General features: G+C 62.6%; 97 protein-coding genes and 1 tRNA gene. 57 read left to right on the forward strand and 41 right to left on the reverse strand.

Annotation, left to right across the window (positions count from 1 at the left end):
- Positions 1–92 precede the first annotated feature (92 nt).
- Positions 93–1,130 carry a type IV toxin-antitoxin system AbiEi family antitoxin domain-containing protein gene (locus RWT78_RS01575; RefSeq protein WP_024487818.1) on the forward strand — a complete coding sequence of 346 codons (1,038 nt, stop codon included), beginning with the start codon at positions 93–95 and terminating at the stop codon, positions 1,128–1,130.
- Positions 1,131–1,166: 36 nt separating this feature from the next.
- On the opposite strand, the gene RWT78_RS01580 is transcribed toward RWT78_RS01575, so the two are convergent.
- Together RWT78_RS01580 and RWT78_RS01585 are read right to left on the reverse strand one after the other, a co-directional pair.
- Positions 1,167–2,468: a class I SAM-dependent methyltransferase gene (locus RWT78_RS01580; RefSeq protein ID WP_314673455.1), complete on the reverse strand. Its 1,302-nt coding sequence runs from the start codon at positions 2,466–2,468 to the stop codon at positions 1,167–1,169.
- On the reverse strand, positions 2,465–3,868 hold the full coding sequence (locus RWT78_RS01585) for an FAD-binding oxidoreductase (RefSeq protein ID WP_007731548.1): 1,404 nt from the start codon (positions 3,866–3,868) through the stop codon (positions 2,465–2,467). Before RWT78_RS01585 ends, RWT78_RS01580 begins: the two co-directional genes overlap by 4 nt.
- 338 nt (positions 3,869–4,206) lie before the next feature.
- Here RWT78_RS01585 and RWT78_RS01590 point away from each other — a divergent pair, with 338 nt between their 5' ends.
- Positions 4,207–4,641: an SRPBCC family protein gene (locus RWT78_RS01590; protein ID WP_003943959.1), complete on the forward strand. Its 435-nt coding sequence runs from the start codon at positions 4,207–4,209 to the stop codon at positions 4,639–4,641.
- A 54-nt stretch (positions 4,642–4,695) separates the two neighbouring features.
- Here the strand turns inward: RWT78_RS01590 and RWT78_RS01595 are convergent, their stop codons facing one another.
- The 3 genes from RWT78_RS01595 to RWT78_RS01605 all read right to left on the reverse strand — a co-directional run bounded on the left by RWT78_RS01595 (position 4,696) and on the right by RWT78_RS01605 (position 7,388).
- The gene (locus tag RWT78_RS01595; protein ID WP_314673456.1) at positions 4,696–6,207 is read right to left on the reverse strand and encodes an alpha/beta hydrolase; all 1,512 of its coding nucleotides are present in this window, start codon (positions 6,205–6,207) and stop codon (positions 4,696–4,698) included.
- Positions 6,207–6,503 carry a hypothetical protein gene (locus RWT78_RS01600; RefSeq protein ID WP_314673457.1) on the reverse strand — a complete coding sequence of 99 codons (297 nt, stop codon included), beginning with the start codon at positions 6,501–6,503 and terminating at the stop codon, positions 6,207–6,209. Before RWT78_RS01600 ends, RWT78_RS01595 begins: the two co-directional genes overlap by 1 nt.
- An 84-nt stretch (positions 6,504–6,587) precedes the next feature.
- Positions 6,588–7,388 (reverse strand): Rv3717 family N-acetylmuramoyl-L-alanine amidase, encoded by an 801-nt coding sequence (locus RWT78_RS01605; protein ID WP_007731541.1) that lies wholly within the window; start codon positions 7,386–7,388, stop codon positions 6,588–6,590.
- Between the two features lie 109 nt (positions 7,389–7,497).
- On the opposite strand from RWT78_RS01605, the gene RWT78_RS01610 reads away from it, so the two are divergent.
- The 4 genes from RWT78_RS01610 to RWT78_RS01625 all read left to right on the forward strand — a co-directional run bounded on the left by RWT78_RS01610 (position 7,498) and on the right by RWT78_RS01625 (position 10,597).
- Entirely contained in the window at positions 7,498–7,836 is a 339-nt protein-coding gene (locus tag RWT78_RS01610) for a YbaB/EbfC family nucleoid-associated protein (RefSeq protein ID WP_003943929.1), read from the forward strand.
- A gap of 12 nt (positions 7,837–7,848) precedes the next feature.
- Entirely contained in the window at positions 7,849–8,469 is a 621-nt protein-coding gene (gene recR / locus RWT78_RS01615; protein WP_003943917.1) for a recombination mediator RecR, read from the forward strand.
- Positions 8,469–9,038 carry a TetR/AcrR family transcriptional regulator gene (locus tag RWT78_RS01620; RefSeq protein ID WP_007731538.1) on the forward strand — a complete coding sequence of 190 codons (570 nt, stop codon included), beginning with the start codon at positions 8,469–8,471 and terminating at the stop codon, positions 9,036–9,038. The genes recR and RWT78_RS01620 overlap by 1 nt, the downstream gene beginning before the upstream one ends.
- 113 nt (positions 9,039–9,151) lie before the next feature.
- Positions 9,152–10,597: an MFS transporter gene (locus RWT78_RS01625; RefSeq protein WP_314673480.1), complete on the forward strand. Its 1,446-nt coding sequence runs from the start codon at positions 9,152–9,154 to the stop codon at positions 10,595–10,597.
- Here the strand turns inward: RWT78_RS01625 and RWT78_RS01630 are convergent.
- Positions 10,584–11,297 (reverse strand): TetR/AcrR family transcriptional regulator, encoded by a 714-nt coding sequence (locus RWT78_RS01630; protein ID WP_172827063.1) that lies wholly within the window; start codon positions 11,295–11,297, stop codon positions 10,584–10,586. The genes RWT78_RS01625 and RWT78_RS01630 overlap by 14 nt on opposite strands.
- A 65-nt stretch (positions 11,298–11,362) precedes the next feature.
- Here RWT78_RS01630 and RWT78_RS01635 point away from each other — a divergent pair, with 65 nt between their 5' ends.
- The 11 genes from RWT78_RS01635 to RWT78_RS01685 all read left to right on the forward strand — a co-directional run bounded on the left by RWT78_RS01635 (position 11,363) and on the right by RWT78_RS01685 (position 22,998).
- Positions 11,363–11,941, forward strand: coding sequence for a MaoC family dehydratase N-terminal domain-containing protein (locus tag RWT78_RS01635; RefSeq protein ID WP_161121111.1), 579 nt, complete (start codon positions 11,363–11,365; stop codon positions 11,939–11,941).
- Positions 11,938–12,366, forward strand: coding sequence for a Zn-ribbon domain-containing OB-fold protein (locus RWT78_RS01640; RefSeq protein ID WP_058227088.1), 429 nt, complete (start codon positions 11,938–11,940; stop codon positions 12,364–12,366). The genes RWT78_RS01635 and RWT78_RS01640 overlap by 4 nt, the downstream gene beginning before the upstream one ends.
- The gene (locus RWT78_RS01645; protein ID WP_047271582.1) at positions 12,363–12,776 is read left to right on the forward strand and encodes an acyl dehydratase; all 414 of its coding nucleotides are present in this window, start codon (positions 12,363–12,365) and stop codon (positions 12,774–12,776) included. Before RWT78_RS01640 ends, RWT78_RS01645 begins: the two co-directional genes overlap by 4 nt.
- Complete coding sequence (locus RWT78_RS01650) at positions 12,773–13,954, forward strand: lipid-transfer protein (protein ID WP_030535711.1); 1,182 nt, start codon at positions 12,773–12,775, stop codon at positions 13,952–13,954. Before RWT78_RS01645 ends, RWT78_RS01650 begins: the two co-directional genes overlap by 4 nt.
- Positions 13,955–13,986: 32 nt before the next feature.
- Entirely contained in the window at positions 13,987–15,195 is a 1,209-nt protein-coding gene (locus tag RWT78_RS01655; RefSeq protein WP_058227090.1) for a DegT/DnrJ/EryC1/StrS aminotransferase family protein, read from the forward strand.
- 1 nt (position 15,196) lies between these two features.
- Positions 15,197–16,051 carry an SDR family NAD(P)-dependent oxidoreductase gene (locus RWT78_RS01660; RefSeq protein ID WP_065351817.1) on the forward strand — a complete coding sequence of 285 codons (855 nt, stop codon included), beginning with the start codon at positions 15,197–15,199 and terminating at the stop codon, positions 16,049–16,051.
- Positions 16,048–17,178, forward strand: a complete 1,131-nt coding sequence (locus RWT78_RS01665) for a steroid 3-ketoacyl-CoA thiolase (protein ID WP_058227092.1) — start codon at positions 16,048–16,050, stop codon at positions 17,176–17,178. The genes RWT78_RS01660 and RWT78_RS01665 overlap by 4 nt, the downstream gene beginning before the upstream one ends.
- A gap of 27 nt (positions 17,179–17,205) precedes the next feature.
- Positions 17,206–19,416, forward strand: coding sequence for an acyl-CoA dehydrogenase (locus RWT78_RS01670; RefSeq protein WP_047271590.1), 2,211 nt, complete (start codon positions 17,206–17,208; stop codon positions 19,414–19,416).
- A 17-nt stretch (positions 19,417–19,433) separates the two neighbouring features.
- Positions 19,434–20,639, forward strand: coding sequence for an acyl-CoA dehydrogenase family protein (locus RWT78_RS01675; RefSeq protein WP_047271591.1), 1,206 nt, complete (start codon positions 19,434–19,436; stop codon positions 20,637–20,639).
- A 1-nt stretch (position 20,640) separates the two neighbouring features.
- Complete coding sequence (locus tag RWT78_RS01680) at positions 20,641–21,768, forward strand: acyl-CoA dehydrogenase family protein (protein ID WP_054188602.1); 1,128 nt, start codon at positions 20,641–20,643, stop codon at positions 21,766–21,768.
- 66 nt (positions 21,769–21,834) lie between these two features.
- Positions 21,835–22,998 (forward strand): low temperature requirement protein A, encoded by a 1,164-nt coding sequence (locus tag RWT78_RS01685; RefSeq protein ID WP_047271595.1) that lies wholly within the window; start codon positions 21,835–21,837, stop codon positions 22,996–22,998.
- Between the two features lie 4 nt (positions 22,999–23,002).
- On the opposite strand, the gene RWT78_RS01690 is transcribed toward RWT78_RS01685, so the two are convergent.
- Genes RWT78_RS01690 through RWT78_RS01705 form a run of 4 tightly spaced genes read right to left on the reverse strand, consistent with a single transcriptional unit; the run spans position 23,003 to position 27,689 of the window.
- Positions 23,003–24,703, reverse strand: a complete 1,701-nt coding sequence (locus tag RWT78_RS01690) for a VWA domain-containing protein (RefSeq protein ID WP_051720816.1) — start codon at positions 24,701–24,703, stop codon at positions 23,003–23,005.
- A 59-nt stretch (positions 24,704–24,762) separates the two neighbouring features.
- Entirely contained in the window at positions 24,763–25,476 is a 714-nt protein-coding gene (locus tag RWT78_RS01695) for a glutamine amidotransferase (protein WP_314673458.1), read from the reverse strand.
- Positions 25,469–26,722, reverse strand: a complete 1,254-nt coding sequence (locus RWT78_RS01700; protein WP_003943457.1) for a MurT ligase domain-containing protein — start codon at positions 26,720–26,722, stop codon at positions 25,469–25,471. Before RWT78_RS01700 ends, RWT78_RS01695 begins: the two co-directional genes overlap by 8 nt.
- A 25-nt stretch (positions 26,723–26,747) precedes the next feature.
- The gene (locus RWT78_RS01705; protein WP_050656967.1) at positions 26,748–27,689 is read right to left on the reverse strand and encodes an EamA family transporter; all 942 of its coding nucleotides are present in this window, start codon (positions 27,687–27,689) and stop codon (positions 26,748–26,750) included.
- 90 nt (positions 27,690–27,779) lie between these two features.
- Here RWT78_RS01705 and RWT78_RS01710 point away from each other — a divergent pair, with 90 nt between their 5' ends.
- Entirely contained in the window at positions 27,780–28,673 is an 894-nt protein-coding gene (locus RWT78_RS01710; protein WP_314673481.1) for a LysR family transcriptional regulator, read from the forward strand.
- Positions 28,674–28,835: 162 nt separating this feature from the next.
- Here the strand turns inward: RWT78_RS01710 and RWT78_RS01715 are convergent, their stop codons facing one another.
- Positions 28,836–29,213, reverse strand: a complete 378-nt coding sequence (locus tag RWT78_RS01715) for an SHOCT domain-containing protein (protein WP_003943489.1) — start codon at positions 29,211–29,213, stop codon at positions 28,836–28,838.
- Between the two features lie 240 nt (positions 29,214–29,453).
- Complete coding sequence (gene leuA / locus RWT78_RS01720; protein ID WP_003943488.1) at positions 29,454–31,262, reverse strand: 2-isopropylmalate synthase; 1,809 nt, start codon at positions 31,260–31,262, stop codon at positions 29,454–29,456.
- A 270-nt stretch (positions 31,263–31,532) separates the two neighbouring features.
- Here leuA and RWT78_RS01725 point away from each other — a divergent pair, with 270 nt between their 5' ends.
- Genes RWT78_RS01725 through RWT78_RS01740 form a run of 4 tightly spaced genes read left to right on the forward strand, consistent with a single transcriptional unit; the run spans position 31,533 to position 35,207 of the window.
- Entirely contained in the window at positions 31,533–31,898 is a 366-nt protein-coding gene (locus RWT78_RS01725; protein ID WP_073512825.1) for a hypothetical protein, read from the forward strand.
- Positions 31,898–32,851 (forward strand): hypothetical protein, encoded by a 954-nt coding sequence (locus RWT78_RS01730; protein WP_314673459.1) that lies wholly within the window; start codon positions 31,898–31,900, stop codon positions 32,849–32,851. The genes RWT78_RS01725 and RWT78_RS01730 overlap by 1 nt, the downstream gene beginning before the upstream one ends.
- Before the next feature lie 49 nt (positions 32,852–32,900).
- The gene (locus RWT78_RS01735; RefSeq protein WP_003943494.1) at positions 32,901–34,166 is read left to right on the forward strand and encodes an aspartate kinase; all 1,266 of its coding nucleotides are present in this window, start codon (positions 32,901–32,903) and stop codon (positions 34,164–34,166) included.
- Between the two features lie 6 nt (positions 34,167–34,172).
- The gene (locus RWT78_RS01740; protein WP_256520281.1) at positions 34,173–35,207 is read left to right on the forward strand and encodes an aspartate-semialdehyde dehydrogenase; all 1,035 of its coding nucleotides are present in this window, start codon (positions 34,173–34,175) and stop codon (positions 35,205–35,207) included.
- 62 nt (positions 35,208–35,269) lie between these two features.
- Here the strand turns inward: RWT78_RS01740 and RWT78_RS01745 are convergent, their stop codons facing one another.
- Positions 35,270–35,611 carry an Imm51 family immunity protein gene (locus RWT78_RS01745; protein WP_256520282.1) on the reverse strand — a complete coding sequence of 114 codons (342 nt, stop codon included), beginning with the start codon at positions 35,609–35,611 and terminating at the stop codon, positions 35,270–35,272.
- A gap of 43 nt (positions 35,612–35,654) precedes the next feature.
- Positions 35,655–36,305, reverse strand: coding sequence for a TetR/AcrR family transcriptional regulator (locus tag RWT78_RS01750; RefSeq protein ID WP_314673482.1), 651 nt, complete (start codon positions 36,303–36,305; stop codon positions 35,655–35,657).
- Between the two features lie 149 nt (positions 36,306–36,454).
- Between RWT78_RS01750 and RWT78_RS01755 the strand changes: the two genes are divergently transcribed.
- Positions 36,455–38,236, forward strand: a complete 1,782-nt coding sequence (locus tag RWT78_RS01755; protein WP_314673460.1) for an acyl-CoA dehydrogenase — start codon at positions 36,455–36,457, stop codon at positions 38,234–38,236.
- 1 nt (position 38,237) lies between these two features.
- Positions 38,238–39,170, forward strand: a complete 933-nt coding sequence (locus RWT78_RS01760) for an oxygenase MpaB family protein (RefSeq protein ID WP_003943464.1) — start codon at positions 38,238–38,240, stop codon at positions 39,168–39,170.
- A gap of 87 nt (positions 39,171–39,257) precedes the next feature.
- Here the strand turns inward: RWT78_RS01760 and RWT78_RS01765 are convergent, their stop codons facing one another.
- A complete protein-coding gene (locus tag RWT78_RS01765) occupies positions 39,258–40,574 on the reverse strand; it encodes an HNH endonuclease signature motif containing protein (RefSeq protein ID WP_003943456.1) in 1,317 nt (438 codons plus the stop codon).
- A 272-nt stretch (positions 40,575–40,846) separates the two neighbouring features.
- Here RWT78_RS01765 and RWT78_RS01770 point away from each other — a divergent pair, with 272 nt between their 5' ends.
- From RWT78_RS01770 to RWT78_RS01780, 3 genes are read left to right on the forward strand one after another with little or no spacing between them, the layout of a single operon-like run.
- Positions 40,847–42,613: a multicopper oxidase domain-containing protein gene (locus tag RWT78_RS01770; protein ID WP_314673461.1), complete on the forward strand. Its 1,767-nt coding sequence runs from the start codon at positions 40,847–40,849 to the stop codon at positions 42,611–42,613.
- Positions 42,614–42,649: 36 nt separating this feature from the next.
- Positions 42,650–43,864: a CaiB/BaiF CoA-transferase family protein gene (locus RWT78_RS01775; protein WP_003943481.1), complete on the forward strand. Its 1,215-nt coding sequence runs from the start codon at positions 42,650–42,652 to the stop codon at positions 43,862–43,864.
- Positions 43,865–43,880: 16 nt separating this feature from the next.
- Entirely contained in the window at positions 43,881–44,777 is an 897-nt protein-coding gene (locus tag RWT78_RS01780; RefSeq protein WP_370852725.1) for a hydroxymethylglutaryl-CoA lyase, read from the forward strand.
- 6 nt (positions 44,778–44,783) lie between these two features.
- Here RWT78_RS01780 and RWT78_RS01785 read toward each other — a convergent pair whose 3' ends face one another.
- The 5 genes from RWT78_RS01785 to RWT78_RS01805 all read right to left on the reverse strand — a co-directional run bounded on the left by RWT78_RS01785 (position 44,784) and on the right by RWT78_RS01805 (position 48,550).
- Complete coding sequence (locus RWT78_RS01785) at positions 44,784–45,089, reverse strand: hypothetical protein (RefSeq protein ID WP_003943512.1); 306 nt, start codon at positions 45,087–45,089, stop codon at positions 44,784–44,786.
- 47 nt (positions 45,090–45,136) lie between these two features.
- Positions 45,137–46,234 (reverse strand): hypothetical protein, encoded by a 1,098-nt coding sequence (locus RWT78_RS01790; protein ID WP_314673462.1) that lies wholly within the window; start codon positions 46,232–46,234, stop codon positions 45,137–45,139.
- Entirely contained in the window at positions 46,231–47,298 is a 1,068-nt protein-coding gene (locus tag RWT78_RS01795; RefSeq protein ID WP_314673463.1) for an ATP-binding protein, read from the reverse strand. The genes RWT78_RS01790 and RWT78_RS01795 overlap by 4 nt, the downstream gene beginning before the upstream one ends.
- A 131-nt stretch (positions 47,299–47,429) precedes the next feature.
- On the reverse strand, positions 47,430–47,696 hold the full coding sequence (locus tag RWT78_RS01800) for a response regulator transcription factor (RefSeq protein WP_370333094.1): 267 nt from the start codon (positions 47,694–47,696) through the stop codon (positions 47,430–47,432).
- Between the two features lie 143 nt (positions 47,697–47,839).
- The gene (locus tag RWT78_RS01805) at positions 47,840–48,550 is read right to left on the reverse strand and encodes a LuxR C-terminal-related transcriptional regulator (RefSeq protein ID WP_007732315.1); all 711 of its coding nucleotides are present in this window, start codon (positions 48,548–48,550) and stop codon (positions 47,840–47,842) included.
- 183 nt (positions 48,551–48,733) lie between these two features.
- Between RWT78_RS01805 and RWT78_RS01810 the strand changes: the two genes are divergently transcribed.
- The 8 genes from RWT78_RS01810 to RWT78_RS01845 all read left to right on the forward strand — a co-directional run bounded on the left by RWT78_RS01810 (position 48,734) and on the right by RWT78_RS01845 (position 57,357).
- Entirely contained in the window at positions 48,734–49,258 is a 525-nt protein-coding gene (locus RWT78_RS01810; RefSeq protein WP_223304522.1) for a TetR/AcrR family transcriptional regulator, read from the forward strand.
- Positions 49,255–50,739: an NAD(P)/FAD-dependent oxidoreductase gene (locus RWT78_RS01815; RefSeq protein WP_276116993.1), complete on the forward strand. Its 1,485-nt coding sequence runs from the start codon at positions 49,255–49,257 to the stop codon at positions 50,737–50,739. Before RWT78_RS01810 ends, RWT78_RS01815 begins: the two co-directional genes overlap by 4 nt.
- Entirely contained in the window at positions 50,736–52,451 is a 1,716-nt protein-coding gene (locus RWT78_RS01820; protein ID WP_314673464.1) for a GMC family oxidoreductase, read from the forward strand. The genes RWT78_RS01815 and RWT78_RS01820 overlap by 4 nt, the downstream gene beginning before the upstream one ends.
- Positions 52,435–53,082, forward strand: a complete 648-nt coding sequence (locus RWT78_RS01825; protein WP_007732330.1) for a hypothetical protein — start codon at positions 52,435–52,437, stop codon at positions 53,080–53,082. The genes RWT78_RS01820 and RWT78_RS01825 overlap by 17 nt, the downstream gene beginning before the upstream one ends.
- A gap of 285 nt (positions 53,083–53,367) precedes the next feature.
- Entirely contained in the window at positions 53,368–53,922 is a 555-nt protein-coding gene (locus RWT78_RS01830; RefSeq protein WP_003943517.1) for a Fur family transcriptional regulator, read from the forward strand.
- A 31-nt stretch (positions 53,923–53,953) separates the two neighbouring features.
- The gene (locus tag RWT78_RS01835) at positions 53,954–55,405 is read left to right on the forward strand and encodes a catalase (RefSeq protein ID WP_003943483.1); all 1,452 of its coding nucleotides are present in this window, start codon (positions 53,954–53,956) and stop codon (positions 55,403–55,405) included.
- 269 nt (positions 55,406–55,674) lie between these two features.
- A complete protein-coding gene (locus RWT78_RS01840; protein ID WP_003943463.1) occupies positions 55,675–56,361 on the forward strand; it encodes an HAD family hydrolase in 687 nt (228 codons plus the stop codon).
- Between the two features lie 6 nt (positions 56,362–56,367).
- Positions 56,368–57,357 (forward strand): LLM class F420-dependent oxidoreductase, encoded by a 990-nt coding sequence (locus RWT78_RS01845; RefSeq protein WP_007732341.1) that lies wholly within the window; start codon positions 56,368–56,370, stop codon positions 57,355–57,357.
- On the opposite strand, the gene RWT78_RS01850 is transcribed toward RWT78_RS01845, so the two are convergent.
- Together RWT78_RS01850 and RWT78_RS01855 are read right to left on the reverse strand one after the other, a co-directional pair.
- Positions 57,254–58,633, reverse strand: coding sequence for a sensor histidine kinase KdpD (locus RWT78_RS01850; RefSeq protein ID WP_003943504.1), 1,380 nt, complete (start codon positions 58,631–58,633; stop codon positions 57,254–57,256). The genes RWT78_RS01845 and RWT78_RS01850 overlap by 104 nt on opposite strands.
- On the reverse strand, positions 58,630–59,334 hold the full coding sequence (locus RWT78_RS01855; protein WP_003943475.1) for a response regulator transcription factor: 705 nt from the start codon (positions 59,332–59,334) through the stop codon (positions 58,630–58,632). Before RWT78_RS01855 ends, RWT78_RS01850 begins: the two co-directional genes overlap by 4 nt.
- A 167-nt stretch (positions 59,335–59,501) precedes the next feature.
- On the opposite strand from RWT78_RS01855, the gene RWT78_RS01860 reads away from it, so the two are divergent.
- From RWT78_RS01860 to RWT78_RS01870, 3 genes are all read left to right on the forward strand, one after another.
- On the forward strand, positions 59,502–59,966 hold the full coding sequence (locus RWT78_RS01860) for a hypothetical protein (RefSeq protein ID WP_003943487.1): 465 nt from the start codon (positions 59,502–59,504) through the stop codon (positions 59,964–59,966).
- Positions 59,967–60,186: 220 nt separating this feature from the next.
- The gene (locus RWT78_RS01865; protein ID WP_314673465.1) at positions 60,187–60,990 is read left to right on the forward strand and encodes a metal-dependent hydrolase; all 804 of its coding nucleotides are present in this window, start codon (positions 60,187–60,189) and stop codon (positions 60,988–60,990) included.
- Between the two features lie 118 nt (positions 60,991–61,108).
- A complete protein-coding gene (locus RWT78_RS01870) occupies positions 61,109–62,854 on the forward strand; it encodes a cholesterol oxidase substrate-binding domain-containing protein (protein WP_314673466.1) in 1,746 nt (581 codons plus the stop codon).
- Between the two features lie 5 nt (positions 62,855–62,859).
- Here the strand turns inward: RWT78_RS01870 and RWT78_RS01875 are convergent, their stop codons facing one another.
- Positions 62,860–63,528, reverse strand: coding sequence for a DUF6891 domain-containing protein (locus RWT78_RS01875; protein ID WP_314673467.1), 669 nt, complete (start codon positions 63,526–63,528; stop codon positions 62,860–62,862).
- A gap of 11 nt (positions 63,529–63,539) precedes the next feature.
- On the opposite strand from RWT78_RS01875, the gene RWT78_RS01880 reads away from it, so the two are divergent.
- Positions 63,540–63,719, forward strand: coding sequence for a hypothetical protein (locus tag RWT78_RS01880; RefSeq protein ID WP_314673468.1), 180 nt, complete (start codon positions 63,540–63,542; stop codon positions 63,717–63,719).
- Here the strand turns inward: RWT78_RS01880 and RWT78_RS01885 are convergent.
- On the reverse strand, positions 63,678–65,294 hold the full coding sequence (locus RWT78_RS01885; protein WP_314673469.1) for a DHA2 family efflux MFS transporter permease subunit: 1,617 nt from the start codon (positions 65,292–65,294) through the stop codon (positions 63,678–63,680). The two genes, RWT78_RS01880 and RWT78_RS01885, sit on opposite strands and share 42 nt — an antisense overlap.
- Before the next feature lie 120 nt (positions 65,295–65,414).
- On the opposite strand from RWT78_RS01885, the gene RWT78_RS01890 reads away from it, so the two are divergent.
- Entirely contained in the window at positions 65,415–65,891 is a 477-nt protein-coding gene (locus RWT78_RS01890) for a MarR family winged helix-turn-helix transcriptional regulator (protein ID WP_003943458.1), read from the forward strand.
- A gap of 57 nt (positions 65,892–65,948) precedes the next feature.
- Here the strand turns inward: RWT78_RS01890 and RWT78_RS01895 are convergent, their stop codons facing one another.
- Positions 65,949–66,980: an ABC transporter substrate-binding protein gene (locus RWT78_RS01895; protein ID WP_003943522.1), complete on the reverse strand. Its 1,032-nt coding sequence runs from the start codon at positions 66,978–66,980 to the stop codon at positions 65,949–65,951.
- 189 nt (positions 66,981–67,169) lie between these two features.
- On the opposite strand from RWT78_RS01895, the gene RWT78_RS01900 reads away from it, so the two are divergent.
- On the forward strand, positions 67,170–68,726 hold the full coding sequence (locus RWT78_RS01900) for an acyl-CoA synthetase (protein WP_314673470.1): 1,557 nt from the start codon (positions 67,170–67,172) through the stop codon (positions 68,724–68,726).
- Here the strand turns inward: RWT78_RS01900 and RWT78_RS01905 are convergent.
- From RWT78_RS01905 to RWT78_RS01920, 4 genes are all read right to left on the reverse strand, one after another.
- On the reverse strand, positions 68,690–69,082 hold the full coding sequence (locus RWT78_RS01905; protein ID WP_063315193.1) for a VOC family protein: 393 nt from the start codon (positions 69,080–69,082) through the stop codon (positions 68,690–68,692). The two genes, RWT78_RS01900 and RWT78_RS01905, sit on opposite strands and share 37 nt — an antisense overlap.
- Before the next feature lie 100 nt (positions 69,083–69,182).
- Complete coding sequence (locus tag RWT78_RS01910; RefSeq protein WP_003943496.1) at positions 69,183–69,506, reverse strand: hypothetical protein; 324 nt, start codon at positions 69,504–69,506, stop codon at positions 69,183–69,185.
- A 74-nt stretch (positions 69,507–69,580) separates the two neighbouring features.
- Positions 69,581–69,654 (reverse strand) — tRNA-Pro (locus RWT78_RS01915).
- A 54-nt stretch (positions 69,655–69,708) separates the two neighbouring features.
- Positions 69,709–70,677 carry a metallophosphoesterase gene (locus RWT78_RS01920; protein ID WP_003943461.1) on the reverse strand — a complete coding sequence of 323 codons (969 nt, stop codon included), beginning with the start codon at positions 70,675–70,677 and terminating at the stop codon, positions 69,709–69,711.
- A 132-nt stretch (positions 70,678–70,809) separates the two neighbouring features.
- On the opposite strand from RWT78_RS01920, the gene RWT78_RS01925 reads away from it, so the two are divergent.
- Positions 70,810–71,286, forward strand: a complete 477-nt coding sequence (locus RWT78_RS01925) for a GatB/YqeY domain-containing protein (protein ID WP_003943491.1) — start codon at positions 70,810–70,812, stop codon at positions 71,284–71,286.
- Positions 71,287–71,381: 95 nt separating this feature from the next.
- On the opposite strand, the gene RWT78_RS01930 is transcribed toward RWT78_RS01925, so the two are convergent.
- Positions 71,382–73,751: a transglycosylase domain-containing protein gene (locus RWT78_RS01930; protein ID WP_003943525.1), complete on the reverse strand. Its 2,370-nt coding sequence runs from the start codon at positions 73,749–73,751 to the stop codon at positions 71,382–71,384.
- Positions 73,752–74,042: 291 nt separating this feature from the next.
- On the opposite strand from RWT78_RS01930, the gene RWT78_RS01935 reads away from it, so the two are divergent.
- Complete coding sequence (locus tag RWT78_RS01935) at positions 74,043–74,366, forward strand: WhiB family transcriptional regulator (RefSeq protein WP_007732375.1); 324 nt, start codon at positions 74,043–74,045, stop codon at positions 74,364–74,366.
- 18 nt (positions 74,367–74,384) lie between these two features.
- Here the strand turns inward: RWT78_RS01935 and RWT78_RS01940 are convergent, their stop codons facing one another.
- Positions 74,385–75,563 carry an ArsA family ATPase gene (locus tag RWT78_RS01940; protein ID WP_007732380.1) on the reverse strand — a complete coding sequence of 393 codons (1,179 nt, stop codon included), beginning with the start codon at positions 75,561–75,563 and terminating at the stop codon, positions 74,385–74,387.
- Positions 75,563–76,576 carry an ArsA-related P-loop ATPase gene (locus RWT78_RS01945; protein ID WP_037130910.1) on the reverse strand — a complete coding sequence of 338 codons (1,014 nt, stop codon included), beginning with the start codon at positions 76,574–76,576 and terminating at the stop codon, positions 75,563–75,565. The genes RWT78_RS01940 and RWT78_RS01945 overlap by 1 nt, the downstream gene beginning before the upstream one ends.
- A gap of 53 nt (positions 76,577–76,629) precedes the next feature.
- On the opposite strand from RWT78_RS01945, the gene RWT78_RS01950 reads away from it, so the two are divergent.
- The 9 genes from RWT78_RS01950 to RWT78_RS01990 all read left to right on the forward strand — a co-directional run bounded on the left by RWT78_RS01950 (position 76,630) and on the right by RWT78_RS01990 (position 83,982).
- Positions 76,630–76,794 carry a hypothetical protein gene (locus tag RWT78_RS01950; protein WP_314673471.1) on the forward strand — a complete coding sequence of 55 codons (165 nt, stop codon included), beginning with the start codon at positions 76,630–76,632 and terminating at the stop codon, positions 76,792–76,794.
- Between the two features lie 5 nt (positions 76,795–76,799).
- A complete protein-coding gene (locus RWT78_RS01955) occupies positions 76,800–77,270 on the forward strand; it encodes a RidA family protein (RefSeq protein WP_003943508.1) in 471 nt (156 codons plus the stop codon).
- Complete coding sequence (locus tag RWT78_RS01960; RefSeq protein WP_007732381.1) at positions 77,270–78,055, forward strand: MBL fold metallo-hydrolase; 786 nt, start codon at positions 77,270–77,272, stop codon at positions 78,053–78,055. The genes RWT78_RS01955 and RWT78_RS01960 overlap by 1 nt, the downstream gene beginning before the upstream one ends.
- Before the next feature lie 126 nt (positions 78,056–78,181).
- A complete protein-coding gene (locus tag RWT78_RS01965) occupies positions 78,182–79,657 on the forward strand; it encodes a 2-hydroxymuconic semialdehyde dehydrogenase (RefSeq protein ID WP_314673472.1) in 1,476 nt (491 codons plus the stop codon).
- 42 nt (positions 79,658–79,699) lie between these two features.
- Positions 79,700–80,473, forward strand: a complete 774-nt coding sequence (locus tag RWT78_RS01970; RefSeq protein WP_314673473.1) for a fumarylacetoacetate hydrolase family protein — start codon at positions 79,700–79,702, stop codon at positions 80,471–80,473.
- Entirely contained in the window at positions 80,470–80,922 is a 453-nt protein-coding gene (locus tag RWT78_RS01975) for a RidA family protein (protein WP_003943520.1), read from the forward strand. The genes RWT78_RS01970 and RWT78_RS01975 overlap by 4 nt, the downstream gene beginning before the upstream one ends.
- Positions 80,919–81,440, forward strand: a complete 522-nt coding sequence (locus tag RWT78_RS01980) for a 3-hydroxyanthranilate 3,4-dioxygenase (protein WP_003943511.1) — start codon at positions 80,919–80,921, stop codon at positions 81,438–81,440. Before RWT78_RS01975 ends, RWT78_RS01980 begins: the two co-directional genes overlap by 4 nt.
- Before the next feature lie 3 nt (positions 81,441–81,443).
- Entirely contained in the window at positions 81,444–82,439 is a 996-nt protein-coding gene (locus RWT78_RS01985) for an amidohydrolase family protein (protein WP_003943486.1), read from the forward strand.
- Positions 82,440–82,623: 184 nt separating this feature from the next.
- Positions 82,624–83,982, forward strand: a complete 1,359-nt coding sequence (locus RWT78_RS01990; RefSeq protein WP_314673474.1) for an MFS transporter — start codon at positions 82,624–82,626, stop codon at positions 83,980–83,982.
- 60 nt (positions 83,983–84,042) lie between these two features.
- On the opposite strand, the gene RWT78_RS01995 is transcribed toward RWT78_RS01990, so the two are convergent.
- The 6 genes from RWT78_RS01995 to RWT78_RS02020 form a co-directional block, all read right to left on the reverse strand.
- The gene (locus tag RWT78_RS01995) at positions 84,043–84,969 is read right to left on the reverse strand and encodes a LysR substrate-binding domain-containing protein (protein ID WP_003943516.1); all 927 of its coding nucleotides are present in this window, start codon (positions 84,967–84,969) and stop codon (positions 84,043–84,045) included.
- A gap of 50 nt (positions 84,970–85,019) precedes the next feature.
- Complete coding sequence (locus tag RWT78_RS02000) at positions 85,020–86,312, reverse strand: carboxylesterase family protein (protein ID WP_314673475.1); 1,293 nt, start codon at positions 86,310–86,312, stop codon at positions 85,020–85,022.
- A gap of 85 nt (positions 86,313–86,397) precedes the next feature.
- Positions 86,398–86,958 carry a TetR/AcrR family transcriptional regulator gene (locus tag RWT78_RS02005; RefSeq protein WP_314673476.1) on the reverse strand — a complete coding sequence of 187 codons (561 nt, stop codon included), beginning with the start codon at positions 86,956–86,958 and terminating at the stop codon, positions 86,398–86,400.
- A 15-nt stretch (positions 86,959–86,973) separates the two neighbouring features.
- Positions 86,974–87,444, reverse strand: coding sequence for a nuclear transport factor 2 family protein (locus RWT78_RS02010; protein ID WP_314673477.1), 471 nt, complete (start codon positions 87,442–87,444; stop codon positions 86,974–86,976).
- 129 nt (positions 87,445–87,573) lie between these two features.
- Positions 87,574–88,248, reverse strand: a complete 675-nt coding sequence (locus RWT78_RS02015; RefSeq protein ID WP_003943506.1) for a Crp/Fnr family transcriptional regulator — start codon at positions 88,246–88,248, stop codon at positions 87,574–87,576.
- A gap of 255 nt (positions 88,249–88,503) precedes the next feature.
- The gene (locus tag RWT78_RS02020) at positions 88,504–88,776 is read right to left on the reverse strand and encodes a hypothetical protein (protein ID WP_019746620.1); all 273 of its coding nucleotides are present in this window, start codon (positions 88,774–88,776) and stop codon (positions 88,504–88,506) included.
- A gap of 80 nt (positions 88,777–88,856) precedes the next feature.
- Between RWT78_RS02020 and nth the strand changes: the two genes are divergently transcribed.
- Genes nth through RWT78_RS02040 form a run of 4 tightly spaced genes read left to right on the forward strand, consistent with a single transcriptional unit; the run spans position 88,857 to position 92,205 of the window.
- Positions 88,857–89,642, forward strand: coding sequence for an endonuclease III (gene nth / locus RWT78_RS02025; RefSeq protein ID WP_003943471.1), 786 nt, complete (start codon positions 88,857–88,859; stop codon positions 89,640–89,642).
- Positions 89,643–89,648: 6 nt separating this feature from the next.
- Positions 89,649–90,302, forward strand: a complete 654-nt coding sequence (locus RWT78_RS02030; protein WP_003943500.1) for a TlpA disulfide reductase family protein — start codon at positions 89,649–89,651, stop codon at positions 90,300–90,302.
- A complete protein-coding gene (locus RWT78_RS02035) occupies positions 90,299–91,018 on the forward strand; it encodes a CoA pyrophosphatase (RefSeq protein WP_314673478.1) in 720 nt (239 codons plus the stop codon). Before RWT78_RS02030 ends, RWT78_RS02035 begins: the two co-directional genes overlap by 4 nt.
- The gene (locus RWT78_RS02040; protein ID WP_314673479.1) at positions 91,015–92,205 is read left to right on the forward strand and encodes a MarP family serine protease; all 1,191 of its coding nucleotides are present in this window, start codon (positions 91,015–91,017) and stop codon (positions 92,203–92,205) included. The genes RWT78_RS02035 and RWT78_RS02040 overlap by 4 nt, the downstream gene beginning before the upstream one ends.
- 3 nt (positions 92,206–92,208) lie before the next feature.
- Here RWT78_RS02040 and RWT78_RS02045 read toward each other — a convergent pair whose 3' ends face one another.
- Genes RWT78_RS02045 through nhaA form a run of 3 tightly spaced genes read right to left on the reverse strand, consistent with a single transcriptional unit; the run spans position 92,209 to position 95,000 of the window.
- Complete coding sequence (locus RWT78_RS02045; protein ID WP_007732412.1) at positions 92,209–93,144, reverse strand: alpha/beta fold hydrolase; 936 nt, start codon at positions 93,142–93,144, stop codon at positions 92,209–92,211.
- Positions 93,145–93,159: 15 nt separating this feature from the next.
- Entirely contained in the window at positions 93,160–93,669 is a 510-nt protein-coding gene (locus tag RWT78_RS02050; RefSeq protein WP_007732413.1) for a phage holin family protein, read from the reverse strand.
- The gene (gene nhaA, locus RWT78_RS02055; RefSeq protein ID WP_007732414.1) at positions 93,666–95,000 is read right to left on the reverse strand and encodes a Na+/H+ antiporter NhaA; all 1,335 of its coding nucleotides are present in this window, start codon (positions 94,998–95,000) and stop codon (positions 93,666–93,668) included. The genes RWT78_RS02050 and nhaA overlap by 4 nt, the downstream gene beginning before the upstream one ends.
- Before the next feature lie 173 nt (positions 95,001–95,173).
- On the opposite strand from nhaA, the gene RWT78_RS02060 reads away from it, so the two are divergent.
- Entirely contained in the window at positions 95,174–96,565 is a 1,392-nt protein-coding gene (locus tag RWT78_RS02060) for an MFS transporter (protein ID WP_020968263.1), read from the forward strand.
- Positions 96,566–96,673 lie beyond the last annotated feature (108 nt).

Genomic DNA, 96,673 nt, shown 5'->3' on the forward strand with positions numbered 1-96,673 from the left:
GGTTTATCCCCAGCCTGTGAGTTATCCACAGACGAACTCCGACAGCGAATTTCACGTCAGTCCTGTCGGAGTTCGGCCTGACGCTTGGTGCCATGACTACGTCTCATGGTGGAAGCGAGTTTCTCCGGATTCTCGATGCGCAATCCGGTCTGGTACGGCAACAGCAACTCTCGTCATTCGGATACAACCGAGGGATGCTGCGGAACTTTCTGGACCGCGGCGAATGGCAGCGCGTTCTACAAGGCGTGTATGCAGTGACCGCTGGCCCGCTCACCAGAGAAATGATCTTGAACGCCGCTTGGCTTTATGGTGGCCCGCAAGCGATTCTGAGCCACGACACTGCAGCTGAGGAATGGGGAATGCGTCGCATCGACGCAGACAAGCCAGTCCATGTCACCGTGCCCTACGGCAAGTCCGCTCGCTGTCAGTCCGCGACAATCCGCCGAGTTCCAGCGCGAACGTCGGGTGCACTTGTCAGAGTGGGTGGCGTGGTTCACCCCGGGGTAGTCGTCCACCGATCCCGAGCCCACCGATACATCGGCGTGCCGTCAGTCATACCTCGAACGTCGCGGGCGGATACCGCGATTGATCTTGCGACCGCCGAATCCACAGCGCGAAGCGCCTACGTTTCACTCATCACCACGGTGACAAATGCGCGAATTCCGTTGAACGATGTGCGTCGTCGGATTGACGAACGAACACCACATCGATTCAAGGGTGCGCTTTCCGATGCGGTACGACTCCTGGCAGACGGGGTGCAGTCAACGCTCGAATACCACTATGCGGTCGACGTGGAGCAGGCGCACGGGTTGCCGTCGGCCAGACGCCAGTCCCCGGTCCGCGTCGACGGCCGCACGCTGTACGAGGACTGCGATTACAGCGAAGTCGGTGTGCCGCTGATCGTGCGTCTCGACGGTCGGTGGGCGCATTCCATGGCAGAAGTGGCATTTCGTGATCGCCGCCGTGACAATGCGGCAGAGCTGGCAGGTCGTCCGCGGTTGGTCTACGGATTCGACGAGGTGATGAAGACCCCGTGCCAGGTTGCGCACGAGGTGGAGACGGTCTTGCGGCGCGGAGGCTGGGTGAGGACGCAGTCGGGTGCCTGCGGCACCTGTGCGCCTTTTTGGTAGTGCCCACTACCAAAAAGGCGCACGGGGGCTTTGCCCCTAGGCCTTCCACCACGGGCGAAGCGGCACATGCGCCTCACCCTTGGGACCGAGCTTCACGGCCAGAACCTGGTGCAGCTGAACGACATTGCGCTCGAACCCGAGTCGTGAGCCGGCCATGTACAGGCCCCAGACGCGGGCGGTTCCTTCGCCGACCTCGGCGACGCACGCGTCCCAGTTGTCGACGAGATTCTGGCACCATCCGGAGAGCGTCAGTGCGTAGTGCTCGCGAAGGTTCTCTTCGTGACGCACCTCGAGGCCGACGTTCTGGATCTCGGAGATGATGCGACCCGAACCGGTGAGCTCCCCGTCAGGGAAGACGTACCGGTCGATGAATCCGCCTGCTTTGGCGCTGCTTCGGTTGTCCGGACGGGTGATGCAGTGGTTGAGCAGACGCCCACCCTCACGCAGCTTGCCCTTGAGGAACTCGAAGTACGCCGGGTAGTTTCCGACGCCGATGTGCTCGGTCAGGCCGATGGAGGACACTGCGTCGAATCCGGTCTCGGCCACGTCGCGGTAGTCGGAGAAACGGACCTGGGCGAGATCGGCGAGGCCCTCGTCCTCGATGGCCTTCTGTGCCCAATCCGCTTGCTCGCGAGAGAGAGTCACGCCGATCACCTTGACGCCGCGCCTGGCCGCGTAGCGGACCATCGAGCCCCAGCCGCAGCCGATGTCGAGAAGTCGATCACCCTTCTGGAGTCCGAGCTTCTCGAACACCAGGCGGTACTTGTTCTCCTGGGCTTCTTCGAGCGTCTGTTCCGCATTGTCGTAAGCGGCACAGGTGTACGTCATGGACGGGCCGAGGACGTACTCGTAGAAGGTGTTGGAGACGTCGTAGTGGTGATGGATGACTTCGGCGTCACGAGTCTTGGAGTGACGCAGTCCTTCTGCGACGCGACGCCAGCGAGGGAGATGTTCCTGGGGCGGCGGGGCGATGGGCCGCAACAGATCCCAGCCCAGGGAGCGCGTGATGCTGGCGAGCGTCAGTGCGGACGGGCGCTTGAGGTGGAGTTCGTCACCCATGATGCGCAGGATCTCGTACGGATCACCGGGGTGGACACCCTCGGCTTCGAGATCGCCGGAGACGTACGCGCGGGCCATGCCGAGGTCACCGGGAGCTGTTGCGAGATAAGTGGTTCCGCGAGTCGACTTGAGGTGCAGTCCGTAGTCGGCATCTTCGGGGCCGGCGGTGCTGCCGTCGTACGCGGTGAATCGAAGCGGCAGCATGCCGTCGGAAAGCGTCTCGAGAATCTCGGCAATAGAGAGCTTGTCCTGGCTTTTGGAGTCTTTGAACGTGGTCATTTACGTTGCACCGCCTTAGAGAATAGATCCAATAAACGGGATTTCGGGTCGTAGCGTTCCTTGAGTCCGATGTACCGGTCGCCGCCGTAGTACAGCTCCTCGAAGTCTTCCTTCGAGTAGTAGGAGTCGGAGTAGAGCGATTTGTGTCCGTCGAAATCGCTGACCTTTTCTTCGATCAGTCGATTTGCTGCCCCCTCGCGCTCACCGGGAACGATCGGCACCGAAGACCAGAAGCCGATGTTGACGTAGGTGCGCTTGGGTTCGAGGGGGTAGAGGGGCCACGGCCGTGATGCAGAAGCGGCGGCCGGGCTTGGCTCACGAAGACGCAACGGGCACAACCACAGTGGTTCGATCGGGATTTCCTCGAGGAACCACGAGACGAAGTCCGCGGTTCGTTCGATGGGTACCTCGACGTCCTGGACGACGCGTTCGCGCGGGGGCTTGCCCTTGCGCTTTTCGAGGCGATCTCCGATGTCGTACTTGTGGTCGAGTGCGATCAGCTTCCAGTAGAAGCTGCTGCGCAGGTACTGCTTGGGCCAGAAGCGCCGGATCTTCGGGTTCTGTGCACCGAAAGCCCGTGAGCACCAGAACCAGTCGGTGTCCCAGCGCCACAGGTAGTCGCGAATGGTCAAGCGATCCGTCTTGGGCTGGGTGAGTGACGAATGCTGGATCGACCGGTAGAAGATGTCCTGGTCGGTGTAATCGCTGACTGGGCCTTCCTCGTCGGTTTGCACGCCGAGTGTGAGGTAGCTCTCGGAATCGGTGAAGACCACCCCGTCGAGATAGTCGACGGCGATCCCGTCGTACTCGCGCTCGGTGACGATGCGATCCATCGTTTCTTCGAGTTTCTTCAACGAATCGAAGCGCACGTGGCGCAAGGCGACGTACTTCTTGACGGGTTCGAGTGCGATCTTCAATCGCGTCGAATAGCCAAGGGTGCCGTAGGAATTGGGGAAACCGAAGAACAGTTCGGCGTGTTCGCCGTCCGGTGTTGCGGTGATGATCTCGCCGCTTCCGGTCAGCACGTCGATTTCGAGTACCGACTCGTGCGGCAGGCCGTTACGGAACGAGGTGGACTCGATGCCCAGGCCGGTCACCGCACCGCCCAGGGTGATGGTCTTGAGTTGAGGCACGACCAGGGGCGCCAGCCCGTAGGGCAGCGTCGCGTCGACGAGGTCCTCGTACGTGCACATGCCGGCGACGTCGGCTGTGCGCGCCTGCGCATCGACGGCGATGACACCTGCCAGACCGCTGACGTCGAGGCCGGGGGCCGACGTCTTGGCGCGAGCGCGGAACAGATTGGATGTCTTCTTTGCCAGGCGTACAGAAGCATCGGCGGGAATGGCGCGGTATGACGCGAGTAGGCGTTCGACGCCTTCTCTGTGCTGCTCGAACCCCATTTCACGCGCAGCATCGGAACCCGGGCCTTGCTTTGTCCGGATTCGATCTAACTTCTGAACTACCCCATTGAACGAGAGAGTCACACCCTGACGCTATCGGTAGTTGCGTGTGCAAGCTATCCGGAGGGGTATTAATGCCCGAATTTGATCGAGTTGTTGCAATCGAACTCGGTAAATGCTCCGAGTGGTGAACCAGCTCACACGGAATGGGTAGATGGTCGAGATACCCGGGCGCAGCAGGCAGTATGGAAAGGAATATCTGCGCAGTTCGAGGTGCGGATTCGGGTAGTCATTCGCGGTATCGAGCCGCGTTGGTCGAGCAAGGAGACGTAGGGCATATGGGTCAGGTCAATGCAATGAGTTCGACAGTCGTCACAGCAGCACCCGACAAGGTGCTCGCGGCGCTCTCGGACTACGAGACGGTTCGCCCGCGAATCCTGTCCGAGCAGTACCTCGACTACAAGGTCGTCGAAGGTGGCCAGGGTGACGGAACCGTCGCGCAGTGGACGCTCAAGGCGACGGAAAAGCGCTCGCGCAACGTCAAGGCGACAGTGACGGTCGACGGCAACGTCATCACCGAGAAGGACGCGAACTCCAGCCTCGTCACCACCTGGACCGTTGCCCCCAACGGCACGGGAACGACGGTGACGACGCTCACCCAGTGGCAGGGTGCCACCGGTATCGGCGGCTTCTTCGAGCGCACGTTCGCTCCGAAGGGTCTGCAGCGCATCCAGGCCCAGGTCCTGGACAACCTCAAGCGCGAACTCGTCTAACCGATCCTGCATCACCGAGATGGCGTCGTACCTTCACCGGTACGGCGCCTTCTTTCATGGGCCGGTAATGATCCGTCCGAATTCGGTGAGTGCGGGGTTTCCGCTTTCCCAGTAATCGCTGTGAACTCCGAACCCAGGCTCCCCGGGAGATCCGGTGAATACCTGCGCGCCGAATTCCGGATCCGACGGGTCGAACCCGTGGACTCCGAGGATCTTGGGGATCAATTGGACCGGATCCCAGAAGGCCGTCGTCGAATGAACATGGCGAGCCACCTCGTCCGAGTCGACGCCGTCCAGGCTCAGTTCGTTCACGCGCTCGGCATCGACGCCGGGGCTTGCGACAAAAACCAGTTCGTCGACGTCGAGAGAAGCGCCACGGGTAGTCGCGGCACCGACGACGGTGCTGCCGTAGGAATGACCGATCACCACGTTGTGCGAAGGCGGACCGTCATGCGAGGTTCGTAACCCGTCCTGGAAGCTGTCGAGCCTCGGCGCTGCGGAGGTGGCGTACCGATCCGATGCTGCGTCGGGAATGCCTGGGGGAGCGTCGTATCCGGACCACAGGATCACTGATGTGGCTTCCGTCGGTGCTGCCCTTACGGACGCGTCGTACATGGCCTTGGTTCGTTGCAGGTCTCCGCCGACGCCCGACAGCCCGGAGCCGGTTCCGGGAACCAGTGTTGCGACGTTGCCGGCGGCATCGGGATTACCGACTGCCACGACGGCGTGCCCATCCGTGACCGAGAGAAGGAACGTGTCCGGTCGAAGTTCGCCGCGCACGGTCGTGTATCCGGCAGCGACCGTTCGATCCGGCAACTGCTCGAGCGCAGAGAGGTACCGCCGGTTGTAGTAGTCCCGGTCGAGAGCGGGAAGGCCGTCCCGGCTACCGATGGACGGATCCCACCTCGCCAACGCGTCTTTCTCGTTGGGCGTGAGCGATTCCCAGAGTCGGTGTAGCTCCGTTGGTGTCCCGGGGAGTGTCGACCTCCCGTCGAGGATGTCGACGACAGTGCGGTCGAGGCGATCAGGCTGATTGCCAAGGAGTGATCCGATCTCTCGGAAGGCCTCACCCAGAGCAGCCGCGGCCCGGTTGTCTTCGTCGTCGAGTGCCGTCAATGCAGTGGAGATCTTCTGCTGAAAAACCTTTGCAGCCGTGGCGTTTTCGGAATCTTGCATGGCGTCGGCCAGATTCCACGGCTGCTTCGTCTCAGGTGCCGATACCGCTCCACTGTCTGACACCGTCAAGCCGTGTTCGAGAGTCGCCTCCTCGACCAGGTCCAGAACTGATTTTCGCGCCGCACCGATCGTATTGGACGCTCCGCCATACAGATCCGCAACTACGCGAACTGCAATCGACAGCCGGGACGAGGAAAGCGAGATGCCAGACCACTGCACTGCCGCCGCGCTCGACGCTTGTCCCTGCCAGAATTCGCGGACGGCGTCGATGCTGCGTCCGGCGTCATTGCCGAGAGCTTCGATCTGCCGGTCGATGTCGATCAGTTCCGAAGCGCTTGTGCGCAATTTCTCCGGTGACCACGTTCGAAGCTGAGAGACGGTGGGCGGCATCAGTAGGCTCCGCGCAGTTCGGACACCACTTCGCCCTCGGCAGCGTCGTACAGACGTGCTGCGGCAGCGGTTCCCGACGCCATGAGTCCCAATTGCGTAGCCAGGTGCCGGTACGCGTCGCCGATGACGCCGGCATTCCCAGTCGACACAGCCGCGACAGCGGACGAGTTCAGGGCCGCCGCGGCTTTGAAAATCGGGCCGGCGGAATCGATCCCCGAGATCTGATCCGCAATTCGAGACAGATCAGCTGAAAGTTGCTGCAGAGCAGCGAAATCTACCTGAAGTATCGGCCCCATGGCAGAACCGTATCCAGGTGAGCGGGCTAGCGGGGCGGTGCCGACTTTCCTGTGGACAAGTGGAATTTCTCCACAGAAGACAGGTCAGGGGGTTGTGAGGAAGGCGGTGACTCCGCTGGTGACGGCGGACGCATATTCCTGCTGACCGTCCGGGCTCGTCATGCGCGCTGCCTCGTCGGCATTTCGCATGTTGCCGAGTTCGACCAGAATCGACGGCCGCTGCGACAGATTGAGTCCCGTCAGATCGGCGCGTGGTGCCAGCCCGTCGTCACCGATGTAGGTCGACGGGGTGAGTCCGGCTGTGACGAGTGAGTCGCGCATGGTTTCGGCAAAGGTGACGGACGGGCCGGCCTGCACCGCGTTCAGCGGGGGCGCGGAGTAGCAGACGTGGAAGCCCTCGGCTCCGGCTGCTGCGCCGTCCGCGTGAATGCTCACCACTACGTCGGCGCCGGAGGAATTGGCAGCTTCGGCGCGTGCGTCGACGCAAGATCCGACGCTGATGTCGTCCGGTCGACTCAGGACCACTGTGGCGCCTTGGCCTTCGAGTTCGCTCTTGACCAGGCTCGCGACTTCCCAGTTGAAGGTGTGCTCGGGGAACCCGGCATCGGTGTTGGTGCCGGTGGTCTGGCAGTTCTTGGTGCCGCCGCGGCCCGTGGGGACCTGGGTGTTGATGCTGTCGTCGTTCGCCCCGCTGTGCCCGGGATCGAGGAAGACGACCTTGCCGGTGAGCGCAGCGGGGACGTCAGCGGCGACAGTGCTCAGCGGAGACACCTCGACCGAAGTCGTGGCCTCGGCAGTCTCGGTCGGAATCGTGCACGCAGCGCTCAGAAGCCCGGCCCCGACCATGGCGATCAGGGCAGTGGAGCGGAACACACGTGATGCCATGTTTGACCCTCTTGACGGTTTTACGGTGTCTGACTGGTTCCGGCGCACCCGCTCACGGTAGCGCGCACCGACTACGCTGGTGGGGATAACTCTGTAGAAAGGACCGCTCGTGCAACCAGGTGGAGCACCCGACATGTCTGCTCTGTTGGCTCAGGCTCAGCAGATGCAGCAGCAATTGATGGCGGCGCAGCAGGAAATGGCTCAGGCCGAAGTGACCGGTCAGGCCGGTGGCGGACTGGTTGTCGCCACGGTCAAGGGCACCGGCGAGGTCGTCGGTCTGCAGATCGATCCCAAGGTCGTCGACCCCGAAGATGTCGAGACGCTGCAGGATCTGGTGATCGGCGCGATCGAGGACGCTTCGCGTAAGGCACAGGAAGTCGCTGCTGAGAAGCTCGGCCCGTTGGCCGGCGGACTCGGCGGAGGCCTTCCCGGTCTCCCCGGCTTCTAGAAACGAGAACGCGTGTACGAAGGTCCGGTTCAGGATCTGATCGACGAACTCGGGAAGCTTCCCGGAGTCGGGCCGAAGAGCGCTCAACGCATCGCTTTTCACCTGCTCTCCGTGGAGCCTCCCGAGATCGACCGTTTGAAAAATGCATTGCAGCGCATCCGTGACGGCGTTCAGTTCTGCACGGTGTGCGGAACTGTCTCCGATCAGGAGAAGTGCCGCATCTGCGCCGACGCACGTCGCGATCGCACGGTGATCTGCGTCGTGGAGGAACCGAAGGACGTCCAGGCCGTCGAGCGCACCCGTGAGTTCAAGGGTCGTTATCACGTGCTCGGCGGTGCGCTCAATCCGCTCTCGGGGATCGGGCCGGACCAGTTGCGTATCCGGGAGTTGTTGGCTCGCATCGCAAATCAGGAGGACGGCGTCGACGTGTCCGAGGTCATCATCGCCACCGACCCCAACACGGAGGGTGAGGCGACAGCTACCTATCTCGTTCGCATGATGCGAGACATTCCGGGGCTGACGGTGTCTCGGTTGGCTTCGGGTCTTCCGATGGGTGGCGATCTCGAATTCGCAGACGAGTTGACGCTGGGTCGCGCATTGTCCGGTCGTCGCGAATTGTCGCGGAACGCTTGATGAGCGGCACGGAGCAAGGTCAGCAGGTGCGTCGTACGTCCGAGCAGACGCGTGCGCAGATCATCGCGTCGGCCGGGAAAGCATTCGCGACTCGGCCGTACCGCGAAATCACGCTCAAGGACATCGCCGAAGACGCAGGCGTCAGCGCACCGCTGATCATCAAGTACTTCGGTTCCAAAGAGCAGTTGTACGACGAGTTGGTCGACTTCCGGGCAGCGGCGGTCACGGTCTTCGACGCCCCGAACGACTCGCTCGGCGAGCGCATGGTCTCGCTGTTCACCAAGCCGTTGGAGTCGTACAAGCCGCTGTCCATGAGCTTGTTGTTCATGAGCGGCGTCAGTGAAGAGAGCAACCGCAAGCTGCGCGAGAACTATTCGACGCAGATGATCGACACCCTCGCCGCTCGCCTGTCCGGCCCCGACGCGAGATTGCGCGCGGAACTGGCGATGTCGATGGTGGTCGGAGTGGCGATCATGCGCCGACGGATGATGGCCGGCCATGCCACCGGCACCCAGGACGAGGTGGTTGCGCTGTACGCACCGCTGGTGCAAAAGCTGCTCGACGGGTGAGCGGCGTCACAATTCTTGCTAGGTAAATATCCGTTCACCTAATGTAGGTGAACGGATATTTACCTAGTGAGAACAGGCGGTGTGGGGTGACGACGCTCGACCGTCCGCCGGGCATGCCTGCAGTCACCACCTCCGACGCGGGACTCGCGCAGCCGCGCTCACGCTTCCTGTTCCCCATCGTTGTCGCCGCCGCAGTGTTCCAGGCTGTTCTGCAGACGGTCATCGTTCCACTGCTGCCGGAGTTGCCGCACTTCACCGGCGCTGGACGCACGGCCGTGTCCTGGCTGGTGACCGTCACGCTGCTGGTCGGCGCTGTCGTCACTCCCATCTTCGGTCGACTCGCCGACATGTTCGGCAAGAAGAAGATGCTTCTGGTTGCTTTCACGATGATGACTCTCGGCTCGATGTTGTGTGCGCTGTCGTCGGACATCGCTGTCCTCATCTTCGCGAGAGCGTTGCAGGGAGCCGGGTCGGCAGTCATCCCCATCGGAATCTCCATGCTCCGTGACGAATTGCCACGCAACAAGGTCAACGGCGCAGTGGCCATGATGAGTTCGACGCTCGGCGTCGGAACCGCTTTGGGCATACCGTTTTCTGCGATGATCGCGCAGTACTCGAATTGGCACGTCCTGTTCTGGGTAACCACCGCCATCGGGCTGTCCGTGACTCTTGCTGCGGTGCTGTTCATTCGAGAGTCCGAGCCGAATCCGTCGGGAAGATTCGACGGCGTCGGGGCGGTTGGTCTGAGCGCCGCGATGATCGCTCTGCTCGTGCCGATCACTCAGGGGTCGAGTTGGGGATGGACCAGCGGAGCGGTGATCTCCATGCTGGCCGCGTCGGCGGTGCTGTTCACGCTCTGGGTAATTCAACAGCGGCGCAACGTCAATCCGCTGGTCGACGTCCGCGCTCTCGTGAAACGTGCGGTGTTGATCCCGCATCTGGCGGCTCTGCTGGTCGGGTTCGCGTTTTTCGGGAACACGCTGATCACGACACAACTCCTCCAGGGGATGAAGGGGCCGGGCGCCGGGTACGGCCTGTCGATCATCGCAGCAGCGCTCTGCCAGATTCCGGCGAGTATCGCGATGGTGCTGTTCTCACCGGTTGCGGTGCGGATCACCGACCGCTTCGGTTCACGGACCGCGATGTTGACCGGTGCCGTGTTCCTCGCCGGCGGGTACGGGATTCACGCCGTTGCCGGTAAGCCGCTGTGGGGAGTGGTTGCAGCACTGGGCATCACAGCAGTCGGGACCGCCATCGTCTACAGCACGCTCTCGCTGCTGATTCTGGTTGCCGTGCCTCGTCAGCGACTGGCGGCAGCCAACGGGGTGAACTCACTTCTGCGGACGTCCGGAAGCACGATCTGCAGCGCGACGGTGGCAACGATCCTCGCCGCGTTCGTGATCGGCGGTTCGGAACATTCCACGTCGTGGACCGGATTCTCCGTCGCCTACCTGGTGTGCGCGGGCTGCGCGGTGGTCGTATTCGCGGTGTCGATCCTGTTGCCGCAGGGGCGAACCCCGAAACACGTCGATCTGCCGGATCTCGTCAGGCGACCCTGAATCCCGAGAGGAAGAGTGTGATCATCAGATCCGCGAACTCGTCGGTGGTGTACTTCTGGCGATCCGGCCAATGCGTTGTCGACCACAAGGTGTCTCGTACCGATCGATAGAAAATTTCCGGTGCCACGTCTTTGCGGAAGATTCCCTGATCGACGCCTTCGGCAATCGCTTTCATCCAATGCTCGCGGACTTGGCGGGAAGGCCCGTCGACGGATTGCAGGAGATCGTTGTCGCGAAGATAAGCCCGATCGTTCTGGTAGATCGCCGTCGGGTGCGGGTGTAGTTCGATGACGACCAGCGTCTCGCGGATCAGGCCGCGCAGGACTTCCTCGGGGTCGTTTGCCGTCTTCTCCACCTGATCGAAGCGGAGCTGAATGTCGGTGATGAAGCCGCGCATGAGCTCGGCAACTATCGCATTCTTCGACTTGAAGTAGTGGTAGAGGCTGCCCGAGAACACACCGGCGGCGTCGCCGATCTCGCGAACGGTCGTGGTGGCGACACCCTTTCTGGCAAACAGCTCGGCTGAGCTCTCCAGGATCTTCTCCCGACGATCTGGTGATGCCACTGAAATCTCCACTGGTTGTCGGTCCTGCTCAGGGCAGGGTTTCGGGGGTGCCGGGCTGCCGGCGTCGAACGTAGCGCAATCCTGCCTGATGGCTCCGGCTCGAACCAATTCGTCGGTGAGATCGCGTGTTTCCACTTCCGGATTCCTATGCTAGCTTCAAAATCAAGCGCTTGCTCAACTTTCGTTCACGGAGGATTTCAGTGCAGAGCCTGCAGACGCAGTTTCCGAATTTCATCGGCGCAGAGGCCGAACCACCCCGCGTCGCCCGCTACGCCGTCAACGAGGCGATGATCCGCAACTGGGTCGAGGCGCACGACGACCGCAACCCGATCTACGTCGACGCCGAGGCCGCTCGCAGTACCGGTCGTCGAGACGTCGTCTGTCCGCCCGCCATGATCTCGACCTGGGTGATGGCGGGTTACCGACGTTATAGGCAGGTCCAGCAACTTCGTGCCGACGGAGTCTCCGAGGACTTCGCCTATTCACGACTGCTGGCGCTGTTGGACGAGGCCGGATACACCTCCGTTGTCGCGACCAACGTCGAGCAGGAGTATTGCGCGGAGCTGAGCCCCGGTGACCACGTCACCGCGCATTTCACCATCGAAGCGATCTCGCCGTTCAAACAGACGGCTCTCGGTCACGGGTGCTTCATCACTCTGTTCAAGAAGTACGTGGACCAGGACGGAAAGACGCTGGTCGAAGAGCGCTTTCGACTGCTCAGGTTCAAACCAGATGCCCAGACAGATACTCAACTCGAAGTCCAGGAGGTAATCGCATGAGCGAGACTGGCTCCCGCAACACCGCTGTTCCGAGACTGACCGTCACCGACGACAACGATTTCTTCTTCTCTGCGGCCAAAGAGGGTCGCCTCGAGATCCAACGGTGTGCGGATTGCAAGACTCTGCGCCACCCACCCGCACCCGCGTGCCCGGAATGCCGCTCGTTCAGTTGGGACACAGTCGAATCCACGCGGCGATGCACGTTGCACAGCTTCACGGTCATCCATCACCCGAAGGATCCTGCTTTCGAGTACCCACTCGCCGTCGGACTCGTCGATCTCGAAGAAGGCACGCGTCTGGTTGCCGACATCGCGGGGATCGATCACGAGGAACTCGACTTCGGCTTGGAACTCGAAGTGACCTTCTCCGAGCACGCTCACGGCGAGATGCTGCCGCAACTGAGGCGACGGGGTTCGGTGCAATGACGAAACTGATTGACTGCGAAGTGGGTTCGGTCCTCCCCAGCCTCGAATTGCCGTTGGATCGAACGCTGATCGTCGCCACTGCGATCTCTTCTCAGGATTTCGAGGACGTGCATCACGATCCGGGCAAGGCCCAGGATCGCGGAACTCCCGACATCTTCATGAGCATCAACACCACCAACGGGCTCATCGACCGCTATATCACCGACTGGTCCGGCCCGGCATCACGGATCGTCAAAACATCACTACGGCTTGGTGTTCCGAACTTTCCCGGAGACACCATGACATTCACCGGCGAGGTCACCGCCACAGACGGCCGGGCGCTCACCGTGACGGTTCTCGGGAAAAACGCCCGTGGAACACACGTGACGGCCGACGTGACTCTCGAACCGGTGGAAAGGGTAATCGCATGACACGAGGATTTTCGAGGCAAGCAGCCATCGCCGGAATCGGCGCAACCGAGTTCTCCAAGAACTCCGGCCGTAGCGAATGGCAGTTGGCGTGCGAATCCGTGATCGCCGCACTCGACGACGCTCACATCGAGGCAGAAGAGGTGAACGGATTTGCGCTGTTCACCATGGAGAACAATCCCGAGATTGCGGTCGCACGCGCCCTCGGGATCCCGGAATTGACGTTCTTCAGTCGAATTCCACACGGCGGCGGCGGTGCCTGCGCACCGGTTCAACAAGCAGCGCTTGCCGTCTCCAGCGGAGTTGCCGACGTTGTGGTCGTCTACCGTGCCTTCAACGAAAGATCAGGTCACCGATTCGGCGCCGGCCCGCCACCTTTTGCGTACAACGCGTCGACGGACCAGGAGTATCGGAACTGGATCAACCCGTACGGGCTTCTGACCCCGGCGCAGCAGGAAGCCTTCCTCGCCAAGCTGTACATGCACAAGTACGGGGCAACAAGCGCCGACTTCGGCCAGATCTCGGTCCTCTCACGCAAGCATGCGGCGAACAACCCCAAGGCCTGGTTCTACGAACGCCCGATCACTATCGAGGACCATCAGAACTCACGCATGATCGCCGATCCCATCCGCCTGCTCGACTGCTGCCAGGAAAGTGACGGCGGACAGGCGCTGGTCATCGTCAGTGCGGAGCGCGCCCGCGACCTGCCGCACAAACCTGCGGTCATCAGTGGCGCTGCGCAAGGTGTAGGTCCGCAACAGATTTCGATGAGCAGCTACTACCGCGACGACATCGACAGCATGCCGGAAGTCGAACTCGTGGCGCGCCAACTGTGGGACCAGGCCGGTATCGGGCCGGACGACATCGATGCCGCAATTCTCTACGACGCTTTCACCCCGATGGTTCTGCTTCAACTCGAGGAGTACGGATTCTGCGGTCGGGGCGAGGCAAAAGACTTCATCGCCGACGGCAATCTCGAGCTGGACGGTCGCCTGCCGATCAACACCCACGGCGGTCAACTCGGTGAGGGATACATCCACGGCGTCAACGGTATTGCCGAAGGTGTTCGCCTGATCCGCGGCACCTCCACCAATCAACCGACCAAAACTCTGGACAACGTGCTCGTGACCGGCGGCTCTCCCGTCCCGCACAGTGCGCTCGTCCTCTCGGCAGATCGCTGAATCTGCCGCCTATTCGAGAAAGCAGGAACAAGATGAGCGAGCGGATCACCTACGCCAGGGCCACCCACGGCGAGGAAGAAATACAGGCTGTTGTCGACGTCTTGCGCAGCGGGCATCAAGGATTGCGCATCGGCAAGAACGTCTTCGAGATGGAAGAACGTATCGCGGCCTTGGCCGGCAAGAAGTTCGGCGTCATGTGCAACTCGGGATCCTCGGGTTTGTACTTGGCAGTCGAGCTGCTCGGACTGCCTGCCGGCAGTGAGATCATCACGTCGCCGTTGACGTTCTCCACCGACATCGCACCGATCGTGCGTGCCGGTCTGGTGCCGGTGTTCGTGGACGTGGAACCCAACACGTTCAACGTCGACGTCACCAAGATCGAAGCCATGGTCACCGCGAAGACCGGTGCCATCCTGATGCCGAACCTGGCCGGCAACTGCCCAGACTGGGACGTCATCCGTGATATCGCTGATCGCCATGGACTCAAGGTGATCGAGGATTCGTGTGACGCGATCGGCGCCACGCTCCGCGGTACTCCCACCGGGTCTCGGGCGGACATCGTCGTCACCAGTTTCTCGATGGCACACATCATCACGTGCGCGGGAACCGGTGGAATGGTGTGCGTCGACGACGAAGCCAGCCGTGACAAGGCTTTGCTGCTTCGCCGCTGGGGCCGTCGTAGCGAGCCGAACCTGTTCGGCAGTACCAAGTCCGGCCGAGTCTTCCGTGAAGAACTCGACGGCGTCGACTACGACAACGACTTCATCTTCGAGCTCATGTCGTGGAACTTCGAGCCCTCCGAACTCGGCGCAGCTTACGGCGTCGTGCAGCTCGACAAGCTGGAACAGAACTACAAGACGCGTAAGGCAACATTTGCGGCCTTCTCGGCGGCATACGGCGCCCATCCTGAATTCTTCACGACGCCGGTAGAACTCGACGGTCTCGACACGGCGTGGCTGTGTTACCCGGTGATGATCAACGAGAACGCCCCCTTCACGCGCAGCGACCTGCAGGAAGCCATCGAGGCCGACGGCATCGACACCCGAACCGTGTGGAGCGGCAACGTCACTCGTCACCCCATGATGAACAACATCGAATTTCGCCAGCCGGCCGAAGGTTTGCCGGAAGCGGACGCAGTTTTTGCCCGCGGCATGACACTCGGCATGAGCCACGGTTTGCGTGACGACGAAGTTGCTCGGATTGCGGAGAGCATCAATCGCTTCGCCGCGAAGTGGAAGTAGCATGACCGATCGCTTCGAAGGACGCCGAGCGCTTGTCACCGGTTCCAGCCGCGGAATCGGTGCGGGCGTCGCAGAGAGGCTTGCAGCGGAAGGCGCTGACGTCGCTCTCGTGGCCCGGACGCTCGGTGCACACGCAACCCTGCCGGGCAGTCTCGAAGAGACTGCGGCTCGAATTGCCAAGTACGGAAACAAAGTCGAGATAGTTGTCGCAGATCTGACGGACGAGCAGCAGCGCGACACCGTTGTGCCGCTGGCGATCGAGAAGCTTGGCGGGACTATAGACATCCTGGTGAACAACGCGGCAGCGGCGATCTATCAGCCGCTCTCGGATTACCCACTGCGGCGGCGACGGTTGATGTTCGAGGCAAATGTCCATGCACCGCTCGATCTGATGCAAGCCGTGGTGCCGGGGATGGTGGCAAACGGATACGGCTGGATCGTGAACGTGTCCAGTGGCACCGTCAAACCGTGGCATGGCCCGCCGTTCACGTGGGTCGAACCGGGAACTGCCATGACCGTGTACGGCGCGTCCAAAGCAGCGCTCAACAGGATGAGCAACGGCATGGGCGTGGAGCTTTACGGCCAGGGGGTTCGCGTCAACACGGTTCAACCGCGGGCAGCGGTGCTCAGTGAGGGCGCCAGGGTCCTGGTCGGTGAGACTATCCGGCCGGATCAGGTCGAATCTATGGAAGAAATGGTGGAAGCGGTCACAGCGCTGTGTGATTGCGACACCGAGTTCACCGCGCGCTCGAGCGTCAGCTTGGACCTGATCGACGAGTGGTCCCTTACCGTGCGTGGTCTGGACGGAACGGCATTACCGGAGAACCCGGCATTACGAACCGAGGAGTTGGCATGAAGCCCGTCATCGTGGACGCAGCACGAACGCCGTTCGGCAAGCGTGAGGGTTGGCTGTCCGGAGTCCACGCGGCGGAACTGTTGGGTTATGCGCAGAAAGGCGTGCTGGATCGGGTGGGCGTGGATCCTGACGCGGTCGACCAGGTCATCGGCGGCTGTGTGACGCCTCTCGGTGAGCAGTTCGGAAACATCGTGCGTACGTCCTGGATGCATGCGGGCCTTCCGTTGAAAGCGGGCTGCACCACGATCGACGCGCAGTGCGGAACCGCGCAGCAATCGGTGCAGTTGATTGCCGGGCAGATTGCCATCGGTGCAGTCGACGTGGGTGTGGCGTGCGGTGTGGAACTGATGTCCCGCGCTCCGTTGACGTACAAGGTGGGTACCGGCCTCGGAACACCACGTCCGGAGTCGTGGTCACTCGATACCGTCGATCAGTACACCGCGGCCGATCGGATTGCTGTCAAGCGCGGTTTCAGCCGCGAGGATCTCGACTCCTTCGGGCTGCGCTCGCAGCAGCGAGCCGCAGCAGCATGGGAGGCAGGACGCTTCGACTCGCACATCATCGATGTGGTCGCTCCGGGCTCTGACGCTCCGGTCCATCGGGATCAGGGTCTGCGCGAATCGAGTCTCGAAGGACTCGCGAAACTGCGGACCGTTCAAGAGGGCGGATTGCACACCGCTGGAACGTCTTCGCAGGTCTCGGACGGTGCGAGTGCCGCTCTACTGATGTCCGAGGATCGAGCCAGGATGCTCGGCGTGCGGCCGCGGGCAAAGATATTGGCGCAGTGCGTCATCGGCGGAGACATCGAGTTCATGCTCGACGGTCCCGTGGACGCGGCAAACATCGTGCTCGGCCGCACCGGTCTGACGATCGACGACATCGACCTGTTCGAGGTCAACGAGGCATTTGCTTCGGTACCGATGTCGTTCGCGCAGGTTCACGGCGTCGATCCCGAATTGCTGAACGTCAACGGTGGTGCAATCGCACTGGGCCATCCGGCCGGTGCAACCGGAATCAGACTGTTGGCCAATGTCATCGACGAACTGGAGCGCCGGGACAAGTCCATCGCGCTGATCGCGATCTGCGCGTCCGCCGCAACCACCTGCCTGATTCTCGAACGCATCTGACAAGAACCGAAGATTGAGGAACCTGCCATGGCACTGCCCCTGCTCGAAGATCACCGTGACCTGGCGGAAGCGGTAGCCGCATTCGCGAACCGCTTCGGTGGAATCGCCGACACGCGCAGCAACGTCAAGCGGTACGCCGCCGGTGATCGGCCGGACTCGTGGGATGGATTGGTCCGTCAGGGACTGCACGCAGTGCACCTGCCGGAGCAGTACGGCGGTGACGGGGCAGGTCTTGCCGAACTGGCGGTGGTAGTCGAGCAATTGGGTGATGCGCTTTACCCGGGACCGTACGTTCCGACGGTCATCGCCAGTGGGATCCTCGCAACAGCTGCCGGCCCGGCTGCGGAATCAATGCTGATCGAATTGGCCACCGGCGCAACCGGAGCAGTCTGCACCGGCGTGGGATTGCGCGCGGCTCGCAGCGATGCAGGGTGGACCGTGAGCGGTTCTGCCGACCCGGCTCTAGGTCTACCCGGAGCCGATGTCGTTCTCGTGCAAGCGAACAGCGAAGACGGCGAGTTGTGGTTCCGGCTCGAGCAGTCGTCTTCCGCTGCGGTGGAGGTCGAAGACGGAGTGGATCTGACACGCTCGATCGGGACGCTGACGTTGACCGATCACAAGGTCGACGCTGGGCTGATCGTCGAGGGTCTCCAGGCGCACCGAGTCGAACTGATCGTCAACACGGTGTTGGCTGCGGAGGCGAGCGGTATCGCCGGGTGGGCGCTACGCACCGCGGTCGACTACGTGAAGTCCCGGCAGCAGTTCGGCCGTCCGGTCGGAAGCTTCCAGGCAGTTCAGCACAAGGCGGCCATGATGCTGGTCCGCTCCGAGATTGCCTGTGCCGCAGCGTGGGACGCAGCTCGGTCCGAAGAGCACGGCGAGGATCAGCAGAGACTTGTCTCGGCTCAAGCTGCGTTGGCCGCTTTGCCCGTCGGCATCGAGAACGCCCTCGAATGTGTCACGTTGCTCGGCGGAATCGGATTCACTTGGGAGCATGACGCGCATCTGTACTGGCGCCGGGCAATCAGTATCGCTGCGGTGGCGGGTTCCGAGGTGAAGTGGGCACACACGTTGGGAGACCGGTCCGCCGATTCGGAACGGGATTTCTCCTTTGTAGACCCGGACATGCTGCCTGAACTACGAGAGCAGGTTCGCAGGGTTCTGGACGAGGTTGCGCTGCTGCCCGACGACGGAACCACCAGCGCCAGTTGGGCGCCGGCCAAGGGGAGCGCTCGACGCGCCCGATTTGCCGACGCCAAACTGGTAGCCCCGCACTATCGGGCGCCGTACGGGCTGGGAGCAGGACCGAGAGAACAGGCCGTCATCGCACACGAATTCGCGATGCGAGGTTGGGCTCAACCGTCCACGGTGATCGGGGAATGGGTGCTGCCCACGATTCTCGAACACGGCAACGCCGAGCAGCAGGACAGGTTCGTCGAGCCTTCGCTGCGCGCCGACATCATCTGGTGCCAGCTGTTCAGTGAGCCGGGCGCGGGATCAGACCTGGCCGGTCTGAGCACGAAAGCGCGCAAGGTCGACGGTGGCTGGGTCCTGTCGGGTCAGAAAGTGTGGAACTCGGGCGCGCACGAGGCCGATTGGGGAGTATGCCTGGCGCGTTCCGACGCCGACGCTCCGAAACATCGTGGGCTGTCGTACTTCCTGGTCGACATGACCTCGAAAGGTATCGACGTACGTCCGCTGAAACAAGCCACCGGTAAGTCGGAGTTCAACGAGGTATTCCTCGACGACGTCTTCGTCCCGGACGACTGCCTGGTGGCGGAGCCGGGGCAAGGGTGGAAGCTTGCTGCGACAACGCTGTCCAACGAACGCCTGAGTATGGGCAGCACGCTGCACCACGGTTCGAGTCGGCTGTTCCGTCAGGTTATCGCCGACGCGAGCCACGACTGCCCTCGCGAAGACGCAGTGGAGGGCCTCGGCCGCAGTATCTCTCGTGAGTTGGCACTGTCCGCGATGAATCTACGCGGGGTGTCGGCGCGACTGGCGGGTCAGGAACCGGGCGCCGAGATCAGCGTGTCGAAGGTGTACAACGCCCTGGCGCAGCGCGAGGGCTCGCGGGACCTGTTGCGACTGCTCGGACCGCGCGCCGCCGTTGTCGACCCGTCGGCGAATTACGCGATAGACCACATCGGACTTCCCTCGATTCTGTTCGGCGGCGGAACCGTCGAAATTCAACTCAACGTCATCGCGCAGCGCGTACTCGGCCTGCCGCGTTCGTAGATCTTAGGAGTTTCACCATGTACTTGGATTTGTCGGAGGAGTCGAAGACTCTGCGCAAGGAATTGCGGGCGTACTTCGCGGAGATCATCAACGACGAAGACCGCCGTGCTCTCGTGGATCAGACCGAAGGCGGCCCCGTCTTCGATCGCATTCTGCGCCGAATGGGTAAAGACGGTTGGCTGGGCTTGGGGTGGCCGGAGGAATTCGGCGGTCGGGGCGAGAACCCCGAAGCTCTGTACGTGTTCTACGACGAGGTGATTCGCGCCAATGCGCCGCTGTCGCTGGTCACGCTGAACACCGTCGGACCCGCTCTGATCAAGCACGGGACGCAAGCTCAGAAGGACTTCTTCCTGCGTCCGATCCTGGCGGGCGAGTTGATCTTTGCCATCGGCTACACCGAACCCAATGCGGGCACCGATCTCGCGGCCCTCGAAACACGCGCCCGCATCGAGGGTGACGAGCTTGTCATCAACGGCAACAAGATCTTCACCAGCGCCGGTGTGTTTGCCGACTGGGTCTGGCTTGCCGTTCGCACCGACCCCGACGCGCCTACGCATCAGGGCATTTCCGTGGTCCTGGTACCGACCAGCTCGCCGGGGTTCTCGGTCACCGAAATTCATACCGTGGGCGGAATCAGCACTTCGGCAACCTATTACGAAGATGTTCGGGTGCCGATCACCAATGTTGTCGGTGAGCTCAATCAAGGGTGGAAGCTCATCACCAACCAGCTCAACCACGAACGTGTTGCCCTGGCGGCACGCGGTGGCATAGCCAACGAGCTCTTTGCCGAGGTGGTCGAATGGGCAAAGACCGAACCCGCCGGTGACGGCCACGTCTACGACATCGGCTGGGTACGTGAGAAATTGGCGGAAGTCTACGCGCTGCTCAGTGCTGCCGACCTGATGAACCTACGACTGGTGGCGGACGTCGCCGCCAACACCTTGGGCGGCGGGGATTCGGCCGCGGCCAAGATCTTCGGTACCGAAGCTGTCGTCAGTGCGTACGGCATGCTGCAGGAAGTGCTGGGCGCCAAGGGCCTACTGCGCCCCGGCACACCCGGAGCGGTACTGGAAGGGCGAGTCGAGAACCTGGGTCGACGCGCCCAGAACAACACCTTCGGCGGTGGAACCAACGAAGTGATGCGTGAAATTGTCGCCGCAAAATGTCTGGGCATGGCGCTTGCTGCGCGTCGCCGGCCCGCTGCACAGAACGAAAAGAGCTGACATGGAATTCGAATTCGACGACAACTTGTCCGCCGTGCGGGATCTGAGTGAATCGATCTTCTCGGCGAAGTCCGGAGTGGACCGCCTGCGGGAAGTGGAGGGCGCCGGCGGTTTCGACGCCGAACTGTGGAAGCTCCTCGCCGATTCCGACGTTCTGGGGATTGCTCTGCCAGAGGAGGTCGGGGGAGCGGGACTCGGAATGCTAGGCCTGGCAGCGGTGCTCGAACAACAAGGCCGCCGGGTCGCCCAGGTGCCGCTCTGGTCGGTGATTTCGACGGCAGCGCTGCCGATTGCCGAGTTCGGCAGAAAGGAGCAGAAAGCGTCGTGGCTTCCGGGACTGCTCGACGGCTCGGTGGTCGTCACCGGCGCCTTCGACACCGGTTACAACGCCGAGACGGCGGTTCGCGCCGAGCCGGCGCCTGACGGTTGGGTTCTGTCAGGCCGCGTCGACTCCGTACCGGCCGCCGAGTTCGCTGCCGCACTGGTGGTTCCGGTGACGATGCCGGACGGCAGTGTCACCGTGATGATCGTGCCGACGGACCGGGACGCGCTGGTGCGTACACCGCTTGCGGTGACGAACCGCGAGAGCAACAGCGCTGTGCAGTTCGACGGGGTTGCGGTTACTGCAGCTGACGCACTTCCCGCGGACGGCGCGGTGGTTCGAGACTGGACGTTACGACGTGCGCGGGTCGCTCTGGCGGCCCTGGCTACCGGCGTCTGCGAGGAAGCGCTGGCGATGACGGCGAAATACACCTCCGAGCGAGTGCAATTCGGACGTCCACTCTCGACCAACCAGGCAGTTGCCGTCCGGGCCGCCGACGCGTATCTCGACACCGAGAGCACAAGATTGACCACCCACCGCGCTGCCTGGCTGATGGACAGCGGAGTCGAGAGTGAAGCGGAAGCGGCTGCGCTGGTCGCCAAATGGTGGGCGTCGCGTGGCGGTTTGCGCGTGGTGCACGCGACCCAGCACATGCACGGCGGAATCGGCGCGGATGTCGACTATCCGATTCACCGCTATTTCCTGTGGGGACGGCAGATCGCCTTCACTTTGGGGAGCGCGGGGGCGATAGGCGCCGAACTCGCCGATCAGTTGGAGATCCGAGCCCAGATCGGGGCGTCGGCGTGAATATCTGAGTCGACAGGTTCCAGTCACGGGCAGCGCGTCGGCAATCATCGCGCTACTCTGCCCTTCGTGAATCGCACCAGTTCGTTCATCAGGCCGTTGGTTCCGCGGGACCCGCACGAGCCGCACCGGGTGGCGACGCCGCTCGAACTGCTCACCGACCTCTGCTTCGTCGTGGCGGTCGCTCAAGCGGCCACCGGTCTGCACCACGCGATCAGCGAAGGGCATGCGGCTTCGGGCGTCGGGCACTTCGCGATGGCGTTTTTCGCGATCTGGTGGACGTGGCTGAATTTCACGTGGTTCACCTCGGCGTACGACAACGACGACGGAATCGCCCGGCTGCTGACCATCTTCCAGATCCTCGGATCGCTGGTCCTTGCAGCCGGCATCGTCCGCTTCTTCAACGACGACGCCCTGCTGATCATCGTCGGCTACGTCATCATGCGAATAGCCCTGGTCATCCAATGGCTCAGGGTCTCGCGGAACGACCCCGAACATGCGCTCACGGCGCGTCGATACGCTCTCGGAATCGTGTTGGTCCAGATCGGTTGGATCGGTTTCTACTTCGTGCCGTCCGCCGTTTACGTCCCGACGTTCCTGGTGTTGGTTCTGTGCGAATTCGCGGTACCGATCTGGTCGGAGAAGCCGGGCATGACGCCGTGGCACCCGCATCACATCGCGGAGCGGTACTCGTTGTTCTTCATCATCGTTCTGGGCGAGACGATCCTTTCGACCACCATCGCGATTCAGGACGCCGTGGACGGTGAGCATCCGGCAGCGCAGGTCACCTACGTCGTGATCGGCGGCATTCTGATTGTCTTCAGCCTGTGGTGGTTGTACTTCCAACGCAATGCAGGCGAAGTGATCGGCGGTGACAACGTCTCACCCTTCGTCTGGGGGTTCGGTCACTACTTCATCTTCGCCGCCGCTGCCGCCATCGGTGCGGGGTTGGCCTCGCGCGTCGACTTCTGGACTCATCACGGTGACGGCAGCGCGTTGGTGACGGGTGCTGCCGTCACCGTTCCGGTCGCGGTCATCCTTGCCGCCTTGTGGTTCATCCACATTCGACTACACGACTCCTCGGTACGCACCCTCGTGCCGTTCTCGGTCGCGATAGTCGTCGTGCTCGGTGGTACCTACACCGCGGTGCCCGAACTGGTCGCGGGACTGGCCTGCGCCGCGCTGTTGGCCGTGGAACTGATTCTGACCGAGGGCAAATCCGAAACCGTCTGAGCGCTCATTCGGCGGCAAGGAATATCGCCTTGGTGACGGCGACGGTTTCCAACGGTCCCTTCGACGGTCCGACCAGCACGGTCCACCGATCTTCGGAACGATCTATCGGATAGCTGCTTTCGGACCACACGATGGGGGTATCCGTCCCTTGCCCTCGGCAGGAGTAGGCGCCCGCCAGGCTTGGGTTCGATTCGGGAGAGGGCCACGAACCGCCGTGTCGGACGCGGCAGAGAAGACCGTTCTCGAGTTCGAGCCCGAAGGGAGTCGGGTCGGCGGGCGGCGGATAGGCCTCGACGCCGTCGACTCCCCGAGCGGTGATCAGTTCTGTTCCCCAGGGAAATTGCAGGCAGAGAATCGAATCGGGCTCCGGACCGGGCCAACACGCGTCCGCCCCGTCTGCGGTGCTTCCGCAGGTGATGACTCCCGGCGTGACAGCCGACTGTGATGCTGCGTAGCACTCGCTGATCTTCATGGCCGGCGTTTGGACGCTCCAACCGGATTTGGGTTTGCCGGAACCGTCGACGGCAACAAGATTCACGATCTCGGTCGGGGTACCGCCTGCCGATGATCCCGCAGTCGCAGGCAAGCATCGGCAGAGGACTATGCGGGTGATCGTTCCCTCATCCGCCTTCTTGCCTTCGGGTGTGAAGGTGATGCGATAGCCGGTTCCCGCTTCGGTGTCGGCCGGAAAGACTGCGACCGATTCCCCGTCGGAATTGGGTGTGGCAGTGAAGGGACCGTAAAGTTCGGCGGCACGCTGCATCTTCTGGCCGACGGTCAGTCCGTCCAGTGTGGCAGCGCCGGTCCGGGGCGCGATTTCGACGAGAACGCCGTCGGTGAAGGTCAATTCGCAGTCCTGCCACTGGACGACCACTGTTCCGGTCTTCGATACCGGCGCAAGGTCGCCGGCGGCTTTCCGCGTTTCCTCCTCCGTCATGCCGATCCGAAGGTTGCGGAAGCCGCTGGTGGAGAGTCGCTCCCGTGCGGATTCGGGATCCGAGGCAACCGCCAGTCGTGCGGTGAGTTGCGCCGCGTTGGCAGCGTCGATCGCCATGCCCCCGGTTGCGTCGGCGATGCACTTCAGCTGGGCGGACGCAGCGGCGTCGAGCTTGAATCCGATGGTGTGGATGGTCAGGTCAGGATCGTGGGGCATCGCTTGGGTGGACTCACACGGAGGTTCGGTCGAGCAGGTGTCCTCCCCGTCGGAGACGAGGATGATCGTGCGCTCACCATCGGCGGGGAGTGCGGCGGCGGCTTGTTGAAGCGCAGCCATGATCGGCGTGTATCCCGACGCGGACAGCCCGTCGATTCCCGCTGCGAATGCATTTCGATCGAGTGGTCCGAGTGGCACGACGGTCTTGATGTCGCGGCAACCCGCGACCTTCTCGGCGTCGCTGCTACCCGTGGCGGTGCCGTACGCGATCAGACCGAGCGCAGCATCGTCTGGGAGGCCACTGACGAGAGTGTGAATCGCGTTCTTGGCGGCATCGATTCGAGGACCGGGAGCGTCGTCCTGCTTCATCGACCCCGAGGCGTCCAGCACGATGACGGTAGGCGCCGTTGCGCTCGCTTCTGAAGCCGGATCAGCAGTGACACTTACCTGCTGGGTCCCGCCTGCTTCTTTGGGCCCGCCACTGCCCTGCGTCGAACACCCGACGGCAATGATCGCAGTCGCCGCAATACAGATCGCCACACGAAGACGCATGGAACGAGGCTACGAGCTGACGTGGCCGGTCAACAGTCGTCCGAACGGACGACACTGGCTCAGCGAATCGCGAGTCGTTCCTTGCGGAGCTTGTCGACCTCGGGCAGATGCAGGGGTTCAAGCTCGTTCATACCCAAGGCGCGCATGAGCAGGAGGTCCGCGAGTTCCGGATTCCGGGCCAAGGCGGGTCCGTGCATGTACGTCCCGATCACCGAACCCTGTACGACGCCTTCGAATCCGTCACCGACGCCGTTTCCGACACCATGGGTGACACGTGCGAACCCAGAGGCTGAGCTACCCAGAGTTGTTCCGCCGCGATGGTTCTCGAACCCCGAGAGGGGCGCGGTGAGTCCGTCGATCAGCGGCTTCGTGATGACTTCGCCGATGGAACGCTTCTCCTGCGGCGAGGTCGTGACGTCGAGCATCGAGACACCGTCGACGCGTTCGCCGCTGGAGGTTTCGTACCAGTTGCCGAGCACCTGAATGGCAGCGCAGATCGCCAGAACCGGTGCGCCACGCTCGGCGGCACGTTGCAGGCCAGGGTATTTCGCGAGGTGACGCGTTGCGAGGCGCTGAGCGGAATCCTCGGCGCCACCCAACGTGTACACGTCGAGCGAATCGGGGACCGGATCGCTGAGGGTGATGTCCACGATTTCGGCGTCGTAGCCGCGCATCCGTAGACGCTGACGCAGGATCAGGGCATTGCCGCCGTCGCCGTAGGTGCCCATGACGTCGGGGAGTACCAGACCGATGCGAACTGTCGAGTCAGACATTGCGAGACTCCTTCGCGATGGCAGTGTTGAGGTCACGGAAGGCCGTGTAGTTCGCCAGTACCTCCACACGTCCGGGAGGGCAGGAAGCGATGGCGCGCAACGGGTCCGGGTCGAGAGTGTGCTCGACGCCCGCGTACGTGAGGCGAACTGCCAGATCTGTTCCGCGTTCACCGGCGGCCACTACCTTGACACCTTCGAAGTGCTCGAACTTCACGTCCCACAGCCAGGAGAGGTCCTCGCCGTCCGGCACCTGACCGTTTACCGCGATGACCAGACCGTCCACTGTGGGATCGATCATCGACAGCGCTTCCTGCCAGCCGGCGGGATTCTTCGCGAGCAGCATGTGAACGGAGTGCGGTCCGACCTCGACGGTGCTGTATCGACCCGCGACTTCTTGAACCGTCGACGCGGCGGCAACTGCCCCGACCGGATCTGCACCCAAAGCCGCTGCAGCCGCTACGGCCTGAGCTGCGTTGCCGCGGTTGGCTTTTCCGGGGAGGGTCAACGTCATCGGAATCTTCAGGCCGTCGGGGCCGTAGAGATTGTCGTCGTCGAGCCACCAGGTCGGCTCGGGCCGCGCGAAGTCGGAACCGGTACTGCGCCAGTGCTTTCCCTCCCACACGATGGGTTCGCCGGTGCGCGGGCAGCTGACGGAATCGCCGGCCCAACCGCCGCCGGCAGCAACCCACACGACGTTGGTGGCGTCGTATGCCACGGAGGTGACCAGTACGTCATCGCAGTTGGCGACGATCACCGCGTTCGGATGAGCATTGACGCACGCGCGGAGCTTCCGCTCGATCATGTTGATCTCGCCGACCCGGTCGAGCTGATCGCGGCTGAGGTTGAGCAGCACGATCACTTCCGGGTTCACGGCGTCGGCTACGTGGGGGACGTGCAGTTCGTCGACCTCGAGTGCAGCCAGCGTCGCATCGGTACGGGCGGCCAGAGCGGCAACGATCCCGGCATCCATGTTGGCGCCGTCGGCCTGGGTCGCGACGTCACCGAGTGTGGCGAGCGCTGCAGCGGTCATACGCGTGGTCGTCGACTTGCCGTTGGTGCCGGTGACCACGACGGTGCGCTTGCCGCGTCCGAGCTGAGTCATGAGCGTCGGGTCGATCTTGAGGGCGATCAGCCCGCCGATCATCGAACCCTTGCCGCGACCGGCCTTCTGCGATGCCCAAGATGCTGCTGCGGCAGCTCGCATGGCGAGCTTTCCGCGCGCTGTGATCGATAGTCCAGTTCCCACGGCCCGAGTTTGGCACAGGGCGTCGTCAGACGCCGAGTCGCGCCGGTGGTGAGGCTGCAGGTGTGTCCGAGAAAACAGTGTTCGCGGGCTTACGCCTCATCTGTGCGGCACTCGCTCCGGCAATCACGATGACCGCCCCGACCAGTGACAACGGGCTCGGATCCTCGTGCAGGAACAGCCAGGACGCGCCGATTCCCACGACCGGCACCAGGAGCGAGAGCGGCGCCACCATACCGGCCGGGTAGCGGCCCATGAGCATCGTCCAGAGCCCAGATCCGGCGATGGTGCCGAGCAAGATGATGTAGGCCAGGCCGACCAGCGACGGCCAGGCGTCGGCGCTGAATGCGGTGCCGAGTGCGTGCCAGCCGACGGTGGGGCCTTCGACCACGGCTGACAGTGCGAGCATCGGCAACGGCGGGATGACACACATCCACAACATCAAGCGCATCGGTGCAGGCTCGCCGACGGTGTTCGCCGCGGCCAAGCGGCTGCCGAGATTGCCGAACGCCCAGGACAGGCCGCCGAGGAGCGTGAGGATGACGGGCAGCAATGCCGCGTGGTGCGAGCGGTCCCAGCCGATCAAGGACATCCCGCCAACGGCGACGGCGATACCGGAGACCTGCCAGACGCTGAGCTTCTCGCGGAGCAGGAACGCGCCGAGTAGGACGGTGAACGGTGCTGACGACTGCAGGACAAGTGATGCAAGGCCCGTCGGCATCCCTGAATGCATCGCCCAGAAGAGGAAGACGAACTGGCCGAATCCGAAACCGAATCCGTAGAGCAGCAGCCAACGGAGCGGTACCTGCGGACGCGGCACGAAGATGACCACCGGAATCGCGATGATCAGAAACCGCAGCGCTGCGAAGAAGAACGGCGGGAAATGATCCAGGCCGACGCGAATGGCCAGGAAGTTCAGACCCCACAAGACGATCACGGTCAGGCCGAGGAGACGGTCGCGGGGAGTCATGACGTTAATCGTGAGCCTTACGAAGCATCAGAACAAGCGAATATAGATGCACTATCCATGTAGTTTTGCTACATGGATATTCGTCACCGTATGGATGCCACGCGCCTGCGAATCCTCCGCGAGCTCGCCGACCGAGGAACCGTCGGCGCTACTGCTCTCGCCCTCTCGATGACGCCGTCCGCCGTCTCGCAACAACTCAAGATCCTCGGACGAGAAGCGGGGGTCTCGCTCCTCGAACCGGACGGGCGCACGCTGCGCCTCACCGACGCGGGTCGAGCGCTGGTGCTTCGCGCCGACGACGTGGTGGCGGCGCTAGACCGGGCGGCGGACGAGATGGCGTCGTACCGAGGCTCGCCGCGGGGAAAGGTGCGAGTCGCGTTCTTTCCCTCCGGCGCGGCGCTCCTGCTGCCCGGTGTCCTGACGGCGCTGAAGAACTCGGACGTGGACATCGACGCCTACGACGTCGACAAACCGGCGTCGGCAGTCCCTGGGCTGTTGGCCGATCACGATGTGATCCTCACTCACCGTGACGAACGCGGAGCTGAGACGTCATTTCCCCGGGTCAGCGTGCAACCGTTGATGCGTGAACCGATCGATCTGGTGCTGCGGCCTGATCATCCACTCGCCGAGCAGAATTCGGTTCGGTTGGAACAATTGGCCGATGAGAACTGGATAAGCGTGCGCGGCGGGTTTCCGGTCGACGACGTTCTGCTGTCGGTTGCGTCGGTAACCGGCGTCCAGCCTCGCGTCGCTCATCGGATAAACGATTTCCGCGTCATCGAAGAACTGGTGGCGGCGGGCCACGGCGTGGCTTTGATGCCGCGATACGCGATCACGCATCCCGGAGTTTCGAGGAAACCGGTGGCGGGAGTGCGCGCTGCACGAGTTTATGAATTGGCAACTCGGTTACACGCCAACCGCAGTCCGGCTATCGGAGTCGTGCTCGACGCCTTTCGTGACGTCGCGCGTGCTGTCGGTGAATGAAGGCTGTCGGTGAATGAAGGGCCGTTGGTGAATGAACGGCTGTCGGTGAATGAGCAGCTGTTGGTGAATGAACACAAAACGGGAGCGACACGATTAGTGTCGCTCCCGTTTCGGTAGTGCAATCCTCACGGTTTAGTGAGGGCCGCTTAGTGAGGGCCGGTATCAGGCGAGAGCCTTGGCCTTCAGTGCTGCGAATTCTTCTTCACTGATGGTGCCGGCGTCGAGAAGTGCCTTTGCATCTGCGATGGATTCGGCCGGGGACTTTCCGGCAACCTCACGGATGTAGCTGTCCTGTGCGTTCTTGACCTGCTGCGCAGCCTCGAGGGACCGCTGTGCCATTCCGTCACTGCGAACGATCAGGTAGACGAGCGAGGTGAGCAGCGGAATGAAGAACAGGAAGACGATCCAGATTGCCTTCACCCAGCCGGAGGTCTTGTGATCGCGGAACAGGTCGGTGATGATCGAGAAGAGCAGGATCAAGTACGCGATGAACGCGAAGCTGATGATGATCAGCCAGAGGAAGTCCCAAAAGGAATCCATTGTCGAGCTCCATTTCACAAGTCGGATTTGTCTGAGCTGACTATCTCACGCGCACGTGGCGTCTGCATCATCCTCGACGGGTGAATTCTTTTTGTTAACTTCGCTAACCGACTCTTTCGGGACCAATGTCATGCCGAATCGAAAACATCGACCGAAAATCTTCAGTGCTCTGAAAACGACCCTGGCCCCACCCGAAAATCGGGTGAGACCAGGGATTGTTCACGAGTCAGGAGCTGAGTGTCAGCTGGCGCGGTTCACTGCCGAGACCACAGCGCGCAGCGAGGCCGTCGTGATCGACGTGGCGATACCCACACCCCAGACGACGGTGCTCTGACCCTCCGGGCCCGTCACGGCGCACTCGACGTAGGCCGCGGCCTGGGCGTCGTCACCGGCGGACATCGCGTGCTCGGAGTAGTCGAGGACACGAACGTCGAAGTTGATGCTTCCCAGCGCGTCGACGAAGGCAGCGAGCGGGCCGTTGCCGGTTCCCGAGATTTCCTGCTCCTTGCCGTTCACCTTGACGATCGCGGTGATCGCATCGGTGCCGCCGTCCTCCTCGGACGCGGTGACCTTCTGCTTCATGCGCTCGAGCGGGGTGATGGGAGCGAGGTACTCCTCGTGGAAGACGTCCCACATTTCCTTCGGCGAGACCTCGCCACCCTCTCCGTCGGTGATCTTCTGGACCGACTGCGAGAACTCGACCTGCAGACGACGCGGCAGCACCAGACCGTGATCGGCCTTCATGATGTATGCGACGCCGCCCTTGCCGGACTGCGAGTTCACACGGATGACGGCCTCGTAGCTGCGGCCGACGTCCTTCGGGTCGATCGGCAGGTAGGGGACCTGCCAGAGAATGTCGTCGACGTCGGAGTTCTGGCTGTCGGCGTCGACCTTCATGGCGTCGAGGCCCTTGTTGATCGCGTCCTGGTGGCTGCCGGAGAACGCGGTGTAGACCAGGTCGCCGCCGTACGGATGACGCTCGTGGACGGGCAGCTGGTTGCAGTACTCGACCGTGCGACGGATCTCGTCGATGTTCGAGAAATCGATCTGCGGGTCGACGCCGCGCGTGAACATGTTCAGAGCGAGAGTGACCAGGCAGACGTTGCCGGTGCGCTCACCGTTGCCGAACAGGCAGCCTTCGATGCGGTCCGCGCCGGCCTGGTAGCCCAGCTCGGCTGCAGCGACACCCGTGCCGCGGTCGTTGTGGGGGTGCAGCGACAGGATGACCGAATCGCGGCGGGCCAGGTTGCGGTGCATCCACTCGATGGAGTCGGCATACACGTTGGGTGTAGCCATCTCGACGGTGGCGGGCAGGTTCAGGATGACCGGGTTGGCCGGCGTCGCACCCAGGGTTTCGGTGACGGCGTCACATACTTCCTTGGCGTACTCGAGCTCGGTGCCGGTGTAGGACTCGGGCGAGTATTCCCAGCGCCAGTTCGTGTCCGGGTACTTCTTCGACTCGGCGAGGACCAGTTCGGCGGCGTCGGTGGCGATCTTCTTGATCGTGTCCTTGTCGGCGCGGAACACGACGCGGCGCTGCAGAATCGAGGTGGAGTTGTAGAAGTGCACGATCGCGTTCTCGGCACCTTCACAGGCCTCGAACGTGCGCTTGATCAGCTCGGGACGCGACTGCGTCAGCACCTGGATGGTGACGTCGGACGGGATGGCGCCGTCCTCGATGATCTCGCGAACGAAATCGAAGTCCGTCTGGCTCGCGGACGGGAAGCCGACCTCGATCTCCTTGTAGCCCATACGAACCAGGAGATCGAACATACGACGCTTGCGCGCCGGGCTCATCGGATCGATCAGCGCCTGGTTGCCGTCGCGCAGGTCAACGGCACACCACTGGGGTGCTCGGTCGATGATCTTGTCCGGCCAGGTGCGGTCGGGCAGCGTGACCGTCTCGACCTCTTCGGCGAACGGGCGGTAGCGGAACGTCGGCATCGACGAGTTCTTCTGCGTGTTCCACGCAGGCTGGTCGGACGGTGCCGGCTTCGTGGGCGGGGTGATGGTGCGAGTGCCGGTGGTGAATGCGTCAGCGGGGGACATGGGTGTGATCTCCAGGATTGTGGACCCGGCCTGTTGACCTGTTGGTCAAGACCATGAGTCCGGAAGGCTTGGTCGACCGGCGCACAAAAACCCCGCGGCGGGAGGCCAGTCTGGATCAGACCCCGTCGCGGCAACCAAGAAGGAGTGCGCGCTGCATGCACAGCACTCTACTCCTGGATTTCGCGAGAAATCGGTGGGGTTCGCCCTCATGTCCAATTTGTCGCCGAATTGTGCTGCCGTTTCGGCCCCGAAAATGGTGGACTGTCGTCCATGGATCCCCGAATCGCCGTGGCGAGCACGTACCTCGACGCGCTCCGCAGTCACGATGGCAGTTCCGTACCGCTGGCTCCGGACGCGGTACGCCGCGAGGTCGGGCTCAAGACCGGATTTTCGGGGAATCATTTGCGGCGCAGCCTTTCCGGAGGTCCTCAGTATCGCGTGATCCGCGACATTCGTGAGGTGGAGTGGACGGTCGACGGGGACGACCTGACGGCTGACTACCTCCTCGACGCCGGGTTGTTCGGGCGGAACCTGATGACCGTTCGGGTTACCGAGACCTTCCGGATACCCGCTGACGATCACCGCATTCACCACATCACCGCGAAGATTCGACCGGCGCGCGCCAAGCACACGTGATGCGCTCGATCCGCTGGATCGTCTGTTCACTGCTGATCGTTCTCGCTGGTCTCGGTGCTGCCGGCTCGGTGCTCGCGCTGTTCGTCCACACCCAGGTGAACGACACCGACAGCTACGTCGAGACGGTTGCCCCGTTGGCTTCCGAACCTGCTGTCCAAGCGGCTGTCGTTGATCGGCTGACCGAGGAATTGATGCAGCGGTTGGACCGGTTTCCGCAGGTGGTGACGAGACAAGCCGAGAAACTTGTTCGGGAGGCGGCTCAGTCGTTGGTCTCGAGCGACCAGTTCGCGACGCTCTGGACCGCGGCCAACCGTCAGGCGCACGCGCAACTTGCTGCGATGGTGACTGGCAGAGCCACCGACGGCATCGTTCGGTCCGACGACAGCGGAACAGTCACCTTGTCCCTCGAGCCGATCATGACAGAACTGCGGACGAACCTCCGCGATCGCGGATTCACCGTCGTCGATCGTCTCCCGACGTTCGATCCGCAGTTCGAGATCCTGCAATCCGACGAGCTGGTGCGGGCCCAGGACCTCTCGAACACTCTCGACCGGGCAGCGGCCTGGCTGCCGTGGGTGTCGCTGGCCTGTGCGATCGCGGCCGTCGCAGTTGCGCCGAGGCGAATGCGCGCACTGTCCCTGGTCGGGCTGGCGACGGCGGTGGCGATGATCGCCCTGTTGGTGGCGCTGGCCGTCGTGCGGCGGGTCTATTTACAGAATTCAGACATACCGTCATCCGAGGCGGCAGTCGCGGTGTACGACGCGCTGGCAGTTTCGCTGGTCAGCAGTATCCGCGTGCTTCTCGCCTGCGGAGTTGCCGTCGCGGTGGTCGGTTACGTTGCCGGTGGCTCGCGTTCTGCGACGTTGATGCGAGCGCGGATCTCGCAACTGATCCCGCGCGGATCTGAGGCGAACAGCAGTACGCATCGGGAAGTCCCAGGACCACCTCGGTAAGCTCGACCTCTGGTATCTGTAAACAATTTCGACCTGGAGGTAGAAACGCGTGGCTCTCGTCGTCCAGAAGTACGGCGGATCCTCGGTGGCAACCGCCGAGCGCATCCGACGAGTCGCTGAACGGATCGTCGAGACCAAGAAGGCCGGCAATGATGTCGTCGTCGTGGTGTCAGCGATGGGCGATACCACCGATGAGCTGCTCGATCTGGCTCAGCAGGTGTGCCCTTCCCCGCCGGCCCGTGAAATGGACATGCTGCTGACCTCGGGTGAGCGCATCTCCAACTCCTTGGTAGCGATGGCAATTCACTCCCTCGGCGCCGAAGCTCGTTCGTTCTCGGGCTCACAAGCCGGAGTCATCACGACCGGCAGCCACGGAAACGCCAAGATCATCGACGTCACGCCGGGCCGTGTTCGCACTGCGCTGGACGAAGGCTCGATCGTTCTGGTCGCCGGATTCCAAGGCGTCAGCCAGGACAGCAAGGACATCACGACGCTCGGACGCGGTGGCTCGGACACCACTGCCGTGGCGTTGGCAGCTGCACTCAACGCTGACGTCTGCGAGATCTACACCGACGTCGACGGCGTTTTCTCCGCCGATCCGCGCATCGTCCCCGACGCTCACCGCCTCGAGACGGTTTCCTTCGAGGAAATGCTCGAACTCGCAGCGTGTGGTGCGAAGGTGCTCATGCTCCGGTGCGTCGAGTACGCCCGTCGTTACAACGTGCCTGTGCACGTCCGTTCGTCATACACCACCAAGCCCGGAACAATCGTGTCCGGATCGATGGAGGACATTCCTGTGGAAGAGGCCCTGATCACCGGAGTCGCGCACGATCGCGGCGAAGCCAAGATCACCGTTGTCGGATTGCCGGACACACCGGGACACGCTGCCAAGGTGTTCCGCGCAGTCTCCGATGCCGAGATCAACATCGACATGGTGCTGCAGAACATCTCCAAGGTGGAGACCAACAAGACGGACATCACCTTCACGCTTCCGACGGCCGACGGCCCCCGCGCCGTCGAGATCCTGACCAAGCGTCAGGAAGACATCGGCTTCACGCAGATCTTGTTCGACGACCACATCGGCAAGGTTTCCCTGGTCGGCGCCGGAATGCGGAGCCACCCGGGCGTCACCGCCACGTTCTGCGAGGCGCTGGCCAAGGCAGACATCAACATCGACCTCATCTCGACCTCTGAGATCCGCATCTCAGTGCTGGTCAAGGACACCGAATTGGACGACGCTGTACGTGTCATCCACGACGCTTTCGGGCTCGGTGGCGAAGAAGAAGCAGTAGTACACGCTGGAACGGGACGGTAATTTCTCATGACGACTATCGCTGTTGTCGGTGCGACCGGTCAGGTCGGCATCGTCATGCGCACTTTGCTCGAAGAGCGGAACTTCCCCGCGGACAAGGTGCGGTTCTTCGCATCTGCACGCTCCGCCGGTAAGAAGCTGCCCTTCCGCGGCGAAGAGATCATCGTCGAGGATGCGGCCGCCACATCGGATGAGGACCTGAAGGGCATCGACATCGCCCTGTTCTCAGCCGGTGCGACGCTCTCGCGCGCCCAGGCTCCTCGCTTCGCTGCTGCCGGCGCGACCGTTGTCGACAACTCTTCGGCATGGCGCAAGGATCCCGAGGTTCCCCTCGTGGTCAGCGAGGTCAACCCGCAGGACACGAAGAACCTGGTCAAGGGCATTATCGCGAACCCCAACTGCACCACCATGGCAGCGATGCCGGTGCTGAAGGTTCTGCACGACGAAGCCGGTCTGCAGCGTCTGATCGTCTCCAGCTACCAGGCCGTGTCCGGTAGCGGCATCGCCGGCGTCGAGGAACTCCTCGGCCAGGTGCGCGCCGTAGTCGGCGACGCCGAGAAGCTGGTTCACGACGGCAGCGCCGTCGAGTTCCCGGCCCCGAACAACTACGTCGCCCCCATCGCGTTCAACGTCCTGCCGCTGGCAGGTTCGCTGGTCGATGACGGCAGCGGCGAGACCGACGAGGATCAGAAGCTCCGCAACGAGAGCCGCAAGATCCTCGGGCTTCCCGATCTGTTGGTTTCGGGCACTTGTGTGCGCGTACCCGTCGTGACCGGGCACTCGCTCGCGATCAACGCGGAATTCGCCAACCCGCTCTCGGTCGCTCGCGCCAAGGAACTGCTGGCCGACGCTCCGGGCGTCGAGTTGGTCGAGGTTCCGACGCCGCTCGCCGCAGCCGGTGGCAACGCGTCGCTGGTCGGTCGCATCCGTCAGGACGAGGGTGTCCCCGAAGGCCGCGGACTCGCGCTCTTCGTCTCGGGCGACAACCTGCGTAAGGGTGCCGCGCTCAACACGATTCAGATTGCCGAGCTGCTGGTCGGCTAGTCCTTTGTTCGGTATCGGCCCCGCACCTAGGTGTGGGGCCGATGTCGTTTCGATAGGGAGTTCTAGTCGAGTTCGGAAATAGCGACGAGTCCGCCGAGGTACTCGGCATCCGAATACGCCTTGGCGAGAAGCACACCGAGTTCACCAAGAGCTTCGTGGTCGCCGCCGTACGCAACAAACATGCCCGCTTCGGGATCGGTGCCGAAGCGGCCCTCCAGATGCGGTGCATCGCGGCCTACCACTGCGTGGGCGACCGACGCCCAGTCGTAACCGGAGCCTTCGAAACCCTCTACCTGCTCGAATATCGATGCCACCTTGCCGAAATGCTGGTCGGTGAGCATCAGTGACCAGTTGCCCGGAGACGTTTCGAAGAGCTGCAGCGGTTCGATCGATGGTGATGTCATGCGTGTATTGAAGCAGATCCGACCGACAGGTTTCAGTCGGCCGCTAACGCCCGACCGATTGTGCGAGAGCCACGGCAAAACTGGAAAGTCTTTCTCGGGTATAGGTTTCGGGATCACTGACGGCCAGTCGTCCGAGCATTTCGGCGAACGACATCATGGTGTGTGCGAGGAGAACCGGATCAAGGCCTTCGAGCTTCGGCTCGAGGGCAATCCCGGCGCGGGCCAGTTCTTCGGCGCGGGCGAAGACAGCTCCGCGAGAGAGCTTCAACAAGCCGTGATACTCGCTGGGGGCGTTCTCGACAGACGTCAGAATCAGGCGCCAGCGCGTCGGGTTCTCCAGTACGGCGTCGACGAAGGCGCCAACGGTCCCGGTGTACGACGCCGCTGGGCCGAGTTCGCTCAGATCTGTCGGCATGGTTTCGAGCACCTGAGCGATGGCACGCTCGTGCTCGCGGCGCAGCAGTGCAGCGACGAGATCGGTCCTGGTATCGAAAATCGTGTAGAGGACGGGCTTGCCGACACCGGCTTCGACAGCGACGGATTCCATGCTGAGGTTGTGCAGGCCAACGCGGCCGGTGACCTCGAATGCTGCGTCGAGGAGCTGCTCGCGACGTTGCTCCGGCGCCATGCGAGGGGCGTACTTGCGCCGCGGTGTATCCGTTGCGTCAGCTTGTGACCTGGTCATCGTGTGCATCACCTCCGGTCTCACCCTAATCTGCCTGCCACTTCTTCGTGAATAATACGCAACCGTTGTATTCATCGTCTGCAATTGTTACGGTGGCGTTGTATTCGAATGGTGCTCAGTGAGGCGCCTCTGCCGAGATCTCGAGGAGAACAACCGCTATGACAGCGTCGACCTCTTTAGTGCCGAATGATCTGCTGCTCCATCCCTCCACGTACGATCGGCCGGAGTTCGACGCGACCACGCGGAGACTGCTGGGCGCGACCGTCGACTGGTTCGAGGCGCGTGGAAAGAACCGACTCCTGGCCGACTATCACGACAAGATCTTCTACTCCGATTTCCTCGATTTCGCGGCGAAGGAAGGTCTGTTCGCCACATTTCTGACGCCCGCCCGCGACAGCGGCGGTGACTCCGACAAGCGCTGGGATACCAGCCGTATCGCCGCGCTGTCCGAGATCCTCGGCTTCTACGGACTCAACTACTGGTACCCGTGGCAGGTGACCATCCTCGGTCTCGGGCCGGTGTGGCAGAGCGACAACGAGACGGCAAGGGCGCGAGCAGCTTCCGCTTTGGCTTCCGGAGGCGTTGCGGCATTCGGACTGTCCGAGAAAGAGCATGGCGCGGACGTCTACTCCACCGACATGGTCTTGACGCCCAACGGCAGCGGCGGGTACCTGGCCAGCGGTTCGAAGTACTACATCGGAAATGGCAACTGCGCCAACACGGTCTCTGTCTTCGGTCGTGTCGACGGAGTGGAGGGCACTGATCAGTACGTCTTCTTCTACGCCGACTCGGACCATCCGGCATTCACCGTGGTGAAGAACATCGTTCCGGCGCAGATGTACGTAGCGGAGTTCTCACTCGTCGACTATCCCGTTGCGGCAGAGGATATCCTGCATACCGGCGAGGCAGCATTCAGTGCCGCACTCAACACCGTGAACATCGGAAAATTCAACCTGTGTTTCGGCGGAATCGGTATGTCGACTCATGCCTTGTACGAGACGATCACCCACGCGCACAATCGAATCCTGTTCGGCAATCCCGTCACTGCCTTCCCCCACGTGCGACGAGAATTCGTCGACGCGTACGCACGCCTGCTGGCGATGAGGCTCTTCTCGGATCGCGCGGTGGACTACTTCCGGACGGCATCTCCCGAAGACCGCCGTTACCTCTTGTTCAACCCCGTCACCAAGATGAAGGTGACAACCGAAGCGCAGAAAGTGATCGGACTGCTCTCCGACATCGCTGCGGCAAAGGGCTTCGAGAAGGACAGCTACCTCGCGGTGGCCAAGATAGATGTCGACGGGTTGCCCAAGCTCGAGGGGACCGTCGCCGTCAATCTCGCCCTGATCGCCAAGTTCATGCCGGCGTACCTCTTTGCCCCCGAGTCGTTTCCGGCGATTCCGACGCGTAACGACGCAGCCGACGACGAGTTCCTGTTCCGTCAGGGCCCGGCACGGGGGTTGTCGAAGGTTCGATTCGACGACTGGCGAGCGGTGTACGCGAAGTTTGCGGATGTTCCCAACGTTGCACTGTTCGTGGAGCAGGCAGAAGCGCTCGTGACCCTTCTAGTCGAAGCTGCACCGGATGCGGCGCAGCAGGTCGACTTGGACTTCGGCCTTGCGATCACCGAACTCTTCACCCTCGTCGTCTACGGCCAGTTGATCCTCGAACAAGCCGAGATCTTGGGATTGGACGAGGGGCAGCGGAACGGTGGGGTGCTGGATCAGATCTTCGATGTCCTGGTCCGCGACTTCAGTGCTGCAGCGGTGGAGTTGTACGGAAAACCCAGCGCCAGTGAAGATCAGCAACGGTTGGCACTGGCATCTATCCGGCGCCCCACGTTCGCGGCGGAGCGATTCGAGTACGTCTGGCAGCAAGTAGTCGCCTTGTCTGGTGCCTACGAAATGAACGGTGCCGGCTCAACGAACGGGGAGGAATGAAATGTCTGAACTGACGATGAATCGACCGCGTGAGGATTACGGCTTCTTCGGCCCAGGATCACCCAGTTGGAAGATCTGGGCCGCGCCGACAGCGCTGATCGGGTTCCAGCGGTCGGTGGTGCTCGAGCACTTCGACCCCTTCTTGGCTGCCGCAGTGGCAGACATGAGCGGGATTTACAGCGATCCGGCCGGGCGACTCGACCGAACCTTGGCGTACTTCCTGACCGTCGCCACTGCCGACGGGCGGACGGCATTGGCCTTGTCCGACCACCTCATGACAGTTCATGCTCAGGCCACGGGCATTGAACCGATCACCGGAACTCGTTACAGCGCAAACAATCCGGCGTCACAACTCTGGATCCACGTGACGGGTTGGCATTCGGTGCTCAAGTGCTACGAGATGTATGGGCCGGGCCCGCTTTCAGCTGTCGAAGAGCAGCGGTACTGGGAAGAATGCGTGATCGCTGCCGAACTACAGACATGCAAGACCTCCGACGTTCCACGCTCCCGAGACGAGGTACGTGAGTACTTCGCTGAAGTCAGGCCCAGATTGTGTACCTCCGAGCGTGCCAACCGGGCGATGCACTACTTGTTGAGAACACCGAGAGCACAGGGGAAGACGAAGTTCGCGACATTCAGCCGATTGGTCGCGCCGGCCACTATCGCGACTTTGCCCGGCTGGATGCGAACGATGGGTGGCTTCGATCAACCCGCTTTGTTGGACAGGGCAATTGCGCCCGCGGTGCGCACTGCGGTCCGGGTCGCCAGTTCATCGAAGAACATGACCACTGCTCTGAAAGTCATCGCGCCGATGACGGGCAAGGTGTTGGTTCGCCACCTGCGCGACGAGCAACCCCTCGACCCGAGAGTTGTCACGCCAGCGGAGATTCGGGAGCGATTCCCGCGAGCCGCCAAGGCTGCGCAGGCCGTCTGACGGGTTCGCCACGGCCTGTTGGCACCGCATCGGGGGATCCCTTCGATGCGGTGCTCGGCAGTGTTCTGTTGTGCCTGAGGTTCGTTCTCAGGTTTTGAAGGTGGTGTTCGCTGGGCGCGGTTGCTGCTGCGGGTCGATCGAGGGCGGCGGGATGAACCAGGGTTTGTTGTCGGCGCCGATGCGGATTTCCCATTTCCCGACGAACCCGGATTTGCGGTGCATCAGTCGGTGATGTGAACGGCACAGCAGGACCAGGTTGTTCATCACGGTCGGGCCACCGTTCGCCCAGTGCCGGATGTGGTGTGCATCGGTCCAGGCGGGTACGCATGTGCAGCCGGGGAAGGCGCAGCCCTTGTCTCGGGCAATCAACGCAGTCCGTTGTTCGGCGGTGACCAACCTCTTCCCTGGTTTCGCATCGAGCGGCGCCCCGTGACCGTCGAGCAGAACGGTGGAGAGGAAACAGTCGCAGCCGAGAAGCCTGCTCTGCGACACCGACAGTGGCCCGAGCCAGGGCATGTGCCCGACATCAAGATCCGACAAGTCCAGATCGGGTGAGCCTTCGTCGTCCACATCAGAAGGCGACGCGGCGCAATCCCGATGCTCAGCCAAATCACGAGCATTGATGTGCACGTTCACGTGCGGGCGTTGACCACCGTCTGTGCCTGTTTTGGCGCAGTCGAGATAGCGGCGGATCAGTTCGGTGAACCCGTCGGCAGTTCGTTTCGCTGCCGACCGAGAATCCGGGGTTCCATCGGGTGCCGGGGTGGGCATCGTCAGATTCGACAGGGCCGAGAGCAGCATTTCTCCGGTGAGGGCGTCGAAATCCCCGCGCACCACCACTCGACCGTTCAATGTCGACGCGATCCGCAGCTCATTCCGGTCGACGTCTTCGGCGGGTGGAATTTCATCGGATTCGAAGATTCGCTCCAAGGTCGCGATCACGTTCCGCACCTTCGTGGTCGTCGCCTCCACCCCCGACGCAGCCGCCAACAACAAATCGATACAGCGAGGGAGCGCGGCGTCCGGCATCCCCTTCGGAGGTGACTCACAGAACGCCACGATCAACACGGCATGATCGAACGAGCAATCCCCGCCATCGAACCGAGCCGCCACCGCCGGAAACGGCCGCAAAGCCGCACCTAACGCGGCGATCTTCTTCCCGTCCCGAACCTGCAGCATCGTGTTAGCCGCCAACCACGAACCGACACCGCGACTGGCAATCACCTGATCATCCGGGCGCAACGACAACTCGTCCACCACCGCCACACGAACCGCCTCGAGGCGCAGAATCTCAGCACTCGCCTCGACAGCAGCAGCACGCAACTCTGCAGCAGACAACTGCCACAGGCGTCCGCGTAACCCCACCGCAGAACCAGACACCACGTCCGACAACAAGACACTCATTGAATCCCCCGATCCCCTCCCCAAATCATACTCGAACATGCGTTCGAGTCAAGAGCGTTTTCGAATCTTCGGCTTCTCGCAAAGCTGCAAGAGTGCATCCGTTGTCCGCAAACGTGTTTCGTCGGGACGGAGGAGGTCGTCGAGTACGGCGACCGGTGCGGTGGGGTAAGGTCGCCGATTTTCGAGCTTTGGTTGGAGAAGGTGGTCGGTGTTTGACCGTGCGGGCACACGGGTAACCCGCTCCGGATGCCGTCAGCGTGAGGGGGCCGTGAGTGGACGAGTCACACAAGATCCGTCGCCGATCGTTTGTTCAAGGGCTTGGCTTGCTGGCCGGTCTGAGCGCGTTGTCCGCTGGATCAGCGACGGCTCGACCACCTGATGTCGATCCATTACGCCCGTTCCAACTTCCGTCACCCCGGCTGGAACCGTTTCGGGAGACCCTTCCTGTCCTGCCGGGCATTTCGGGTGGCAACCTGGAGCTTCGTGCGGCATCGTCGATGCACCGATTCCATCCGGACCTACCGTCGTCGCCGTCGCTGGGTTACGGCGGAATGGATTATCTGGGCCCCACCATCGAAGCTCACGTCGATCAGCTCGTCACAGTCCGATATGCCAATGACATTTCTGCGTATCCGCTTGCCGCGGATGTCGATCCGGGTCTGCACGGCGTCAGCGACCTCGACCGCACACAGGTCCCCACCTCGCTTCACCTGCACGGAGGAGTTACTGCACCGCAGTTCGACGGGCATCCGGAGCTGATCCAGCGTCCGGGCGAAGGTTTGGTTCACGAATACACGAATGGTCGTGCCGCCGGCAATCTTTGGTATCACGATCACGCCATGGGAATGACGCGCCTCAACGTCTACGCCGGGCTGGTCGGGATGTATTTTCTCCGTGACGACGCAGATACAGGCACCACCGGGAATTCTCTCGGCTTGCCGTCCGGCGAATTCGAGCTTCCGATGATTCTGCAGGACAAGGTCTTCACCTCCGACGGTCAACAGAGTGTCCGTTCCACGTGGCTCACTCCGCAGGGTTCCTGGGATCCGGCGACTCCCGGTGACGTGGGTGTAGTGAACGGCGTCGTATGGCCGAAAGTGGAGGTGGCTCGCGGACTGTACCGATTGCGACTGCTCAATGCCGCAACCTATTCGGTGTGGAATCTGCATTTCGCAAATCGTATGCGGTTCTGGGTGATCGGTTCCGAAGGAGGATTTTTGGCCGCTCCGGCGCCGACGGATCACGTCCGGCTGAGTCCGGGTGAACGCGCTGATCTGCTGGTCGACTTCAGCATGCTCGAGCCGGGCACGGCGGTGGAATTGCGCAACGACGAACCGGTACCCCTTGCGGTGGCTCAACGCGGCACGCAGGTGATGCCGGTGTTCTGTCGGTTCGACGTGGGCAGCGCAAAGGGATTCACCGGCTCGATCCCGCAGCAGTTGAATTCTGTTGCGGCCGAACCAGTACAACCGGATGTGGTGCGAAATCTTACGATCATGCAGCTCTCGCGTCCCTCGGATTATCCCTCGATCACCATGTCGCTCAACAATTTGCGGTTCACTGATTCAGATATCGAACTGCCGCGTCAGGGAACCGTCGAGCAATGGAATCTGATCAACATCACCACGGAACCACATCCGATTCATCTGCACCTGGTGGCGTTCCGCGTTGTGGGACGCCAAAGCCTCGACACTGCAGCACTGATGCAGCGGTATCCGGTGCCTGACTTGGGGGTCCGGTGGACGCCGTCGGCAGAGGAATTCGTGACCTCTTCGCTGCGGCCTCCCGAAGTGTGGGAAACGGGGGAGAAGGACACTGTCATCGTGGATGCCAACTCGATCACCCGCGTGATCGTGCGCTTTCCGACGGCCGACGAGTTGGGCTTCGATCCGGATGCAACTTTCGCGAGAGGTTCCATGGCAGATCACTCGGCACACGGAGAAGTCGGCATGGGGGACCTTCAGGGGTACGTCTGGCACTGCCACATGCTCGATCACGAAGACCACGACATGATGTTGCGATATCGGGTGGTGACGTAGCCTTCAAGGGGAGAAAAGTTCCCAGAGGAGGCAGCTGTGTCGGAAGGTGCGCCCACCGGGCCCCTGGACGGATATCGGGTGATTGAACTCGGAACCTTGATCGCCGGGCCCTTCGCCGGGAAACTGCTCGGCGACATGGGCGCCGACGTGATCAAGATCGAATCGCCGGACCGCCCGGACCCGCTTCGTACCTGGGGTCAGGCCGAGCAGGACGGTCATCGATTCTTCTGGACGGTTCACGCCCGCAACAAGCGGTGTGTGACCTTGGACCTTCGCGTCGACGCGGGACGAGACCTGTTTCTGAATCTGATCGAACATGCCGATGTGGTAGTCGAGAACTTCCGGCCGGGCACCCTCGAGAAGTGGGGCCTGGGATTCGACGTTCTCAGTGCGCGCAATCCGAAGTTGGTGTTGGCCAGGGTATCCGGCTACGGGCAGAGTGGACCGCAAGCCAAGAGCGCCGGCTACGCCTCGGTTGCCGAAGCGGTCAGCGGATTTCGGCATCTGAACGGTTATCCAGGGCAGGCGCCTCCGCGTATTGCCCTTTCGCTCGGAGATTCTCTCGGCGGGATGTTCGCCGTTCAGGGAGTGCTGGCAGCGTTGCTCTCACGAGAGCGGACCGGCCGTGGTCAGGTGGTCGACGTTGCCCTCACGGAATCCTGTCTGGCGGTGCAGGAATCCACGATCCCGGATTACGATCGGGGCGGGATCATCCGGCAGCCCTCGGGAACGAGATTGGAGGGTATTGCGCCGTCCAACATCTATCAGACCTCTGAAGGAAACTGGGTGGTGATCGCAGCCAATCAGGATACGCTCTTCGTGCGTCTGTGCACCATCATGGGGCGACCGGAACTAGCGCATGACGACCGCTTCTCCAATCATGTTGCGCGTGGCAAACATCAGGACGAGCTCGACGAACTGATCAGCGCCTGGGTCGCGCTCCAAGATCCCACCAGCCTGGTGGAACGCCTCACCGAAGTGGGAGTTGTTGCCGGGCCGATCAATACGGTTGAAGATGTCGTCAAGGATCCGCAGCTGATCGAGCGGGGGATGCTCGTCGACCACTACGACGAGCGGATCGGTGAAAACGTCCTCGGCTTGGGCGTCGTGCCTACCTTCAGTGAGACACCCGGATCCGTGCGCAACGCGGGAGCGTCGGCGCCGGGTCACGACAACTCCTCGGTGTGGGGCGGGCTCCTCGGACTCTCGGACGACGAGCAGGCAGAACTGAAGACGAAGGGCGTGATCTGACATGTCGGTACCTGGCGTGGGTATTCCAGCAGTCAGTATTCGTGAAGTCGGACCACGGGACGGGTTGCAGATCGAAGACCCGGTGTCGCTGGCGGAGAAACTTCGTCTTGTCGACGCTCTGGCTGCGACGGGTGTTTCGCGTATCGAGGCGACGTCGTTCGTCTCACCGCGCGCTGTGCCGGCGTTGGCCGACGCGGAATTGTTGGCAGCAGAACTGCACCAGTGGCCCGGCATCGAGTTCTCGGCATTGGTCGCCGGAATCGGTGGAGCGAAACGGGCCGTCGCCGCAGGAATGAAAACCGTCGAATATGTTGTGTCGGCATCGAATGGCCACAGCGAGGCCAACACTCGGTCGACGACGGAGCAAGCGACCGAACGTATCGGAGAGGTCGTCCGGATCGTCCACGACGCCGGAGGACGGGTGGAGGTCATCGTGGCCACAGCCTGGGACTGTCCGTTCGACGGTCCAACCGACCCGGATCGTGTTCTGCGGATTGCGGAGCAGGCCAAGGAGTTCGGTGCTGATCAATTCTCGATCGCAGATACCATCGGCACTGCCACGCCGGGGCGTGTCGGACGATTGATCGACGCTGTGGGCGAAAGAGTAGGTGACTTCGGCTTGGGTGCGCACTTCCACAACACGCGTGGCGCTGGTCTTGCGTGCGCGTTTGCGGCTGTGCAGCACGGTGTTCGAAACCTGGACGCGTCCACCGGAGGTCTCGGTGGTTGTCCGTTCGCTCCCGGTGCCAGTGGCAACATCGCGACGGAGGAACTGGTCTACATGCTCGAAGACATGGGCATCGCGACAGGTATCGACTTGGATGCGAGCATTCGTGCCGCTGCCGTTGCAGAGGAGATAGTGGGCCATACGGTTCCCAGTAATCTTCTCCGCGCCGGCGATCGGAAGCGGTAGGGACCTTTACTCTTCTCGGTTGGGTGATACCAGCTGCAGTCTGACCAGCTGCTCGTGCGCCGCCGGCGGCCAACCGATGCGCTGCTTCTCCAGATACCAGGCACCGGCGGCAAATGCGATCGCGAGGACGATCCAGATCGCGACGCTTCCGATCTGAGAGCCCAGGTCGCTCGACGAGGACACTTCGCCTGTGCTGTAGTCGTATTCCGTTGTCGTGGTGATTCCCTCTACTGCGAAGGTCCACAGAATCGGAAGGGCACACAGTGCGGCGAGGGCACGTGCGACATGCGCTGGACGCAGTTCGAAGATCATTCATTTCTCCTGGTGATCGACCCGGTGAATCTCACTCTCCTCGAAAGCTATTCGGGTTCGACGGCGCTGTCTGTAGTCGGATCGACGGACATGGACGAGGTGCCGAGCTCTCCCCGGTCCCCCTGCCGTAGCAGCTGCATGCCGTTGTGATCGAACTCGATTCGTCGAACGTCTTCAGTGTCGACCAGCATCGTGGCCATAGCGGTACGCCGAGGTGGAAGGATCCGTATGGTCACTTTTCCTCGCGTGATCGCGGTGAGTTCCCGGACGATGCTCGAGTGGATTCGGTCGCGCACGTCGGCGTTCGCGCCATCCATTCCGTGGTCGTCGAGCAAGACCACTTCGACGCCGCGGTTTCGAGCGGCACGCACAGCATCGATGACATCTGTCTGTTGTAAGCCTGTCGCCCTCAGCGAATCTCGGAGTTGCGCCTCGAGGAGTTCGCATTCTTGCCGCTCGGTGGTTGTCAGTGGAACCCCGGAAGCGACCCGTTCGAGGAGCGGGCGTGCAAGGACATCGAGCCTGTCGAGTTGCGCGTCGCGTTCCTCGAGAATCGCAGCACTGGCGGACGCGGAGGCAATTCGTTGGGTGGACCGCTCACGAAGTTCGTAGATAACCCTGGCTTGAGGACGGATGGTGTATGCGAAGAAGGTCGACATCAGAACAGGGCCCGCGTTGATGACCGTCAACGACACTCCGTACATGGCCCCCTGGCCGGTGGTGGAGGACCAGATGGCGGTCACCAACACCATGAGTCCAAGCCCGAGCCACGCGAGTGCTGTACGCCCACGAACGCACATGAAGGTGAAGACTGCCGTCGACATCCCGAACATCCAGAGTTGAGTCATGTCGTTGACGGGGACTGGAACCACTGACAACACCAGGCCGCTCGTGACGGCGCCGGTCAGAGACACCAGAACGCTCTGCCCCAGCGGCATCGGGTCGCCTCTGCTCAGTACGAGTGTGAAAGCCGCAGTCGAGCACACGATAATTGCCAAGATCATCGGCCAGACTGCGCGGACGTCGGACGACGTGTAGGCGACCGAGATCACGCAGGTGAGCGCGAAGCATGCAGCCATGAATCGAGCAGCACGGCTGTGCATGCCGAGAAGATCGCGGACATCTCGTCCGTCCGGTCTGGTCATGTCATCACCGCTACGGGCAAGCTCAACGTCAGAGTCACCGAAGTGCCGCGGCCGGGTGACGATCGAATGGTTGCCGATCCGCCGTCGAGTTGACGCATTCTACCGCGGATGCTGACAGTGATTCCGAGGCGATGCGTCTCGACGGAGCTCGGATCGAAGCCGACGCCGTCGTCCTCGACGACTACTTCGAGGTGGGTGGCGGTTGCCGTGACCGTGACCGAACGCCGTGCACTGCTTCCGGCGTGTTTGACGCTGTTGCGCAGTGCCTCGGCCATCGCACCGGCCATCGCACGAATCGAGTCGGGTGCGTATCCGCTCGGATCAGACCCGTCGGAGAGGGCGGTCTCGAACGTGATGTTTTCGTCCACTTCCGAAGCGGCTGAACGCAACTGAGCGAGGATTCCGTCGAAGTCGAAACTCGTCTCGTGGTCGGTTCCGGAGCGCAGTTCGTCGAGTCTTGCCACCGTCCTTCGCGCCTGAGCGACGACCGAGGGATCGGCATCGTTTCTCGAAGCAGCGAGCAGAGTCGACATCACGGTGTCGTGGATGAGTGCGTCGAATCTCTCGCGTTCGACGGATTTGGCCTCGGCCGCGGCGGCGCCGGCGGCAGCGGCATGAGTGGTGGCGATGGTCGCATCCAGTACTCGTCCGGTTCGCAAGGCCATGACGGCCGCTGCTACGAAAACCGCGCAAAATGTCCAGGCGAAGGCGAGGTCGGGAACCAACAGGTGCGTCGTGGGACTCGTCCGGATTATGTGATTGGTCAACTGTGCGAGTGTTGCCACTACGAAAAGGTGCACGACGGCGGCGGCCGGTCGCCAAGCTGCAGCGGCAGCAAGGCTGGCGACGCCGGGGAAATTGGAAATCCACAAGGTGAAATCTGTGACGTGGTCACCATTCCACGCCGGCCACCACAGGAGGATGACCACGACGTAGAGAACCGCATTTGCGCTCGCAGTTCGTTTCACCCATCGGGTGTCGGCGTGGAACGTCGATGCTCCCAGCGCCAGCCCAATACCGAAAGTCGCGACCACCGCCAGTGGAGTCCACCACGACGCAGACATCGCGGTGGCTTCTGCAATCGCAGGGGCAAGCAATATCAGATAGCAGACATAGCCGGCGCCGATGAAACGGCCGAAGAGCCTCAGAATTTCGTCAGAAGCACTGGCTGTTTTGTCGAAAGCAACTCTGTCGATCAGAGTTCGTCGATCGTCACTATCTGATCTTGTATCGCTCGCACGAGTAATTCGCATTTCGTCGGTGCGTTCCTTCCAACGTCGGCATACTTCTCGCGAATCCGCGACAGGTGGGTCCCCACCGTTCCCACGCTGATGTAGAGGTTTTGAGCGACGCGTGACTTCGAATCACTCAGTAGCCATTCCCTGAGAACCTCGATTTCGCGCTCCGAAAGGTGCGGTCCGACGGGATCCTGTGCCATGCAGTTTTCCACAGTGACTGTCATGAATTTTGTCCTTACTTCTCTGTAGCGGAATGACAGACCCCCGACAGTGCCGTCTTCTTGTCAGATGAATGTAATTCGAAGAGGGAAATTTTTCCCAGACATCAATTCCTCTGCCCATATTTTCAGGGGCAGCGCTGTGAGAGTTATTGTTGCCGAACCTCATTGTTAGTCAAAGTCAGCTTTTTTCCGGAAGTAGGCCGTTCAGGAATTGGTAACACCCCGTCTTCGACCGCGCGTTTGTACAAATCCGTTTTTGTCGGTGCGGGTCGTCCGACAGCCGCATATTTCTGCCTGATGCGCTGGAGGTAGTCGTTAACCGTCTGCGGCGCCAAACCGGTGAGTCGCGCAACTCGATCCGCCTTCTCTCCGGATGCGTAAAGTTCGAGGACCTCGAGTTGTCGAGGGCTCAGACCCACTTCGTCGAGACCTGGATCCCCGTCGATTGCGGCAGCCCACTCTGTCGTCACCACCTGCCTTCCCGACGCGGCGGCGCGTATCGCATCAACCACGACGGCAGTCGGTTCGGACTTGCGTACAACACCCAGTACGCCAGCACGGGCGGCCGAGCGAACGAGGTACGGGTTTTCCGCCCCGGTGAAGATCAATGTCTCGAGCCCGGCGGCCCGCAGTTGCTCGACATTGCTCTTGGGCGATGAACCGTCGGCCAGCCGGAGGTCGAGGATTGCCAGATCCAAGGCGACGTTCTGAGCGAGCATCTCGGACACAGTGGTCGCGATGCACACCAATTCGAGGTCCGGCTCGTCCTCGAGCATCACGGACACGCCGATTGCTACCGACTCGTGGTCTTCCACCAACCCGACACGGCGGTGTGGAAATGCTGTTTGCTCTGGCATAGCGATTGTTTCCCTCCGCTCGATGCGAGGACGTTATCAGGCAGAGCTGACTGACCGGTATGTTACGTGTCAAGATTTGAAGTCAGCCTGGACTGTTTTACGTTTCGGCTCTACAGTTATCTTGTGACCGAGACCACTTCCGATGCGAAAGTAAGCCGTACCCAGGCCGAACGTACAGCGGCGATGCGTGGGCGCCTCCTCGACGCCGCCGTCGAATCGTTGGTCGAGCTGGGCTACGCACGGACCAGCACGCAAGAGATCGCCCGCCGCGCAGGCGTCTCGCGGGGTACGCAACTGCATCATTTTCCGACCAAGGAATCGCTGGTCGTTGCGGCCGTCGAGTATCTGGTCGACAAGCGGCTGGAAGAAATCCTCACCGCTGAAGTGGATCGTGGTCGAGGCCTCGAGGTCCTGGCGGACGCGTTCTCCGGGCCGCTGTTCTATGCCGCCCTCGAATTGTGGGTCGCGGCGCGGACCGATCCCGTTCTGCATGCGGCGACGGTGCCCCTCGAACGCAAGGTGAGTGAGGCGCTCGAGTTCGGCAGCGCCGAGTTGTTCGGTGATCGGTTCGATTCCGAGTCGGTCGAACTCACCATCGAACTCGTTCGTGGGCTTGCCGTCTCAGCCCTGTTTCGTACATCCGAAGCCGACGACGCGCTCAGAGCGCGACTGTTGCCGGCCTGGCAATCCCGAGTGGAGAAGAAGTGAAGCTTCCCGAACATGTCGAAACGCTGATCGTCGGTGCCGGATTTGCCGGTATGGGCTTGGCCGCCAGAATGCTTCGCGACAACCGCGCTGCAGACGTCGTGTTGATCGAGCGTGGAGCTGACATCGGCGGCACTTGGCGCGACAACACCTATCCAGGCTGTGCCTGTGACGTGCCGACGGCGTTGTACTCGTATTCTTTTGCGCCGAGCGCCGATTGGAGTCATACCTTTGCTCGTCAACCCGAGATCTACAACTATCTGAAGAAGGTGGCCGCAGACACCGGCATCGTGGAACGCGTAGTCCTGAACTGCGAGCTCGAAGCTGCTGTGTGGGACGAGGATGCGGCGCTGTGGCGTATTCGGACATCTCGAGGGTCGTTGACGGCCAAAGCTCTGGTCGCCGCGACCGGAGCGTTGTCGACGCCCAAGATCCCGGATTTCCCCGGTCTCGACCAATTCTCCGGGACCACTTTCCATTCGGCGACGTGGAACCACGAACACGAACTGCGTGGTGAGCGCGTAGCCGTGATCGGAACGGGAGCGTCGGCGGTTCAGTTCGTTCCCGAAATTGCCGACCCTGCTGCCCATGTCACCGTGTTCCAGCGAACTCCGGCCTGGGTGATTCCGCGGATGGATCGCACCCTGCCTGCTGCACAGAAGGCCGTGTACTCGCGGATTCCCGTTACACAGAAGGTGATTCGAGGGTGGGTTTACGGCTTCCGCGAGCTACTCGGTGCCGCGATGTCGCACGCGACGTGGGTGCTGCCTGCCTTCGAGGCGGCCGCGCGCCTCCATCTGCGCAGACAGGTGAAAGATCCGGAGTTGCGCCGGAAACTGACTCCCGATTTCACGATCGGTTGCAAGCGCATGCTTCTGTCCAACGACTGGTTGCGCACCCTTGACCGCGCGGACGTGAGTCTGGTCGACAGTGGTCTCGTCTCGGTCACCGAAAACGGAGTGGTCGACGGACGCGGAGTCGAGCACAAGGTCGACACCATCATCTTCGCCACGGGGTTCACGCCGACGGAACCGCCTGTTGCGCATCTGATCACCGGAAAACGTGGCGAGACGCTGGCCGCACATTGGAACGGTAGCCCCAGCGCGTACAAGGGTACTGCGGTCAGCGGGTTCCCGAATCTGTTCCTCATGTACGGTCCGAACACCAACCTCGGACACAGTTCGATCGTGTACATGCTCGAGTCCCAGGCCGAGTACGTCAACGACGCCTTGAACACCATGAAGCGAGAGCGGATCGATGCCCTCGACGTGAACGAGACGGTGCAGGTGCACTACAACAAGGGAATTCAGCACGAGTTGCAGCACACGGTGTGGAACAAGGGCGGATGCTCGAGTTGGTACATCGATCCGGAGGGGCGCAACTCGGTGCAGTGGCCGACGTTCACTTTCAAATTCCGTTCGCTGCTGGAGCATTTCGATCGTGAGAACTACTCCGCTCGCAAGATCGAAAGCGTCGAGGCATGACCACGACGCACTACGACGTGGTGGTTATCGGTTCGGGATTCGGTGGCAGTGTCGCCGCTCTTCGCCTGACGGAGAAGGGCTACCGTGTCGGGGTGCTCGAAGCCGGTCGACGGTTTGCCGACGACGAGTTGCCTGAAACCAGTTGGAGACTTCGAAAGTACCTGTGGGCGCCGTGGATCGGATGTTATGGGGTTCAGCGCATCCATCTTCTTCCGGATGTGCTCGTGATGGCGGGAGCCGGCGTCGGAGGTGGGTCGTTGAACTACGCCAACACGTTGTATCAGCCACCCAATCGGTTCTTCGAAGACCGTCAGTGGGCGCACATCACTGACTGGCACGACGAACTGGCGCCGTACTACGACCAGGCCAAACGGATGTTGGGTGTTCGCACCAATCCGTCCTTCACTCCTGCCGATGCGGTGATGAAGGACGTAGCCGAAGAGATGGGCGTGGGGGAGACCTTCACGTCCACCCCCGTCGGGGTTTTCTTCGGGGAGGCAGGAGTTTCCGTGCCGGACCCGTTCTTCGGCGGAAAAGGACCCGAACGCACAGGTTGCACCGAATGCGGGGGATGCATGACCGGGTGCCGAGTCGGGGCGAAGAACACGCTGGTCAAGAACTACCTCCATCTCGCCGAGCAAGCGGGCGCCAGGGTTCATCCGCTCACGACCGTCACCGAACTTCGGCCGAGCGCAAGCGGTGGTTATCACCTGCTCGCGAGGCGAACGGACGGCGTCCGCCGGCGAGAAGTTCGGTTCACCGCCGATCAGGTGGTGGTAGCCGCCGGAACGTATGGAACGGCGAGACTGCTGCTCGGTATGAAGGAATCCGGTGCCCTGCCTGACCTGTCGGACACTCTGGGCACCGTCGTACGTACCAATTCCGAAGCCGTACTGGCCGCAACGTCGAAGTCGCGTCGACGGAACTTCACGCAGGGCGTAGCGATCACATCGTCCTTTCATCCGGATGATCACACGCACATCGAGCCGGTGCGATACGGCAAGGGCAGCAATGCAATAGGACTTCTGCAGACCGTCCTGAGTGACGGCGGCGGGCGAACTCCCCGGGTGCTGAAGACTCTGGCGGTCGCGGCACGGCACCCCGGTGCGTTCTTCCGGTCCTTGTCGGTACGGAACTGGTCCGAGCGAACCGTCATCGCGCTGGTGATGCAGACCGACGACAACTCCCTCGAACTTTCCAAGAACACCAAACGATTCGGGCGTTCCCTCACCAGTAGGCCGGGACCGGGTGATCCACCTCCCCAGTGGATTCCGCAGGGCCATACAGCCATTCGCAAGGTCGCCGAGAAGATCGACGGCGACCCGGGCGGTTCCATCGCCGAGATCGTGAACATCCCGATGACGGCACACTTTCTGGGTGGCTGCGCGATCGGTGACAGCGCGTCGAGTGGCGTCGTCGATCCGTATCTGCGTGCATACGGTCATGAGGGACTGCACGTCATGGACGGTTCGGTGGTGAGCGCAAATCTCGGAGTGAATCCTTCCCTGACCATCACTGCGCAGGCGGAACGAGCGTGCGCGATGTGGCCGAACAAGGGTGGCGCGGACGCCCGCCCGAAGACCGGCGAGCCATACGTACGTATCGATCCGACTTTGCCGTCCGATCCGGTGGTGCCGACGCATGCACCAGGCGCTTTGCGGCTTCCCCTGACCATTCGAGCTGAGAAGGTGTCCGATGTGGAGCGTGCCTGAATCGACAAGTGACCGCGTCGACTGGCCGGTGAGTGATCCGCCGCCGTGGCCGGCTCGCGTTCGCGCGACACTGTGGTGGCACCGCAGTACGTCGGCGGCGCGGGAGCTCGGCCCGGATGGTCGAACGATTCCGATGACGGTGGCCATGATGGTGGACTACCTCGATTCGCCGGTCGGCCCGTATCGCGAGATCCTCGCCAGTCCGGTCTTGCATGCGCCAGGGAAACGGATCGGGCCTATGCCGCGGATGGCGGTCCCTTTCATCGCGGTGGATTCGGAACCGTCGGTGCACGGTGGGCGAGTCCACTGGCAACTACCCAAGGTTCTGGCCGAGTTCGACGGAGACGTGCAGCAGAAATTCACTGCAACCGGCGACGGATGGCGGGTGCGTTCGGATACGCGGATGCTCGGGCCGCGTCTGCCGATTGCCGGGGCGTTGGGATTTGCGCAGCCGGAGTCCGGTGGAGGTCTGGCGATCGCGTCGGCAAGGCTGACGGGATCGTTCCGATACGCGCGCGTGAGCGTCGAGGCAGAGGGGCAGACCCTGCCGGACTGGTTGGCTGCGGGCACCCATCACGGCGTCGTGATTCTGGGCGGAAAAATGACTACGGGAGCGGCCAGGCGTCGGTAACGGGGGTTTGACCTGCGAAAAGCGACCAAGGCCGCCCGTCAGTGACCGGGCGGCCTTGGTCGTGTGGTGTGAAAGTCAGGTGTCGACGTCCCACAGGCGCCTCTCGGCGGGTGGTCGCTCGCAGCGACAAAAGGGGTGGGGCCCGGGGCTTGTTCGGACGCCGACAGGGTGTTCAACGGCGGTCTCCCCGGATTTGTTCCCGTCCTTGATATGTGACAACGGTCTCGATTCAACTTAGGCAATCCTTTTCTTGACTAATTCCAGAAAAGCGGCATACTGGGAAACATGCGAGACGGAGAGCATGACTTCGACCCCCGAGCGCAACTGCGCGCCGTCGGGTTGAGGGTCACTGCTCCGCGCCTCGCCGTGCTGGATGCGGTTACAGCCCAACCGCATTCAGACGCCGATTCTGTTGCAGCACTCGTGCGGCAGCAGCTCGGATCGGTATCCACACAGGCCGTTTACGACGTGCTGAAGGCATGCGTGAACGCAGGATTGCTGCGACGCATCGAGCCGGCGGGTTCGCCCGCACGGTTCGAGACGAGAACTGGTGACAACCACCATCACCTCGTCTGTCGCGGCTGCGGCAAGGTCGTCGACGTCGATTGTGTTGTCGGCCAAGCTCCCTGCCTCGAACCTTCCGATAATCACGGCTTCGAAATCGACGAAGCCGAGGTCGTGTTCTGGGGCCGTTGCGAAGATTGCCTGAAGAATTCTGCCGAATCCGACACCGAGTCGGACGCGGTCTCGCAGAATCGAATTGATGCGTCCAGAACCTCCGAGTCAGCCACCTCGCATGCAGCCCATGCGTTCGACTCGGATGCAGCCCCGCTCCTCTGACGCCCAGCCCACAACGCTAGGAGGCTTCGCCATGACCAAGCCCACCACCAACAATTTCGGTATCGCGGTCGCAAGTGATGACGAATCGCTGACCGCGGGTATTCAGGGGCCGGTGCTCCTTCACGACCACTACCTGATCGAGAAGCTCGCGCAGTTCAACCGCGAGCGTGTCCCGGAGCGCATCGTCCACGCCAAGGGCGGCGGCGCTTTCGGTGAACTCGTCATCACACACGACGTCAGCAAGTACACCAAGGCCGCGTTCCTGCAGCCGGGTAAGAAGACCGAGTCCCTCGTCCGCTTCTCCACCGTCGCCGGTGAGCAGGGCAGCCCGGACACCTGGCGCGATCCGCGCGGTTTCGCGATGAAGTTCTACACCGAAGAGGGAAACTACGACCTCGTCGGCAACAACACCCCGGTGTTCTTCATCAAGGACGCCATCAAGTTCCCCGACTTCATTCGTTCGCAGAAGCGACTGCCCGGCTCCGGTCTTCGTGACCACGACATGCAGTGGGACTTCTGGACTCTGCGTCCCGAGACCGCTCACCAGGTGACCTGGCTGATGGGTGACCGCGGTATCCCGAAGACCTGGCGCAACATGGACGGCTTCGGATCGCACACCTACCAGTGGGTCAACGCTGCGGGTGAACGCTTCTGGGTGAAGTACCACTTCAAGACCGATCAGGGCATCGAGTTCCTGACGCAGGCCGAAGCAGACAGCCTCGCCGGTAGCGATCCCGACTACCACCGCGCGGATCTGTACAACGCCATCGAGGCCGGTAATTTCCCGAGCTGGACACTCAAGGTTCAGATCATGCCGGTCGACGAGGCCGAAGGCTACCGCTTCAACCCGTTCGACCTCACCAAGGTCTGGTCCCAGAAGGACTACCCGCTGATCGAGGTCGGCAAGTGGACGCTGAACCGTAACCCGGAGAACTTCTTCGCGCAGATCGAGCAGGCATCCTTCGAGCCGTCGAACGTGGTGCCCGGCATCGGATTCAGCCCGGACAAGATGCTTCTCGGTCGCGTCTTCTCCTACGCCGACGCACATCGTTACCGCATCGGCACCAACTACGCCGACCTGCCGGTCAATGCCCCGAAGAACGAGGTGAACTCCTACTCCAAGGAGGGCGCCATGCGTTACAGCTTCAATTCCCCGTCGACGCCGGTGTACGCACCGAACTCGTACGGCGGACCGCATGCCGATCCGTCGGTTGCCGGTGACGAAGGACTGTGGGCATTCGACGGCAAGGCAGTGCGCGCCGGATACATCGAGCACGCCGAGGACGGCGACTTCACGCAGGCCGGAACGCTGGTCCGTGAAGTTCTCGACGACGCAGCTCGTGAGCGCCTGGTGAGCAACATCGTCGGCCACGCCCTTGCCGGCGTCAGCGAAGAAGTTCTGCTGCGTGTCTTCGAGTACTGGAAGAACGTCGACGCAGATTTGGGCAAGCGCGTCGAAGAAGGTGTACGCGCAGGTCAGTGACCCGCTGACATGAGCATCGCCTAGGTCTACCGAATGCGGACCGCTGCAAGGGAAATCACTTCCCGGCAGCGGTCCGTTTCCGTCTACCCAACTACAGAAGCGCAAACCAATAGACGAAGCATGCGAGAAGGAATACAACGACTGACTCCATGACGACACCCCTGTTCGACGTGCACTTCTGCTGTTCGCACTCTCCATGATCCGCTTCTCGAGCTGAGAATGCTCGGGGCACAAGTTTCGCGAACCGAGGTGTTGGGCAGTCAATTCCCATGGCAATAGGTGCGGTTCTCTTCGACATCGACGGAACGCTCGTCGATTCCAACTATCTGCACGTAGAAGCGTGGTCGCGAGCTTTCTTCGAGGTAGGTCGCCCGGTCGACGCGTGGCGGGTACACCGCAGCATCGGCATGGACGGAGACCAACTACTGGAGTCCTTGCTCGGCGAAGACATCGACGGGTGCGGACCGCGAGCCAAAGAACTTCACACCACGTACTACCGGCAGTCGGCCGACCGTCTCCGAGTACTGCCGGGAGCGCGCGAGTTGATCCGCCGAGTTCACTCGCTCGGACTGCACGTGGTGCTCGCTACCTCGGCGCCGGACGACGAACTGAAGTTGCTACGCCGGACGCTCGACATCGACGAAATGATCTACGCCGCCACCTCTTCGGAATCCGTCGACGAGGCCAAACCTGATCCGGACCTGATCGAGGTCGCGCTCGCGAAGGCAGGTGTCGACGCGGGCAATGCGGTCATGGTCGGGGATGCCGTCTGGGACATGAAGGCGGCGACATGGGCGGGCGTTGTGGCTGTGGGAGTGCGCAGCGGCGGCATGTCGACCGACGAACTCGAAGGTGCGGGTGCGGCTGCCGTGTACGACGACGCCCGCGACCTCCTCGACCACCTCGACGGCAGTGTGATTTCCGAACTCGTTTCAGGCCTAGATACCGGGAGTTGATCAGTGATGGCACGATTCGGCTACACCTTGATGACGGAGCAGGCAGGTCCGAAAGAACTGGTTCGCCATGCAGTTCGGGCCGAAGAAGTCGGCTTCGACTTCGAAGTGATGAGTGATCACTACTCGCCGTGGCTGACCGAGCAGGGGCATGCACCCTACGCCTGGTCGGTGCTGGGGGCAGTCGCCCACGCCACCGAGCGAGTCGGTTTGATGACGTACGTGACTTGTCCGACCGTGAGGTACCACCCCGCCGTCGTCGCTCAGAAAGCTGCGACGATCCAGATCCTCGCGGACGGACGCTTCACCCTGGGATTGGGAAGTGGCGAGAGCCTGAACGAGCATGTGGTCGGCGAGGGTTGGCCGTCCATCGACACCCGCCAGGACATGCTGCAGGAGGCGGTGAGCATCATTCGCGCACTGCTCGCCGGAGATCTGGTGAGCTGGAAGGGGGAGTACTTCGACGTCCAGTCCGCCAGGATCTGGGATCTCCCCGAGAACCCGGTTCCGCTGGCGCTGGCCATGTCCGGAGACAAGTCCGTCGAGCGTTTCGGTCCGATGGCCGACGATCTGATTGCCGTGCAACCGGATTCGGAGCTAGTGCACTTGTGGAAGCACGTGCACGGCCGAGCATACGGATTGGCTCCCGCAGGCCGGACCATCGGTCAGATTCCGATCTCGTGGGACCCTGATCGCGACACGGCAATTGCACGAGCTCATCAGCAGTTCCGGTGGTTCGGCGGAGGGTGGTCCGTGAACTCCGAACTGCCGACGCCGGCGAGCTTCTCGGGTGCGACTCAGTTCGTGCGCAAAGAGGATGTAGCTGAAAGCATTCCGTGTGGTCCCGATCTCGATGTGATCGTCGAAGCGGTCAAGGCATACACGGACGCCGGATTCACCGATGTGGCACTGGTACAGATCGGTGGAGATACCCAAGACCGATTCTTCGACGAGGCGGCCAAGCCGCTGCTCGAGGCTCTGCACGTCGAATTGGGTTGATCGAGAAGATCAATCGAGTTCCGCCGAGTGGGCTCTTGTCGAGTCGCGCGCTACCGCCGTGCAGCCTCGCCTGCTGCGCGACGAGGGCCAGTCCCAAACCGCTTCCGGCGTCGCCCGCACCGGTACCACGAACGAATCTCTCGAACATCGCTTCGCGTTCCGAAGGCGCGATCACGGTGCCGTTGTCGTCGACGAATACCGTCGCCGAACCCGTCGCAGCCCCTGATCGGACGGTGATCTCGACTTCGTCGGCATTGCCGTGCCGAACGGAATTGGTGACGGCGTTGGTCAGCACCAGACGGATACCCGCGGGAAAGGCCTGAACCGAAAGTTCTTCCGGTGCTTTCAAACGAACGTCGACCTGCGGGTGCAGACGGCCTGCGTCAGCGACGGCGCGATCGGCAACCTCCACGAGATCGACGTCGGCACAATCCTCGGGATCGGCCACGTCACCCAGGGCTAGAGTCTCGAGGTCGGTCAGGGTGCGCTCGATCTGGCGCTGCGCCTCCAACAATTCGCCGGACAGTTCGCGCCGTTGGCTTTCCGTGAGATCGAGTGTTGCGAGAACTTCGAGATCGGTACGCATCGACGTGAGAGGTGTGCGCAGTTCGTGGGCGGAGACGCGAGCGAAATCGCGTGCCGACTCCAACGCCTCCTCGGTGCGGCTTCGATCGCTTTCGATGCGACTGAGCATGCTGTGGATTGCCTCCGACAGTTCTTCGGCTTCTCGCGTTCCACGTACCGACGGTGCCCGGCGCGAGAGTCCGTCGACGTCGAGGTTGTTGCCGATCGAACTGGTGGTCTCGGTCAATTGCTGTAGTGGCCGGACGGCTCGGCCGGTGAGGAACCAACCGAGCCCGGCCGCGGCAAGGATGGCGACCACTGCTGCAGCGGCCACTTGGAACTGCTGTTCACGGATTGCCTGGGTCAGTGGGTCTTCGGGGATGCTGACGGCCAGTGCGGCGCCGCTGTCGCCGGGCACCAGAACATCACGACTGCGAACATCGGTGGTAGCCAAGGCGCTGACGGTCGCGGCGTTGAATCCGGGGCTGACCACGGATGGTTCTGTTGTTGCAGTTGATGTTTCGATGAATAGCGGGCTCGGCGCACTCGCCGCGACGCCCAGGGTGACGGAATCGAGAGTGCGTTCGAGTTGTTCGGATCCGTTGACACGCAGAAAGACCGCGAACGCAATTCCGATCGCGGCAATCACGATTCCGGCGGCCAGGCCCGAGGCGATGGCTACGCGAGTCTGAAGTGACAGCGGCCGCTTCATCGTTCGGCCCTCAGGACGAAGCCCACCCCACGCACTGTGTGGATCACGCGGGGCGCTCCGTCGACTTCGAGTTTCTTGCGTAGGTAGGTGACAAAGACGTCGACGACATTGGTGTCGGCGGCGAAGTCGTAACCCCAGACGAGTCGCAGGAGTTGTGCGCGACTGAGTACGACTCCGGCATGCTCGGCGAGTACCGACAACAGGTCGAATTCTCTTTTGGTGAGTTCGATTCGCCTACCGTCGATGTGCGCTCGATGGCCACGGAGATCGACCGTCAGCGGTCCCACCGTGATCGGATGGTCGACCGACGGGGTGGCTCGCGTCGTGCGTCGAAGCAATGCGCGCAGTCTGGCGACGAGCTCGGCCAATTCGAAGGGCTTGGTGAGGTAGTCGTCGGCGCCCGCCTCCAGCCCTGCGATGCGATCACCCACGGAACTTCGGGCGCTGAGTACGCAGATCGGAACCTCGTTGCCGATCGCGCGCAATGCCGTCACGACCCCGACGCCGTCGAGACCGGGCATGTTGACGTCGAGTACAAGCGCGGCCGGGCATTGCTTGTTCACCGACGACAAAGCTGACCGTCCGTCGACGGCAGTTGCCGTATCGAAGCCCGACAATCGAAGTCCACGTTCGAGCGAATTCAGAACCTTCGCGTCGTCGTCAACGATCAGGATGCGCTCGCGTGTACTCACCCCAGCCATGGTGCCATCGGATCAAGGCCTGGGGCCCCGCTCGGAGCGGGGGCCGCCGCATTCTCATCAACTCCTAAGAAACCGACAACAGATCTGCAGTGTTGGCTTCATAACCTCGGGTTTCTCGGATGCGACCGCGCCGAGAACTCGAGAACGTTCGATCAAGGAGAACAACGATGACGCGATTGAAAGTGAACGGCAAGCGGGCCCGCCGGACCGGTGTGGTGGTGGCGTCCGTGGCGGTCCTCGGTATGGCAGTGGCGCCGGGAATCGCCTGGGCTTCCAACCCGATCTCCGACGGGTCACCGGTGGCGGTGCGATCGATCGCGACCGCTCCAGCCGAGTTGGGTGTGGCTCCCGAAGTAGCGTGTGGTGTCGCGGCGCCGATTTCCGACGAGGAGCTGCAGAAGCTCATCGACGAGGGCAAGGTTGTGCGCGCGGAGGAGGCCGGTACGGCCGCAGTCACTATCGAAGTGCCGAGCGAAGCTGCGACATTCGTTGCGCGTGAAGGGGTGCCGGCGTTGCCGACCGTCGAATGGGCTCCGACCACCGAAGGTGTTCCGGCAGAGGTGCTCGACATGGCCGGTGTCGCTCCGCTGGAGGAAGGCGTTGCCCTGTCATGCACGGTTGCCGCGGGCTGACGAGCGAAAAAAGCTCCGCATGAACCGCTTTGACCTGGAACGGTACGGCCGTACTCAACTGGGTCTGGAGGTTGGTCAAGCCTGTCGGTAGCACTTGCTACGTTCGGGGCGGTCTCGGCGAGCATGCCGGGGCCGTCGCCGACGGCGTCATGTGTGTGGTGTCTCGCAGAGGGTGCGGTACGGCCTGATGCGGGGCGCGTTTCGAAAGGTGTTGTGTTTCATGGTCATGGGCCCCACCCACGCGATGTCCGGTGCTGCTGTGGGGTTGGTGGTTGCGGAGTTGTTGCCTCTCGACTGGGGAGGGCCCACATCCACTGCGGAAACCTTGACCTTTGCCGGGGTGTGCGCCGGAGCCGCCTTGCTTCCCGACCTCGATACCGGTCAGTCGACGGTTTCCCGATCATTCGGTCCGCTCAGCAAGGCTCTGGCCAAAGGCATCGACGCAATTTCGGTGACCTTCTACCGCATCAGCAAAGGCAAGAAGGACGGCAAGCGTCGTGGTGGGCATCGGACGCTCACGCACACCGCGCTGTTCGCCGCCGGGTTGGGTGCCGGGGTCTCGGCGCTGGTTGTTCAGTTCGGGAAGCCAGCCATCATCATCACCCTGTTCTTCTGCCTCGGGTTGGCCATCCGAGGATTGGCGGGTGAATTGGCCAAGGAGAAGGGGTGGCTCGCGGTCTCCGCCGTTGCGTTGGTGCTCTCTGCCCTCACCTGGCAGTGGTATCCGAGTGAGGCCGGATCCACTGGGCTAGGTGTTGCGGTGGCACTGGGCTGCGCCACGCACTGTCTCGGCGATGCGATCACCAAGGAAGGGGTGCCGTTTCTCGCGCCCCTGATTCCGCTCGGCGGCAAACGATGGTGGGAACAACGGCTGCCGTCATTCCTGTCCATCCGTGCAGGTGGGAACCTCGAGAAGGTTCTGATCGGGCCGGCTCTGACGGTTCTGACTGCCTGGTTGATCATCAGTGCGTTCGACGGTGCCCCGGAAGCGATCTACGCGGTCTTCGCTCCGATGGTGCAGTGAGCTTCGGAAAACTTTTATTACGGAACCACTGGCATCGTAATCATATTTGTTCTACGTTCGTCCCTGACATGAACCGAGTCGGCTGACGGAGTGAGCAGTGGTGCATCAAGCAGAGCGCATGGCAGAGCACAGCTCGAGCGAAGACGGTGTGAGCCGGCGCGGATTTCTCGCAGCGAGTGCCGGCGCAGCTGCTCTCGCGGGCATTTCCTGGGCGCCGGCGGGAGCAGTTCCCTGGGGTTCGGCATCGACCATCGCGCCACCGCCCGGATTTCCGTCGGACATTCCGTTGTCACAGCAGGCGTACGCGAACTGGTCGCGAGAAATCATGCTCGACAGCGTGTGGACGGCCACGGCACGTCACAGCGACGACGTCGTCACCCTCGCCAACTGGGCGTTCGACAACGGGTACACAGTGCGTGCGAAGGGAACGATGCACGGGTGGAGCCCGTTGACGCTGGTGCCCGGCGCGCCTTCGGATCGAGTTCTGCTGGTCGATACGATGGCCAACTTGAATTCGGTTGTGGTGCAGCACGGCACGCCCGCAACGGTCACGGCGGGCGCCGGCGCCAGTATCGAAGCGATTCTGACAGCGCTCGAGCGAGAAGGGCTCGGCTGGGCCAACTCTCCGGCGATCGGTGAGCTGTCCATCGCCGGCGCGCTGGCGATCGGTGCTCACGGGGCAACCTATCCGGCGGTGGGGGAGACGATCACCCCTGGTCAATCGTATGGTTCGCTGAGCAACCTGATCACCGAGATCACGGTGGTGGCGTGGGACGAAGCCATCAATCGGTACGCACTGAAGACATTTCACCGATCGGACGTCGAGAGCACCGCCTTCCTGACCCATCTGGGTCGAACCTTCGTCACCTCCGTGACGCTGCAAGCCGGGGAGAATTATCGGCTGCGGTGCCAGAGTTTCACCGACATTCCGTGGCAAGAACTCTTTGCTGCTCCCGGGTCGCCAGGGCGTACCTACGAGAGTTTCGTCGAGAAATCCGGACGGGTGGAAGCAATCTGGTTCCCGTTCACGCAAACACCGTGGCTCAAGGTCTGGACACCGACCCCGGTCAAACCGCCGGAGTCCCGAGAGGTGAGCGGGCCGTACAACTACTTCTTCTCCGACGCGATTCCCGAAGAGGTCACCACCCCGTTGGGGATGGTGGCACAGGGTCTCCAAGGTGCGACACCGCTGTTCGGCGCCTCTCAGTTCGGCGCTGTAGCAGCAGGATTGGTGCTGACCGACACCGACGATCTCTGGGGCTGGTCGAAAGACGTTCTGTTCTACCTCCGGCACACGACCTTGCGCGTCGTAGCCGGGGGCGGAGCCGTGATCACCAAGCGGTCCAACATCGGCCGAGTCGTCCACGAGATGACGAGTTGGCTGAACGAACGAATGACGCACTACGCGTCGCTGGGGCAGTATCCCGTCAACATGCCGTTCGAAGTGCGTCTCTGCGGTGTCGACGATGACGGCGAGGTGTTGGTCGACAGCGCCGGAGTGCCGGACCTGTCAGCGGTGCGGCCGCGGGCGGATCGTCAGGACTGGGACACAGCGATCTGGATGAACGTGGTCTCGATTCCCGGCACCGCGGGATTGCCTGCGTTCCTTCGCGAAATGGAACGGTGGATGGTCGCGAACTACTCCGGCGATTACGCGACCTTCCGTCCGGAGTGGTCCAAGGGGTGGGCATTCACCGATCAGGCGGCGTACCAGGACGACGAATTCCTCACCAGCACAGTGCCTGCCACCTTCCGTGCCGGTGGCGACGGGAATTGGGACTTCGCTCTCGCCACTCTCGACGAACACGACCCACACCGCGTATTCAGCAATACGTTCCTCGACCGCGTATTGCCACCCAGCTGAATCTCCTACTGCGGAAGCGGTTTGCGCCAACATACGTCGGTGACACGGATACGCTGATTGTTGTCACCGTTCCAATCGACGCTCAGCCCCTGAGTTCGGAGTGCGTCGGCTACCTGGCGCCCGACGGTCTGATCGGTGTGCGCGATCATGTGTGCCTTGGCGGTTTCGTCGCCGCTGAAGGCATCGGCGACCAGCGCGGGATCGAGATCGTGGGCCGGACGAAACGCACTGTAGGACAAGTAGAGATCGGACGGCTCGTCGCCGAGACGCTCCGCATCTTGCATGTGGAAGAACGTGTACGCCCACTGAGCAAAGGGATACCCGTTCTCGTCGGGTTCGGACGGCGTGCGTTCGTCGTCGATTTCGGTAGTGCCGCACTGCATGCAGCAGGTGAAGTTCATCCGGGCTACGATGCCGTTGCGCTCGAGTTCGGCGAAGGCTGCGGAGAGGCGCTCGAAGTCGCCGGGAGCCGTCCACTGGGTCTGCTCCCCGAGTCTGTGGTCCCAGACCTCACGCACTACTGCGTCGATCTGTCTGCCGAGTTCGTCGTTCTCGAAGCCGCCCTCGACACAGTCTCGGGCGGCTTCGCATATTTCGTCGAACGTAGCGAAACCTGGGACTACCAGTTCGCGTGCTTGCTCACGTACGGTGACGATGTCGGCCTCACTGAGCACCGGTGCTGACCGTGACTGTGCTGACCGTGACTGTGCTGACCGTGACTGTGCTGACCGTGACGGTGCTGACCGTGACGGTGCTGACCGTGACGGTGCTGACCGTGACCAGGGCAATCGCATACCGGCACCGTACTGCACCGATCCGACCGTCAGGCGACGTCGACTGCTGCTTTCGTTTCCTCCTCGTTTGACGGGGCCGGCTTGTTCGGGATGAGCGCCGTGGCGATCAGGCCCACCACGACAAATCCGGCTGCAAGGTATCCGCCGAGTGTGATGCCGTGAGTCATCGCAGATTGGGCAGCGTCGGCGACGAAGGCAGTGTTCGGTGAACCGGCCAGCGAGTCGATGGCGGCGCCTGCGCTGTCGGTGACTGCCCGCGTCAACTGATCAGCCTGAGCTTGGTCGACACCGGATCCGGTGAGGTCGTTGTTCAGCGTCGAATTGAGAGTGCTGAAGAAGACCGTGGTGAGGACGGCGATGCCCAGTGCGGATCCGAGTTGGCGGAACGCGCTCTGAATGCCGGAGCCTTGACCGGCGCTCTGCTCGGGAATCTCCTCGAGCACGACGTTGGTCACCTGCGCAGTCGCAAAACCGACGCCGATTCCGTAGAAGAACAGCACTGCGGCGATAGTCCACCAGGGGCTGTCTGTCGCAGCGATGAATCCGAGACCGGCGAGACCGAGCGCCTCGAGAGCCAAACCGATACGGACCAAGCCCAACGGCGAGACCTTCGATGCCAGCCCGAAGCTCGCACCACTGGCGACAAAGCTGCCGATGGCAATGGGAACCAGTGCGAGCCCTGCCTGGAGTGCGCTGTATCCGAGCGTGAACTGGAGCCAGAGAGGAAGCACCGCAACGATTCCGAACTCGCCGAGCCCGATGATCAGCGTCGCGATGTTGCCGTTGCGGAACGACGAGATGGAGAACAACCGTACGTCCATCAGCGCCCGCGACGGATCGGCGCTGCGGGTGAGCATGGTTTGACGGTAGGCGAACGCACCGAGCGACAGAACGGCGAGAACCAACGCCACCAGAACCGGCGACGGTCCGCTGGACCATGACAGACCGAACAGATCGAAGGGTTCCTTCGTCGTCAGCCACCCGTACGTACGTCCCTCGACGAGGCCGAAGGCCAGCAGGCCGAGCCCGGCGATGGACAGTGCTGCTCCGGTGGCGTCGATGCGCCCAGCGGTGCGGGGTGAGGGCGCGATGAACAGCACTGCGCCGATCAGAATGAGCGCAGCAAGCGGAATGTTGATCCCGAATGCCCAACGCCATGAGGCATGTTCGGCAAGCCAGCCGCCGAGCAATGGGCCGAGGGCGGATGCAGCGCCGATGGTGGAGCCCCAGACCGCGAAGGCCTGGCCGCGCGCCTTTCCGGTGAACATCGCGTTCAGAAGCGACAGTGACGTGGGCAGGATCATGGCCGCGCCGGCGCCCTGCAGGAAGCGCGCCAGGATGAGCAGACCGCCGTTCGGCGCCAGTCCGGCCAGCAGGCTCGTTGCGCCGAACACGACGACACCGGCGATGAAGATACGACGGGCGCCGACCAGGTCGGCAACTCTGCCGACCAGAAGCAGGAGTGCCGCGAACACGATTGCGTAGGACTCTTGGATCCATTGAGCCTGAACGGAATTGATCCCGAGATCTTCGATGATCGAGGGAACTATGACGTTGACGATCGTGGTGTCGACGACGATCAGTGCCACGCCGAGTGCAATGGCGATCAGGCCCAACCACTTGCGGGTGGTGGGTGAGATGTTCACGAATAAACCTCCATTGTGAAGTAACTTTATTATGAAGGTATATTTGAGGCGGTAAGTTGTCAACGTGCGCGCTGGGTTCGACCGGCCGCCGTCTGGCACAGGAAAGGTGGGATCACCGAGGTGGAGGCACCGCGCGACATCTCCGTGGAGCGGGAGCGGCTGATGGACGAATTCCGCGCGTACGGTGGCACGTTCACCGAATTCAGCCATCGATTCGCGTCGTGGCTCGGCCTGCATTCCACCGACGCGACTGCCTTGATGGAAATCACCGCTGCCGAGGAGAAGGGGACGCCGCTCTCACCCGCCCGCCTCGGAGAGCGGATCTCGCTGACGTCGGGTGCAACCACCGCGTTGCTCAACCGCCTGGAGAAGGCGGGACATATCGTCCGGACCCGAGAGAATGCAGACCGGCGAGTGGTCACGCTGCACAGCAGTGCGCATGTGCAGGACCTGGCGGACGAGTTCTTCGGGCCCCTTGCCGTGCGACTCGACGCCATGATGGCGAAGTACCCGCCCGAACTGCTCAGTCGATTCGAGGAATTTCTCGTCGACCTTCACTCGACGATGAACGAACACCTCGAGCAGGACAACCGCTGAACAAAAAACGCCGCTCGACTCCGGAGAGTCGGGCGGCGTTCTTTGTGCCGGTGACGGCTACTTGCCGAGCTTGGCCTGCAGGTCGTCGAGAACCAGGCCGGCACCTGTCGGGCCGAGACCCAGGAACCAGGTCTCGTCGCTCACCTCGGTGGCGCGTCCTTCCTTGACTGCGTCCATGCTGGCCCACAGCGGTCCGGCAACAACCGTGGTCTGGCCGGTGTCGGCGGGATTTCCGTAGCTGGAGTAGAAGATTCGGTCACCCTCCGCCTCGGTGATCGTTTCCGGGCTGACCTCGACGGCCAGTTCGTCGATGTCCTGGATCGCCGGGCGGGGCAGGCCGACGTCCTTCAAGATGACGCCGATGAACGACAGATTGCCGTACAGGCGCAGCTTCCCGGACATGAAACGAACCAGTGAAACGGTCGGGGAACCGTCGATCGACTCACGTACCTTGTCGGCGTGCTCTTGGTAGTCGTTGAGAACCTGCTCAGCCTTGGTCTCCTCGCCGAGTGCGTCACCGGCAAGGAGGAAGTTCTCCTTCCACGGAAAGCCGGGGCGGATGCTGAAGACCGTCGGAGCGATTGCCGCGAGTTGCGGGTAAAGCTTGTCCTGGCGCAGCTTGCTGCCGAGGATCAGATCGGGCTGCAGTGCGGTGATCGCCTCGAGGTTGAGGTTGTTGGTCGTGCCGACATCGGGGACACCGACCAACTTGTCCGCCAGGTACGACGGCTGACCGGCGGCGCTTTCCGGGCTGGCGATGCCGACCGGGGTGATCCCGAGCGAGAGAACCTCGTCGAGTTCACCGCTGTCGAGGACGACGACGCGGGTCGGCTTGGCCTCGAGGGTGGTCTCGCCCAGGGCATGGGTGATGGTGCGAGGGAACTCGCCTGGCGCGGCATCGCTGCCGAGCTTCGCGGTTTCCGTGTCGGCGGTGCTGAACAGCTTGCCGCCGGTCGCGACATCGGTGTTGCCGTTTGCGTTGCCGCCGGCGTCGGAAGAGCCGCAGGCCGTAGCGGCAAAAACAGTCGCCAGGGCAACCATGGCGACCCGGACCGACGTGCGGCTCCGGAGAGTGGTGCGTGAGTGCATTAGGCTACCCTACCTTTCGGCTATCGGGCTTGGTCAGGGAGGTATCCGCACCGTTGATGCCAGGTGAGCGGCGCGTCAGGTCTCGCTCAGCGGGACCGCTACGCAATTCGGACTACAGGGTGCGACCAACGTGTTAGCTTCGCGAAAGACCTGTACTGGTAAGCGAAGACGCGTGTAGTGAGGATTTCGATGACCCTGAACATTGCCGATCTGTTCGAGGCCGTTGCCGATGCGATCCCCGATCGAGTTCCCTTGATTCTGGAAGACGTGCGATTGAGCTACGCCGAACTCGAACTGCGATCGAACCGACTCGCTCATCACCTGCAGTCGGTGGGCGTCGAGCCTGGGCAGCTCGTCGGTATTCACATGCGTAACTGCGTCGAGTACGTCGAAGCGCTCCTGGCTTGCTTGAAGATCAGAGCGGTACCGATCAACGTCAACTTCCGCTATACCGATGCAGAACTCCTGTACATCTACACCAACTCTCAAATGGTGGCACTGCTGGTCGAAGAGGAATTCGCGCCGACGGCATTGGCCGTGGTTCCGCAGTGTCCGGAGATCACCCACGTGCTGATCGTCGGCGAAGACTACGAGAACGCCCTTGCCGCGCAGACTGATACCCGCGACTTCGGCCCTCGCAGCAACGACGACCATTTCATCATCTACACCGGCGGCACAACCGGAATGCCCAAGGGTGTGGTGTGGCGGCACGAGGACTTCTTCTTTGCCGCCCTGTCCGGAGCGAACCTCAGCGGGCCGCCGCGTCGTAGCCTCGAAGAGGTTGTGGATGCAGCTGTAGCGAACACCAATCCAACTGTGCTGCTACTCATCCCGCCGCTCATGCATGGAGCCGCAATCTATTCACTGCTCACGGCATTCCTCATGGGAGCTCCCCGAGTGCTGACCCGCAGCTTCGATCCGATGGAAGTGTTGCGACTGGTCGAGGCCGAGAAGATCACCGGAATCACCGTCGTCGGCGACGCAATTGCTCGGCCGATCGCCGACGCCATTACCGCAAGCGAAGGGCGCTACGACCTTTCGACTCTCCAACTGATCGGGTCGGGTGGCGCGTTGTTCTCCCCGAACCTGAAAGCAGAACTGACAACCCGACTACCGGGGTTGGTGATCAAGGATGCATTCGGTGCTTCGGAATCCGGCAACGACGGCGTCGTCGAATTCGGTGAGGACGGTTCCAAGCGAATTCGATCCAACCCCAACATGATTCTTGTCGACGACGAATTCCGTCGCATCGAACCAGGCTCGGACACAGTCGGTTTCATCGCCCGGGCCGGCCATGTTCCCGTTGCCTACTTCGGCGACCCGGCCAAGACTGCTGCAACTTTTCCCGTCGTCGACGGGGTGCGTCTGGCGGTACTCGGGGACATGGGCACGATGGAAGCCGACGGAACCATCGTGCTGCTCGGGCGCGGTTCGATGTGCATCAACTCCGGCGGCGAGAAGGTCTACCCCGAAGAAGTGGAGCAGGCACTCAAAACTCACCCGGCAGTTTTCGACGCTTTGGTGGCGGGTGCGCCCGACACTCGATTCGGTGAGAAGGTCGCCGCGGTGGTGCAGGTTCGACCGGGATTCGAAGATGTTGCGACGGAATCATTGTCGGAGCATTGCCGCACCCACGTCGCCGGGTACAAGATCCCCCGCTCGATCGTGCTCGTACCAACCATCCTCCGCTCGCCCAGCGGTAAGGCCGACTACCGTTGGGCTCGCGAAACCGTAGCCGGAGCGTAAATCACCCTTCCGGCACTTCGGACGACGCACCATTCGTTTCCCTCGGGATCCAGTAGCACCTGAAAGGTGCCGGCCGGGTCCTGCTGGACAGTGCCGACCCGAGTTGCGCCGAGGCGCTCGGCAGCTTCGGTCGCAGCGACGACGTCATCCACACTGACGTCGATGTGTAGACGATTCTTCGTCAGCTTGGATTCCGGTACACGCTGGAAGGCGAGGCGAGTCCATCCCGGAGGGTCGACAAACGCCCACTCCGCGCTCCGCTCCACCGGCTGCCCACCGAGGATTCCGGCCCAGAAGGTCGCCAACTGGGCTGGTGCGGAGCAATCCACAACTACTTCATCGACGTGCCCGATCACCGCTTCACAGCTCCGCTGAATTCGGCTGTCACAGCTGCGCTGAATTCGGCTGTCACACCTGCGCTGAATTCGGCTGTCACAGCTGCGCTGAATTCGGCTGTCACAGCCAGGGCTCGATCGGCTTCTTCACCCACATGATCTTCTCGTCCGGATGCTCACGCCGAGCTTCGGGACGGTCTGGGTTGGCTGCTGCCCATACGGCTTTCTCGTCGAGCAGTCCGGCCGCGATCGTCCAGGTCTCCCGCGTGCTCGGCGGATTGGCGCCCGCCGCCCGCGCAAGCTTGCGCAGCCGATCGTCGGGCATGTCGAGCAACTCTGCACTACTGATATCGCGATCCCAGGCGAACTTGGCAAGACCGACAGCTTTCTCACGTCGGCTACGGCTCGCCATGTCGTTGTGCGCGAAGTCTGGTTCGGATGCCACGGCTTCACCTTATCGTCAACGAAATCGAGGCCCTCCCGCGTAAGCGGAAGGGCCTCGATTTCTGTTCTTCACTGTCGGGGTGGCGGGATTTGAACCCACGACCTCTTCGTCCCGAACGAAGCGCGCTACCAAGCTGCGCCACACCCCGTGTCGAACCTCGGTTAGCTTACATTACCGAGTCGACTGACATTAAATCCGCAGGTCAGTTGCGTAGAACCGACGCTGGAGACTCTGCGGAACTGTGTGCGGAGACATGCTCCGGTTCGCGCCTGGTCGCCGGAACCAAAGTCAGCAGAGTTGCCTCGGGGCGGCAGCAGAAGCGTGCCGGAGCCCACGGCGAAGTGCCGATGCCCGCTGAGACGTGCAGCTGGGTGTGTGCGCCCCACTTCGACGGTCCCTTGACCCGGGATCGGTCGATCTGGCAGTTGGTGACCAGCGCGCCGTAGAACGGAAGGCACAGCTGACCACCGTGCGTGTGGCCGGCGAGCACCAGGTCGTAGCCGTCGTCGGCGAACCGGTCGAGAACTCGAGGTTCGGGCGAGTGCGTCAGGCCGAGCTTGAGCTGGGCGACGGGATTGGGTGTTCCGGCGACGGTGTCGTAGCGATCGCGCTTCAGGTGCGGATCGTCGACGCCGGCGGCTGCGATGCGAATACCGGCCACTTCGAGTTCGCGGCGCACGTGGGTCATGTCCAGCCATCCACGTTCGGTGAACGCGGCCCGCAGATCGCCCCAGGGGAGGGGATCCCCGGTGATGCGCTTGTCCTTGTTGAAGATGTAGCTCAGTGGATTCTTCGGTTTCGGAGCGAAGTAGTCGTTGCTGCCGAAGACGAACAGACCCGGCCGAGCCAACAGATCGCCGAGCGCCTGGACCACTGCCGGGACGCTGCGCTGGTGCGACAGGTTGTCTCCGGTGTTGACCACGAGGTCGGGGTCGAGGCCTTCGAGTTCACGCAACCAATTCTGTTTCAACCGTTGGTTCGGCATCATGTGCAGGTCGCTGAGATGAAGGACCCGCAGCGACGACGAACCGGGCGCCAGGACTGGCATCGTCACCTCACGCAGTGCAAATGCATTGCGTTCGATGCCGGATGCGTACCCGATCCCTAGTGCAGCGGCGCCCGCGGCACCAAGTGCGGTGCGGGTCAGATTGGTGCGGAACTGGGAAGACACCTCTCAAGGATACGGGTGTGGCGTTCTTCTGCGTCGCTCTCGCCGCCTTTTACAGCTATTCCACAGAGAATTGTGTCCGGGCGGAGGTAACTATCGGCACGCTCGAAACGCCGAGCGCGTAGCGTTTCCACCATGTCCGACACGACACCATCGCTCAAAGCCACCCTCCGAACCGACATGGTTGCATCCATGAAGGCGAAGGATCCGCTACGTACAGCCACCCTTCGGATGCTCATGGCAGCCATCCAGACCGAAGAGGTTGCCGGTAAGGAAGCACGGGTCCTCACCGACGAAGAAATCATCAAAGTCCTTGCAAAGGAATCGAAGAAGCGCGGCGAATCGGCCGAGATCTACACCGAGAACGGCCGCGGAGAACTTGCCGCGAAAGAGCGCGCCGAAGCTCAGATCATCGACGAGTACCTGCCGACGCCGTTGACCGACGCCGAACTCGTCGACGTCGTCGACACCGCCCTCGCTCAGGTGTCCGAGGAGCTCGGTGAGCGTCCGGGTATGCGTCAGATGGGCCAGGTCATCAAGGCCGCCAGCGCGCTGGCCAAGGGCAAGGCCGATGGCGCACGCATCTCTGCAGCGGTGAAGTCCCGCCTGTAGAAGCGCGCCACCGGAAACCGAAAACGGCCGCGAACTCCGAGTCACTCGGAGATCGCGGCCGTTCTTGTTTTCAGAGCCGTCAGTTTTCAGGGCCGTCAGTTCGGCGGGGTCCCCGCAGGCGGTGCGGGTTCGCCTCCCGGCGGAGTCGCATCCGGGGGAGTCGCGCCCGGTGCCGGAGCTGCTGGAGCTGCCGGGGATGCGGGTGCTGCCGGAGCCCTTACGGAACCGTCACTGATGTAGATCGTGACGGTCGAACCCGGGATCGCGGACCCGGACGGCGAAACTCCGGTGACCGTTCCCGCGCGTGCTCCGGACGCCGTGGTCACGGAATTGACCGTGAAGCCGGACGCCTGCAACCTCGACGTCGCCGCCGACTGGCTCAGGCCGACAACCTCGGGAACCTGGCCGTTCTGCGATCCCCGTGCGTACTTCTCGTCGATCGGAGGCAGTGAGGTGGGCCCGAAGTTGTTGGCGACCGGGTTCATTGCCGCGAACCAGGATCTCGCCGGTTCGGTACCGCCGTACAGGTTGCCGCTGTAGCAGGGGCGTAGCGGGCTCGAGCAGATCTCGCCGGGCGTCGGGGAGTCGCCGAAGATGTAGACGGCCGCAGCGAGGTTGTTGGTGAAGCCGAGGAACGCCGAGGACTTGTGGGTCTCGGTGGTACCCGTCTTGCCCGACATCGGCAGGCTCCATCCGGCACTGCTTGCAGCACCGGCAGACGTACCGGCGCCGACGTCGTCACGGCTCATGGCGTTGGCGAGTGTGTCTGCCAAGCCGGGCTCGACGACCTGCTCACAGCCCTGCTCGGTGACGGCCACCGGCTTGCCGTAGCGGTCGAAGACCGAATCGATGGGACTCGGCGGGCACCACTTGCCGTGCGAGGCGAGAGTGGCCGCGACGTTGGAGAGTTCGAGCGGGTTGATCCAGGTGGGGCCGAGGGTGAACGAACCGAGGTTTTGTTCCTTCTGGAAGTCGGCCATGCTGCGCTCGTCGAAGCCCGAGGTGTTGGGATCGGCGTACGAGCGCATGCCGAGGCGGACAGCCATGTCGACCGTCGGCGTGACGCCGGTCGCCTCGATGAGCTTGACGAAAGCGGTGTTTGGGGACTGTGCCAGGGCGTCGGTCACGGACAGTGTCGGCGGATAGTTGCCGGCGTTCTCCACGCAGTACGTCGAGACCGGGCAGCCTGCCGCACCACCGCTACCCATGCCCTTGGCTTCGAAGCGCTTGGGCACGTCGAGGGTCGCGTTGATGCCGAGGCCCTTCTCCATCGCCGCAGCGGTCGTGAAGATCTTGAAGACGGAACCCGCACCGTCACCGGCAAGGGAGTACGGCTGCGCCTGGACGGTTTCGTCGGCGTCGGCATTGAGTCCGTACGTGCGACTGCTGGCCATCGCGATGACCTTGTGTGAATCCTGGCCCGGCCTGATCACGTTCATCACGTTCGCGATGCCGTCGAGGTTGGCGCTCGCGTTCGCATTCAGTCCGGCCTTGGTGGACGCCTGGACCTGCGGATCGAGCGTGGTCTTGATGAGGTAACCACCCTCGTTGATCTGGTCGCGGGTGATTCCGGCATCCGAGAGGTACTTCAGTGCGTAGTCACAGAAGAATCCGCGATCGCCTGCAGCGATGCAGCCGCGCGGCAAGTTGTTGGGGGTTTCGAGGACGCCGAGGGGCTCTTCCTTGGCTGCACGGAACTCGTCGGCACGATCCGGAATGTTCGTGATCATGGTGTCGAGCACGGTGTTACGACGCTCGGTCACGCCCTCGACGTTCGTGTACGGATTCAGCGCGGAGCTGGACTGAACCATGCCGGCCAGCATCGCGGACTGCGGAACGGTCAGATCTGCGGCGTCGACGCCGAAGTAGGTCTGAGCCGCGTCCTGGATGCCGAAGGATCCGTTGCCGAACGGTACGAGGTTGAGGTACCGGGTGAGGATCTCGTCTTTCGTGAGTTCCTTGTCCAGCGTCAGCGCCATCCGGATCTCGCGGATCTTTCGGGCCGGGGTGGTCTCGATGGCAGCGCGGCGCTCGGCATCCGTCTTGGCCACGACCAACAGTTGGTAGTTCTTCACATACTGCTGATCGAGTGTCGACGCGCCCTGCTGCACTTCACCGGTCGTCGTGTTGGTGAGGAAGGCGCGCAGCGTTCCCTGCCAGTCGACGCCCTTGTGGTCGGGGAACCGGCGGTCCTCGATGGAGACGATCGCCAACTTCATGTTGTTGGAGATCTTCTCGCTCGGGACTTCGAAGCGTCGTTGGTCGTACAGCCAGGCAATGGGATTGCCTGCCGCATCGACCATGGTGGACACCGCGGGGACCGTGCCTTCGACCAGTTCGGCCGAGACGTTGTCGACGGTATCGGCGGCGCGATTGGACGCGAATCCGAATCCGCCGGCCACCGGGAACATCACCCCTGCGACCAGGACACCCGCCAATGCGGAGCTTCCGGCGAGCTTCGCCACTGTTTTTGCAATCGACACGATCTACAGAGTACGTGTGCCCACCCATTGGAACCGGTTTCAGTGTTTTGCGGGTGTTCAAAACCTCCTGAACACGCGCTTTGTACTGCCGTACCAAAAAATGCTTCCAACCGTCTTGCGTTAGGGGCGTTCTTTACCTAAATTGTGATCAGTGTGATCGACGTAACACTCGATCACGAATGTGTCTCAGCTTTCACGTGCTACCGCGAGACGGCTGAGATGGTGCGCTGCTCGCCTCATGGCGACGGTCAGACTTTGTAGAGGGGACCCAGAATGTACACAGCCACCCCGAGTAGCCGTTTGGACATCGAGCAGGCCGAGGCACGAATTGCCTGGGTAACTCAGGCACGATGCCGCGAGGTCGACCCCGACCAACTTTTTGTTCGTGGCGCCGCGCAGCGCAAGGCAGCCACCATCTGCCGTCACTGCCCGGTCCTCATGCAGTGCGGAGCAGATGCTCTCGACAACCGTGTCGAGTTCGGTGTGTGGGGCGGAATGACCGAACGTCAGCGCCGTGCACTGCTCAAGCAGCACCCCGACGTCGACTCCTGGTCCGAGTTCTTCGAAGACCAGCGCCAGCATCACTCAGCAGTCTGATCCAGGTCGATCGGGGGATCAGCCCTTACGAGTGAGCTGATCTCCCACCGCGCGCAGCGCCTCGAGGTCCGAGACCTCGAACGGTAGCGACGGAACACCGATCAGCGGCACCCTCGGGTGAGCTGCGGTGAATCGACTCAGCAAGGCGATTTCTCGCTTCGCGATCACTGCCCGATGGGCATGGATGCGGAGAACGGCTGCGGTGAGGGCCTCGGCCTCGGTCGCATTTTCCTTCGCTTCCAGTTTGTCGGCGGCGGTCACCGCATGATCGGCAGGCAGAGCCGTCAACGTCGGGTGAGTGCGGTTGAGAACCAGACCGGCCAACGGCATCGAGTCACCCGCAAGGCGATCGACGAAGAACGCCGCCTCACGGAGAGCGTCGGGCTCGGCCGCTGCGATCACCAGGAAATGAGTCCCCGGCTGACGCAGCAACTCGTAGGTCTTCGTGGCGCGTTCACGGAAACCGCCGAACATCGAGTCGAGCGACTGCACGAATGCCGATGCATCCGAAAGCATTTGGCTTCCCACGATGGTCGAGACACCCTTCAGGGCCAATCCCATCGCGCCGGCCACGAGCCTGGTCAGGCCACGGCCGGGTGCCGAGAGCAGCCGGATCATCCGTCCGTCGAGGAATGTTCCGAGCCTCTGTGGAGCGTCGAGGAAGTCGAGCGCATTGCGCGACGGCGGGGTATCGACGATCACCAGATCCCACGCGTCGTTCGACGCCAGCTGCCCCAACTTCTCCATCGCCATGTACTCCTGCGTTCCGGAGAACGATGTGGCAACGGTTTGGTAAAAGGGATTCGCCAGGATCTGCTCGGCCTTCTCAGGGCTCGAATGCTCGATGACCATCTCGTCGAAAGTCCGACGCATGTTCAGCATCATCGCGTGGAGTTCGCCCGTGGCCTCGGGACCCAGCTTCACCGGCTGCGGAGTGTTGTCGAGTTCGGCCACACCCAAGGCCTGTGCGAGGCGACGGGCCGGATCGATGGTGAGGACGACTACGCGTCGGCCCTCTTCGGCTGCCCGCAACGCCAGCGACGCAGCCGTCGTGGTCTTGCCGACGCCACCTGCGCCGCAACACACCACGATCCGGGCCGTCGGGTCCTTGATGATCGCCGAAATATCGAGGGCAGGAGCTGCGCGTCGGCCGGTCCTGGAACTGCCGACCGTCACGTTCTCGGTGGTCTCGGTCATCACACGCCCTGTTCCGTGAGGTATTCGGCCAGCTCGTAGAGCCCACCGAGATCGACGCCGTCGGCGAGTGCGGGAAGTTGCACCCGCGCGCCGTCGATCTCGCGGAGCTTCTCCGCACTGGATTCTTGAGCTTCGAGCACCGACGCGTGCTCGATCGTCTCGGTGAGCAGGCCGGCGAAGTCGTCGTCGGACAGATCGATGCCGACATCGGAGAGCGTCGACCGGATCGAAGCTGCATCGATGTTGCCGGCTGCAGCACCGGAGAGTTGGTCTTCGGGCAAGAACCTCGGGCTGGCGCGGTTGACGATGATGGCACCGAGGTTGAGGTCGTCACGCGCCAGTTCTGCGGCGGCGTCGGCGGTTTCCTGAACGGGCAGCGCTTCGAGAAGCGCAACAAGATGTACGACGGTCTCCGGCGAGTGCAGCAGCCGAACGACGCCTTCACTCTGCGAATGCACCGGGCCGCCCTTGGCGAGGTCGGCCATCGCCTTGGTGACGTCGAGGAAGCTGCCGATCCGCCCGGTCGGGGGAGCATCGACGACAACGGCGTCGTACACGCGTTTGCCGGTTCGATCGGTGCGGATGACGCACTCCTTGATCTTGCCGGTGAGCAGAACGTCGCGAAGGCCTGGAGCGATTGTGGTGGCGAATTCGATGGCGCCGAACTTACGCATCGCCCGGCCGGCGAAGCCGAGGTTGTAGAACATTTCGAGGTATTCGAGGAACGCGGTCTCGATGTCGACGGCCAGAGCCATCACTTCACCGCCACCTTCGGCGGCCGCGACCTTGGTCTCCTGCGGTGGAAGCGGTGGTACGTCGAAGAGCTGCGCGATTCCCTGGCGGCCCTCGACCTCCACGAGGAGAACGCGCTTGCCGCCTTCGGCCAACGCGAGCGCCAACGCGGCGGCAACCGTGGACTTACCGGTTCCGCCTTTACCTGACACAAAGTGCAGGCGGGCCTTCGTCGCAGACTCGGGCCAGGTCCTGCTCAGCTCATCTTGGGATGCAACCACACCGCGAGCCTATAAGTCTGGGGCCGAAGATGTACGCGGGATAGGCTCACCGCATGAGCGAAATAACTTCCTGGGAATACACCGTGACTCCGTTGCTGGTCCACAATCCGAAGGCAATTCTCGACAACAGGGGTGTCGACGGCTGGGAACTCGTCGCCGTCCTGCCGAGCGCGTCGGGCGAGCAGCACGTCGCGTACATGAAGCGTCCGAAGGGCTGAATCACATGGCAGAGGCAACACAGACCTGGTCGGAGCGTCTCGCCGAACTGGGCATTGCACTTCCCGCCGTCGCGGCACCCGTCGCTGCGTACGTTCCCGCGGTTCGCAGCGGCAACCACGTGTACACGTCGGGTCAGCTCCCGTTCGTCGACGGAAAACTGGCGCTGACCGGCAAGCTCGGCGCGGGCGTGTCGGATGAGGACGCCAAGGCCGCGGCTCGCACCTGCGCGCTCAACGCTCTCGCTGCCATCGACGCCCTGGTCGGCATCGACAACGTCGTCCGTGTCGTCAAGGTTGTCGGCTTCGTGGCATCCGCCGAAGGATTCACCGGTCAGCCCGGCGTGATCAACGGCGCATCCGAGTTCCTCGGCGAGGTGCTCGGCGACGCCGGTATCCACGCCCGTTCGGCAGTCGGCGTGGCAGAACTTCCCCTCGGCTCACCCGTCGAGGTGGAACTGATCGTCGAAGTTCGCTGATGTCGACGGTCCATCCCGCCTACGCGCAGCTACGCCGCGTCACCGACATCGCTTCGGTCTTGCTCGAGAACAACCCGGGCATGATGACGCTGGACGGTACGAACACTTGGATTCTGCATGCTCCGGGCAGCGTCGAGTGTGTTGTCGTCGATCCAGGCGACAACGACGAGGAACACCTGCAACGTGTCGCTGGTATCGGTCCGGTAGCGCTGACCTTGATCACGCACCGGCACTACGACCACACCGGCGGGGTGGACCGTTTCCACGAATTGACTTCGGCTCCAGTGCGTTCCGTCGACCCTACTTTTCTTCGCGGGGGCGCTTCGGCGCTTGTCGACGGTGAAGTGATCGAGGTAGCGGGCCTGAAGTTGCGGATCCTCGCGACGCCGGGCCATACCGCGGATTCGGTGTCGATAGTCATCGAGAACGATGCGAGCGTGCTGACGGGCGACACCATTCTCGGCCGCGGCACGGCAGTTCTCGACGACTCCGACGGCGATCTGGGGGACTACCTCACCTCGCTGCGATCGCTGGCTGCACTCGGCGAAGGACTGACGGTTCTTCCCGGGCACGGTCCGGACCTGCCCGATCTGCAGGCGATTTCGCAGCAGTACCTCGCCCACCGCGAGGAGCGTCTGGATCAGGTGCGGGCCGCTCTGTCGACGTTGGGGGAGTCGGCCTCGGTGCGCGACGTAGTCGAACACGTCTACTCAGACGTGGACCCGAAGTTGTGGCCGGTCGCGGAGAAATCCGTCAACGTGCAGTTGGCGTATCTGCGACGCTGAGGCGCTCGGCGCCGACATGAAGAGCTGAGTTGTGTAGCCGAACTGCCGCCATCTATGCCGATCGAGGTATAGCTGGCGGCAGTTTTTGCATTTGTTTGATATGGGTCACGGGCCAATAGTTAGTCCATGACCTCACAATGCGACGGATGGATCCGCAATTACGTGGATGGCTCCTATGTCGAACCCGACGAGTCGTCGAGCTTCGATCAGGTCGACCCAGCAACGGGCCGTGTTCTCGCCCGGGTCCACGAGGCCGACAAGGCCCTGGTCGATCGGGCCGTGACCTCTGCCAGACGTGCTCTGGACAACGGTTGGGCCGATACGCCGGTTCGAGAGCGGACGGCTCTGCTGCGACGCGCTGCCGACCGGATCGAGGAGCGATTCGAAGAGTTCGTCGCCGCAGAGATGGCGGACACCGGCAAGCCGATCACGCAGGCACGCGAACTCGACGTCGCGCGCGCCCTGACGAACTTCCGCACCTTCGCCGACATCGTCGCCGCGGCGGGACAGGAATCGTTTGTCACGGACCTCGCGGGCGGCAAGCAGGCGCTGAACTACGCGATCCGCAAGCCGCTCGGCGTCGTCGCCGTGATCGTTCCGTGGAACCTGCCGCTGCTTCTCCTGACCTGGAAGGTTGCGCCCGCGCTCGCGTGCGGAAACTCCGTGGTGGTCAAGCCCTCCGAGGAAACCCCGGCGACTGCGTCGTTGCTGGCCGAGGTGCTCGAAGAGGTCGGCCTGCCTGCCGGCGTCTACAACGTCGTCCATGGATTCGGTGCGAACTCGGCCGGCGAGTTCCTCACCACGCACCCCGGTATCGACGGCGTCACCTTCACCGGATCTTCGGCAACGGGTTCGCATGTCATGAAAACCGTTGCCCCGCGGGTCCGTCCGGTCTCGTTCGAGCTCGGCGGCAAGAACGCCGCGATCGTGTTCGGCGACGTCGACATCGACGAGGCTCTGACGGGTCTGACCAAGTCGGTGTTCACCAACACCGGCCAGGTCTGCCTGTGCACCGAGCGGGTGTACGTGCACCGCAGCATTTTCGAAGACATCGCCGGTGGACTCGTCGAGCGGGCAGCAGGACTGCGTCTGGGCGACCCGACGCTCGATGCAACGACGACCGGACCGCTCATTTCGCAGGCACACCGGAAGAAGGTACTCGACTACTTCGAGATCGCCGAGCGGGAAGGCGCGAAAGTGCTGACCGGCGGCGGTATTCCGGACCTCGGACAGGAACTGTCGGGCGGATCCTGGATCGAACCCACCCTGTGGACAGGCTTGACCAACAAGGATCGCGCCGTGCGTGAGGAGATCTTCGGACCCGTCGCAGCACTCATTCCGTTCGAGACCGAAGCCGAAGCGATCGCCCTCGCAAACGACACCGAGTACGGCCTTGCTGCCTCCGTGTGGACCAACGACCTGCGCCGCGGACACCGCGTCGCGCAGAAGATGAACGTCGGAATCTCCTGGGTCAACACGTGGTTCACCCGCGAACTGCGATCTCCCTTCGGCGGCATGGGCCTGTCCGGCATCGGACGTGAGGGCGGCGAGTCCTCGCTGCACTTCTACACCGAACCGACGAATGTATGTGTGCAACTGTGAACATCGAAACCGCAAAAGTTTTCCAGAAATGAGCGAGGCGTGATGACAGCCCCCGAAGACACCGTATCCGCGCTCGCGCGTCGCCTCGACGACGCTGCGCAGACGCGCACCGACACCCCGAGCCTCGCCGACGAACACACCATCGACATCGACCAGGCCTACCGGATCCAGAACGAACTCCTCGAACGGCGCACCAACCGTGGTGAATCGATTGTGGGCATCAAGCTCGGCTTCACGAGCAAAGCGAAGATGGCGCAGATGGGTGTCTCCGAAGTGATCGTCGGTCAGTTGACCGACGCGATGTGCGTGAGCAACGGCGGCGAAGTCGACCTGAGGACGTTCATTCATCCCAAGATCGAACCCGAAGTGGCATACCGCTTGTCGAAGGACGTCGATCTCGACGATCCGAACGTCGACATTGAAACCTGCGTCGACGCACTGGCTCCCGCAATGGAGATCATCGACTCGCGGTACCGCGACTTCCGCTTCACCTACACCGACGTCGTCGCTGACAACACCAGCGCTGCCGGGTACGTGATCGGGAGGTGGCTGCCGCTACAGAACGTCGAAGACCGTTCCGTACGTATGGAAGTCGGCGGCGAGACGGTAGTCGGTTCCACGTCGGCCATTCTCGGCGATCCGGTGCGAGCTCTGCACGCACTGCTCGACATCGCTCGTCGACGCCGAATCCCGTTGCGCGCCGGGCAGGTAATTCTGGCCGGTGCCGCCACAGCAGCTGTGCGACTCGACGAGGGCGTCGCACAGTGCACGATCGACGGACTCGGAACCGTCACGGTGAAAGGTGTGAAGCGATGAGTGGGGCGCAGGTCATCGAGAAGCTGGCGAAGCCGCGCGGAAAGTTCCCCCACGTCAAGGTGGTCGGCGATTTCGTCTATGTCTCCGGGACCAGTTCGCGTCGACCCGACAACACGTTTGTCGGCGTCGAGGTCGACGAGATGGGGACCACGGCGCTCGACATTCGGGCGCAGACGCGTGCCGTCATCGAGAACATCGCGGCGATTCTCGCCGAAGTGGGTGGAGAACTGAGTGATCTGGTTCAGGTCACCTCGTACCTGGTATCGATGAACGACTTCGGCGGATACAACGAGGTGTACGCCGAACTGTTCGACGAAAACGGTCCGACGAGAACGACTGTGGCTGTTCACCAGCTGCCCCACCCTCACCTGCTCATCGAAATTTCCGGCGTGGCGTACGTGCCCGCCTCCCGACGCTCGGCGTCCGAAGATACGGAGAATGCATCATGACCACGATTCCTCCCGTCATCGACTTCAAGAAGTGGATCGACGACAACCGCCACCTCCTGCAGCCGCCAGTCAACAATCAGACGATGGCGCTCGGAGACGATTTCATCGTGCAGGTCGTCGGCGGCCCCAACCAGCGGACCGACTACCACCTCGATCCGTACGAGGAGTGGTTCTACCAGCTCGAAGGCGACATCCACGTCAATGTCATGACCGAAGACGGTCCTCAGCGCGTCGACATTCGCGAGGGTGAAACTTGGTTGCTGCCAGGAGACATTCCGCATTCGCCGCAGCGTCCCACCGCGGGCTCGATCGGCCTGGTCATCGAACGCGTCCGCAAGGAAGGCACGCTCGAGAAGTTCCAGTGGTACTGCCTCGAATGTGATCACAAGATTCACGAGGTCGAACTTCAGGTGCGCGACATCGTGGCCGACCTTCCGCCGGTGTTCGTCAAGTTCTACGAGAGCGAAGAAGCCCGCACGTGTGACAAGTGCGGCACGCTCCATCCCGGCAAGGGCTGAGCTATGAGCAACCTGATCGACATCCACACCCACTACGTGCCCAACGGGTGGCCGGATCTGACCGAAGACGCGGGATCGCAAGCGCCGTGGCTGAAGGTCGAGTCGGAAACCGAAGCAATGATAATGATGGGCACCAAGGAGTTCCGTCGCATCCAGTCCGATGCCTGGGACGCCGAGGTGCGGCTTCGGGACATGGATGCCGACGGCGTGCAGACGCAGGTCGTCTCACCTACTCCGGCGTTCTTCAACTACGGCCGGAGCGGTGAGCAGGCAAGTCGCATTGCACGGATCTTCAACGACCTCGCACTCGAGATCGTGGAGCCGGCGAAGGATCGGTTGATTCCGTTCTGCCAGGTGCCTCTGCAAGACACCGACGCAGCGTGCCGTGAGTTGGAGCGGTGCATCGCGAACGGGCACCGCGGTGTCGAGATCGGCAATCATGTCGGCGATCTGGACCTCGACAGCGAGGGCGTGGTGACGTTCCTGCAGCACTGCGCGTCGCTGGACGTGCCGGTATTCGTGCACCCGTGGGACATGGCCAACTCTCCGCGCCTCGATCGCTGGATGGCGCAGTGGCTCACTGCGATGCCGGCCGAAACGCACCTGTCGATACTCGCACTGATTCTCGGTGGTGTGTTCGACAAGATCGACGATCGTCTCAAGATCGGATTTGCGCACGGTGGTGGATCTTTCGCGTTCTGGTTGGGCCGGATGGAAAACGCCTGGCACGGCCGCAACGACATCATCGGTACGTCGCAGTTCCCGCCTTCGCACTACCTGGGAAGGTTCTACGTGGATTCCGTCGTCTTCGACGAGCGTGCGCTGCGACTGTTGGTGGACACGGTGGGGGTGGACCGTGTGATGGTGGGTAGTGATTACCCGTATCCCTTGGGGGAGCGTCCGGTCGGTGAGGTGGTTCGCAAGAGTGAGTTCTTGGACGATACTGCGCGCCAACTGATTTCGCGGGGGAATGCCGAACGCTTCCTGGGTCTCGTCTGAGGCCCCGGCTATACCTTTTCCGGTATGGCGGACGGTGAATTCGGCATTTGTGAGTCATGTCTCGAGCGAGCACAATTCCACACACAACGATCGACGACGCTCGTGATACCGACAATCCCGAAGACGGGGTCGGTGACTACAGACTTCATCGTCCGCCTGCCCCATCCAATCGATAGGTTCCGCGATGTCAGACAAGATATCCAACAGCACTACGAGCGACGGAAAGCCGTTGCCGGAGAAAGCGGCCCGTAGCCGCGTTGCCATGGCAACCCTGGCCGGCACAACTCTCGAATGGTACGACTTCTTCCTCTACGGCACAGCTGCCGCGTTGATCTTCAACAAACAATTCTTCCCGAGCCTGAGCCCCACGGCCGGCACGCTGGCTGCCTTCAGCACCTTCGCCGTCGGGTTCATTGCACGGCCGGTGGGTGGACTCGTGTTCGGGCACTTCGGTGACCGGATCGGGCGCAAGGCCACGCTCGTGGTCTCATTGGTGATGATGGGCGTCGGGTCCACACTCATCGGCCTCATCCCGAACTACGACTCCATCGGTTTCTGGGCGCCCGTCCTCCTGGTGGCAATGCGCGTCGTTCAGGGCATCGGTCTGGGCGGTGAAGGCGCCGGCGCGACACTCATGTCGATGGAGCACGCGCCGGCAGGGCAGAAGAATCTCTATGCAGGTTTCCCGCAGATGGGCACACCCGCCGGACTGGTTCTCGCCAACGGCATCTTCCTGACGACCAACGCCGTGATGTCGGACTCGGCATTCGCTTCGTGGGGTTGGCGAATCCCGTTCCTGCTCAGCTTCGTTCTGGTGGCGATCGGTCTGGTGATTCGCCTGCGCGTCACCGAGTCGCCGTCATTCGCCGGGATCATGGAGAAGGGCGAAATAGTCCGCTTCCCGCTGCGTGAGTCGCTCAAGGTCGGCTTCCCCCGTTTGTCTCTCACGCTTGCCGCGTGCTTGGCGAACTCCGCCGTGGCGTACGCCTTCATGGTGTTCACCCTGTCGTACGGAACTCAACACCTGGGCTACGACAAGCAATTCCTGGTGCTCAGCGTGACCGCGGCAGCAGTCCTGTGGTTCCTTTCCATCCCGTTCTGGACAAAGATCGCCGACAAGTACGGGCGTCGGCACATGTTCATCGGCGGATCAGCTGCAATCCTGTTGTGGTGCATCGTGTTCTTCCCGCTCCTCAACACCGAGAACAAAATGGTCGCCGTCATCGCGTTCCTGGGCATGGGCCTGATCGTTCCGGTCACACATTGTGTCCAGGGCAGCATCATCGCCGACACTTTCCCGGCCAAGGTCCGCTATTCCGGCTCGTCTCTGATCCTCCAGAGCGGTGCGATTCTCGGCGGTGGACTGGCACCGATGATCGCCACCGCACTGCTGGACGCCACCGGATCTTCGGTTGGTGTGACCTGGTATCTCGCCTCGATATGCACGATCAGCCTGGTCGGCGCCATCGCACTGTTCAAGATTGTCCCCGATTCGTCGCGGGGCTTGGAGCACGAGGAGATTCGCGTCTCCGAAAACGCCTGAGTACTGGATTGATCCGACATCGGCCCGTTCCCTCGGGAGGGAAACGGGCCGATCGGCGTTTCACGGTCGCATGAGCTCAGTTGCAAAGGACTCCAGCGTCGCGATCAGGGCCTGCGCGGACGGACTCGACGTGCGAGTCGCCGACGACGTGATGCCGACGCTGTGCCCGATCGGATCGAGTGTGATGGACAGGGTGGTCAAGCGCGCGTCGTCGCGGGGGATGAGGCTCGGTAGTACCGCGATCATGTCGGTCTCGACCAGTAGCTGACGCACGGTGAGGAAAGAGGTTGCCTCGACCCGATTTTCGGGCAACGGCAAGCCGTTGCGGGCGAAGAACTCCTCGAGTTCGCGGCGGAGCACTGTCTCGACCCCGGGAAGGATCCAGGGGAAGCCGCGTAGTTCTTCGAGTTGGACGTCCTCGCGGTGAGCGAGCGGGTGATCTACGCGGGTGACGAGTTCGACGGATTCGGCGTAGAGGTTCCGTCTTGTCGCGGTGTCATCGGTAGGTGAGGTGAGCCGGCCGACGATCAGGTCGATTCGGCCCGCTTCCAGATCGGTGAGCAACTGCTCTGGCGTACCTTCGCGCACGACGACGGTGAGCAACGGGTGGTGAACCTTCAGGCGCGCGATAGCGCCGGGAAGCAGCACGTTGGATCCGGCGAGATGTGTTCCCACGATGACGGTTCCGCGATTGGCGTCGGCAAGTTCGACGACGTGTCGCCCGGCTTCGGTCAGCTGCGCGATCACGGCCCGTGCATGAGTTGTGAAGGCCTCGCCGAAAATGGTCGGGGTGATGCCGCGTGGCCCGCGGTCGAAGAGCGAGACACCGAGAATGGACTCGATGTCATGCAGACTCCGAGTCGCGACAGGTTGCGTGATGTGAAGTGCGGCAGCGGCGCCGACCACACTGCCCTGACGGCTCAATGCGTCGACGAGCAGGAGATGGCGGAGTTTGAGTCGCCCGTCGAGGAGCTTGGGCATGTCCATGGAGCAATCCTAGACGGGATTTCTCCGGGTGGGTAGGCGCCCGAAGTTGCTCAGGAGAAGGTGATTCCGATCGATTGGGACGAGGTGTACTTCTCCCAGGTTTCGCTGCTGTCCGGACTTCCCGCGTGCGCAAACGACGTCCAGTGCCGGCGTATCCGACGGCCCAGTGCGTCGATGCTCTGCCAGCCGCTGCTGCCCAGCATCGGTGAGCCCTGCCAGGACTGCTCGGTTCCCAACACGAAGGGTAGTTCGATGCAGTGAGTGGCCCCGAAGACGTCGTCCGTCGGTGCCCAGTCGAAGCGATACGTGTACACCGACGCGCCGGCCGCTGTGAAGGTCTCGGCCAGCTCCATTGCCGGTTCGGCAAACATGTTCTGTGTCAGTGCCTTTTCGGCGACGTGTTCGGGATCGGGTACTCCCGCTACGTCGCGCACGAAAGCAGATCCCTCGTCTCGGGTGTATCCCACGATGACGTCAAGCGCTGTTTCGAAAGTTCGGATCACCGGTTCCAGTTCGGAGATCGGCGCGAAGGGCGGTTGCACGACATTGGGGGACCGCCGGCTGAACTCGACAGCCGTGCCGCGGAATGCGTCGAGAATGTGGGAGAGCGGCGCGGTCCGAGGATCTCCGTCGAGCAGTCGGGCAAACGTCTCCCCGTTCTCGATCGCGGCAGCCTGCGTGAAGTTGAGGTCCGGCCGTGGGGTGCTCTGCAGAATTGCTCGATGGAACAGGGTTCGAGAGTTGTTACTGCTCAACAGATTCACAATGGAATGAGCGCCGGCCGACTGCCCGAATACGGTGACCGAGTCTGGGTCGCCGCCGAATGCCTCGATGTTCTCGCGCACCCACTCGAGCGCCGCGATCTGATCGTGTACCCCGAGATTGCCTTCGCTGACGCCGTCGAGGAGGAGGTATCCGAGCACGCCGACGCGATAGTTGACCGACACCACGACGACGTCGCCCTCGGCTGACAAAGCGCCGCCGTCGTACCAGGGGAGTGAGCCGCCGCCACTGGAGTACCCGCCACCGTGAAGCCACACCATCACCGGGCGATGACCGGTCAGCGACGGGGTTGTGACGGTGACGGTGAAGCTGTCCTCGCTGTGCCCCGGTTCGGGGAGCGGTGGCCCCATGATGCGTTCGAGTCGTGAAGGTGGTTGGGGGAAGACCGTTCCAAGCGCTGTGGCGTCGAAGACGTCGGAGAACGGTTCCACCGGTCGCGGCTTCTCGAAGCGCGGTGCGCTGGCGTAGGGGATCGCACCGAAGTAGTAGGAACCGTCACGCTTTCGGCCGCGGACCTTCCCCGAAGGGGTGGATGCGATCACCGTCTCGAACGAGGGCATGGGTTCCTTTCTTCTTGTGCATGCTTTTTCGAGCATGCCAGGTGGATGCCGCGGCACAAATGCCTTTGTGGTCGTGCGGTATGCGTTACGGCGTGAGTGCCTGTACCAGTCGATCTTCGAGTCGCGTCGTCACTCGGCTGTATACGGAACCGTCGTCCAGTGCCCGGGACAGCACGATCGCCCCTTGGATCCCGGCCACGGCTTCTTCGGCGAGTCCGATGGAATCTTCGGCACCGACGAGTGCCGCCTCGAGAGCCGCTGTCCATTCGTCGAAGTATGTTCGGACCCTGGCGCCGAAGCGGTTTCGCTCTTCACCGAGTGCAAATGCGCCGAACAGGCAAATGCGTTGCCCTGACCGAAAGTAGTCGCCCGCGGTAGCGAACATGCTCTGGATGCGCTGCCTCGGTGGAACCGATTCTGCTCGAAGAGGTTCGAAGACCTCGCTGCGAAACCATCCGTCGACCTCGTCGAGCACCGCCTCGGCCATCTCTTCCTTCCCGCGCGGAAAGAAGTTGTAGAGACTGCCTTTGCCCAAACCGGTGTGTTCGGTGATGACGGCCAGGCTTGCTCCGTCGAACCCGTAGGTTCGAAACACGTTCGCGAGAGCGGGAATCGTGTCCGAGCGTTCAGCTACCTGTCTGGCCATGGATTCATCCTTTCATCACAGACCCAACTCGCTCAGGCCCGGATGATCGTGCGGGCGTGGTCCGGTCGGATCCCAGAAGAACTTTCGCTCGGACTCCTCGATGGAAACGTCGTTGATGCTGGCATGACGGTGGTGCATGAGTCCGTCGGCGTCGAATTCCCAGTTCTCGTTGCCGTAGGAGCGGAACCACTGCCCGTCGTGATCGTGCCACTCGTACGCGAATCGCACTGCGATGCGGTCGTCGCCGTGTGCCCACAACTCTTTGATCAACCGGTAGTCCAGTTCGCGGGTCCACTTCTCGGTCAGAAGTTCGACGATCTCGGATCGGCCGGTGACGAACGTCGACCGATTACGCCACCAACTGTCCGGCGTGTAGGCCAGCGACACCTTGTGCGGATCGCGTGAGTTCCATCCGTCCTCGGCGAGGCGGACCTTTTGGACGGCAGTTTCGTGAGTGAAGGGCGGAATCGGTGCTCGGACGGTCATTGCGGGGCCTCTCGATCAGATATGTACCTATCGGTACAGATTTTACCGATAGGTACAACAAGAGTCCAGTGAACGACTTCGGCCGCCCCCACCGAAGCGGGAGCGGCCGAAAGAGTCGAACAGGAAGAGCTAGCGCGCGCGACGAGCGAGGCGCTCGGAATCCGAGATCAGGACGCTCTTGCCTTCGAGGCGAAGCCATCCGCGGTGTGCGAAATCAGCGAGCGCCTTGTTGACGGTCTCGCGGGAAGCGCCGACGAGCTGGGCGATCTCTTCCTGCGTGAGGTCGTGAGTGACGCGCAGGGCGCCACCTTCCTGAGTGCCGAAGCGCTGCGCGAGCTGCAGGAGCGCCTTGGCGACACGGCCGGGAACGTCCGTGAAGATCAGGTCGGCCAGGGTGTTGTTGGTACGACGCAGACGGCGGGCGAGAACGCGCAGAAGCTGCTCGGCGATCTCGGGGCGCTGCTGGATCCATGCCTTGAGAGCGTCGCGGTCCATGCTCACGGCGCGAACCTCGGTGACGGTCGTAGCCGTCGAGGTGCGGGGGCCGGGGTCGAAGATGGACAGTTCGCCGAACATGTCGGACGGGCCCATGATCGTCAGCAGGTTCTCGCGACCGTCGGGTGAGCGTCGACCGATCTTCACCTTGCCGGACACGATGATGTACAGGCGGTCACCGGGTTCACCTTCGTTGAAGATGACATGTCCACGGGGGAAGTCGACGGGCTGCAGCTGCTTTGTCAGCGCCGCTACCGCTGAGGGCTCGACTCCTTGGAAGATGCCGGCTCTTGCCAGGACGTCGTCCACGTGCGCTCCTTGTTGGGATTTGTTCGTTTGTGGTGTCATTTTTGCGCTATCTATCTTTGTACCCTCGCTGCGCACAAACCGTCGTACACAGGCTCAGCCCTCATGAGTGAGACACTGTGTCCAATGCAATCTGTGTTCAATGCAACAGGTACGGCATCGAAGTCTACGTCCCGTTAGCTCGCGACGAGTGATTGATGCCACGTAAGAGCCGAAAATTCTTCCGGAATCCGCTGCGGTGACTACTTTGTATGGCCGTCAACTTGCCCGTTGTGTCCGGATTTCGCCCAGGCTGGCGCTCTCGGGAGCCTCCGACTGACGGCCCTTACGCTTCCGGTGGAAGCGGGCGAACGCATGGGGAAACCCATCGCTTGCCAGGCGGGCGACGTCGTCGTGACTTGCCTGGTCGAGGAAGTCTTCTACTTCATGCTCTTGGACCGAGAGCCGACGCAATCGCCCTTCGACTCGTTCCATCGCCAGGGCAAAGAGCATAAGCAGTAGCGGAAAGAGAATTACTGCGAGTCCTTGCATAGGGGGAAGTAAACACGTCGAAGGTCTCAGAATCGACACGACGGAGTCTCCACTCATGTCGTATCCGTACAGTTGTCTGAGTGCAGACCACCCCGACAGGCAGTTCAGAGCAGCGGAAGAAACCGCGTTCGGGGGGTGCGCGGAAGGAAGAATCACACCTCGGATTGGTACGCCGGGCGCGTCGGATGAATCGTGAGCTCGCTGTGGCTTTCCCACACGTGTACTGCGAACTCGACTTCACGACTCCGTTGGAACTGGCAGTGGCGACAATCCTGTCGGCGCAATGCACCGACGTCCGCGTCAACATGGTCACGCCGGCACTCTTCGCCCGTTATCCCGACGCAAAGGCATACGCGGAAGCCGATCGGACCGAACTCGAGGAGTACATCCGCTCCACCGGCTTCTACCGGAACAAGACGACGTCGCTGATCGGACTCGGTCAGGCGCTACTCGAACGCCACGACGGGCAGGTCCCGAACAAGCTCGAAGATCTGGTGAAACTCCCAGGCATCGGACGCAAGACCGCGAACGTCGTGCTGGGCAATGCCTTCGACATTCCGGGAATCACCGTCGACACCCACTTCGGTCGGCTCGTGCGTCGGTGGAAGTGGACCGAGGAAGAAGATGCCGTCAAGGTGGAACACGCCGTCGGGGCACTGATCGAACGTAAGGAATGGACTCTGCTCTCGCATCGCGTGATCTTTCACGGCCGACGGGTCTGCCACGCGCGCAAGCCCGCATGCGGTGTGTGTGTTCTGGCCAAGGACTGCCCGTCGTACGGTCTCGGCCCGACCGACAAAACCGAGGCCGCGGCCCTGGTGAAAGGCCCCGAGACCGATCATCTGCTCGCCCTGGCAGGGTTGTGATCGCCGATGACAAGTGCCGGAAGATGGTCTCTCGCTGCGCTCGTGGTCGTCGCGGCTCTCGTCGTGGCGATCTGGCCGCGCGGGGGAGACGACACGACGCCCACCTCGACGGGCCCGTCCTCGTCCGCGTATCAGCCGCCGACGTTCACTCCGTCGTCGGAATCGCTCGATCAACTCCGTAGCCAGGCGGCTCTGGCTTCCTGCCCGACTCCGACCGGCGAAGCGCCTGCCGGCTCGGCTCTCGCCGGAATCACCCTCGACTGCGTCTCCGACGGAGCGCCCGTCGACCTTGCCGCAGCGGTGGGCGGAAAGCCGACTCTGCTCAATCTGTGGGCGTACTGGTGCGCGCCATGCGCCGAAGAGCTTCCGTACCTTCAGGAATTCGCGGAGCGCGCCGACGGCAGCATCAACGTGCTGACCGTGCATTCGGATCCGAATCAGGAGAACGCTTTGACGCGACTCATCGACTACTCGGTGCGTTTGCCCGGCGTCCAGGACGGTGACGGCAAGGTACGGATCGCAGTGGGCGCACCGCCGGTGCTGCCGGTGTCGGTGCTCGTGCGCGCGGATGGAACAGTCGCCAAGGTCTTGCCCCAACCCTTCCGCAGTGCGGACGAGATCGCCGCCGCTGCGGCGCAATATCTGGGAGTCGTCGTATGAGTACACCGGTTCCCGAGTGGTTGCGCGCTGTCGCCAGCACTCAGCCCCCCGATCCCCATCGGAACAACCCCGTCCTCGAGCGTCGCGCGCCGCGCGGCACCGTGACGCGTCCGGCCGCGGTGCTCGTGCTCTTCGGCGGACCGCGTGAGGCCGACCCTCTCGCCGTCGGCGGCTTGCCGGAGGGCGCAGACGTCCTGCTGACCCAACGGGCGTCGACGATGCGTCAGCACAGCGGACAGGTCGCATTCCCGGGCGGTGCCGCCGATCCGGGCGACGACGGCCCCGTCGGCACCGCGCTGCGTGAAGCGCAGGAAGAGACCGGGCTCGATCCGAGCGGAGTTCAGCCGCTCACCGTGCTGCCGGAGATCTTCATCCCGCCGTCGGGTTTCGACGTGACGCCGGTGCTCGGCTACTGGGAGCAGCCGACGACGGTGGGCATTCAGGACGAGGGCGAGGTCGGACGGGTGGCCAGGGTGCCGCTGCGCACGTTGCTCGACCCCGACAACCGGTTTCAGGTTCGCCATCCCCTCGGGTACCAGGGCCCGGCGTTCCGCGTCGACGGCATGCTGGTCTGGGGGTTCACAGCAGGAATCCTCGCGGCGCTGTTCACGGTGTCGGGCTGGGAGATTCCGTGGAACTACGAGGACGTGAGAGACCTGGACACAGCGCTGTCCGAGTTCGGTGAAGGTGTCGAGGATTCGGCGGTGCCGCGATGACAGGTTCTCGTTGGGTGGACATCGCCATCGTTCTGGTCGCCCTCATCGCGGCCACGTCCGGATGGCGTCAGGGCGCGGTGGCGTCGGCGCTGGCGTTCGTCGGCGTGATCCTCGGCGCCGTCGCCGGGATTCTGTTGGCGCCGCACCTGCTCGTGCACGTCACCGAAGGCAAGCTGCGCATCCTCGCGGGCATCTCGCTGATCGTGGTGTTGGTCATCATCGGCGAGGTCGCCGGCATGGTGCTCGGACGCGCGGCACGCAGCGGAATGCACAGTCCGACGGCGCGATCCGTCGACAGCGTCATCGGTGCGGGTCTACAGGCGGTGGCTGTCGTGGTCGCGGCGTGGTTGCTCGCGATTCCGCTCACTTCCTCGTCGCAGCCGAACATTGCCGCAGCTGTTCGTGGTTCGGACGTTCTCGCCAGCGTGGACGAAGTGGCGCCGCAGTGGCTGCGCCGCATCCCGACCGAGTTCTCGGCGCTGCTCGACACCTCCGGCCTGCCGGACGTCATCGGCCCGTTCGGGCGCACGCCCATCACCGAGGTCGAAGCACCCGACGCGAGCGTTCTCGCCAGTCCGTTGGCGGCGCAGTTGCGTCCGAGTGTTCTCCGCATCAACGGCGTCGCACCGAGTTGCCAGCGCGCGCTCGAGGGATCCGGATTCATCGTCGCCCCCGAACGCGTCATGACCAACGCCCACGTGGTTGCCGGAACCGAGAGCATCACCGTGGACACCATGGAGGGCGCACTGCCCGCACAGGTGGTTCTCTTCGACTCCGCCGTGGACATCGCGATTCTGGCGGTTCCCGGATTGGACGCGCCGGTGCTGCCGTTCGCTCCGGAGCAGGCTCGGACCGGTGACAACGCGTTGGTGCTCGGTTTCCCCGGCGGTGGTCCGTACACGGCCAGCGCAGCCCGCGTTCGTGAGGTCCTGAACCTGAACGGGCCGGACATCTACAAGGCCGGAACCACCCAGCGTGAGGTCTACACCGTCCGCGGATCCATCCGGCAGGGCAACTCGGGTGGACCGATGGTCGACGATCAGGGGCGGGTCCTCGGCGTCGTGTTCGGCGCTGCCGTCGACGACAGTGACACCGGATTCGTCCTCACCGCGCAGGAAGTCTCGCGCCAGTTGAACGCGGCTGCCTCGGCATCGACGCCCGTACCGACGGGCGCGTGCATCCTGTAGCGGTCACTTCTCCGTAAGGAGGAAGTCCCCGAGTTCGCGATTGACGCGCTCGGGGGCTTCCTGATGCGCGTAATGACCGACTCCGGCAATGGTGCGCAGTTTCTCGCCGGGAGCCCAGTGCTTGTCGCGACGCACGGTACGGGTGAGCACGTACGGGTCGAGTTCGCCGTGAATCTGGACGATCGGAATGCGAAGAACCTGATCCATCAAACGCATGAAACGTCGGCCCTCGGGGCGGAGCTGGCTGCGGAAGGCCCAACGCTGGTACTCCAACGTGGAATGCGCGACGCCCGGGATCCGGATCGCGGACCGCATCTTGCTCATGACGTCTGCGAATTCGGGTTGCTGCGGCCAGGTGGGGCCCGACCGCGAGCGAACCAGACGCTCCACTTCGGCGCCGTTGTCGGCCGTCAACCGACGTTCCGGGCGTAGCGGTACCTGATAGGCCAGGAACGAGGGCAAAAGCGCGCGGCGCTGATAGGGGTCGCGGACGACTGCTTTCTTGAGCGCCATCGGGTGTGGAGACGAGATCAGCGCTATCGACCGCACCAGGCGTGGATGCAGGAGCGCGGTCGCCCAGCACACCAACCCGCCGTCGGCGTGACCGATCAGCGTGGCCTTGCCGTAACCCATCGCACGAATGAGGCCGGCTACGTCACCGGCGAGCGTCCAACCGTCGTAGCCACGAGGGGGCTTGTCGGAATCGCCGTACCCACGAAGGTCCATCGCGACGACGCGGAAGCCCTGCTCGGACAGTGCCGTCAATTGATGGCGCCAGGACCACCAGAAGTCGGCGAATCCGTGCAGAAGCACCACCAACGGAGCATCCGGCTCCGCGTCGCCTACCTCGACGACGTGAAACCGGATGCCGTTGGCGTGAATGTCCCGGTGAATCCAGGGGCCGTCGAACCTGACGGTGGATGGATCTGGGGCTGCCACTTTCGATCAGACTCGCTACCGGCGCGCGTTGAAATCGACCGACGGCTTTGCGTCGTCATGGCTGCCGGGGATGACGTTCTTGGCCTGCTTGAGCGATTCGATCGTCTTCTCCGGAGCCCTCAGCTTGCGCACGCGCAGATAACCGAGCAGCGCCAGAATCGCGGTGGTCACCACCATGATCAGGAAGACGATGAGGAACGCCAGCCAGCGCGGCACCCAGGTGTCGAGCATCTCGGCCAAGAAGAAAAAGAAGAAGAACGAGCTGAACAGCAGAACCGTGAAGGCCAGGATGAAGAAGACACTGCCCTGCAGACCCTTCTTGACCTCGCCCGTGACCTCGGCCTTGGCAAGTTCAACCTCGGCGCGCACGAGGGTGGAGACCTGTGCGGTCGCGTCCTTGACGAGGGCCCCGATGGTGGCCTCGCCCGGCGTGCGGGCGTCCACATCGGTGAGAGGGATGGACGAGACCGTGTTCGGTACTCCATCTCCGGTGAAGCGCTGGCTCTCTCCGTTGGTCAAGCTCACTTGTCGACCTCTCCAGGTAGTTCTCTCGCGTCCGTGGCAATGGCGGTGGAAGCGTCGTCTCGAGCCGCATGAACTCGTCCACGTCGCCACAGCAGCGCTGATCCGATCAGCGATGCCACCAACGATGTCACGAGAACTGCGGCCTTCGCTATCTCGGCCTCGCTGCCATCGCCGACCCCGTCCAATGCGAGGTCTGCTACAAGCAGGCTAACGGTGAACCCGATGCCACCGAGAACTGAGAGGGCAAACATGTCTCTCAATTCCAGTGTCTTGGGTTTGGTTGCTATCCCCAATTTGATCGCGAGCAGGGAAATTCCGAAGATTCCGACGGTTTTGCCGACCAGAAGACCGACGACAACCGATTGCCCGACGGGGTCGGTGAAAATGTCGCCGAGCACCGCCGCGTTGATCGGAACACCGGAGGCGAACAGTGCGAAGACGGGGACACAGAAGCCTGCAGAGTAGGGCTGAATACGGTGCTCGAGACGGCTACCGGGCGCGTACTCCTCGTCCGGATCGCGCCTCACCCGGGTGAGTAAGCCGAGCGCGACGCCCGCGAGTGTGGCGTGTATCCCCGCTTCGTGCATCGCGTACCAGGTCAGTAGTGCCAGCGGGACGTAGAGGAACGGCGTCGTGATGCGTTTGTGTTGGGCGTAGGCGTAGGCAGCCAGGGCTGCGGCCGCGGTCAGCAGCCACAACATCGCGAGGGAACCGGTGAACAGTACGGCGATGAGGATGATCGCGAGCAGATCGTCGACGACGGCCAGGCTGAGCAGGAAAACTCGGGCGCTCGCCGGGATCTTCGAGCCTGTCAGCGCGAGCACGCCGAGGGCAAAAGCGATGTCCGTCGCGACGGGAATGGCCCAGCCCTTGTCCATGCCGGGCGTGCCGAAACCGATGGACGCCGCGATGATCGCGGGGACCAGGACGCCGCCGCACGCCGCGATGATCGGGAGCATCGCGGCTTTGCGGTCCGCGAGTTCGCCGACCACCAGTTCACGTTTGAGTTCGAGGCCGGCGACGAAGAAGAAGACGGCAAGCAGTCCGTCCTGCGCCCACGTGCCCAAGCTGAGGTCGAGATGGAGTGCGGACGGACCGATCTGGAAGTCACGTAGTGCGATGTAGCTCTCACCGAAAGGAGAGTTCACCCAGATCAGAGCGAGGGCGGCAGCGATCAGGAGGATCGATCCGCCCACCGTTTCGGTGCGGAGGTAGCGGGACAGTTCGGAACGCAGGGTGGAGATCACGCGTGGGGACGACCTTTGTTCGTGCAACCGAATTCGGATGCAACAGACATGAACGTGATCGACGTTGTGACGCATCGAATGCACGTGCCGACCAGACTTCCCGGCTCACCTTTACGGAATTTTATCGCGGATTGCCCGCTGTGCCGAATTCGCGAACCGAATTTGCGTCGGAAAACCCCGCGGGTGTTCAATTCCTACTGATTGGGACACTATCCCACCAATTGGACATCTTTCGTATAACGGCGCAGGAGCATGTTTTGAGCACGTCAGTCAGTGAGAATCCACCCAAGCCGGAGGGCGGCGACGCAGATACCGTCGCCGGAGTGCCGCGCAGCCGAATCGTGGTCGCCAGCATGGTGGGTACGTCCATCGAGTTCTACGACTTCTACATCTATGCAACAGCGGCAGTATCGGTGTTCCCGCACCTGTTCTTCCCGAAGGGCAACGACACCACCGCGCTTCTCGCGTCGTTGGCGACGTTCGGACTCGCGTTCGTCGCCCGTCCCCTCGGTTCGATTCTCTTCGGACACTTCGGTGACCGCGTCGGACGCAAGGCAACTCTGGTCGGCTCGTTGCTGACGATGGGCATAGCGACCTTCCTCATCGGACTACTGCCGACCTATCACCAGATCGGACTGCTGGCCCCGGCGTTGTTGGCGCTCATGCGTTTCTGCCAGGGTCTCGGGCTCGGCGGCGAATGGTCGGGTGCGGCGCTGCTCGCGACCGAGACCGCCAAGGAAGGCAAGCGGGCCTGGGCGGCGATGTGGCCGCAACTCGGTGCGCCCATCGGCTTCTTCATGGCCAACGGACTGTTCCTGATCATCACGTTGTTCATGAACCACGACAATTCCAGCCCGGACCTCGAGGGTGCCTTCCTGAGTTGGGGATGGCGAATTCCGTTCCTGCTCAGCGCAATCATGGTGATGATCGGCCTGTACGTCCGGCTCAAGCTCGAGGAAACCCCGGTGTTCGCGCGCGCAGTCGAGCGCGGCGAGAAGGTCAAGACTCCGGTGGCCGAGGTGTTCAAGACCAGTTGGCGTCAGCTGATCATCGGTACGTTCGTGATGCTCGCGACGTACACGCTGTTCTACATCATGACCACCTGGGTTCTCAGCCACGGAACCGGCAAGACGGCGGCCGACGGTGGAACCGGTGCGGGCTTCAAGTACACCGATTTCCTTGTCCTGCAGTTGATCGCAGTCGTGTTCTTCGCTGCTGCCGTGCCGGTCTCGGGTTGGCTCGCCGACCGTTACGGGCGTCGTATCACCTTGCTGATCATCACCGGTCTGATCATGGTGTTCGGCTTGACCTTCGGTGTCTTCCTCGAACCGGACGGAATGAACGACGGTCGCATGTTGGCGTTCCTCATCGTGGGCATGCTGCTCATGGGCCTGACCTTCGGCCCGATGAGTGCCGTTCTCCCGGAACTCTTCCCGACCAACGTCCGCTACACGGGCTCGGGAATCGCGTACAACACGGCCAGTATTCTGGGCGCAGCGGTGGCGCCGTTCATCGCCGTCTACCTCGCGAAGAACTACGGCGTCGGTTGGGTCGGCATCTATCTTCTCGTAGCGGCGACGCTGACTTTTGTCGCGCTGCTGGTCATGCGTGAGACGAAGGGTGAGTCGCTCGACGATGTAGGGGCATAACCCTGCTGTGGGGCCGTTTTTAACCCCCCCCGGGTTTACATGGGCACGCCGGTTTTGAGGGGAGCTGTGCGGGCCGGGCAATCGGACCGGGCTGGGGGGGGGGGGTCG

It is taken from the genome of uncultured Rhodococcus sp., assembly GCF_963525155.1.
Taxonomy (GTDB): domain Bacteria; phylum Actinomycetota; class Actinomycetes; order Mycobacteriales; family Mycobacteriaceae; genus Rhodococcus_F; species Rhodococcus_F qingshengii.

Coding starts and splice junctions, on each gene's coding strand:
- RWT78_RS01800 (WP_370333094.1), bottom strand. CDS start 47,696: ATGACAGTCACTGTGGAAAACTGCATGGCACAGGATCCCGTCGGACCG.
- RWT78_RS01620 (WP_007731538.1), top strand. CDS start 8,469: ATGAGCGGCACGGAGCAAGGTCAGCAGGTGCGTCGTACGTCCGAGCAG.
- RWT78_RS01850 (WP_003943504.1), bottom strand. CDS start 58,633: ATGAAGCGGCCGCTGTCACTTCAGACTCGCGTAGCCATCGCCTCGGGC.
- RWT78_RS01680 (WP_054188602.1), top strand. CDS start 20,641: ATGGAATTCGAATTCGACGACAACTTGTCCGCCGTGCGGGATCTGAGT.
- RWT78_RS01825 (WP_007732330.1), top strand. CDS start 52,435: ATGTGGAGCGTGCCTGAATCGACAAGTGACCGCGTCGACTGGCCGGTG.
- RWT78_RS01960 (WP_007732381.1), top strand. CDS start 77,270: ATGTCGACGGTCCATCCCGCCTACGCGCAGCTACGCCGCGTCACCGAC.
- RWT78_RS01785 (WP_003943512.1), bottom strand. CDS start 45,089: ATGATCTTCGAACTGCGTCCAGCGCATGTCGCACGTGCCCTCGCCGCA.
- RWT78_RS01790 (WP_314673462.1), bottom strand. CDS start 46,234: ATGACCAGACCGGACGGACGAGATGTCCGCGATCTTCTCGGCATGCAC.
- RWT78_RS01925 (WP_003943491.1), top strand. CDS start 70,810: ATGTCCGACACGACACCATCGCTCAAAGCCACCCTCCGAACCGACATG.
- RWT78_RS01895 (WP_003943522.1), bottom strand. CDS start 66,980: ATGCACTCACGCACCACTCTCCGGAGCCGCACGTCGGTCCGGGTCGCC.
- RWT78_RS01990 (WP_314673474.1), top strand. CDS start 82,624: ATGTCAGACAAGATATCCAACAGCACTACGAGCGACGGAAAGCCGTTG.
- RWT78_RS01900 (WP_314673470.1), top strand. CDS start 67,170: ATGACCCTGAACATTGCCGATCTGTTCGAGGCCGTTGCCGATGCGATC.
- RWT78_RS01820 (WP_314673464.1), top strand. CDS start 50,736: ATGACCACGACGCACTACGACGTGGTGGTTATCGGTTCGGGATTCGGT.
- RWT78_RS01870 (WP_314673466.1), top strand. CDS start 61,109: ATGGCAGAGCACAGCTCGAGCGAAGACGGTGTGAGCCGGCGCGGATTT.
- RWT78_RS01995 (WP_003943516.1), bottom strand. CDS start 84,969: ATGGACATGCCCAAGCTCCTCGACGGGCGACTCAAACTCCGCCATCTC.
- RWT78_RS01970 (WP_314673473.1), top strand. CDS start 79,700: ATGACAGCCCCCGAAGACACCGTATCCGCGCTCGCGCGTCGCCTCGAC.
- RWT78_RS01625 (WP_314673480.1), top strand. CDS start 9,152: ATGCCTGCAGTCACCACCTCCGACGCGGGACTCGCGCAGCCGCGCTCA.
- RWT78_RS01750 (WP_314673482.1), bottom strand. CDS start 36,305: ATGCACACGATGACCAGGTCACAAGCTGACGCAACGGATACACCGCGG.
- RWT78_RS01980 (WP_003943511.1), top strand. CDS start 80,919: ATGACCACGATTCCTCCCGTCATCGACTTCAAGAAGTGGATCGACGAC.
- RWT78_RS01795 (WP_314673463.1), bottom strand. CDS start 47,298: ATGTCTGCGTCGTGGTGGACTCCACTGGCGGTGGTCGCGACTTTCGGT.
- RWT78_RS01715 (WP_003943489.1), bottom strand. CDS start 29,213: ATGGATTCCTTTTGGGACTTCCTCTGGCTGATCATCATCAGCTTCGCG.
- RWT78_RS01805 (WP_007732315.1), bottom strand. CDS start 48,550: ATGCCAGAGCAAACAGCATTTCCACACCGCCGTGTCGGGTTGGTGGAA.
- RWT78_RS01935 (WP_007732375.1), top strand. CDS start 74,043: ATGTACACAGCCACCCCGAGTAGCCGTTTGGACATCGAGCAGGCCGAG.
- RWT78_RS01600 (WP_314673457.1), bottom strand. CDS start 6,503: ATGGGGCCGATACTTCAGGTAGATTTCGCTGCTCTGCAGCAACTTTCA.
- RWT78_RS01740 (WP_256520281.1), top strand. CDS start 34,173: ATGACGACTATCGCTGTTGTCGGTGCGACCGGTCAGGTCGGCATCGTC.
- RWT78_RS01845 (WP_007732341.1), top strand. CDS start 56,368: ATGGCACGATTCGGCTACACCTTGATGACGGAGCAGGCAGGTCCGAAA.
- RWT78_RS02040 (WP_314673479.1), top strand. CDS start 91,015: ATGACAGGTTCTCGTTGGGTGGACATCGCCATCGTTCTGGTCGCCCTC.
- RWT78_RS01760 (WP_003943464.1), top strand. CDS start 38,238: ATGTCTGAACTGACGATGAATCGACCGCGTGAGGATTACGGCTTCTTC.
- RWT78_RS01955 (WP_003943508.1), top strand. CDS start 76,800: ATGGCAGAGGCAACACAGACCTGGTCGGAGCGTCTCGCCGAACTGGGC.
- RWT78_RS01755 (WP_314673460.1), top strand. CDS start 36,455: ATGACAGCGTCGACCTCTTTAGTGCCGAATGATCTGCTGCTCCATCCC.
- RWT78_RS01940 (WP_007732380.1), bottom strand. CDS start 75,563: ATGACCGAGACCACCGAGAACGTGACGGTCGGCAGTTCCAGGACCGGC.
- RWT78_RS01595 (WP_314673456.1), bottom strand. CDS start 6,207: ATGCCGCCCACCGTCTCTCAGCTTCGAACGTGGTCACCGGAGAAATTG.
- RWT78_RS01965 (WP_314673472.1), top strand. CDS start 78,182: ATGACCTCACAATGCGACGGATGGATCCGCAATTACGTGGATGGCTCC.
- RWT78_RS01590 (WP_003943959.1), top strand. CDS start 4,207: ATGGGTCAGGTCAATGCAATGAGTTCGACAGTCGTCACAGCAGCACCC.
- RWT78_RS01705 (WP_050656967.1), bottom strand. CDS start 27,689: ATGACTCCCCGCGACCGTCTCCTCGGCCTGACCGTGATCGTCTTGTGG.
- RWT78_RS01690 (WP_051720816.1), bottom strand. CDS start 24,703: ATGCGTCTTCGTGTGGCGATCTGTATTGCGGCGACTGCGATCATTGCC.
- RWT78_RS01645 (WP_047271582.1), top strand. CDS start 12,363: ATGACGAAACTGATTGACTGCGAAGTGGGTTCGGTCCTCCCCAGCCTC.
- RWT78_RS02035 (WP_314673478.1), top strand. CDS start 90,299: ATGAGTACACCGGTTCCCGAGTGGTTGCGCGCTGTCGCCAGCACTCAG.
- RWT78_RS01580 (WP_314673455.1), bottom strand. CDS start 2,468: ATGACCACGTTCAAAGACTCCAAAAGCCAGGACAAGCTCTCTATTGCC.
- leuA (WP_003943488.1), bottom strand. CDS start 31,262: ATGTCCCCCGCTGACGCATTCACCACCGGCACTCGCACCATCACCCCG.
- RWT78_RS01575 (WP_024487818.1), top strand. CDS start 93: ATGACTACGTCTCATGGTGGAAGCGAGTTTCTCCGGATTCTCGATGCG.
- RWT78_RS02005 (WP_314673476.1), bottom strand. CDS start 86,958: ATGGCCAGACAGGTAGCTGAACGCTCGGACACGATTCCCGCTCTCGCG.
- RWT78_RS01810 (WP_223304522.1), top strand. CDS start 48,734: ATGCGTGGGCGCCTCCTCGACGCCGCCGTCGAATCGTTGGTCGAGCTG.
- RWT78_RS01605 (WP_007731541.1), bottom strand. CDS start 7,388: ATGGCATCACGTGTGTTCCGCTCCACTGCCCTGATCGCCATGGTCGGG.
- RWT78_RS01695 (WP_314673458.1), bottom strand. CDS start 25,476: ATGTCTGACTCGACAGTTCGCATCGGTCTGGTACTCCCCGACGTCATG.
- RWT78_RS02000 (WP_314673475.1), bottom strand. CDS start 86,312: ATGCCCTCGTTCGAGACGGTGATCGCATCCACCCCTTCGGGGAAGGTC.
- RWT78_RS02030 (WP_003943500.1), top strand. CDS start 89,649: ATGACAAGTGCCGGAAGATGGTCTCTCGCTGCGCTCGTGGTCGTCGCG.
- RWT78_RS01865 (WP_314673465.1), top strand. CDS start 60,187: ATGGTCATGGGCCCCACCCACGCGATGTCCGGTGCTGCTGTGGGGTTG.
- RWT78_RS01840 (WP_003943463.1), top strand. CDS start 55,675: ATGGCAATAGGTGCGGTTCTCTTCGACATCGACGGAACGCTCGTCGAT.
- RWT78_RS01730 (WP_314673459.1), top strand. CDS start 31,898: ATGCGCTCGATCCGCTGGATCGTCTGTTCACTGCTGATCGTTCTCGCT.
- RWT78_RS01640 (WP_058227088.1), top strand. CDS start 11,938: ATGAGCGAGACTGGCTCCCGCAACACCGCTGTTCCGAGACTGACCGTC.
- RWT78_RS02020 (WP_019746620.1), bottom strand. CDS start 88,776: ATGCAAGGACTCGCAGTAATTCTCTTTCCGCTACTGCTTATGCTCTTT.
- RWT78_RS01835 (WP_003943483.1), top strand. CDS start 53,954: ATGACCAAGCCCACCACCAACAATTTCGGTATCGCGGTCGCAAGTGAT.
- RWT78_RS01710 (WP_314673481.1), top strand. CDS start 27,780: ATGGATGCCACGCGCCTGCGAATCCTCCGCGAGCTCGCCGACCGAGGA.
- RWT78_RS01830 (WP_003943517.1), top strand. CDS start 53,368: ATGCGAGACGGAGAGCATGACTTCGACCCCCGAGCGCAACTGCGCGCC.
- RWT78_RS01665 (WP_058227092.1), top strand. CDS start 16,048: ATGAAGCCCGTCATCGTGGACGCAGCACGAACGCCGTTCGGCAAGCGT.
- RWT78_RS02010 (WP_314673477.1), bottom strand. CDS start 87,444: ATGACCGTCCGAGCACCGATTCCGCCCTTCACTCACGAAACTGCCGTC.
- RWT78_RS01655 (WP_058227090.1), top strand. CDS start 13,987: ATGAGCGAGCGGATCACCTACGCCAGGGCCACCCACGGCGAGGAAGAA.
- RWT78_RS01670 (WP_047271590.1), top strand. CDS start 17,206: ATGGCACTGCCCCTGCTCGAAGATCACCGTGACCTGGCGGAAGCGGTA.
- RWT78_RS01975 (WP_003943520.1), top strand. CDS start 80,470: ATGAGTGGGGCGCAGGTCATCGAGAAGCTGGCGAAGCCGCGCGGAAAG.
- RWT78_RS01675 (WP_047271591.1), top strand. CDS start 19,434: ATGTACTTGGATTTGTCGGAGGAGTCGAAGACTCTGCGCAAGGAATTG.
- RWT78_RS01985 (WP_003943486.1), top strand. CDS start 81,444: ATGAGCAACCTGATCGACATCCACACCCACTACGTGCCCAACGGGTGG.
- RWT78_RS01950 (WP_314673471.1), top strand. CDS start 76,630: ATGAGCGAAATAACTTCCTGGGAATACACCGTGACTCCGTTGCTGGTC.
- RWT78_RS01585 (WP_007731548.1), bottom strand. CDS start 3,868: ATGGGGTTCGAGCAGCACAGAGAAGGCGTCGAACGCCTACTCGCGTCA.
- RWT78_RS01860 (WP_003943487.1), top strand. CDS start 59,502: ATGACGCGATTGAAAGTGAACGGCAAGCGGGCCCGCCGGACCGGTGTG.
- RWT78_RS01660 (WP_065351817.1), top strand. CDS start 15,197: ATGACCGATCGCTTCGAAGGACGCCGAGCGCTTGTCACCGGTTCCAGC.
- RWT78_RS01725 (WP_073512825.1), top strand. CDS start 31,533: ATGGATCCCCGAATCGCCGTGGCGAGCACGTACCTCGACGCGCTCCGC.
- RWT78_RS01855 (WP_003943475.1), bottom strand. CDS start 59,334: ATGGCTGGGGTGAGTACACGCGAGCGCATCCTGATCGTTGACGACGAC.
- RWT78_RS01765 (WP_003943456.1), bottom strand. CDS start 40,574: ATGAGTGTCTTGTTGTCGGACGTGGTGTCTGGTTCTGCGGTGGGGTTA.
- RWT78_RS01745 (WP_256520282.1), bottom strand. CDS start 35,611: ATGACATCACCATCGATCGAACCGCTGCAGCTCTTCGAAACGTCTCCG.
- RWT78_RS01650 (WP_030535711.1), top strand. CDS start 12,773: ATGACACGAGGATTTTCGAGGCAAGCAGCCATCGCCGGAATCGGCGCA.